The organism is Marinobacter manganoxydans MnI7-9 (assembly GCF_000235625.1).
In the GTDB taxonomy this organism is placed as follows: Bacteria; Pseudomonadota; Gammaproteobacteria; order Pseudomonadales; family Oleiphilaceae; genus Marinobacter; species Marinobacter manganoxydans.
Genome location: NZ_AGTR01000080.1, coordinates 57,100 through 172,442 on the forward strand (window position 1 = coordinate 57,100; position 115,343 = coordinate 172,442).

At 57.6% G+C, this 115,343-nt stretch carries 99 protein-coding genes and 7 pseudogenes (2 of these 106 only partly in view); 54 read left to right on the top strand and 52 right to left on the bottom strand.

What is annotated here, in order from left to right; translation table 11 throughout:
- From KYE_RS15700 to KYE_RS15715, 4 genes and pseudogenes are all read left to right on the top strand, one after another.
- Nucleotides 1-248 carry the end of an OprO/OprP family phosphate-selective porin gene (locus KYE_RS15700; protein WP_008175311.1) on the top strand. It extends 835 nt beyond the left edge of the window, so only the last 248 of its 1,083 coding nucleotides appear in the window; its start codon lies off the left edge, out of view; the stop codon is at nucleotides 246-248.
- Nucleotides 249-712: 464 nt separating this feature from the next.
- On the top strand, nucleotides 713-1,441 hold the full coding sequence (locus tag KYE_RS15705) for a TorF family putative porin (protein ID WP_008175315.1): 729 nt from the start codon (nucleotides 713-715) through the stop codon (nucleotides 1,439-1,441).
- Between the two features lie 253 nt (nucleotides 1,442-1,694).
- Nucleotides 1,695-3,047, top strand: a complete 1,353-nt coding sequence (locus KYE_RS15710) for an adenosylmethionine--8-amino-7-oxononanoate transaminase (protein WP_008175317.1) — start codon at nucleotides 1,695-1,697, stop codon at nucleotides 3,045-3,047.
- Nucleotides 3,048-3,076: 29 nt separating this feature from the next.
- Nucleotides 3,077-3,810 (top strand): annotated as a pseudogene (locus KYE_RS15715) (16S rRNA (uracil(1498)-N(3))-methyltransferase).
- 148 nt (nucleotides 3,811-3,958) lie between these two features.
- Here KYE_RS15715 and KYE_RS21220 read toward each other — a convergent pair.
- From KYE_RS21220 to KYE_RS15725, 3 genes are all read right to left on the bottom strand, one after another.
- Nucleotides 3,959-4,159 carry a YHS domain-containing protein gene (locus tag KYE_RS21220; protein ID WP_008175323.1) on the bottom strand — a complete coding sequence of 67 codons (201 nt, stop codon included), beginning with the start codon at nucleotides 4,157-4,159 and terminating at the stop codon, nucleotides 3,959-3,961.
- 113 nt (nucleotides 4,160-4,272) lie between these two features.
- Nucleotides 4,273-5,460 carry a thiolase family protein gene (locus KYE_RS15720; protein WP_008175325.1) on the bottom strand — a complete coding sequence of 396 codons (1,188 nt, stop codon included), beginning with the start codon at nucleotides 5,458-5,460 and terminating at the stop codon, nucleotides 4,273-4,275.
- Nucleotides 5,457-7,217, bottom strand: a complete 1,761-nt coding sequence (locus KYE_RS15725; protein WP_100169508.1) for a DUF3141 domain-containing protein — start codon at nucleotides 7,215-7,217, stop codon at nucleotides 5,457-5,459. The genes KYE_RS15720 and KYE_RS15725 overlap by 4 nt, the downstream gene beginning before the upstream one ends.
- Nucleotides 7,218-7,748: 531 nt before the next feature.
- On the opposite strand from KYE_RS15725, the gene KYE_RS15730 reads away from it, so the two are divergent.
- Entirely contained in the window at nucleotides 7,749-8,978 is a 1,230-nt protein-coding gene (locus KYE_RS15730) for a DUF445 domain-containing protein (RefSeq protein ID WP_039882103.1), read from the top strand.
- Nucleotides 8,979-9,088: 110 nt separating this feature from the next.
- Complete coding sequence (locus tag KYE_RS15735) at nucleotides 9,089-10,138, top strand: HDOD domain-containing protein (protein ID WP_008175339.1); 1,050 nt, start codon at nucleotides 9,089-9,091, stop codon at nucleotides 10,136-10,138.
- On the opposite strand, the gene KYE_RS15740 is transcribed toward KYE_RS15735, so the two are convergent.
- Nucleotides 10,121-11,482 (bottom strand): YihY/virulence factor BrkB family protein, encoded by a 1,362-nt coding sequence (locus KYE_RS15740; protein ID WP_008175341.1) that lies wholly within the window; start codon nucleotides 11,480-11,482, stop codon nucleotides 10,121-10,123. The genes KYE_RS15735 and KYE_RS15740 overlap by 18 nt on opposite strands.
- A 200-nt stretch (nucleotides 11,483-11,682) precedes the next feature.
- Here KYE_RS15740 and KYE_RS15745 point away from each other — a divergent pair, with 200 nt between their 5' ends.
- Nucleotides 11,683-12,936: an OmpP1/FadL family transporter gene (locus tag KYE_RS15745; RefSeq protein WP_008175343.1), complete on the top strand. Its 1,254-nt coding sequence runs from the start codon at nucleotides 11,683-11,685 to the stop codon at nucleotides 12,934-12,936.
- Between the two features lie 48 nt (nucleotides 12,937-12,984).
- Here the strand turns inward: KYE_RS15745 and KYE_RS15750 are convergent, their stop codons facing one another.
- A complete protein-coding gene (locus KYE_RS15750) occupies nucleotides 12,985-13,920 on the bottom strand; it encodes a D-2-hydroxyacid dehydrogenase (RefSeq protein ID WP_008175345.1) in 936 nt (311 codons plus the stop codon).
- Nucleotides 13,921-14,013: 93 nt separating this feature from the next.
- Here KYE_RS15750 and tmpT point away from each other — a divergent pair, with 93 nt between their 5' ends.
- The 5 genes from tmpT (at nucleotide 14,014) to KYE_RS15775 (ending at nucleotide 21,788) form a co-directional block, all read left to right on the top strand.
- Nucleotides 14,014-14,667, top strand: a complete 654-nt coding sequence (gene tmpT, locus KYE_RS15755; RefSeq protein WP_008175346.1) for a thiopurine S-methyltransferase — start codon at nucleotides 14,014-14,016, stop codon at nucleotides 14,665-14,667.
- 385 nt (nucleotides 14,668-15,052) lie between these two features.
- A complete protein-coding gene (locus tag KYE_RS15760; protein WP_008175348.1) occupies nucleotides 15,053-16,975 on the top strand; it encodes a PrkA family serine protein kinase in 1,923 nt (640 codons plus the stop codon).
- 39 nt (nucleotides 16,976-17,014) lie between these two features.
- The gene (locus KYE_RS15765) at nucleotides 17,015-18,304 is read left to right on the top strand and encodes a YeaH/YhbH family protein (RefSeq protein WP_202945865.1); all 1,290 of its coding nucleotides are present in this window, start codon (nucleotides 17,015-17,017) and stop codon (nucleotides 18,302-18,304) included.
- Complete coding sequence (locus tag KYE_RS15770) at nucleotides 18,301-19,860, top strand: SpoVR family protein (protein ID WP_008175351.1); 1,560 nt, start codon at nucleotides 18,301-18,303, stop codon at nucleotides 19,858-19,860. The genes KYE_RS15765 and KYE_RS15770 overlap by 4 nt, the downstream gene beginning before the upstream one ends.
- On the top strand, nucleotides 19,857-21,788 hold the full coding sequence (locus tag KYE_RS15775; RefSeq protein ID WP_039882089.1) for an alkaline phosphatase D family protein: 1,932 nt from the start codon (nucleotides 19,857-19,859) through the stop codon (nucleotides 21,786-21,788). The genes KYE_RS15770 and KYE_RS15775 overlap by 4 nt, the downstream gene beginning before the upstream one ends.
- Here the strand turns inward: KYE_RS15775 and KYE_RS15780 are convergent, their stop codons facing one another.
- The 5 genes from KYE_RS15780 to KYE_RS15800 form a co-directional block, all read right to left on the bottom strand.
- Nucleotides 21,789-23,147, bottom strand: coding sequence for a TrpB-like pyridoxal phosphate-dependent enzyme (locus KYE_RS15780; protein ID WP_008175355.1), 1,359 nt, complete (start codon nucleotides 23,145-23,147; stop codon nucleotides 21,789-21,791).
- Nucleotides 23,148-23,185: 38 nt separating this feature from the next.
- Nucleotides 23,186-25,261 (bottom strand): TonB-dependent receptor family protein, encoded by a 2,076-nt coding sequence (locus KYE_RS15785; protein WP_008175356.1) that lies wholly within the window; start codon nucleotides 25,259-25,261, stop codon nucleotides 23,186-23,188.
- Between the two features lie 101 nt (nucleotides 25,262-25,362).
- Nucleotides 25,363-26,100, bottom strand: a complete 738-nt coding sequence (locus KYE_RS15790; protein ID WP_008175357.1) for an LrgB family protein — start codon at nucleotides 26,098-26,100, stop codon at nucleotides 25,363-25,365.
- Nucleotides 26,093-26,473 carry a CidA/LrgA family protein gene (locus KYE_RS15795; protein ID WP_008175358.1) on the bottom strand — a complete coding sequence of 127 codons (381 nt, stop codon included), beginning with the start codon at nucleotides 26,471-26,473 and terminating at the stop codon, nucleotides 26,093-26,095. Before KYE_RS15795 ends, KYE_RS15790 begins: the two co-directional genes overlap by 8 nt.
- A 15-nt stretch (nucleotides 26,474-26,488) precedes the next feature.
- The gene (locus KYE_RS15800) at nucleotides 26,489-27,373 is read right to left on the bottom strand and encodes a bile acid:sodium symporter family protein (protein WP_008175359.1); all 885 of its coding nucleotides are present in this window, start codon (nucleotides 27,371-27,373) and stop codon (nucleotides 26,489-26,491) included.
- A 216-nt stretch (nucleotides 27,374-27,589) separates the two neighbouring features.
- On the opposite strand from KYE_RS15800, the gene KYE_RS15805 reads away from it, so the two are divergent.
- Entirely contained in the window at nucleotides 27,590-29,059 is a 1,470-nt protein-coding gene (locus KYE_RS15805) for a WS/DGAT/MGAT family O-acyltransferase (protein ID WP_008175360.1), read from the top strand.
- A 12-nt stretch (nucleotides 29,060-29,071) separates the two neighbouring features.
- On the opposite strand, the gene KYE_RS15810 is transcribed toward KYE_RS15805, so the two are convergent.
- Entirely contained in the window at nucleotides 29,072-29,698 is a 627-nt protein-coding gene (locus KYE_RS15810; protein WP_008175361.1) for a TetR family transcriptional regulator, read from the bottom strand.
- Between the two features lie 196 nt (nucleotides 29,699-29,894).
- On the opposite strand from KYE_RS15810, the gene KYE_RS15815 reads away from it, so the two are divergent.
- Together KYE_RS15815 and KYE_RS15820 are read left to right on the top strand one after the other, a co-directional pair.
- The gene (locus KYE_RS15815; protein ID WP_008175362.1) at nucleotides 29,895-30,998 is read left to right on the top strand and encodes a ferredoxin reductase; all 1,104 of its coding nucleotides are present in this window, start codon (nucleotides 29,895-29,897) and stop codon (nucleotides 30,996-30,998) included.
- A 54-nt stretch (nucleotides 30,999-31,052) separates the two neighbouring features.
- Complete coding sequence (locus KYE_RS15820; protein WP_008175363.1) at nucleotides 31,053-32,126, top strand: fatty acid desaturase family protein; 1,074 nt, start codon at nucleotides 31,053-31,055, stop codon at nucleotides 32,124-32,126.
- Nucleotides 32,127-32,168: 42 nt separating this feature from the next.
- On the opposite strand, the gene KYE_RS15825 is transcribed toward KYE_RS15820, so the two are convergent.
- The 3 genes from KYE_RS15825 to KYE_RS15835 are packed head-to-tail and all read right to left on the bottom strand — an operon-like array spanning nucleotide 32,169 to nucleotide 33,275.
- A complete protein-coding gene (locus tag KYE_RS15825; protein ID WP_008175365.1) occupies nucleotides 32,169-32,606 on the bottom strand; it encodes an RrF2 family transcriptional regulator in 438 nt (145 codons plus the stop codon).
- Nucleotides 32,607-32,634: 28 nt separating this feature from the next.
- A complete protein-coding gene (locus KYE_RS15830; RefSeq protein ID WP_008175367.1) occupies nucleotides 32,635-33,027 on the bottom strand; it encodes a YbaN family protein in 393 nt (130 codons plus the stop codon).
- A gap of 23 nt (nucleotides 33,028-33,050) precedes the next feature.
- On the bottom strand, nucleotides 33,051-33,275 hold the full coding sequence (locus KYE_RS15835) for a hypothetical protein (protein ID WP_008175371.1): 225 nt from the start codon (nucleotides 33,273-33,275) through the stop codon (nucleotides 33,051-33,053).
- Nucleotides 33,276-33,537: 262 nt separating this feature from the next.
- On the opposite strand from KYE_RS15835, the gene KYE_RS22035 reads away from it, so the two are divergent.
- The 3 genes from KYE_RS22035 to moaA all read left to right on the top strand — a co-directional run bounded on the left by KYE_RS22035 (nucleotide 33,538) and on the right by moaA (nucleotide 35,771).
- On the top strand, nucleotides 33,538-34,212 hold the full coding sequence (locus tag KYE_RS22035; protein ID WP_039882090.1) for a hypothetical protein: 675 nt from the start codon (nucleotides 33,538-33,540) through the stop codon (nucleotides 34,210-34,212).
- Nucleotides 34,213-34,244: 32 nt separating this feature from the next.
- A complete protein-coding gene (locus tag KYE_RS22040) occupies nucleotides 34,245-34,634 on the top strand; it encodes a hypothetical protein (protein ID WP_039882091.1) in 390 nt (129 codons plus the stop codon).
- A gap of 144 nt (nucleotides 34,635-34,778) precedes the next feature.
- Nucleotides 34,779-35,771 (top strand): GTP 3',8-cyclase MoaA, encoded by a 993-nt coding sequence (moaA, locus tag KYE_RS15850; RefSeq protein WP_008175373.1) that lies wholly within the window; start codon nucleotides 34,779-34,781, stop codon nucleotides 35,769-35,771.
- Nucleotides 35,772-35,839: 68 nt separating this feature from the next.
- Here the strand turns inward: moaA and KYE_RS15855 are convergent, their stop codons facing one another.
- The 15 genes from KYE_RS15855 to KYE_RS15925 all read right to left on the bottom strand — a co-directional run bounded on the left by KYE_RS15855 (nucleotide 35,840) and on the right by KYE_RS15925 (nucleotide 54,682).
- Nucleotides 35,840-36,385: a nitrous oxide reductase accessory protein NosL gene (locus tag KYE_RS15855; protein WP_008175375.1), complete on the bottom strand. Its 546-nt coding sequence runs from the start codon at nucleotides 36,383-36,385 to the stop codon at nucleotides 35,840-35,842.
- A 14-nt stretch (nucleotides 36,386-36,399) separates the two neighbouring features.
- Nucleotides 36,400-37,230 (bottom strand): ABC transporter permease, encoded by an 831-nt coding sequence (locus KYE_RS15860; RefSeq protein ID WP_008175377.1) that lies wholly within the window; start codon nucleotides 37,228-37,230, stop codon nucleotides 36,400-36,402.
- Nucleotides 37,227-38,159 (bottom strand): ATP-binding cassette domain-containing protein, encoded by a 933-nt coding sequence (locus KYE_RS15865; RefSeq protein WP_008175379.1) that lies wholly within the window; start codon nucleotides 38,157-38,159, stop codon nucleotides 37,227-37,229. Before KYE_RS15865 ends, KYE_RS15860 begins: the two co-directional genes overlap by 4 nt.
- Entirely contained in the window at nucleotides 38,156-39,424 is a 1,269-nt protein-coding gene (locus KYE_RS15870) for a nitrous oxide reductase family maturation protein NosD (RefSeq protein WP_008175381.1), read from the bottom strand. The genes KYE_RS15865 and KYE_RS15870 overlap by 4 nt, the downstream gene beginning before the upstream one ends.
- A gap of 225 nt (nucleotides 39,425-39,649) precedes the next feature.
- On the bottom strand, nucleotides 39,650-41,545 hold the full coding sequence (nosZ, locus tag KYE_RS15875; protein WP_008175382.1) for a TAT-dependent nitrous-oxide reductase: 1,896 nt from the start codon (nucleotides 41,543-41,545) through the stop codon (nucleotides 39,650-39,652).
- A 64-nt stretch (nucleotides 41,546-41,609) separates the two neighbouring features.
- The gene (gene nosR, locus KYE_RS15880) at nucleotides 41,610-43,709 is read right to left on the bottom strand and encodes a transcriptional regulator NosR (RefSeq protein WP_081467553.1); all 2,100 of its coding nucleotides are present in this window, start codon (nucleotides 43,707-43,709) and stop codon (nucleotides 41,610-41,612) included.
- A 157-nt stretch (nucleotides 43,710-43,866) separates the two neighbouring features.
- Nucleotides 43,867-44,268, bottom strand: a complete 402-nt coding sequence (locus KYE_RS15885; RefSeq protein ID WP_008175391.1) for a hypothetical protein — start codon at nucleotides 44,266-44,268, stop codon at nucleotides 43,867-43,869.
- A gap of 36 nt (nucleotides 44,269-44,304) precedes the next feature.
- Nucleotides 44,305-44,691, bottom strand: a complete 387-nt coding sequence (locus KYE_RS15890) for a putative zinc-binding protein (protein WP_008175393.1) — start codon at nucleotides 44,689-44,691, stop codon at nucleotides 44,305-44,307.
- 43 nt (nucleotides 44,692-44,734) lie between these two features.
- On the bottom strand, nucleotides 44,735-45,484 hold the full coding sequence (locus KYE_RS15895) for a Crp/Fnr family transcriptional regulator (protein WP_008175395.1): 750 nt from the start codon (nucleotides 45,482-45,484) through the stop codon (nucleotides 44,735-44,737).
- Between the two features lie 171 nt (nucleotides 45,485-45,655).
- Nucleotides 45,656-46,462, bottom strand: coding sequence for a peptidylprolyl isomerase (locus tag KYE_RS15900; RefSeq protein WP_008175397.1), 807 nt, complete (start codon nucleotides 46,460-46,462; stop codon nucleotides 45,656-45,658).
- 64 nt (nucleotides 46,463-46,526) lie between these two features.
- Entirely contained in the window at nucleotides 46,527-47,204 is a 678-nt protein-coding gene (narI, locus tag KYE_RS15905) for a respiratory nitrate reductase subunit gamma (RefSeq protein WP_039882107.1), read from the bottom strand.
- A gap of 23 nt (nucleotides 47,205-47,227) precedes the next feature.
- Nucleotides 47,228-47,968: a nitrate reductase molybdenum cofactor assembly chaperone gene (gene narJ, locus KYE_RS15910; RefSeq protein ID WP_008175401.1), complete on the bottom strand. Its 741-nt coding sequence runs from the start codon at nucleotides 47,966-47,968 to the stop codon at nucleotides 47,228-47,230.
- Between the two features lie 10 nt (nucleotides 47,969-47,978).
- Nucleotides 47,979-49,553, bottom strand: coding sequence for a nitrate reductase subunit beta (narH, locus tag KYE_RS15915; protein WP_008175403.1), 1,575 nt, complete (start codon nucleotides 49,551-49,553; stop codon nucleotides 47,979-47,981).
- The gene (locus tag KYE_RS15920; RefSeq protein ID WP_008175404.1) at nucleotides 49,550-53,293 is read right to left on the bottom strand and encodes a nitrate reductase subunit alpha; all 3,744 of its coding nucleotides are present in this window, start codon (nucleotides 53,291-53,293) and stop codon (nucleotides 49,550-49,552) included. Before KYE_RS15920 ends, narH begins: the two co-directional genes overlap by 4 nt.
- Before the next feature lie 120 nt (nucleotides 53,294-53,413).
- Entirely contained in the window at nucleotides 53,414-54,682 is a 1,269-nt protein-coding gene (locus KYE_RS15925; RefSeq protein ID WP_008175406.1) for an MFS transporter, read from the bottom strand.
- Nucleotides 54,683-54,863: 181 nt separating this feature from the next.
- Between KYE_RS15925 and KYE_RS15930 the strand changes: the two genes are divergently transcribed.
- The 3 genes from KYE_RS15930 to ubiT all read left to right on the top strand — a co-directional run bounded on the left by KYE_RS15930 (nucleotide 54,864) and on the right by ubiT (nucleotide 57,960).
- Nucleotides 54,864-56,723, top strand: a complete 1,860-nt coding sequence (locus tag KYE_RS15930) for a histidine kinase (protein ID WP_008175408.1) — start codon at nucleotides 54,864-54,866, stop codon at nucleotides 56,721-56,723.
- Between the two features lie 17 nt (nucleotides 56,724-56,740).
- Nucleotides 56,741-57,400, top strand: coding sequence for a two-component system response regulator NarL (narL, locus tag KYE_RS15935; RefSeq protein WP_008175410.1), 660 nt, complete (start codon nucleotides 56,741-56,743; stop codon nucleotides 57,398-57,400).
- Nucleotides 57,401-57,468: 68 nt separating this feature from the next.
- Complete coding sequence (ubiT, locus tag KYE_RS15940) at nucleotides 57,469-57,960, top strand: ubiquinone anaerobic biosynthesis accessory factor UbiT (RefSeq protein ID WP_100169509.1); 492 nt, start codon at nucleotides 57,469-57,471, stop codon at nucleotides 57,958-57,960.
- 10 nt (nucleotides 57,961-57,970) lie between these two features.
- Here the strand turns inward: ubiT and KYE_RS15945 are convergent, their stop codons facing one another.
- On the bottom strand, nucleotides 57,971-59,959 hold the full coding sequence (locus KYE_RS15945) for a putative bifunctional diguanylate cyclase/phosphodiesterase (protein WP_008175413.1): 1,989 nt from the start codon (nucleotides 59,957-59,959) through the stop codon (nucleotides 57,971-57,973).
- A 785-nt stretch (nucleotides 59,960-60,744) separates the two neighbouring features.
- Between KYE_RS15945 and KYE_RS21230 the strand changes: the two genes are divergently transcribed.
- On the top strand, nucleotides 60,745-61,071 hold the full coding sequence (locus KYE_RS21230) for a carboxymuconolactone decarboxylase family protein (protein ID WP_081467548.1): 327 nt from the start codon (nucleotides 60,745-60,747) through the stop codon (nucleotides 61,069-61,071).
- 77 nt (nucleotides 61,072-61,148) lie between these two features.
- Here KYE_RS21230 and KYE_RS15960 read toward each other — a convergent pair whose 3' ends face one another.
- From KYE_RS15960 to ubiU, 3 genes are all read right to left on the bottom strand, one after another.
- Complete coding sequence (locus KYE_RS15960; RefSeq protein WP_008175419.1) at nucleotides 61,149-61,511, bottom strand: DUF488 domain-containing protein; 363 nt, start codon at nucleotides 61,509-61,511, stop codon at nucleotides 61,149-61,151.
- A 109-nt stretch (nucleotides 61,512-61,620) separates the two neighbouring features.
- Nucleotides 61,621-62,514, bottom strand: a complete 894-nt coding sequence (locus KYE_RS15965) for a U32 family peptidase (protein ID WP_008175421.1) — start codon at nucleotides 62,512-62,514, stop codon at nucleotides 61,621-61,623.
- 13 nt (nucleotides 62,515-62,527) lie between these two features.
- Nucleotides 62,528-63,523, bottom strand: a complete 996-nt coding sequence (gene ubiU, locus KYE_RS15970; RefSeq protein ID WP_008175423.1) for a ubiquinone anaerobic biosynthesis protein UbiU — start codon at nucleotides 63,521-63,523, stop codon at nucleotides 62,528-62,530.
- 292 nt (nucleotides 63,524-63,815) lie between these two features.
- On the opposite strand from ubiU, the gene KYE_RS15975 reads away from it, so the two are divergent.
- Entirely contained in the window at nucleotides 63,816-65,831 is a 2,016-nt protein-coding gene (locus KYE_RS15975) for a methyl-accepting chemotaxis protein (RefSeq protein WP_008175425.1), read from the top strand.
- Nucleotides 65,832-65,945: 114 nt separating this feature from the next.
- On the opposite strand, the gene hemN is transcribed toward KYE_RS15975, so the two are convergent.
- Nucleotides 65,946-67,364, bottom strand: coding sequence for an oxygen-independent coproporphyrinogen III oxidase (hemN, locus tag KYE_RS15980; protein WP_008175427.1), 1,419 nt, complete (start codon nucleotides 67,362-67,364; stop codon nucleotides 65,946-65,948).
- Nucleotides 67,365-67,569: 205 nt separating this feature from the next.
- Here hemN and KYE_RS15985 point away from each other — a divergent pair, with 205 nt between their 5' ends.
- Nucleotides 67,570-69,102, top strand: a complete 1,533-nt coding sequence (locus KYE_RS15985; RefSeq protein ID WP_008175429.1) for a cryptochrome/photolyase family protein — start codon at nucleotides 67,570-67,572, stop codon at nucleotides 69,100-69,102.
- A gap of 29 nt (nucleotides 69,103-69,131) precedes the next feature.
- Here KYE_RS15985 and KYE_RS15990 read toward each other — a convergent pair whose 3' ends face one another.
- A complete protein-coding gene (locus KYE_RS15990) occupies nucleotides 69,132-70,820 on the bottom strand; it encodes an HAD family hydrolase (RefSeq protein WP_008175430.1) in 1,689 nt (562 codons plus the stop codon).
- 126 nt (nucleotides 70,821-70,946) lie between these two features.
- Between KYE_RS15990 and KYE_RS22180 the strand changes: the two are divergent.
- From KYE_RS22180 to KYE_RS16005, 4 genes and pseudogenes are all read left to right on the top strand, one after another.
- Nucleotides 70,947-71,721 (top strand): annotated as a pseudogene (locus tag KYE_RS22180) (cytochrome c oxidase assembly protein).
- On the top strand, nucleotides 71,718-72,314 hold the full coding sequence (locus KYE_RS16000) for an SCO family protein (RefSeq protein WP_008175432.1): 597 nt from the start codon (nucleotides 71,718-71,720) through the stop codon (nucleotides 72,312-72,314). The pseudogene KYE_RS22180 and the gene KYE_RS16000 overlap by 4 nt, the downstream one beginning before the upstream one ends.
- A gap of 85 nt (nucleotides 72,315-72,399) precedes the next feature.
- Nucleotides 72,400-72,546, top strand: a complete 147-nt coding sequence (locus KYE_RS21235) for a DUF2256 domain-containing protein (protein ID WP_008175434.1) — start codon at nucleotides 72,400-72,402, stop codon at nucleotides 72,544-72,546.
- Nucleotides 72,543-74,060 carry an FAD-binding domain-containing protein gene (locus KYE_RS16005; RefSeq protein ID WP_008175436.1) on the top strand — a complete coding sequence of 506 codons (1,518 nt, stop codon included), beginning with the start codon at nucleotides 72,543-72,545 and terminating at the stop codon, nucleotides 74,058-74,060. Before KYE_RS21235 ends, KYE_RS16005 begins: the two co-directional genes overlap by 4 nt.
- A gap of 14 nt (nucleotides 74,061-74,074) precedes the next feature.
- Here KYE_RS16005 and KYE_RS16010 read toward each other — a convergent pair whose 3' ends face one another.
- Nucleotides 74,075-74,602 carry a hypothetical protein gene (locus tag KYE_RS16010; protein ID WP_039882108.1) on the bottom strand — a complete coding sequence of 176 codons (528 nt, stop codon included), beginning with the start codon at nucleotides 74,600-74,602 and terminating at the stop codon, nucleotides 74,075-74,077.
- A gap of 320 nt (nucleotides 74,603-74,922) precedes the next feature.
- Here KYE_RS16010 and KYE_RS16015 point away from each other — a divergent pair, with 320 nt between their 5' ends.
- The 3 genes from KYE_RS16015 to KYE_RS16025 are packed head-to-tail and all read left to right on the top strand — an operon-like array spanning nucleotide 74,923 to nucleotide 76,749.
- Nucleotides 74,923-75,252: a hypothetical protein gene (locus KYE_RS16015; protein WP_227497855.1), complete on the top strand. Its 330-nt coding sequence runs from the start codon at nucleotides 74,923-74,925 to the stop codon at nucleotides 75,250-75,252.
- Nucleotides 75,253-75,300: 48 nt separating this feature from the next.
- On the top strand, nucleotides 75,301-76,038 hold the full coding sequence (locus KYE_RS16020) for a HupE/UreJ family protein (protein WP_008175443.1): 738 nt from the start codon (nucleotides 75,301-75,303) through the stop codon (nucleotides 76,036-76,038).
- A 15-nt stretch (nucleotides 76,039-76,053) separates the two neighbouring features.
- Nucleotides 76,054-76,749, top strand: a complete 696-nt coding sequence (locus tag KYE_RS16025) for a hypothetical protein (RefSeq protein ID WP_008175445.1) — start codon at nucleotides 76,054-76,056, stop codon at nucleotides 76,747-76,749.
- Nucleotides 76,750-76,798: 49 nt separating this feature from the next.
- On the opposite strand, the gene KYE_RS16030 is transcribed toward KYE_RS16025, so the two are convergent.
- On the bottom strand, nucleotides 76,799-77,542 hold the full coding sequence (locus KYE_RS16030) for a copper resistance protein B (RefSeq protein ID WP_008175446.1): 744 nt from the start codon (nucleotides 77,540-77,542) through the stop codon (nucleotides 76,799-76,801).
- Nucleotides 77,539-78,555: pseudogene (locus KYE_RS16035) on the bottom strand (multicopper oxidase domain-containing protein); the annotation flags it as partial. The gene KYE_RS16030 and the pseudogene KYE_RS16035, both read right to left, overlap by 4 nt.
- Here KYE_RS16035 and KYE_RS16040 point away from each other — a divergent pair.
- The 3 genes and pseudogenes from KYE_RS16040 to KYE_RS16050 all read left to right on the top strand — a co-directional run.
- Nucleotides 78,541-79,758, top strand: a pseudogene (locus KYE_RS16040) (sensor histidine kinase); the annotation flags it as partial. The pseudogenes KYE_RS16035 and KYE_RS16040 overlap by 15 nt on opposite strands.
- Nucleotides 79,755-80,213 (top strand): Cd(II)/Pb(II)-responsive transcriptional regulator, encoded by a 459-nt coding sequence (cadR, locus tag KYE_RS16045; protein WP_008175452.1) that lies wholly within the window; start codon nucleotides 79,755-79,757, stop codon nucleotides 80,211-80,213. The pseudogene KYE_RS16040 and the gene cadR, both read left to right, overlap by 4 nt.
- A gap of 86 nt (nucleotides 80,214-80,299) precedes the next feature.
- Complete coding sequence (locus KYE_RS16050; protein WP_008175454.1) at nucleotides 80,300-80,953, top strand: cation transporter; 654 nt, start codon at nucleotides 80,300-80,302, stop codon at nucleotides 80,951-80,953.
- Here the strand turns inward: KYE_RS16050 and KYE_RS16055 are convergent.
- On the bottom strand, nucleotides 80,950-81,867 hold the full coding sequence (locus KYE_RS16055; protein ID WP_008175455.1) for an AEC family transporter: 918 nt from the start codon (nucleotides 81,865-81,867) through the stop codon (nucleotides 80,950-80,952). The two genes, KYE_RS16050 and KYE_RS16055, sit on opposite strands and share 4 nt — an antisense overlap.
- 173 nt (nucleotides 81,868-82,040) lie before the next feature.
- Here KYE_RS16055 and KYE_RS16060 point away from each other — a divergent pair, with 173 nt between their 5' ends.
- The gene (locus KYE_RS16060) at nucleotides 82,041-82,748 is read left to right on the top strand and encodes a Crp/Fnr family transcriptional regulator (RefSeq protein ID WP_008175457.1); all 708 of its coding nucleotides are present in this window, start codon (nucleotides 82,041-82,043) and stop codon (nucleotides 82,746-82,748) included.
- Nucleotides 82,749-82,834: 86 nt separating this feature from the next.
- On the opposite strand, the gene wrbA is transcribed toward KYE_RS16060, so the two are convergent.
- Nucleotides 82,835-83,434, bottom strand: a complete 600-nt coding sequence (wrbA, locus tag KYE_RS16065) for an NAD(P)H:quinone oxidoreductase (protein ID WP_008175459.1) — start codon at nucleotides 83,432-83,434, stop codon at nucleotides 82,835-82,837.
- A 166-nt stretch (nucleotides 83,435-83,600) separates the two neighbouring features.
- On the opposite strand from wrbA, the gene trhA reads away from it, so the two are divergent.
- Nucleotides 83,601-84,290, top strand: coding sequence for a PAQR family membrane homeostasis protein TrhA (gene trhA / locus KYE_RS16070; RefSeq protein WP_008175461.1), 690 nt, complete (start codon nucleotides 83,601-83,603; stop codon nucleotides 84,288-84,290).
- On the opposite strand, the gene KYE_RS16075 is transcribed toward trhA, so the two are convergent.
- On the bottom strand, nucleotides 84,291-84,854 hold the full coding sequence (locus KYE_RS16075) for a Yip1 family protein (protein WP_008175464.1): 564 nt from the start codon (nucleotides 84,852-84,854) through the stop codon (nucleotides 84,291-84,293). It lies immediately after the preceding gene.
- A 73-nt stretch (nucleotides 84,855-84,927) separates the two neighbouring features.
- Here KYE_RS16075 and KYE_RS16080 point away from each other — a divergent pair, with 73 nt between their 5' ends.
- The 3 genes from KYE_RS16080 to KYE_RS16090 all read left to right on the top strand — a co-directional run bounded on the left by KYE_RS16080 (nucleotide 84,928) and on the right by KYE_RS16090 (nucleotide 88,470).
- Complete coding sequence (locus KYE_RS16080) at nucleotides 84,928-86,085, top strand: NnrS family protein (protein ID WP_008175466.1); 1,158 nt, start codon at nucleotides 84,928-84,930, stop codon at nucleotides 86,083-86,085.
- Nucleotides 86,086-86,343: 258 nt separating this feature from the next.
- Nucleotides 86,344-87,936 (top strand): hypothetical protein, encoded by a 1,593-nt coding sequence (locus KYE_RS16085; protein WP_008175469.1) that lies wholly within the window; start codon nucleotides 86,344-86,346, stop codon nucleotides 87,934-87,936.
- 162 nt (nucleotides 87,937-88,098) lie between these two features.
- The gene (locus KYE_RS16090) at nucleotides 88,099-88,470 is read left to right on the top strand and encodes a globin (protein ID WP_008175471.1); all 372 of its coding nucleotides are present in this window, start codon (nucleotides 88,099-88,101) and stop codon (nucleotides 88,468-88,470) included.
- A 66-nt stretch (nucleotides 88,471-88,536) separates the two neighbouring features.
- Here the strand turns inward: KYE_RS16090 and KYE_RS16095 are convergent, their stop codons facing one another.
- The gene (locus KYE_RS16095) at nucleotides 88,537-90,039 is read right to left on the bottom strand and encodes an MFS transporter (RefSeq protein WP_008175473.1); all 1,503 of its coding nucleotides are present in this window, start codon (nucleotides 90,037-90,039) and stop codon (nucleotides 88,537-88,539) included.
- A 46-nt stretch (nucleotides 90,040-90,085) separates the two neighbouring features.
- Nucleotides 90,086-90,547: a universal stress protein gene (locus tag KYE_RS16100; protein WP_008175475.1), complete on the bottom strand. Its 462-nt coding sequence runs from the start codon at nucleotides 90,545-90,547 to the stop codon at nucleotides 90,086-90,088.
- A gap of 309 nt (nucleotides 90,548-90,856) precedes the next feature.
- Between KYE_RS16100 and KYE_RS16105 the strand changes: the two genes are divergently transcribed.
- Both KYE_RS16105 and KYE_RS16110 read left to right on the top strand, forming a co-directional pair.
- Nucleotides 90,857-92,218 (top strand): MFS transporter, encoded by a 1,362-nt coding sequence (locus tag KYE_RS16105; protein ID WP_008175477.1) that lies wholly within the window; start codon nucleotides 90,857-90,859, stop codon nucleotides 92,216-92,218.
- Between the two features lie 100 nt (nucleotides 92,219-92,318).
- On the top strand, nucleotides 92,319-92,777 hold the full coding sequence (locus KYE_RS16110) for an EVE domain-containing protein (RefSeq protein WP_008175479.1): 459 nt from the start codon (nucleotides 92,319-92,321) through the stop codon (nucleotides 92,775-92,777).
- A 24-nt stretch (nucleotides 92,778-92,801) separates the two neighbouring features.
- Here KYE_RS16110 and KYE_RS16115 read toward each other — a convergent pair whose 3' ends face one another.
- Complete coding sequence (locus tag KYE_RS16115) at nucleotides 92,802-93,275, bottom strand: hypothetical protein (RefSeq protein WP_008175480.1); 474 nt, start codon at nucleotides 93,273-93,275, stop codon at nucleotides 92,802-92,804.
- Nucleotides 93,276-93,494: 219 nt separating this feature from the next.
- Here KYE_RS16115 and KYE_RS16120 point away from each other — a divergent pair, with 219 nt between their 5' ends.
- The 6 genes from KYE_RS16120 to KYE_RS16145 all read left to right on the top strand — a co-directional run bounded on the left by KYE_RS16120 (nucleotide 93,495) and on the right by KYE_RS16145 (nucleotide 101,698).
- Complete coding sequence (locus tag KYE_RS16120; RefSeq protein WP_008175482.1) at nucleotides 93,495-94,130, top strand: ion transporter; 636 nt, start codon at nucleotides 93,495-93,497, stop codon at nucleotides 94,128-94,130.
- A gap of 40 nt (nucleotides 94,131-94,170) precedes the next feature.
- On the top strand, nucleotides 94,171-95,364 hold the full coding sequence (locus tag KYE_RS16125) for a tyrosine-type recombinase/integrase (RefSeq protein WP_158217748.1): 1,194 nt from the start codon (nucleotides 94,171-94,173) through the stop codon (nucleotides 95,362-95,364).
- Nucleotides 95,361-97,457 carry a hypothetical protein gene (locus KYE_RS16130; RefSeq protein WP_008175487.1) on the top strand — a complete coding sequence of 699 codons (2,097 nt, stop codon included), beginning with the start codon at nucleotides 95,361-95,363 and terminating at the stop codon, nucleotides 97,455-97,457. The genes KYE_RS16125 and KYE_RS16130 overlap by 4 nt, the downstream gene beginning before the upstream one ends.
- The gene (locus tag KYE_RS16135) at nucleotides 97,454-100,138 is read left to right on the top strand and encodes a hypothetical protein (protein WP_008175489.1); all 2,685 of its coding nucleotides are present in this window, start codon (nucleotides 97,454-97,456) and stop codon (nucleotides 100,136-100,138) included. The genes KYE_RS16130 and KYE_RS16135 overlap by 4 nt, the downstream gene beginning before the upstream one ends.
- Nucleotides 100,135-100,650 carry a hypothetical protein gene (locus tag KYE_RS16140; protein WP_008175491.1) on the top strand — a complete coding sequence of 172 codons (516 nt, stop codon included), beginning with the start codon at nucleotides 100,135-100,137 and terminating at the stop codon, nucleotides 100,648-100,650. The genes KYE_RS16135 and KYE_RS16140 overlap by 4 nt, the downstream gene beginning before the upstream one ends.
- 229 nt (nucleotides 100,651-100,879) lie before the next feature.
- Entirely contained in the window at nucleotides 100,880-101,698 is an 819-nt protein-coding gene (locus KYE_RS16145) for an ion transporter (RefSeq protein ID WP_008175494.1), read from the top strand.
- Nucleotides 101,699-101,957: 259 nt separating this feature from the next.
- Here KYE_RS16145 and KYE_RS16150 read toward each other — a convergent pair whose 3' ends face one another.
- From KYE_RS16150 to KYE_RS16180, 7 genes and pseudogenes are all read right to left on the bottom strand, one after another.
- On the bottom strand, nucleotides 101,958-102,329 hold the full coding sequence (locus KYE_RS16150) for a hypothetical protein (protein ID WP_039882093.1): 372 nt from the start codon (nucleotides 102,327-102,329) through the stop codon (nucleotides 101,958-101,960).
- A 23-nt stretch (nucleotides 102,330-102,352) separates the two neighbouring features.
- Nucleotides 102,353-102,598, bottom strand: coding sequence for a hypothetical protein (locus KYE_RS16155; protein WP_008175498.1), 246 nt, complete (start codon nucleotides 102,596-102,598; stop codon nucleotides 102,353-102,355).
- A gap of 366 nt (nucleotides 102,599-102,964) precedes the next feature.
- Nucleotides 102,965-103,153: a hypothetical protein gene (locus tag KYE_RS16165; protein ID WP_008175501.1), complete on the bottom strand. Its 189-nt coding sequence runs from the start codon at nucleotides 103,151-103,153 to the stop codon at nucleotides 102,965-102,967.
- Between the two features lie 30 nt (nucleotides 103,154-103,183).
- Nucleotides 103,184-103,408, bottom strand: coding sequence for a hypothetical protein (locus KYE_RS21575; protein WP_158217749.1), 225 nt, complete (start codon nucleotides 103,406-103,408; stop codon nucleotides 103,184-103,186).
- Between the two features lie 13 nt (nucleotides 103,409-103,421).
- Nucleotides 103,422-103,565 (bottom strand): annotated as a pseudogene (locus KYE_RS16170) (entry exclusion lipoprotein TrbK); the annotation flags it as partial.
- 44 nt (nucleotides 103,566-103,609) lie between these two features.
- Nucleotides 103,610-104,506: a LysR family transcriptional regulator gene (locus tag KYE_RS16175; RefSeq protein WP_008175507.1), complete on the bottom strand. Its 897-nt coding sequence runs from the start codon at nucleotides 104,504-104,506 to the stop codon at nucleotides 103,610-103,612.
- Nucleotides 104,507-104,655: 149 nt separating this feature from the next.
- Nucleotides 104,656-105,282, bottom strand: a complete 627-nt coding sequence (locus KYE_RS16180) for a TetR/AcrR family transcriptional regulator (protein ID WP_008175510.1) — start codon at nucleotides 105,280-105,282, stop codon at nucleotides 104,656-104,658.
- 440 nt (nucleotides 105,283-105,722) lie between these two features.
- Here KYE_RS16180 and KYE_RS16185 point away from each other — a divergent pair, with 440 nt between their 5' ends.
- From KYE_RS16185 to KYE_RS22055, 7 genes and pseudogenes are all read left to right on the top strand, one after another.
- Nucleotides 105,723-106,559 carry an enoyl-CoA hydratase-related protein gene (locus tag KYE_RS16185; RefSeq protein ID WP_008175512.1) on the top strand — a complete coding sequence of 279 codons (837 nt, stop codon included), beginning with the start codon at nucleotides 105,723-105,725 and terminating at the stop codon, nucleotides 106,557-106,559.
- 46 nt (nucleotides 106,560-106,605) lie between these two features.
- Nucleotides 106,606-108,126: a phytoene desaturase family protein gene (locus tag KYE_RS16190; protein ID WP_008175513.1), complete on the top strand. Its 1,521-nt coding sequence runs from the start codon at nucleotides 106,606-106,608 to the stop codon at nucleotides 108,124-108,126.
- Nucleotides 108,119-109,282 carry an FAD-binding oxidoreductase gene (locus KYE_RS16195; protein ID WP_008175515.1) on the top strand — a complete coding sequence of 388 codons (1,164 nt, stop codon included), beginning with the start codon at nucleotides 108,119-108,121 and terminating at the stop codon, nucleotides 109,280-109,282. The genes KYE_RS16190 and KYE_RS16195 overlap by 8 nt, the downstream gene beginning before the upstream one ends.
- A 70-nt stretch (nucleotides 109,283-109,352) precedes the next feature.
- Nucleotides 109,353-111,029 (top strand): AMP-binding protein, encoded by a 1,677-nt coding sequence (locus KYE_RS16200; RefSeq protein ID WP_008175516.1) that lies wholly within the window; start codon nucleotides 109,353-109,355, stop codon nucleotides 111,027-111,029.
- Between the two features lie 213 nt (nucleotides 111,030-111,242).
- Nucleotides 111,243-113,279: an NADPH-dependent 2,4-dienoyl-CoA reductase gene (locus tag KYE_RS16205; RefSeq protein WP_008175518.1), complete on the top strand. Its 2,037-nt coding sequence runs from the start codon at nucleotides 111,243-111,245 to the stop codon at nucleotides 113,277-113,279.
- Nucleotides 113,280-113,317: 38 nt separating this feature from the next.
- Nucleotides 113,318-113,743: pseudogene (locus KYE_RS21240) on the top strand (nuclear transport factor 2 family protein); the annotation flags it as partial.
- Between the two features lie 65 nt (nucleotides 113,744-113,808).
- The gene (locus KYE_RS22055; protein ID WP_008175522.1) at nucleotides 113,809-114,939 is read left to right on the top strand and encodes a DUF2855 family protein; all 1,131 of its coding nucleotides are present in this window, start codon (nucleotides 113,809-113,811) and stop codon (nucleotides 114,937-114,939) included.
- A 126-nt stretch (nucleotides 114,940-115,065) separates the two neighbouring features.
- Here the strand turns inward: KYE_RS22055 and KYE_RS16220 are convergent.
- A pseudogene (locus KYE_RS16220) lies at nucleotides 115,066-115,343 on the bottom strand (DUF3363 domain-containing protein); its annotated part runs 1,606 nt beyond the window's last position; the annotation flags it as partial.

Consider the following 115,343-nt stretch of genomic DNA (forward strand, 5'->3'; position numbering starts at 1 on the left):
CGGGCGTGTTTAAGCGGGTAAAGCCGTCATCGCCCAGAGGTGCCTGGGAAGTAATCGCCCGTTTTGAAGAGGGTGATGGAAAATACAGTGATGTGGGGCTGGCCACAACCGACGGCGAGCAAACGACGCTGGGTGTCAACTACTACGCCAATAAGAATGTCCGACTCGGCATGAGCTACATGGATGGCGAGCAAGCCAGCGGCGAAAGCGGAGATGAGGTCCGTGCGCGGTTCCAGTATGCGTTTTGATCATGCATGATCCCCGGTTCCGCTTATGTAAGGCTCAAGCCAAATGGTAAAATTGCTGTATAAACAGCAAGATGGTTATTGGGTTTGGGTTCTGTCCGCGTTGGCGCTGATACTGGCGAGATAAAGAGTTAATCAGGTTTCAGGGGCAGATTTTTCTGCCCCTTTTTTATGGTGCGCCCGACATGGCGCGCAGCGCGTTGACCGGCGTTGTTCCGGCACAGCGCCGGGGCTGGCCGGATGACTTTGGGCGCAAAAAGGTCAAGGGCGACCAGGCTGGCACTAAAATCGAGCGCCACCCTGATCGAACGATGGATATCGCTCCATTTTGGGGCGCCGCGGATTTATGAATCGGACTTCGCCACTGCTTTTTAGATTTAAAGTTATAATAAACAATAAGTTATAATGATTGGCACCTTGTTTGCTCTTGAGGAATGCGAAAAGCGCAACTTAAAAAGGTGTACATAATGGATAAGCAAGTTCTCAGAAAATCCGGATTGCTCGGTGTTGGTCTGTTTGCAGTTCTTCAGGCAACTCCTTCAATGGTCAGCGCTGACGTAAGCGCCAATGTAGGCGTCTCCAGCAATTACCTCTTCCGTGGCGTGACACAAACAGACAATTCAGCTGCTGTCCAGGGTGGGCTCGACTACGAGCATGCGTCCGGCTTGTATGCCGGTGTATGGGGTTCCAATGTGGATTTTGGCGACGGGACCAGTTATGAGTTTGACCTCTATGCGGGTTACTCGGGCGCTATCAACGATATCGGATATGACGTCGGGTATATATATTATGCTTACCCGGACGCTCCCGCCTCTATTGATTTCGGGGAGATATACGGGGAGCTGAGTTACGGGTATTTATCCGCGGGGCTAGCCTATACAGTAAACAGTGACAACAGCACACCAGGGCTGTTCGTGGAAGGTGATGTCTTCTATTACCTGAGCGCCCACATGCCATTGGAAAATGATTTCAGTGCAGGTGTTACATTAGGCTACTACGACTTTACCGACGACAAAAAACCGTCCGTGGGCGAGGCGAGCTATGGACACGCCGCCGTCAACGTGACCAAGGATGCGGGAACGCTCGGCTCCGTCAGTATCAATCTGGAATATTCGGATATCGACCCGGACAGCGCCCTTGGCTCCGTCAACTCGGATGATCCGAAATTCTGGCTTGGCTGGAGTAAAAGCTTCTGATTACGGACGCTTTTCCAGTGATTTTGGTCAAGTGAAAGCAGGCCCGGTCAATGGGCCTGCGTCCTGAAATCCTGCTACAGTAAATTATTGGGATTTTTTAATCCCCGTCCCATCAGCGTCCCCTTAGTCTTTCTTAAGGAATTCCGAGGCTCTGGAAGTTTGTCGGCATTGGCCAGTCGCCGCTGTTAACGGTAATATCCGCACAGGTTAACCGCCGACAATCCAGAACACGACCGTCTGATGGAGAATTCTCATGCGCAATGCTGACCTCGTCGCCCGTGGCCTCAAATCCGTGTGGCATCCCTGCACCCAGATGAAAGACCATGAAGGAACCCTGCCACTGGTCCCGATCAAGCGGGGCGAAGGTGTCTGGCTGGAAGACTTTGAGGGCAACCGGTTCATCGACGCCGTGAGCTCCTGGTGGGTCAACCTGTTCGGCCATGCCAATCCGAGAATCAACGCCGCGATCCAGGAACAAATTGGCCAGCTTGAGCATGTCATCCTGGCCGGCTTTACCCATGAGCCCGTGGTCAACCTGTCCGAGCGCCTGATTGAGGCAACTCCGGAAGGACTCAACAAATGCTTTTACGCCGACAACGGCTCGTCCGCGATCGAAGCCGCCCTCAAGATGAGCTTCCACTACTGGAAAAACCACGGTAAACCGGGCAAGAAAAACTTCGTGAACCTGAGCAACAGCTACCATGGGGAAACTCTGGGCGCACTGGCCCTCGGCGATGTATCTCTGTACAAGGACACCTACCAGCCTTTGTTGATGGAAGTCCTGACGGCGCCCTCCCCAGATGCGTTTAACAAAGAACCGGGTGAGACCGATGAGGATTACGCACTGCGCCAGTTTGAGGCCATGGAAACACTGCTGGCCGAAAAGCACGACGAAATCTGCGCCGTGGTGGTGGAACCTTTAATCCAGTGTGCCGGCGGCATGCGCATGCACCACCCGATTTACCACACCAGGCTGAGAGAAGCCTGCGACCGCTATGGCGTGCACCTGATTGCCGATGAGATTGCAGTGGGCTTTGGCCGAACCGGCACCCTGTTCGCCTGCGAGCAGTCGGGCATCACCCCGGATTTCATGTGTCTGTCCAAGGGGCTGACCGCTGGCTACCTGCCGCTGTCCGTAGTGCTGACCACCGATGATGTCTACAACGCATTTTACGACGACTATGAAACCCTCAAGGCCTTCCTGCACAGCCACAGCTACACTGGCAACCCAATTGGCTGCGCTGTGGCACTGGCCACCCTGGACATCTTCCGGGACGACAACGTTATCGAGAGCAATCGCAGGCTCTCCACCTGCATGGCCGAATCTGTTGCCCACCTGGCGGACCACCCCAACGTGGGAGATATCCGCCAGCACGGCATGACCCTCGCCGTAGAGATGGTGAAAGACAAGGCATCGAAAACCCCGTTCCCCTGGCAGGAACGGCGGGGAATCCGGGTGTATCAGCATTCATTGACCCGCCAGGCCTTGCTTCGCCCCCTGGGTAATGTGGTTTACTTCATGCCGCCTTACGTGATCACCGAAGAACAGATCCGCCATCTGGGCCAGGTTGCGACGGAAGGCATTGAGATCGCAGTTCGCGACTGACAGCCGCCCGGAATCTGAGAGACCAGCTCATGCGCATACCCCGCATCTACACCGATTCCGCCCTCACCGAGGGCGGCACCGCAGCACTTGATGACAACGCCGCACAACATGTGGGCCGGGTATTGCGCATGCAGCCGGGACAGGAGCTGCTGCTTTTCAACGGTGATGGCAACGACTACCCCGCCACCATTTCCAGTGCCAGCAAGAAGAACGTGGAAGTCCAGGTTGGTACCCCGGAAGCCAACACCACCGAATCCCCACTGGAAATCGTTCTCGGCCAGACTCTCTCCAAGGGTGACCGCATGGACTACGCAGTGCAGAAAGCGGTGGAAATGGGCGTTACCCGCATCGTGCCGCTGAGCACAGAACGGTGCGACGTAAAACTCAAGGGCGACCGGGAAGACAAGCGCCTGCGCCACTGGCAATCCGTCGCCATCAGCGCCGCCGAGCAATGCGGTCGCGCCCGGGTGCCCGAGATCCTGCCGGTGATGACCGTTTCCCAGTGGCTGGAACACAGCCGGGACTGCGAAGTGCGTCTTGTCCTTCACCACCGTACCGAGCATGCACTCAAATCCATTATCCCCCCGAACGCGTCGCCCTGATGATCGGCCCCGAGGGCGGCCTTTCCCCCGAGGAAATCGCCCAGGCGGAAAAAGAAGGTTTCCTGCCGGTGGCCCTGGGCCCTCGGGTACTGAGAACCGAAACCGCACCGGTTGCAGCCATGGCGCTTTGTCAATGGCTATGGGGCGATATCGGCAGCTGACCAACCCCGACCGTGCCGCCGTCTCGATCTGGCGCCCACGTCATCGACATAGAGGGGTCGGCGACATAATCCCTGTCAGCCTGCAGCAAAGCCGGGCATCACTCAACAGCCAGGGCGGCGCCGATCACGATCACGAATGCTGCCAGGTTCACCCACGCCTTGACCCATGCTGCCGGTGCGCCCGAACATACCGTTCGGGGTCCGCGTCGAACTGTTCGCGGCAAGCCGTCGCACAGAAGTAATAGTGTTTACCCTGGTATTCGGACTCCGCAGGGGCTGTCTTGTAGCTGACCTGCATGCCACAGACCGGATCCTCGAAAGATTTTTGCTCTTCTCGTCCGCGTTTCATTGTTGCCCTCTCTCTTTTACAGTTCACAATAATGCAGATTTTGCTGCGCCTTTCCACTAACAGACCACCGCATCGGTGAGCTTATCGAGCTGCGCGTGCGGGTTGATTCGTGATTACGCCAGGCGTTCCAACGCCAGCGCTACCCCCTGGCCGCCACCGATGCACAGGGTAACCACGCCACGGCGCACGCCATCCCGGGCCATGGCGTGTAACAGCCGGGTGGTCAGCACTGCGCCGGTGGCTCCGATTGGATGGCCGTGCGCAATCGCGCCGCCTTCCACGTTAACGATATCCTCGGCCAGACCGAGCTCCCGGGTCAGGGCAAGGACGATGGCGGCAAAGGCTTCGTTGATCTCGATGCGCTCGATATCACCCATGCTCCAGCCGGCACGTGCCAGTGCCTGTTGCACCGCCGGTACCGGGCCCAGGCCGAAATAGCCGGGCTCCACCGCGCCGATGCCGTAACTCACCAGCCGCGCCATGGGCTCAAGGCCACGGCGTTCCGCCCAGGCGCGATCAGCGACGATCATTGCTGCCGCACCCGTGTTCAGCCCAGGGGCGTTACCGGCGGTAATGGTGCCGTCCTTGCGGAAGGCCGGCCTGAGTTTGCCGAGGCCCTCGGCGGTGGCGTCGGGGCGATTGTGCTCATCGCGCCCGAAGGCCGCCGTGCTCTTGTGGGATGTGACTTCGACCGGCACGATCTCTGCGTCGAAGCGTCCTGCCGCCTGAGCCTCGCTGAAGCGTTGCTGGCTGCGCGCAGCCCAACGGTCCTGGTCCTCGCGGCTGATGTCAAAGCGGCTGACCAGGTCTTCGGTGTGCCACCCGGAGTGCTGATCAGAGAAGGCATCATTGAGCCCGTCGCGCAGCATGCTGTCGTAAATCTCGCCATTGCCCATGCGGTGGCCCCAGCGCCCGTGCAGATCCAGATAGGGCGCAAGATCCATGTTCTCCATTCCGCCGGCGATAGCACAGTCACGATGCCCGAGCATCACCTCCTGCGCGGCGTTAATCACCGCCTGGGCGCCGGAGCCGCAGACCCGGTTGACCGTCATGGCCGGCACCGACACCGGCAATCCGGCGTGGATCGCAGCCTGGCGCGCCGGATTCATCCTGGCGCCGGCCTGAACCACCTGACCCAGCACCACACTCTGCACATCGTCGGGGGTCAGGCCCGAGCGGCGCAGGCTCTCGGCGATGGCAGTAGCACCGAGGTCGGGTGCCGGTATGGCCTTGAGTGTGCCACCGTAGGTACCGATGGCTGTGCGTACCGGGGCGCAGAGAACGACGTTGGATTCTTTCATGATTGATCACCTCGCGTATCTGTTTTGTCCTTGCCGGGCCATAACCCGCCATAGAGCCTTTTAAACGCCATCTCGAAGACACTGTCGCGGGCCGTGCCCGCAAGCGTCAGTGCCGAGGCGATGGAGTCGCTCATTGACGTCTCCCATTGCCGATAGGGGTTACTGCTATTGACCGGCGTTGGCCTGGTCTCCATCCTCTCGGCCAGCCACTTGACCCCGCCCATCCAGGGCGCGAAGCGCTCCGAGAACATCAGGCGGCTGGTTCTTGCCGGATGCAGTTGGCGCAGCATCTCGGCCGACCAGGGGGTGGTGACCCGCCGTACCCAGGGCCCGGCAAAGGTCTCGTAGAGGGCCACATTGCGCCTGGAGAGGGCTTTTACGCGCTCGAACTCCGGTGCCTGGTCCGGGTACTCCAGATCTTCCACCTGACGTTCCTCGAAACGCACCTGGAACTGGGGCTTGTGACAGTCCGGGTCGCCGGTGGGATTGTCTATCTTCATCTCGTAGAGCCCGGGGGCAAGGTCATTGAGATCGCCGACGCTCTCGAGGATCGCCCGGTGCTCCAGCCGTGCGACCTTGGCGGAAACGAAGATTCCCAGATGGCCAACGTGTGGGTTGATCAGGTAGACGATGCGCTGGCCAGCGGCCTTGAGTGCCTTGGTGTCCGGGTACACCGCGGGGATCCAGTTGAGCGCCTGGTGCGGTGGGGTGATGTTGTCTCCACTGGAGGCGAAGATCACCAGCGGGTTGCGGATGCGCTTGAGGTCAACGGTGCAACCGGGATGGACTTCAAACTCGCCACGCTCCAGCTTGTTACCGATGAAGAGATTCTCGACGATAGCAACAATCTCTTCCTTGCTCAGGCTATAGAAGCCGGTCCACCAACGCTCGAAGTCCAGAAATCGCTCGCGCTGACCGTCGATGTCGGCAAACAACTGGTAGTCCTTCTGCCACAAGGTATTTGCCGGCTTGAGGGATTCGAAGTTGGCCGCCAGATGGGCGCCATCAAAGCGCCCGCCCCCCAGGTCCGCCAGCAGGTGCGTCACCCAGGCGCCGCCCAGCAGCCCGCCGGCGAGGCGCATGGGATTAACGCCGGATTCGCCGGACCAGTAGGACAGCGGTGAGCCGTTAAGCACCGCCGGCCCGACCAGGCCCTCACAATCAGCCGAGAGCAGTGCGATGGCCCATCCCGCCTGGCAGTTGCCGTAGAGCACCGGCGGCATGCCGGGATGGCGCTCGGCCAGCGTCTCGACGAAGCGCCGCAGTACGTTTAACACGTCCTCCAGCGTCTGCCCGGGCATGGGCTCGGGGAAGAAGATCGCGAAATAGACCGGGTGCCCCTCGTGGAGTGCCATGCCTACTTCGGAATCTTGCTTGAAACCGCCGATGCCGGGGCCATGACCGGCGCGCGGATCGACGATCATCACCGGCGGTTTGGTCTCGTCAAGGCAGTCTTCCAGACAGTCCTCGCCGACCCGGGTGATACGTAGCAGGGCATAATTGGCGGGGCGCTCCAGTCGGCGGCCGTCCAGGATCATTTCATAGTCGAAGTCGAGTAGCGGTGGCTTGCCGGCCTGCTCATGCTCGAGCATGTTATTGGCTCGCTCGCGCAGGGTGTCCAGGTAGCGCACCCAGCGCCGCCACAGGTCGGTCTGGTAGGCGAACAGTTCCGCCGCCGGGTTGCTCTGGATGGTGGCCTGTTTGTCAGACCTGACCATCGGGTCGGGCCCCTTGTCTCTCGTTAGCTTGGTATTCATAGTCGTTTTAGCTCTCAGTGTCAGGATATGGTTTGGTTAAGCTGGTTCTGCGAGGCGCAGCCGGATTGCCAGCCAAGCGAAGATGAACACCCCCAACTGTTTTGCCCAGTATGAAACCGAGGGCCACCCCGAGGAAGACATTGCCAAAATCCGCACTTCAATCTCTCACCGCGATACGGGAATCTGCTCGACCCATGGGCCAGAACAGGACGAGGTGAAAGCGTGTAGCTTTCGGCTCTTGCTAACCGTTAGTGTCCAGTCTATGTGATCAAGCTGAATCTAGACTGAACACATACTTCCTGCCCGGAAATGGTTATGAGGCAATATCAGCGGTTGATCAACCCCCGACCGTGCCGCCGTCGCAAGCTGGCGCCCAGGTCATTGACAGCGGGTGGGCACTTCTGAAACCGTGCGGAGCCATAGATGGCGGAGCCGAGCATACAGGGACGTATTCACAGCGTGTTTCAGAAGCGCCTGCCCGCGCCCGCTCAGAGTCAGAGCAAAAATACTAAAGAGACTGCGAGTACCAGGATGACAAGCCTGCTAAACACCCAAGAATTCTGGCAATATCTCAGTATCCCGGTGATTGCCGCCCTGATCGGCTGGAGCACCAACTGGCTCGCCATCAAGATGACCTTCTACCCCCTGGAATTCATCGGCAAACCACCGCTACTGGGCTGGCAAGGCATTATTCCCTCCAAGGCGCGAAAAATGGCGGCCATCAGCGTCGATGCCACCATTTCAAAGATCGGCACCGTTCGGGAGATCTTCCAGCAGATCGATCCAAAAGTCCTCGCCACCCATATCGTTCACTCCGTCGAACCCCGCATCGAAGAATATGTGGATGAGATGATGCTCAAGGAATACCCCACCTTCTGGGAAAACCTGCCGGCCTCGGCCCGGAAGATGGTCTACGATCGCGTCCGCAAATCCACGCCTCAGCTGGTGGACAATCTGGTGGAAGACGTGTCCGACAACATCGAGGACCTGCTGGATATCAAGGGCATGGTCATCGAGCGCCTGGCCGCCGACAAGGAGCTGCTGAACCGGATCTTTATTGAATGCGGCGAGGTGGAATTCCGGTTCATCATCAACTCGGGGCTCTACTTCGGCTTCCTGTTCGGCCTGATCCAGATGGCGGTCTGGTATCTCTACCCGAGCTGGTGGGTGCTTCCCTTCTTCGGCCTTCTGGTGGGTTGGGCCACCAACTGGATTGCCCTGAACGTGATTTTCCGGCCGCTGCACGCGAAAAAAGTCGGCCCCTTCCGGATTCAGGGCCTGTTCCTGAAACGCCAGCCGGCCGTGGCGGAGTCCTTCTGTCACATTGTTACCCACGAGATTCTCACCGTTGGCAACATTATCAACGCCATTCTCGACGGCCCCAAAGGCGACCGCGCCCGCAACATGGTCAAGAAACACATCAAACCGCTGGTGGATGAAACCGCTGGCATGGGCAAGGCGCTGACCCAGATGGCCTTCGGGCCCACCGGCTTTGCCACCCTCAAGAACAAGGTCGGCGAAAAAGCCATCGAAATATCGCAGACATCGTTCAACAACCCGGTGTTCGAGAAGGACCGGGCCCGGGCCGTGGAATCCATCATGGTGGAGCGGATGATTGCCCTGTCTTCCGAAGAGTTTCAGGACTTGCTCCGGCCCTGTTTCCAGGAAGATGAGATCAAACTGATCCTGGTGGGCGCATTCCTCGGCTTTGGCGCCGGTGTCTGCCAACTGGTGTTCGTGTTCGGGGAGTCGTTCCTGTAAATTCCTGCAATAATTCACGGGCTTAAAACCTGTGCAAGGATGCGTCGTACATCTATACTCTCGGAAACGGAGGTTCATTACTTCGAACAGGTTCGACCCGGAGGCAACGGATGCCAGGTTTTCTCTCCTGGATTTCAGGATTATTCGCAACAAAGCAGCCTGCACCGCCGGCTCCGGAAGCGCGGCTGTTCAATCCGTCTCCGGAGAAACCGGCCAACGACACTCCGGACACAGGCCCGGAACTCGCCCAACATCTGGAAGACCACTTGTTCTCCTGGCTGCTGGACGCAGAACCCGCAACGCTGCGGGCCGATCTTTCAGTATGGGATGAGGTGCTGGAAGAGTTATACAAGCGTCTTACCAACAACCGGATGGAAGAGCTTCCCCGCCAACCCATGAGCCTGCCGATGCTCATGCGGGCCCTGTCCGATGAATCAACCGACCGCCATCGGCTCACAGAAATCATTCTTGGTGATCCGTCGCTGACCGATCAGCTACTCCAGATTGCCAACAGCCCCTACTTCCGAACCAGTGATCATGCCATTGAATCGGTAGACCAGGCGGTGTTTGTGCTTGGGGTGGATGGCATCCGGAACGTCATTTCCGCCGCCGTCATGCGCCCCATGATGGCGGCGAGGAACAGCCGTGAAGCACTATTTGGCCAGCGCGCCTGGCGCTGGGGTCTGACCTGTGCCCGGGCAGCGGAACTGATCGCAAGAACACAGGGCGAGGACACCAGTGCGCACTTCATGGTGGGTTTGCTGCCCTCATTGGCTTACATCACTATCCGTCGGGAATTGCAGCGTATCTGCCGGTCACGCACAGCAACTGGTGAACCGGAGCCGGCGCTTATACGCCATGCCCTGGCGAGGTACCAGTGGGCCACCTGCCAGCTACTTGCGAATGAATGGAACCTTCCTCCCAAGTACCACGCCTATCTCCTGGCGGCAGAACGACCAGCCCCCAGACAGAAGCACACGCCTCTGACCGATGGCATGGTCATTGGTACCCGGGAAGTACTCAGGCACGCCCACCAGCGGAATCTTGCGGAAGAGGATCTGCCCAAAGTGGTGCGCCTGACCCCGGAGCAAATCAGCAGCGTGCGACAGGCGCTGCAGAAGATGCTCCGGGAGGGCGGCCGCTCAACTGTCAGAAGCTGACACAGGTTCCGCCTGAGCGCGACGCCTGGGCTTCTCCAGGTCATCACCGGCCCGCAACAACTCAGCGAAGGTTCGCGTTTCCTCCACCTTGCGCGGGCCTATCAATTCGGCAGGGATGACCTTTGGTAACCGGTCAACGATCCGGTCCTCATCGTTGCGCACCACTTTCAAAACCTCGCCCACGGTGATCAGATCCAGCGCACGCCCCGGCACAAGTCGATCGCCCTGGCTGCCGGCCAGGCTAAGCAGCCCCGCCCGGATCAACTTGTCACTGAGCGCGCGGGTTACTTCGCCTGGCACCCTCAACTGGTGTTCCAACACCTCCTGCTGAGGTGCCGGCTTACCCTCGCTGAAGGGTTTGGCCACCAGCCACATGGTCGCTAACGCTACATTCTCCTGCAGTTCCGGCGCCAATTGCACTTGCCGGCGCTTGGCCACTGATCCCGGATTCTGCAGATAGAACGCCAGGCTGGCACCCAGAAGCAGGATCATCCAGTTCAGATAGATCCAGATCAGCAGGATGATGCCGATGGCGAAACTGGAATAGATTGCTGCGTACTTGGCAGAGCCCGCCACAAAGGAGGCAAACAGCATTCCGCCTGCCTGCCAGGAAACACCAGCCACCAGACCGCCGATGGCCGCATAACGCAACTTGACCCGGGTATTGGGCATGAACACGTAAACGAACGTGAATGCGCCAACCACCAGGAAAAATGGGGTGAAACGGCTGGCAACAAGAATTACTGAACCAAACGGCTCAATTTCTATGAGCTTCTGGACAATGGTTGAGGAAAAAATGGTGGCGCTGACGCCAATGGCCGAAACCATCAGCAGTGGTCCCACCATGATCACGCTCAGGTAGTTACTGAAGCGCTGCGCCATGGAGCGCATATCCGGGACGCGCCAGATCATGTTGAAGGAGCGTTCTATTTTCTGCAGCAGGGAAACCACCGTGTAGACCAACAACGCCAGCCCCACAGAACCGAGCACTCCGACTTTCATGTTATCGACGAATCCGAGAATCTGCTCGGCGAGCTCTATCCCCTGGGGTCCCAGCGGTTCAAAGAACTGGAACAGGAACGGCTCCATTCGCTGATGCACTCCCAGCGCCTTCAACACCGAGAAGCTAAGGGCAAGCAGAGGCACGATACTCAGCAGGGTTGTGTACACAAGACTCATGGCATGGAGAGTCAATTGTCCACTGAGAACATCCCGGGCCATCGCATAGGCAGTGCGGCCGACCTTGTACAACCAGGTCCAGGGCCAACTCTGGGGCGGATTGGGATTCGCCAGAATCCAGCGCTCAGCTGCCTGAAGCCGGTCTTTTAATTGGAATGAAGCCACTTTAGGTCCTGTCGTTCCATGTTTTGTTCAGATTATCAGTCAGATATCCGGTGTAACCAGAGTATGGCCGATTAACGGCAGTTTGCGAGGGACACACATCCAATATAACCATATCATCATTTATTACCTCCTCTTATAACAGATCTTCTGTAAAAAGGCCGCTATTCAAGAAATGGTATTTTCTGACCAGGTATTTTCTTATGCGAATCAAACTTGCTCTGGGCGTTGCTGCACTTACCGCCTTCTCACCGATGACTGCCCTGGCCACCAACGGCTATTTCAGTCACGGCTACGGCACCATCAGCAAAGGCATGGCCGGCGCAGGCACTGCGCTGTCCCAGGACAGCATTGCAGCGGCAACCAACCCGGCCGGTATGGCTTTTGTCGGGAACCGGATTGACGGTGGGTTCGAAGTTTTTTCGCCCCGGCGGGAATACACCGTAGAGGGTCCAGTCTCTCCTCCCCCTGCGTTCTCATTGCAGCCGGGCACATACAAAAGCAGCCGCAACGGTTTCGTTATCCCCCACCTGGGCTTTAATCGGGAACTTTCCGACACCACACGTTTCGGGGTTTCAGTGTATGCCAATGGTGGCATGAACACCGACTACTCTGGTGAAAGTGGCGGGCCTTTCTATGCAGGCCGTACCGGCGTAAACCTCGAACAGCTTTTTATTGCCCCGACCTGGTCCTGGGAGTTCTCCGACAACCAGGCCTTCGGCATTTCACCAGTCATTGCCTACCAGCGCTTCGAAGCTGAAGGCCTGCAGAGCTTCGCGCCATTCTCATCAGACCCGGGCGCGCTTTCCAACAACGGCACCGACGATGCCTGGGGCTACGGTTACCAGATCGGCTGGCAAGGTGAAATCACCGACACCCTCCGCGGCGGCCTGAGCTGGCGCAACATTCTGAAGATGAACGAATTCGACAAATACCGCGGCCTTTTTGCGGAACAGGGCGACTTCGACATTCGCCAGATGTTCAACGCGGGCATCGCCTGGTCCGGACTTGAAAACCACTGGTTCCTGCTGGATATCCAACACATCCGTTACAGCGAGATCAACAGCGTGGGCAACCCGCTGCTGCCCAATCTGCAGACCGCACAGCTTGGCGATGATAACGGCGCAGGCTTTGGCTGGGACGACATGACCATCGTCAAGCTGGGTTGGCAGTGGCAGCAAACACCGGCGCATGCCTGGCGGGCCGGCGTCAGCTATGGAGAGAATCCTATCTCCGACGAAGATGTGCTGTTCAACATCCTGGCGCCGGGCGTTCAGGAGTGGCACTTCACTGGCGGATTCACCCACAGCTTCACCGAAAACCTCGATGTCTCTGGCATGGCCTTTTACTCCCCGGCCAAGACAGTGACCGGACCCAACCCACTGGCACCGAACCAGACCATTGATCTGGAAATGTACCAGCTGGGTGCCTCGGTGAGCGTGGGCTGGAAATACTGATCTCCCAAGGCCAGTCTGCAAAGCCCCGGATCTTCCGGGGCTTTCCTGTTACAGCACAGATTTCAGATTGACAGCGGTGATGCCGACGATCCTCTGCCGCGCTTCCCGACTGGCCCAGGCCGAGTGCGGGGTCATAATCAGATTGGGAATATCGTCCGCCAGCAAAGGGTTGCCGTTGCGGGGCGGTTCCTCGGTCAACACATCGAAACCGGCACCGCCGATCTCACCGGCGCGCAGCGCGTCCGCAAGCGCCTGTTCGTTTACCAGGCCTCCGCGGCTGGTGTTGATGAGCAACGAGTCGGGCTTCATCATTTTCAGTTCGCGGGCACCGATCAGATCCCGGGTCTCGTCGGTCAGCAGGCAGTGCAGCGAGAGCACGTCTGCCTGGGGTAGCAATTCGTCCAGTGGAATTCGCGAATAGCCATCGACCACACCCGGTTCCTGCCCGGGCCGAGCTCCAAGAAGAACCTTCATACCAAAGGCCGCAGCCCGCTCCGCCACGCCCTGCCCCAGATCACCGTAACCGACAATACCAAGAGTGCGCCCCTCCAGTTCCATGATCGGATGATCCATCAGGCAGAACATGTCACTTTTGCCCCATCGCCCTGCCTGGACATCGCGGGTGTAATCCAGAAGCCGAGTGGCCAGTGCCAGCATCAACGCCATGGTGTGCTGCGCCACCGTTGAGCGGCCGTAGTTGGTCACGTTCATGACCTTGATGCCGTGATCCTTCGCCGCCGCCTGATCGATGTTATTCAATCCGGTCGCCACCACGGCGATGGTCTTGAGTTCGGGGCAGGCCTCGAAATGCTCACGGGTGAGCACTACTTTATTGACCAGCACGGTATCGAACCCCCGGATGCGTTCCAGGATCTGATCCGGCGTGGTCCGATCATACTTTTCCAACCCGCCGGTCACCGACTCGATGGGCGAGAGATCCACATCGTCGCCAAGAGTTTTGGCATCAAGAAACACAGCTTTCATACTTTTCTCCTGAATCCAGATGGCCACAGATTAGGGTAGACTTGGTTAAACGTCCAAAACTCAACATGTCCAAGTACGAACAGGGTATGAACCATGGAACATGAATTCTGGCACGAACGCTGGGCCAAAAAAGAAATCGGTTTCCACGAGGGCACGGTTAACCAGTATCTCCACGACCATTGGCCGGAACTGGCTGGCAAAGGCACCGACGCCGTTTTCGTGCCCCTCTGCGGCAAAGCCCACGACATGTGGTGGCTCCACGACCGCGGCCATCCGATCATCGGTGTAGAGCTGAGCGAACTGGCCTGCAAGGACTTCTTCGAAGAAGCCGGCGAGAAAGCCAAAGTTCACCCCGGCGAACCCTTCATAACCTTCAAACACGACAACCTGCAGCTCTGGTGCGGCGACTTCTTCCAACTGGTTCCGGAAGACCTCAAACACGTTCGACTGGTCTACGACCGGGCCGCCCTGATCGCCCTGCCGCCCCACATGCGCAGAGACTACGTAAACCACCTTACCGCCATAATCCCCGACGGCACCAGAATCCTGCTCATCACCCTGGACTACGACACCGAAATCAAGGGCCCGCCGTTCAACGTCAGTGACGAGGAAGTGCGGGAACTTTACCAGGACGACTATAAAATCGAGCACATCCTGACCAATACCCTGGCCAAGGATCATCCGTTTACAAAGAGAAAAGGCCTGGAAAACGCATCTGAAAGCGTCTTCCGTTTAACCAAACTCTAGCTTCCCGGGGCATCCCCCCGGAGGCCTGATCGGAGTGTATCGGGTGGCTTTCTGACAACGAATTTGATGTCTGAGCGAAGCGAGTTGCCAATTCGTTGTCAGAAAGCCACCCGGTGCACTCCAGCCCCCTCCGCCAGAAGGCTACAAAACCAACACACCCGCCTAACATAATTTAATGAACCTTAACCACTCACACACTGTCCAACTCCCGAACCGTGAACTAAGCTCAAAGTAAGCAAGCCGACCTCGACAAGATCGTGCACAGGCTTGTAAGTATCCATTCCTTCCACCCATAACTAACTAAACCGCCCGGACGGGCGGAACTGACTGCAACGGGGAAATTGCGTGAACTGAAAGCTGAAGATACAGCGAGCGAGGGCGATCTATGAGCATACTGCAGCACTTCAAAGACCGGTATGAGAGTACTCAGGAAGAAGAATACAGTCTTGAGGAATACCTGGAGATCTGCAAAAAGGACCCAACGGCCTACGCCACGGCCGCTGAGAGAATGTTAATTGCCATCGGCGAGCCAGAGTTCGTCGACACCTCGAAAGATCCGAGGCTTTCAAGGATATTTTCCAACAAGGTCATCAAGCGGTACCCCGAGTTTTCCGAGTTCTATGGCATGGAAGACGCCGTAGAAAACATCGTCTCCTTCTTCCGCCATGCTGCCCAGGGCCTGGAAGAAAAGAAACAGATTCTTTACCTGCTTGGTCCCGTGGGCGGTGGTAAATCCTCCCTCGCGGAAAAGCTCAAGTCACTGATGCAAAAAGTGCCCTTCTACGCCATCAAGGGCTCGCCAGTGAACGAATCTCCACTTGGCCTGTTCGATCCGGCCGAAGACGCCCAGATTCTGGAAGAAGAATACGGCATCCCCGCTCGCTACCTGAAAAACATCATGTCGCCCTGGGCCGTTAAACGGCTGCACGAATTCGGCGGCGACATCAGCCAGTTCCGCGTTGTGAAAATGTATCCGTCGGTACTCGACCAGGTCGCTGTCTCCAAGACCGAACCCGGGGACGACAACAACCAGGACATTTCCGCCCTCGTGGGCAAGGTCAACATCCGCATGCTGGAGGATTTCTCCCAGGATGATCCGGATGCGTACAGCTTCAGCGGTGGCCTGTGTAAGGCCAACCAGGGCCTGATGGAGTTCGTGGAGATGTTCAAGGCTCCCATCAAGGTCCTGCATCCGTTGCTGACCGCGACCCAGGAAGGCAACTACAACACCACCGAAGGCATGGGCTCGGTGCCCTTTGATGGCGTGATCCTGGCCCACTCCAACGAATCAGAGTGGCAGACCTTCCGCAACAACAAACACAACGAGGCGTTCCTTGACCGGGTCTATATCGTCAAGGTGCCCTACTGTGTTCGGGTTACGGAAGAAATCGAGATCTACAAGAAACTGCTGAGCAACAGCTCCCTGGAAGGTGCTCCCTGCGCGCCCGACACTTTGGATATGCTGGCCCAGTTCTCGGTATTGTCGCGCATCAAGGAGCCGGAAAACTCCAGCATCTTCTCCAAGATGCGGGTTTATGACGGCCAGAACATCAAGGACACGGACCCGAAAGCCAAATCGATCCAGGAGTACCGTGACGCCGCCGGCGTGATGGAAGGTATGGATGGGCTCTCCACACGTTTCGCCTTCAAGATCCTGTCCAAGGTGTTCAATTTCGACACCACTGAAGTGGCCGCCAACCCGGTGCATCTGCTCTACGTTCTTGAAAAACAGATCGAACAGGAGCAGTTCCCTGCTGAAACTCATGAGAAGTATCTCCGGTTCATCAAGGAATTCCTGGCACCGCACTATGTGCAGTTTATCGGCAAGGAAATCCAGACCGCATACCTCGAGAGCTACAGCGAATACGGCCAGAACCTGTTCGACCGTTATGTCACCTATGCCGATTTCTGGATTCAGGATCAGGAATACCGGGATCCGGATACCGGCGAGATCCTCGACCGCTCCTCAATCAACGAAGAGCTGGAAAAAATCGAGAAACCGGCGGGCATTTCCAACCCGAAGGATTTCCGCAACGAAGTGGTCAACTTCGTCCTGCGGGCCCGGGCGAACAACGGTGGCAAGAATCCGTCCTGGCTCAGCTACGAGAAACTGCGCGCCGTGATCGAGAAGAAAATGTTCTCGAACACCGAGGATCTGTTGCCTGTGATTTCTTTCAACCCGAAAGCGAGTCAGGAAGATCAGAACAAGCACAAGCAGTTCGTCGAGCGTATGGTCGACCGAGGCTACACGGAGAAGCAGGTGCGGCTGTTGGCTGAATGGTACCTGCGGGTTCGCAAGTCTCACTAAGTCAGTGACCATTCACTGAGCTGGAGTAACGCCATGGGAATGACCCACATAGTCGACCGGCGACTGAACGGTAAGAACAAGAGCGCAGTGAACCGTGAACGGTTCCTGCGCCGTTACCGACACCACATCAAACGTGCGGTGTCGGATGCTGTTCAGAAACGCTCGATCACCGATATAGAGCGGGGCGAGAAAGTCAGTATTCCGTCTCGCGACATTGAAGAACCCATCTTTCACCATGGCCAGGGCGGCAAGCGGGAGATGGTGCATCCGGGCAACCAGGAGTTTGTGGCCGGTGACACCATTCCCAAGCCCGATGGTGGTGGGGGCCAGGGCTCCGGGCAGGGGCAGGCCAGCCCGGACGGCGAAGGCATGGATGAGTTCGCTTTCCAGATTACCCAGGAAGAATTCCTGGATTTTCTGTTCGACGATCTCGAACTGCCGAACCTGGCCCGCAAGAAACTCAAGGATACCGAAGCCTTCAAATATGTCCGCTCTGGCTTCAGCACCGATGGGGTGCCGGCCAAGCTTGATGTAGTGCGCTCATTGCGCGGGGCCCACGCGCGCAGGCTGGGCCTGGGAGGGGCGCGCAAGAAGAAGATCCGGGATCTGGAAAAGCAGCTTGAAGCGCTGAAATCGGCGCCAGAAGATCTGGACCCGGCGTTCAGCCATGAGGATCAGATCCAGGTACTCGAGGAGGAAATCGCGCGACTGAAAGCAAACGTTCGCCGCATTCCCTTCATTGATGAAATCGACCTGCGCTATCGCCAGCACCTGAAAAAACCGCAGCCGGCCACCAGCGCCGTGATGTTTTGCCTGATGGATGTATCCGGATCCATGACCCAGATGCACAAGGACATCGCCAAGCGGTTTTTCATCCTGCTGTACCTGTTCCTCAAGAAAAACTACAAGAAGATCGAAGTGGTCTTCATCCGACATCACACCAGCGCCAAGGAAGTGGACGAGGAAGAGTTCTTCTATTCGCGGGAAACCGGGGGCACGATCGTCTCCAGCGCCCTCAAGCTGATGCACAAGATTATTGAGTCCCGTTATTCCCCGGCAGAATGGAACATCTACGCAGCGCAGGCGTCAGACGGGGATAACTGGAACGACGATTCCCCGGTATGCGGCAAGATCCTGGCCGACAATATCCTGCCGCTGGTTCAGTACTTTGCCTATGTGGAAATCACGCCGCAGGACCACCAGATGCTCTGGTATGAATACGAGAAGATTCAGGAGCAATTCCCCCAGAGCTTTGCCCTGCAGCAGATCGCCGACCCCGGTGAAATCTACCCGGTATTCCGCCAGCTGTTCGAGAAGAAAGCCGCATGACCAACCTCATGGACCGCCCCAATATGCCGGGAAGTGATCAGCCCAGGGCCCGGGAGCCAATCTCCACAGGCTCTGAGTGGACCTTCGAGCTGATCCAGGAATACGATGACGAGATTGCCAAGTGCGCCGCTGAGTTCGGTCTGGACACCTACCCGAACCAGATCGAGGTGATCAGCGCCGAGCAGATGATGGACGCCTACAGCTCCGTGGGCATGCCCGTTGGCTACCATCACTGGTCCTTCGGCAAGCAGTTTCTCAGCACATCCAAGGGCTATCAGCGCGGGCAGATGGGCCTGGCCTACGAAATCGTGATCAACTCCAATCCCTGCATCGCCTATCTGATGGAGGAGAACACCCTGCCGATGCAGGCGCTGGTCATTGCCCACGCGTCCTACGGCCACAACTCATTCTTCAAGGGCAACTACCTGTTCCGCACCTGGACCGACGCCAGTGCGATCATTGATTACCTGGTGTTTGCCCGCCATTACGTGGCGGAGTGTGAGGAGCGCTACGGCGTCGATGCGGTGGAGGAAATCCTGGATTCCTGCCATGCCCTGATGAACTATGGGGTGGACCGGTACAAGCGGCCGGCTCCGATATCGGCGTCGGAAGAAATGCGTCGCCAGAAAGAGCGTGAAGATTACCAGCAACGGCGCATCAACGATCTCTGGCGCACCATTCCGAAACCGGACGACGACGATGACCCGGTAAGACGCGGCAAACGCTATCCGGAAGAGCCCCAGGAGAACATTCTCTATTTCATTGAGAAGAACGCCCCCTTGCTGGAAACCTGGCAGCGGGAAATCATCCGCATCGTTCGGAAGCTCGGCCAGTACTTCTATCCTCAGCGCCAGACCCAGGTGATGAACGAGGGCTGGGCCAGCTTCTGGCACTACACCCTGCTGCACCGCTTGTACGACAAGGGTCTGGTGACCGACGGTTTCATGCTGGAGTTTCTTCAGAGTCACTCAGCCGTGGTGTATCAGCCGCCGTTCAACAGCCCCTGGTATTCGGGCCTCAACCCCTACACCCTCGGATTCTCGATCTTCACGGACCTGCGCAGGATCTGCGAGAACCCTACTGACGAGGACCGCGAATGGTTCCCCGACATCGCCGGCAGCGACTGGCTGGAAACCCTGCATTTCGCGATGAAGAACTTCAAGGACGAGAGCTTTATCCAGCAGTTTCTCTCTCCCAAGGTAATGCGGGATCTGAAACTCTTCGCGATCCAGAACGACGATCAGGAAGACGTCTACCGGGTGACCGCCATCCACGACGAGCCGGGCTACCGGGATCTGCGCGAGAAACTGGCGCGGCAGTACAATCTCAGTTATCGGGAACCCAACATCCAGGTGTGGAATGTGGATGTGCGGGGCGACCGCTCCCTGACCCTTCGACACATTCCCGTGGACCGCGTGCCCCTGGGCAAGGAAACCGACGAAGTCCTGCGTCACGTACACCGGCTGTGGGGCTTTGATGTGCACCTGGAAAGCGTAGAGGATGGCACGGTTGTGGAAGACCACCACTGCCCGCCCCGGGAATTTGAGGAGGACTGAATCTGGAGCCTGGTGACAAATTCGGGCCGGTACTGGCCGGCCCGGTTCTACGTCATGCCGCGCCGGACTCTATTGTTCTGTGGCTGGTAACCAGCGAACAGTCAGAGTTCGCAATTCAGGTATTCAAAGGCACAGAGCTCCTGCTGGATCGTCCGTTAGCCGATTCAGAGTTTTCACGACTCAGAATTGGTACCCGAGCCTGGCTGAACCTGCTGACCATTACGCCTGAGGCTACTCTCCCAAAGGACACCCGGCTGGAATACGACCTGGGGCTCACCGCCGAAGGCTCAGAGGCTTGCCAGTGGATCCGGACGTGGGCTCCACATCTCTGCCCCGAGGGCCGGGAGAGGCCGGGCTTTACCCTGAAATCCAGGCTGGACCGAATACTCCACGGCTCCTGCCGAAGACCCCACCACCCCTCTCCTGACGGGCTGGTTCGAGTGGATGAAGAGCTGCAGAAGGCAAAGAAGCTTGAGGACGTTCCGTCTCTGCTCCTGATGACCGGCGACCAGGTTTACGCCGATGATGTGGCCGGCCCGATGTTACATGCCATCCAGTGTGTCATTCACCAACTGGGCCTTTACCAGGAGGTACTGGAAGGCGCCTCGCTGTCGCACAGCAAGGAACTGACTTCGGTGGCGAATGCCTATTACCACCGGGATGAACTGCTGCCGGAATCCGAATTCAATGAAGACCTGACCGAGCGCTTCTTCGGTGGCGTCCGCAAACCAGTGTTCACCACCGCCAATGCCGGCAATCACCTGATTTCCTTTGCCGAGGTTATGGCCATGTATCTGCTGGTCTGGTCGCCGGAACCCTGGGCTTTTGTGACCAGTGCTGAGCCGGTCGATGACCCGGACGAGCTGGCACGCTATCGGAAAGAACAGGCCGCCATCGACGAGTTCCGCAAGAGCCTTCCGCAGGCAGCGCGGGCCATGGCCAACGTGTCCGTCTATATGATCTTTGACGATCATGACGTGACGGACGACTGGAATCTCTCCGCGCTCTGGGAAACCACCGCTTACGAACACCCCTTTTCCCGGCGCATTATTGGCAATGCCCTGCTGGGCTATCTTTTGTGCCAGGGCTGGGGCAACCAGCCTGGCAATTTCGGCCAACTGATCGAACAGTGTCAGAGGCTGTTCGAGTCCAGCAACGGGCAACACGAGCTGGATACGGCCATTCAGGATGATCTGATCGACCAGCTGTTCCACTTTCAACACTGGCACTTCAGCCTGCCAACATCACCCAGACTGGTGGTGCTGGACACCCGCACCCATCGCTGGCGGAGCGAAATCCGGCGCAGTCACCCCTCCGGACTGATGGACTGGGAATCACTGACCGATTTTCAACACGAAATCATGGGCGAGGATGCCGTCGTGGTGGTTTCGCCGGCGCCAATGTTCGGGGTAAAGCTCATCGAGATGATCCAGCGGGTGTTTACCTTCTTTGGCAAGCCGCTGTTGGTGGATGCTGAAAACTGGATGGCGCATCGGGGCGCGGCCAGTGTGCTACTGAATATCTTCGGCCACCCCCGAACGCCCAGACACTTCGTGATTCTCTCAGGCGATGTTCACTATTCGTTTGCCTACGATGTGAGGGTGCGCCACAAACAGAACGGTCCCCGCGTCTGGCAGATCACCAGTAGCGGCATCAAGAACGAATTCCCCAACGCCCTGCTGGAATGGCTGGACCGGCTCAATCGCTGGCTGTTCGCACCCTGGTCGCCCCTTAACTGGTTCACCAAGAGACGGCGCATGTGGATTTCCCCCAGGCTACCCGAGGGCCGCGAGGCCGGCGAGCGGCTGTGGAACGGCGCGGGCATCGGAGACGTGCGACTGGATGACGAGGGCGCACCCACCGCCATCCGACAACTGGATGCCGGCGGCGGGGGTACGATTTTCAAACAGCGGGCGAAAGACGACTGATCAGGCGTTGACCGAGGGCAGCCCGGACAGGGCCATGGCCAGTTCCTGTTCGTCGTACTCGTGGTCGCTCAGTTCACCGGCGAAGTAGGAGGTGTAGGCTGCCATATCAAAATGGCCATGACCGCAGAGGTTGAACAGGATCACCTCATCCTTGCCTTCCCGCTTGCAGCGCAGGGCTTCGTCAATGGCACCCTTGACCGCATGGTTGGCCTCCGGAGCCGGCACGATACCTTCGTTCCTCGCAAACAGAACGCCGGCCTCGAAGCACTCCCGCTGAGTGTAGGACACCGCATCAAACAGCCCCAGCTCCTTGGCATGTGAAACCAGGGGTGCCATACCGTGGTACCGCAGACCGCCGGCGTGGAAGCCCGGCGGTGTAAAGCCGGAGCCCAGGGTATGCATCTTGGTCAGCGGGGTCATGTGGGCAGTATCACCGTAATCGTAGGCGTACTTGCCCCGGGTCAGCGTGGGACAGGCCGAGGGCTCTACCGCCACAATCCGGGATTTCTCGCCGCCTCTCAGGGCGTGCCCCATAAACGGGAAAGCAATTCCGGCAAAGTTGGAACCACCGCCAGTACAACCCACAATCACATCGGGCCAGCAGTTCGCCATTTCCATCTGCTGCATGGCTTCCAGGCCGATGATGCTCTGGTGCAGCAATACGTGGTTGAGAACCGAGCCCAGGGCATACTTGGTGTTCGGGTCCTTGACCGCCAGTTCCACCGCTTCGGAGATGGCGATGCCCAGACTACCATTGTGGTCCGGAGTCTCTGCCAGCACCTTGCGGCCAAACTCGGTCAGCTCCGAGGGCGAAGCCACACATTTGGCGCCGTAGGTTTCCATGACCGCTCGGCGATAGGGCTTCTGGTTGTAGGAAACCCTAACCTGGAACACCGTAACGTCGATATCGAACAGAGAGCCGGCAAAGGACAGCGATGTGCCCCACTGCCCTGCACCGGTTTCGGTAGTGAGGGTGCGAATGCCCGCTTCACGATTGTAGAAAGCCTGGGGAATTGCAGTATTCGGTTTGTGACTGCCCGCCGGGCTGACGCCTTCGTATTTGTAGAAGATCTTTGCCGGTGTGCCGAGGGCCTTCTCGAGACGATGGGCCCGGTACAGAGGCGCCGGCCGCCAGAGGTTGTAAACGTCACGTACCGGCTCAGGGATCTCGATTTCCCGCTCAGTGGTCACTTCCTGTTCAATCAAGGCCATCGGAAATAACGGCTCAAGATCGGACGGGCCCACTGGTTGCTGGGTGCCCGGGTGCAGCACGGCGGGCAACGGCTCAGGCAGATCCGCCTGCAGGTTGTACCAGTATTTCGGCATCTGGCTTTCTTCGAGAAGGAACTTGGTTTGCATGAATTAAAAATCCCTACTGTTTGTGTTGTTATCGCCCCTCAGAATACCCATTCCAGGCCCGCATAAAAAGTTCTTCCCGGGGCGGGTTCGAAATAGCCCCGGTCTTCCACAGGGCGGTTCGCGTTGGCATTTATCCGCACGTTACTGAAGTAGTCCTGATCCAGCAGATTGCGGATTCCGGCATACAGGTTCAGGGTCTGATCCGCCATCCGTACTGAATCGCCGGCACGCATACCGACCAGCCAATAGTCACTCACCAGGGTCTGGTTGCTGTTTTCGGCGTAGAACTCGCCCACATACTGCCACTCCAGAGCCGCGAAACGACCGGCTGCACCGCGCCACTCCAGCTCGCTCACCCAGAGTTGCTCCGGCAGACCTGGAATAGCGTTGCCGCTGGCGTCGTTGCCCTGCTCATCCACAAAGTCCCTTAGCTCGTAATCCGCCAGGGTCAGCGCGCTGGTTACCCGCCAGGCGTACGAAAGGTCCCAGGCCAGACCCAGTTCAAAACCATTGCGACGGGTTTCGCCGGCGTTTTCGTAGAAGGTCTGATCGCCCACGTTAAAGGGCAGGATCTCGTCCTCCACCCGGATGGAGAACAGGGCCATGTCATAGCTGAGGCCACGGCCAAGCATGCCGCGCATACCCATCTCGCGATTCAATGCCTGCTGCGGCTCCAGCTCGGGATTGAAGCCGCCGCCATTCGGATTGGCAAACTCGGTAAAGGTGGGTGACTCGAACGCCGTACCGAGGGTGGCGTATACCTGGTGCGCCGGTGCCAGCTTGTAGCTGATACCGGCAACGCCACTGTATTCCCGGAAAGTCCGGTTGCCCGAATCATCGTTACCGTCTTGCAGCCAGTCGTCGTCAATGGCCAGACGCAACCGGTCGAACCGCACGCCAAGGGAGACGTTGAGTGCGTCGCTCAGCGCCAGGTCGCCCTGGCCAAACACCGCCACATTGGTAGCACTCTGGTTTTCCGCCTGGGTCTGGCCGGTGATATCGCCATCGATAGACACCGAATAGCGGCGCCGGTCGTCGGACTGATGGTGAACATCCAGGCCGGTTACCCACACCAGAGGCAATCCGGCCAGCGTCGATTCCTGCTGATACTGGGAACTGATGCCGTAAAAGTGCCGGTCGTAGGCTATGCGGCTGCTTCCGGGAAACGGCAACTGCTGTGCGAAATCCCGGTGAGTGTAGAAGGTATCGAGGGTGAGTTGGCCGGGAAGGACGCCCGAGTCTTCAAATCTTACACCCAGGGTCTGCTGGTTCACGGTCTGGCTGCTGTCCAGCCTCTTGGCCAATGCGGTGGCCTGCTCCGGATCTTCTTCGGCCTGGGCCAGGGTGAGCCCACCCGGATCTTCGGATTTGGGGTTATGCAGCGCGTTGAATGTGGCGGTTATCCGCCGTCCAGAATCCAGATCCCGTGCCACACGGGCGTTGAACAGTGCTTTCTCTGCCTTGCTCTGCTCCCGGTGGCCATCAAAGGTCAGCCAGGAAAGCGTTGCTATGCCGCTGGTATCACCATCAACGCCATTTCCCTGTATCGCGGCCTTGCGATAGTCGTCACTGCCGCCATCGAGCCGCAGCCGACCGCCCTGGGGCAGCTCATCACCCAACGCAGTGGAAATATCGATCACACCGCCCGCGGCATTCCCATACTGAACGGAGGCAGGCCCCCGAATGACCTCGATTCGCTGGGCGGAATCCAGATCAATGGCATCGATCTGGGACTGGCCATCGGGCAGCGTGTAGGGGATACCATCCACCTGAATCCGGATACCCCGAATACCGAAGGGCGCTCTGGCACCAAATCCGCGAGTAGACAATCTGAGATTCTGGGCGAAGTTGTAGCGGTTCTGAAAAAACAGGCCCGGAACGGTATTGAGGGATTCATCCAGTTGCAGACGCTGCTGACCCTCACGGATATCGGGTGCGTTGATGACCGAGACTGCCGCGGGCGTTTCGTACAGATCCCGAACCAGTCTTGGTGACGTTACTTGAAGCACCAGCTCCTCATCGTTGTCCAATGACGACTGTGCAATCGCCGGAAGCGAGCTCGACATCCACACCGGTGACAGAACAAGCACTGCCAGGTAGTTATTCCTGCTCAAGGGGCCTCCTCAGGGTTCGCTTATCAAGGTTTCTCTTGATAACGGGTACGCCAGCGATGGGGAAATGGAGTTATCCCATTGAATCCATCGGAAGAGCCGGCTCAGGCGGGGATCCAGGCTTCAAGCAGATCGACCAGCCAGGGCACGAGCAAGGCGGTAGCGAAGGCGGAAAGCGCCATCGCAAGCCCGGAAAAAGCGCCCATCTGCGAACTTACCTGAAATGCCCGGGCGGTCCCGATACCGTGGGCCGCAACGCCCATGGCAATGCCCTTGGCGGTGTCATCGCGAACCCGGATCCATTCAAACAACTTGGTGCCCAGAACGGCGCCCGTAATACCCGTGATGACCACCAATACAGCAGTCAGCGACGGAAGCCCGCCGATTTTTTCGGAAATCCCCATGGCCACCGGTGCCGTTGCCGATTTCGGCGCCAGGGACATCTGGATCTCCGGGGACCCACCCAGAAGCCGAGCCAGGCCAATGGAGCTGCCGGCGGCGATGACAACGCCGCAGAAGAGCGAAATCGTTACCGGCAACCAGAGTTGTCGAAGCCTGGAAAACTGCTGATACAGGGGAACGGCCAACGCCACCGTCGCCGGTCCCAGCAGAAAGTGAACGAACTGACCGCCTTCAAAATAGTCACTGTAGGAGGTGCCGGTGGCCAGCAACAGGATGATGAGCATGGCCACCGATGTGACCACCGGATTGGCCAGCGGATTGGAGTTGGTTTTCAGGTACAGCCGGTAGGCCAGACCATAGGCCACCAGGGTAATGGTCAGTCCGAGGAGCGGGGACGTCGAAAGGTAGACCCAGATGTCTTTCAGACCCGGCTCATTCATCGCCGCCCTCCTTTTCGGCCAGCGGCTTTGCAAACCAGCGGGTGGTCACCTGCATGATCAGCGCGGTGGCGACCATGGTTATCACGGTACTTAACAGCAGCGCCAGGGTTATGGGGACCCACTCGTCGGCGATGCGGCCAAAATGCGCCATCATGCCCACGCCCGCCGGAACGAAAAGAAGCGAGAGATGACTGAGCAAGGCCGTGGACGCCTGATCGACAGACTCCGGCGCCTTGCCCCGTATCATCAAAGTTACGAACAGCATCACCATGCCAAGTACGGGCCCGGGGATGGGAACACCGAGCAAGCGAACTGTAATCTCCCCTATCAACTGGTAGACAAGCAGAAGGGTAATGCCGTTCAGGAACTGCATAACGCAGGACTCCAGTCAGTTTTTGCTCTGTACCGTCGAAATGGGAATGATGCTTCGACCATACATGGCGAGAACAAAGCCGATGGGGAACATCAGCACCCCGTAGACCGCAGCCGGGATCGACATGGCGCTGGATTCCAGCAGAGTCAGAGTGACCATGAGGGCAATGGTGCCGTTCTTTACACCCAGCTCCACCGCCACTGCCAGGGATTCCCGCTGGGTCAGACCCGCCATCCGGCCGGCCGCCAGGCCGAGACCAATACCGGCCAGATTCAACAGGATGGTTGCCGGCCCCGCCTGCTTCAGGAGCTCCCAGATCTGGTCGCGAACACCGTACACCAGCGCCACGATCAGCACCGCCAGCACGATACCGCCGAAGATACTCACAATGCTTTCTGCCTTGCGGGCAACCTCCGGCTTGCGGGTACGAACCACCATCCCGATGGCGACCGGGAAGAGCACGATGCCAATCAGCATGCCCACGGTTTTCCAGACCGGCAGCACAATGTCTTCCTCGGTTCCCATGTAGTACTGAAGGGCAATATTGGTAAACAGCGGCAGGGTAAGAATGGTGATCAGGCTGGCGCTGACGGTCAGTACTATGGAGAGGGCAATGTTCCCCCGCGAGAGCAGCACAAACAGATTCGAGGTGGTGCCTCCAGGGCAGGCAGCGATGATCACCAGTCCGACCGCTATGGCCGGCGGAACCGCCAGCAACGTGGCCAGCATGAAGGCGATGAGGGGCATGACGAGAATCTGGGCAATGGTGCCGACGATCATCCCTTTCGGATACACCGCCACCTGGCGGAAGTCTCGTATCGTCAGGGTCATGCCGATACCGATCATTATGATGAACAGAGCAATCGGCAGACCTGCCGAGATAAGCGGGCTGGATTCCACAACGCCTCCGGATGTTTTTGTTTTTACTGCAACCAACCGATGAAAAGTAGCACACACTCGCCTCTTTCGGGAGACTAAAACGGCAAACGTTTGAGGCGATAAAGCACTGCAAAACCGGGGAACTTTATGACCTGAAACATCGTGTCACGAAGCAGTTGCAAGTATACTTGCAGCAGATAACTAAAATACGTGGATACTGGTGGAGACGCACAAGGAATGAAACGCCTGGGAACGCTGGATGCCTCTTGGCTGGCCGTAGAATCTGAAGACACCCCCATGCATGTGGGCAACCTGCAGATCTTTTCGCTACCGGAGGGCGCCCCTGAAACCTTCCTCCGGGACATGGTGACCCGCATGAAGGAAACCGGCGATGTCGCGCCCCCCTGGGGTTTAAAGCTTGCCTGGTCCGGGCTGTTGGGTCGGGTACTGGCGCCGGGCTGGAAAGTCGACAAGAAAATCGATCTGGATTACCACGTGCGTCACTCGGCACTCCCGCGCCCCGGCGGTGAACGGGAACTGGGCATACTGGTATCGCGCCTGCACTCCAACCCCCTGGATTTTGCCCGCCCACTCTGGGAATGCCACGTTATCGAGGGCCTCGAGAACAACCGTTTTGCGCTCTACACCAAGATGCATCATTCCATGATTGATGGCATCAGTGGTGTACGCCTGATGCAACGGGTACTGACAACCGATCCCGACAAACGGGACATGCCGCCACCCTGGTCGGTTCGGCCGGAGCGCCGTCGCGGCAGCAAATCCGATTCCGAGGCCAGCGTGCCCGGTGCGGTTTCACAGGCCATGGATGCCCTGAAACTGCAGGCAGATATGGCACCGCGTCTGCTGCAGGCGGGCAACCGGCTGGTGCATTCGGTCCGCCACCCCGAGGACGGTCTGACGGCGCCGTTCACCGGGCCCGTCTCCAAGATCAATCATCGGGTCACCGGCCAGCGCCGGTTTGCCACCCAGCATTATCAGCTCGACAGGATCAAGGAACTTGCCCACGTTTCCGGCGCTTCCCTCAACGATATCGTTCTGTACCTGTGCGGAACTGCCCTCAGGCGTTTTCTGCTGGAACAGAATGAACTGCCGGACGCTCCCCTCACCGCCGGCATACCGGTCAACATCCGGCCGTCCGATGACGAAGGGACAGGCACCCAGATCAGTTTCATGATCTCTTCGCTTGCGACCGACGAAGCCGATCCGCTGACCCGCCTGCAAAACATCAAGGCGTCAACGCGAAGGGCCAAAGAGCATTTGCAGAAGCTGCCCAAAAGCGCGCTCACCCAGTACACCATGCTCCTGATGTCGCCTTATATACTGCAGCTGATGTCCGGCCTTGGCGGTCGCATGCGGCCGGTATTTAACGTTACGATCTCCAATGTGCCGGGGCCCCAGAGAACGCTTTACTACGAGGGCGCGAAACTGGAAGCCATGTACCCTGTCTCGCTGATTACTCACGGTGGCGCTTTGAACATCACCTGCCTGAGCTATGACGGTTCACTGAACTTCGGCTATACGGGCTGCAGGGATACCCTGCCAAGCATGCAGAGACTTGCGGTTTACACGGGTGAAGCACTGGACGAACTGGAAAGCCTGATTCTTCCGCCAAAGGCCAAACCGAAAGCTGTGGCCAAGCCCAGTGCGCCACGCAAACAGCCAACGAAAAAGAGTAAAGCGGACTGATACAACGGACAATCAGCCCGCGCTTTGCCAGTGAGCGGCGCCCACGAAAATCAGTTGCAGGAAGCGGGTGGTCCGCTTCCTGATCTGCTCGATCTGGTAGTCGTCTTCGGCGGATACGCCGAGCAGATCAGTCAGGCTGAAGGCGACACTGCGCACCACCAGGTCACAGGTCATGTCCAGATCCTGATCGGTCAGATGGTCCACCAGCCTCAACCTGCGCAGATCATTCGCAAGCTCACTGGCAAAGAAACGCATCTCGCTCCGGATACCTTCCTGCACTGCCCTGCTCTCACCGGCCAGCCCCTGGGCCATGAACAGAAAGAAACTCCGGTTGGCCTGCGCGTGGCTGATAAAGATGGCCACCGACTCTTCAATCAGTTTGTCCGCCTGCAACACATTCGCCCGGGCTTCTCGCATCATCCTGCGTAGCACCAGGCCCAGCTCATCCACAAGCTGCAACCCCAGATCGTCCATATTGCGGAAATGCCGGTAAAACGAGGTTGGTACCACGCCCGCCTGACGGGTCACTTCCCGGATACCCAAGCTGGCGAAATGCCGCCCCTTGCCGACCAGGGTCAATGCCGCGGTCATCAGTTTCTCGCGGGTTTCACCGGGCTTTCTGCGTTGTTTTTCCGCCATCTTTTGTCCGTACCGCCTGCCGTCAACGAATGGTTCACAAGTGTACACATCCGAAAAAATAAAAGTACAGAATGCTTGTCATTTCGAGCCATTACCAGCTGATCCGTTGTCACTTTAATTCTCCGTGTGTACAGTCGTACACATTAGTGAACACTTGTACACATGAATAACCGAAAGCCTCAGGGAGGCAGTCAGCATGTTAGTGAGAAACACCCAGCACAAAGCACTGCAATGGCTCGGCAGGCAGCTGTTCAACCGGAACGATCCAGAGGCATTTTTCGATCCTCTGCTCGAGCACATCAATCCAATGTGGGTACAAGAGTACACACCGGCTCGAGTGGAGCAGGTTCTCTCTGAAACCCATGACACCAAAACCCTGGTTCTGAAACCAGCCCGACGCTGGTCCGGCTTCAGTGCCGGCCAACATGTGCACATCTGTGTTGAAGTTGATGGAGTCCGCCGCAACCGCACATTCAGCCTCTCGAGTTCACCCCTGCTCTGGCGGGAACAGGGATTGGTCACCCTGACCATCAAACGCCTTCCCGGCGGCCTGGTGACCAACTGGCTTCACGATCACCTGCAAACTGGGGCGGTAATCGGTCTGGGCGAAGCCTTTGGTGATTTTCTGATACCAGAACCGGCCCAACCGGTGCTGTTTATTGCCGGTGGCAGCGGCATCACGCCAGTGTTGAGCCAGCTTGAGACCATGGCGGCCCAGGATTACCGGGCACCGGTGACTCTGCTGTATTTCGTCAGAACCCGTGATGACGTTATTGCCCGGGAGAAACTGTTGGCCCTGAAGGCACGCTATAGCGCCCTCACGCTTAATATCATCGCCACCAACGAGTCCAGGGAACCCCGCTACCTGCGTGGCCAGGATCTGGACACAGTGCCAGGCATCAAGGCTCGGCAGGTCTATCTCTGCGGCCCCAAAGGCCTGATGGATCTGGCCCAAGGCCTCCTCTCCGAGAGAGGCTTTGCTGACGCGGATATCCACAGCACGTTCTTTTCAGTGCCAAGTGCCAACCTTGGAAACGAAACACTCGGTGGTGAGGTTCAGTTTGAGAGCAGCCAGATGATGGTCGGTTCCGAGGGCGATGCCACCCTGCTGGAAATCGCCGAGGCCGCCGGACTGACACCGCGCCACGGATGCCGCATGGGCATCTGCCACCAGTGCAGTTGCCGGAAAACCACGGGTACCGTCATCAACCGTCTGACCGGCCAAACTTCCGGCCCCGGCGAGGAGACTGTCCAACTTTGTATCTCCGTTCCCCGCGGCCCGGTCTCACTCGACCTTTAAGAACCCACATCCGATTTTATTGCGGGGCCTGAGCGCACCGCAGGGAGTATGACCATGAAAAAGATGACCGAAGCGCAACTCGCAGAACTTGAAACCGATCTGAACGCGATCCGGGAGGAGGTTCTGGCGGACCTCGGAGAACGGGACGCACGTTACATCCGGAGAATGATCCGGCTGCACCGGAGTCTTGAGGCCGGTGGCCGGATCATGATGCCATTCGGCTTCCTTCCGCCGGTGTTCGTTGCTGCCACGGCAACCCTCGGCATTGCCAAGATCCTGGAAAATATGGAGATCGGTCACAATGTCATGCACGGCCAGTATGACTGGATGAACGACCCGAGCCTGAATTCCCAGACCTACGAGTGGGATACGGTCTGCACAGGTGACTCCTGGCGCCGTACCCATAACTATGAACATCACACCTACACCAACATCATCGGCAAGGACCGTGACTACGGCTACGCCGTCTTACGACTGACCGATGACGAGCCCTGGAAACCCTGGCACACGCTGCAGTTCATCAATTACATTCTGCTGAGCGTGTTCTTCCAATGGGGCGTGGGCCTGCACGAACTTGAAACCGAGAAGCTGCGAAGCCGGGAAATAAGCTGGCGGGAAAAACTGCCGTTCCTGAAGCAATTCGCCCGCAAGGGTGGCCGCCAGGCCTTCAAGGACTACGTTTTCTTCCCGCTGCTTACCTTTCCGGTGGCTCCGATTGTTCTGGCGGGGAATGTGGGCGCCAACCTGATCCGTAATCTCTGGTCATCCACGGTGATTTTTTGTGGCCACTTTACCCAGGATGCGGAAACCTTCACAGAGGAGGAATGCGAGGGCGAGAGCAAGGGCCACTGGTATTTGCGCCAGCTCACGGGGTCCTCAAACTTCACCGGGGGCCGCTGGCTTCATATTCTGAGCGGCCATCTTAGCTACCAGGTGGAACACCACGTGTTCCCGGACCTGCCCGCCCACCGGTATCCGGAGATTTCCGGGAAGGTACAGGCGGTGTGTCGAAAGCACGGCATTCACTACAACACCGGCAGTTTTGCCAAGCAGTACGGCACGGTAGTCAAACGCATACTCCGACATTCACTGCCGGAGAAGTTGATGGGAATGGCCAGAGCGGCCTGACAGGGCTGGAGCGGCCAGGCGCCAAGGGCGCGCCTGGCCGCGTCAGGCTATCTGAAGTAATCTCAAGAGCTGGGGCCTGTGCTGATCCTGGATAACATCGGCCAGAGTGTACTTATCCAGCACTTCCAGGAAGGCCTTCAACGCCTCACCGAACATCGATTTCAGGCCACACACGGGGGTTATCTTGCAGGCGTTCTTGGAGGAAAAGCACTCCACGATGCTCAGGTCCTGCTCGGTTTCCCGTACCAGGATACCGACGTTAATATCCGACGGCGCACGATGCAGACGCATCCCGCCCTTCTTACCCCGGATGGTTTCGATGTAGCCCTTTTTGTTCAGCTGATGCACCACCTTCATGAGGTGGTTTTTGGAGATATCATAGCTATCGGCGATTTCCTGAATGGTCGCCAGACGATCACCCTGCACTGCCAGATAGATCAGTACGCGAAGTGAGTAATCCGTGTAACGGGTGATGTGCATTCAATACTCCAGTCGTGTGTGCAATCGTTCAATAAGAAGGTCGGGTTACCAGATAACAGGCGGTGCCGCACAAAAATACGCCAGAAATGCCCAACACCATCGCTGACGCTCCCAACGCAAACAGCATCCCCCAACTCAGGGCCATCATGCTGCACGCCAGCACCTTCGCCCGTGCCGGCACTGCCCTGCGTGTACGCCACTGATCAATGGCAGGACCAAACCTGGGATGGTCTTCAAGCCACTGAGCAAAAGCCGGAGACCCCTTGCTGGCAAAAAATGCGGCCAGCAGAACGAAGGGTGTTGTGGGCAACAACGGCAGAACCACTCCTGCAGCAGCCAGCGTAATCGAGATATACGCAAGAATACGAAATCCGGTTTTCCCAAAACGATCGCCCATCACGGGGTTCTCACCAAGGTTCATAACTGCATCTATTCTACCGGGATTCAATGGACAGGTCTGCCCAAACGGCTGAGAAAAACCAGACGCGCCACATAGGCCACCTTGATACCGACCGCAAAAACCAGGGTTCCGATATGGGCAGCAATTTGCACAGACAGTGCAAGCGCGCCCGCCAACGGGTATGCAAGCAGAATTGTAACCATCAAACCCAACACTGACAGTCCCAGGGTGCTGTTTGCTGTGAAAAGCCACTTTTCGTATTCACTCATGAATCCACCTATAACATTTACTATAAATACATCTTAATGCTAAGCCGGCACCAGAAAAAAATCAAACCGTAGAAAGTCACCCACCTAAAAACCTTCCCTTACCCATCTACGACTTCCGATATACCCACAAAATAAATTTGACACCTTAAATGCATCAAATCAAAATTCCTGCATAAAGATTTATCTTAAATAAATGTTTAATGAGGAGACAGTGTTATGAAACAGAAAGACGCCTACCCGACCCGACTGGGAGGAGCGCACCATGGCTAAGTACCGCCGCCTCTGGTTTTTGCTGATCGGAATCCTGGCAGTAACCTTCACGCTCCTGGGGTATTTCGGTGCCGAGGTGTACCGCGAAGCACCGCCCATCCCGGATCGCGTTGTGTCCGCCGACGGCGACACCCTGATGACCGAGGAAAGCATTCTTGATGGACAAACTGCCTGGCAGTCCGTCGGAGGCATGCAGCTTGGCTCGATCTGGGGCCACGGTGCCTACCAGGCACCGGACTGGACCGCCGACTGGCTGCACCGTGAACTGGAAACCTGGCTGGAAATCGCAGCCCAGGAAGAGTACGGGCAGGAATGGCACAGCCTCAGCGGGCAGCAGCAGAACGCCCTGCAGTACGACCTGAAAACCGAGTACCGCACCAATACCTACGACGCCGCTACCAGCACTCTGCACCTTTCCGAGCGCAGGAGCGAAGCTATTGCCAGAACAGCCGACTACTACAGCCGACTGTTCAGCGACGCTCCGGAACTGCAGTCAACCCGCGAAAACTACGCCATGAAGGAAAACACCCTGCCCAGCGCCGAGCGGCGCGAGCGGATGACCGAGTTTTTCTTCTGGACTGCCTGGTCTGGGCCTGGGCCTTCCTTCGCAAAGAAGATGAAGAACCACAGGCCCCACTCAAGGACCCGCTCAGCGAGGTTGGGCTGACGCCTTCGCAAAAAGCACTGGGCAAATACCTTTTGCTGGTGGTTGGCCTGTTCACCTTCCAGGTCATGCTGGGCCACCAGGGTTACGAGTATGTAGACCTTGGCCGCCTCTGGCAGATTGGCAAGTTCCTCGGCATCGTGTTCTGGCTGGTGCTGATGCTGTTCACCAGCCTGTTGCCCGTCGGCATCATCCAGTTCATTGCCAGCGCCAGCGAGGGCCTGTGGTACGCACGCAGCGAAGCCTTCATGCAGAGCGATATCCTGCAAACCCTGCGCTGGGTGAGAACCATTGGCGACGTGGTCTTCATCGTCGGCGCCCTCGCCGTCACCTGGCAAATCGTGAAGGGCGTTTTCTTCCCGGATCTGGAGCCGGTTGCCCTCGAAACCGATGAAAGCGGCGCAACCAGCGAGCTCAGCGCCTGAAAAAAAGAGCCCGGGCCAGGGACGGCCCACTCTGAATTACCTGACAGCAGGCTTACCTCCCGAGGGGTATCGGAATTGGTGATCCGATCTGCAATACTTGGTCTATACTCAGGTTAAAAAACAATCGGCAACAGGACCAACCCGATGCCCCAGAACAAGCTGACAGACCGTTTTGGTCGCACCGTCAACTACGTGCGTCTGTCCGTCACTGACCGGTGCGATTTCCGCTGCGTGTACTGTATGGCCGAGGACATGACTTTCCTGCCCCGCCAGCAGGTTCTCACCCTGGAAGAAATCGCCCGCGTTGCCCGCAACTTCGTTGACCTGGGTACCGAAAAAATTCGTCTGACCGGCGGCGAGCCGCTGATACGCAAGGATATCCTGGAGCTGGTAAAGGAGATTGGCACTTACGGTCTGCGCGACTTTGCCATGACCACCAATGGAAGCCAGCTCACCACCATGGCCGAGCCTCTGCGCAAGGCGGGGATGCATCGCCTGAACATCAGCCTGGATTCCCTGGACGCCGACAAATTCCGCAACATCACCCGCACCGGCAAACTGTCACATGTGCTGGACGGTATTGATGCTGCCCGGGAAGCTGGCTTCCGGGGCATCAAGATCAATACAGTGGTGATGAAGGGCCGCAACGACGAGGAGATCCCGGAGCTGATCGAGTTCGCCCGCAAGAAAAAGGTGGATATCAGCTTTATCGAAGAGATGCCGTTGGGTGAGATTTCCGAACACGATCGGGGCCTGGCGCTTTGCACCAGCGAAGAAGTTCGGGACATCATCCGCAAGCATCACGAGCTGGTGCCCGCTACCGAGGATTCCGGCGGTCCCGCCCGTTATTACCGCATGGAAGACAGCGAGACCCGGGTCGGTTTCATTTCTCCCCATTCCCACAACTTCTGTTCTACCTGTAATCGGGTGCGGGTGACCGTCGAAGGTCGGCTGCTGCTGTGCCTGGGTAACGAGCACTCGGTGGATCTGCGCAGGGTGCTACGGGGCAATCCGGTGACTGATGACAAGTTGCGGGAAACCATTATCAATGCCATGGATCTGAAGCCGGAGCGGCATCACTTCTCCAGCAACGGGGATGTGCAGATCCTCCGGTTCATGAACATGACCGGCGGCTAAGCGGCCGGCACAGCAACCAGCACAACAAAAGGGTCAGATGAAAGCTTTCATCTGACCCTTTTTCATTTCTAGTGGTCCATTCCGTCCATACCATCCATACCATGCTTCGCCATGCCGGTATTCAGATGCTCCATGGTGATCGAACTGTATTTCAGAACCTCACCGCCATGTTCCATCATGAACCCGTGGGCGGCTTCCTCGGTCGCAAAGGAGGCAAGCGTCGGCCCCATGGCGCCCGAGCGGTCAGAGCCAACCACGAAGAAAGCGTCCCGGGCGTCGATCAGGGCGGTGTCGTCCGGATGCTCCCACTCGGTCTGGGTCATGTCGTGGACGTAGAGGGTGTGATCACGGTTTTCATTCTCCGGCTGGAGCATCCAGGCGAACATGTCCTTGGTGGAGCAGAACTTACGGACGTGCTGCTCTTTCTCGGTTATGGCCTCACCCTTGGGGCCCGGGAAATTGGAGATCACCATGCCGCAGACGTGGCATTCATCGCCGCTTTCGAAATGCACCGGTTCGGGTTTGGCCATGGTCTGCTCCTCATTGCCCGAACAGGAGGTGAGGGTTATGGCTGCCAGAGCGGCGAGGAGCCAGTTGAGTTTACTTCTGTTCATCGGGACAACTCCGTTCAGATACGGCGGTTTCGGAAAAGTAACAGGGCGCCTGCCAGCGGGATGGCAAACCACAGCACCAGGCCGATCCACAGGCCGGTGGCGCCGATGGGCAGATCGGCACCGAGACTGAGGACGCCGCTGAGCTGGGCGGTATCGCCGAAGGCAACGATATTGAGCAGGCGGTAGACATCCGTGGGATTGAGCATCAACAGCCAGGGCAACAGTTCAGCACTGAACTGGCCTTCGCTGGCCACGAGGGTGCCCAGCAGCATCAGGTCGAAGATCAGCACGAAGAAGAACCAGATCGCCAGGGCCAGGCCGGCGGCGATGGGCTTTTCGCTGACCCGCACACTGATCACGTAGGCAAGGGCAATAAATCCCCATCCCAACAGAACGGTGGAGCCAATAAACCGCAGCATGGCTGCCGCGAGACTGGCGATAGCAACGTTTTCCACCAGCACCGCAATGGCCACGCCGGCAACGCCGAAACCAATCACGGTGGCAAGCGCGAGAGTCAGGCCATGGCCCAGGAACTTTCCGAGTAGCAGCTGGCTTCGGCTAAGAGGGTAAGTCAGCAGTAACAGCAGGGTTCCACCCTCTTCTTCCCCGACGATGGCATCGTAGGCCAGCAGCAGTGCAATCAACGGGATCAGGAAGATTCCAAGGCTCGCGAGACTGGCAATGGTGGCCGGCGTGGAGGCATACCCCACCTGCCCCGAGGCTGCAGCGCCAAACCAGGCAATGCCCAGGGCCAGAGTCGCAAACACGAGGGAAATGGCCATCAGCCAGCGGTTGCGCAGGCTGTCACTGAGTTCCTTGCGGGCAATGGTCCAGATACTGTTCATTGACTGCCTCCCCGGTGGGCCAGGCCACCGGAACCGATAAAGTGCACGTAGATGTCTTCCAGGCTGGGCTGATGAATGCTGAGATCTGCCACTTCCCCCGATGCCATCACTGCATTCAGCAGGGCCATTTTCTCCCTCGGCTGCACATCCACCCGCAGGCGCCCACTATCGGTCTTGATGATCAGGCCACTGCTGCTCGAGGCCCTGTCGATCACATGTTCCAGCGCCGAGATACTGTTGGCTGGTTCCAGAGACAGGGTTACCGGCATATTCGCCTGCCGCCTCAGTGCGGCCAGATCGCCAGCGGCCTTCAGTGCGCCATCGGTGAGAATGGCCGCACGATCGATGTAAGGCTCGACACCGGGCAGGACATGGGAACACAGCACAATGCCCGTGCCCCCATCACGCAGCTCCCGGAGCAACCGGTACAGGTCTGCCGTGGCGACCGGATCCAGCCCCACCGTAGGCTCGTCCAGCATCAGCAGCCTGGGCTTACCCAACAGCGCCTGGGCCAGACCAAGACGCTGGCGCATGCCTTTCGAGTAGGTCTTGGTGCGGGCACCCATCGCATCGCCAAGGCCAACCTGTTCGAGCAGTTGCGGCACCTGTTGCAGGGACGCGCCCTTCAACCGGGCGAAATGGTTCAGAATCTCCCGACCGGTCAGCTGCGGATAGAACATCACGTTCTCCGGCAGGTAACCGATGTGCTGGGTTACCTGCGGATCGCCGGCATGGCCGCCAAGCACGGAAACCGATCCCTGGTTGGGGTTCATGAGCCCCAGGATCAGCTTGATACAGGTTGTCTTACCGGCCCCGTTATGGCCGAACAACCCCAGAATCTCCCCCGGCTCCAGAGTCAGGTCGATCCCCGTAAGGACCGGGCTCTTGTCGTACCGGTAACTCACATTCTCAAGACGAAAACAGCTCATCGGTTCTCCGGTTGAAGCTCTGCGGGCATCCGCATCAGGGGATGGGAATCGGTCACACCGGCGGACTTGACCACCGGAAACGCAGCCTGCACCCAGCGCAGGGTATCCACCGCCGGGCTGAACATCAGAACCTTGGCTTCCGGGTATTTCCACAGCAGCCGGTCCACGTTGTCATTGGGCTCATAGGGCACATCGCCAACGCCATCCTGATCCCGGTCCCAGCCCAGGTAATCACTCCAGTAATTGCCCTTACCGTCACTGGACCACTCCTGCGTGCGGGTGGCGACATACTTCACCTGACGCTGATTGTTCACGAACGCGTTGCCAAAAACCTCGTTGTCTTCCGAACCCGCCGTCAGATGAATTCCGATATTACTGTCGGCAAAGACATTGCCTTCAAAGGTGTTGTACAGCGAGTTGTAGATAAACACCGCCTTACCTTCAGCCCCCTCAATGGCAACACCGGCGGTCTGCCCCTGGGACACGCCCGTCACCACGTTCCCCCGCAGCTCTGACTGAGTAATGAAATTCATCAGAATCCCGTAGTTCTCATCATTAACCGACCGGTTGTTAATCACCTTCAGACGCTTGCTCTGCATCAGCGCATAACCGGTTCGCGTGTTACGGGTGACATTGTTCTCCAGCAGATTATTCATCGAGTACATGTAATGGATGCCATAACGCAGATCCGCCATCTCATTGACCCGGATCGTATTGTTATTCGCCGTCTCCATATAAATCGCATCCCGCGTCCGACGGATGTCATTGCCTTCAATCAGCGCGCCGGTGGTATTGAACAGATGAATCCCATTGCCCCGGTCATTCGGACGCAGACTGTCATCACCGCGAATCCGATTATCGCGGACCGTCACATCCGGCGTTGCATCCAGCCACACCCCGAACGCCGGCCCCTGCAAACGATTGTTCTCAACCACCGCGCCCCTGGCCTCCCGAGCCACAAAAATCCCCGCATCCAGCTCGTTCAGATTGCTGCCCCAGTTGCGAACGGCACATCCGGAAAACGTCACCCTCTCGGCGACGATATCCACCGCATTGCCCTGCCCGCCGGGGTCAATCACCGTCTCGGCATGGCAAGACACAGACACCCCGGGCACCCGGATTGCCAGAGACGAAATCTGTTCAGGGGGAAGCTCAAAGCTCGCGCCCGGTTCCAGGGCATCAAGCTGTTCTTGCAGGTCCGCTTGCGCGGTCAGCGATAACAGAGCGACTGTCAGGGCCACTCCATAACGCAAAATTCGATACATCAACGTTTCTCAAGAGTAAGGAAATTGGCGAACTGCACTTTACTTCGAGCAAATCGATGGCAAAGGGCTTTCCGAAACCGTAGAGGGCCATGGATGGCCCGATCCGAGCCCTACAGGGACGTACTCGCGGGCGTGTTTCGGAAAGCCCTTTGCCATCGGTTTGCCACACCCAAGCAGCAGGCTTGCCAGGGCCCGATCATCAGGCCCCGGCAAGACCGACCTAAATCAGGCCTTCTCTACAATCATGCGACCGCGCATCTCCATATGCAGCGCATGACAGAACCAGTTGCAGTAGTACCAGTGCACCCCGGGACGATCCGCCTTGAAGGTCACCGAAGCCGTCTGCTGCGGACTGACCTCCATGCTCACACCATGGTTCACCATACAGAAACCGTGGGTCACATCCTCAATGGTGTCCAGGTTGGTCACATACACGGTCACCTCATCACCCTGCTTCACCTTGAACTCCGTCATCCCGTACTGCGGCGCAATTGAGGTCATGTAAACACGAACCTTGTTGCCATCGCGGATAACCTTGTTGTCGGCTTCCAGAGTAACGCCATCCTTCTTGGCCTGCTCAACGGCAGAGGCAAAGAACGGATCGTCACGATCGTAGATCTTCCTGGTCTTGATCTGATCACGACGGACCAGAATGCAGTCGTGGGGCTCGGCGAAGGCCGGGCCATCGTGAACCAGCTTCATCTCCTCGCCGGAGATATCGATCAGCTGGTCGTTCTCCGCATGCAAAGGTCCAACCGGCAGGAACCGGTCCTTGGAGAACTTCGACAGCACCACCAGCCACTTGCCATCGGCATCCCGGGATTCGGTCAGAGACGCGTGGTTGTGGCCCGGCTGATAATGCACATCCAGCTTCTGGCGGATGTAGTTCACGTCCTCGCCGTTGTAGTGCCTGATGGCATCGGCAATGTTCCACTTGCACACCTGGCTGTCGATAAACAGAGTGGTGTAGGCGTTACCCCGACCGTCGTATGTGGTGTGCAGGGGCCCAAGACCCAGCTCTGGCTCACCCACCACGGTATCACGGGGCTCAATCGCTCCGTCGAACAGGTCATCCAGCTTCTCGATCGAAATAATGGTGACCGTTGGCGACAACTTGCCATTGGCAATAAAGTACTTGCCGTCCGGGGAGGTATTCAGGCCATGCGGGTTCTTGGGAACCGGGATGTAGCGGGTCAGGTCCGAGCCTGCACGACCGTCCACCACAGGCACCTTGGAGTCGCCCAGGGTCTTGTAGTTACCGTCCCGGACTGCCTTCTCGATGCGCTCGATGTTGAACACGACGGCCCAATCCCGATCGTTGCGCATGGTGCCGGCCAGATCCAGTGCCTTCTCCGAGTTGTAGCAGGTGGCACAGGCGTATTTGCCGGTGTAGTCTGCATCGGTGTTGTCCAGGTTGCCATCCACAATCACCTGGAAGGCCACTTCCATGGTTTCCGCGTCCACCGCATTGAACATGGTATAGCTGTTTTCAAGGCTGGTATCGCTGCCGTCGTTCGGGTGCGGGATCACGTATTCCCCGTTACAGAAGACGTACTTGGTCTTCGGCACCTTCTGCAGCCGCAGACCATGGATGGCCTGAACGTTGGGAATGGCGGTGATCTTGTCACACTTCATGATGTCCAGACGGATACGGGCAACCCGGGTATTGGCCTTGTCATTGATGAACAGATACTTGCCATCGTAACGGCCATCCGTCATGGAAATATGCGGGTGGTGGGAGTCACCGTTCAGGTGGGTATTGTCATGGCCCAATACGTCTTTGCTCTCGTTGCTAATCCCCCAGCCTGTCGCAGAATCCACGTTGAACACGGGGATACGCATGAGTTCCCGCATGGATGGGATGCCCAGGACCCGTACTTCACCGGAGTGACCACCACTCCAGAAACCGTAGTACTCGTCCAGTTCGCCGGGGTGCACAACGTATTTATTGCGGGCTTCTTCGGCGGCAGCCGCGAACGATTCCCGTGACATCACTGCAGCACCAAGGCCGGTTGCCCCGGCAACACCGGCGAGTGCCGCGGCACCCATGAACCGGCGGCGACTCTGCCCGCTCTCGGGAAGCGCCTGGGTATCCTTGGTCAGATCATCTCTTTTTTTCATAACATCCAACTCCGTTATTGGTAATGGCGGTTTTGCTTCTCGTGCTTTCTTTTTATGGGACTACTCAAGACACCTGAACCACGGGTATTTCCTCCGGGTGGCCTGGTGCGTTATGGCCACGGCGCTTGCCGCGTCGCTTGACGATCAGCGGTGGGCACTTGTGGTCATCGAAATAGGTCATCTGGCAGTCCAGGCAGTAATGGCATTCCATGTAGTTGATGTGGCCGTCCGGGTGGATCGCCTGAACTTCACACTCGTGATCGCACAGCCGGCAAGGATTGCCACATTCCTTGCGGCGTTTGAGCCAGTCGAACACTCGCAGTTTGCTTGGCAGTGCCAAAGCCGCGCCCAGCGGACACATGTAGCGGCAAAACACTTTGCGGGTGAACAGGTTGACCACCAGTAGCAACACGGCGTAAGTCACGAAAGGCCAGCTGCGATCAAACTTCAGGGTGATGGCGGTCTTGAACGGCTCCACCTCTGCAAGCCGTTCGGCGGTCGCCATGGAATCCAGCGACACTCCGAACAACACAAGCAGAATGATGTACTTGATGGCCCATAGCCGCTCGTGCACGGCAAAAGGCACGGTGTATTGGGGTACTTTCAGCTTGCGGGCAATTTCGTTCAGCAGTTCCTGCAGCGCGCCGAACGGGCACAACCACCCACAGTAAACCGCCCGGCCCCAGAGCAGGATGATGCCTGCCACCACGGCCCAGAGAATGAAAATCACCGGGTCGATCAGGAAGGTTTCCCAGCTGAAGCCACTGATCAGGCTGTTCACAAACGTGAGCACGTTGACGATGGACAGCTGCCCCATGGCAAACCAGCCGATGAAGAACAGGGTGTAGGTCAGAAATGCGTGGCGGATCCAACGCATGATTCTGGGTTTTTTCACCAGCCAGTCCTGGAAGAACAGGATAAACATCAGCACGCCGATACCAATACCGAGCACCACAATCTGGAACTCCCGCTGGTACCACACCTGCACCCACATGGGCTGGCTCTCCAGCCATTCTTCCTCGGAGACAACTGTCTCCGGACGGGTGTAATACTGCTCCGGCAGCTGGTACTCCAGCGGGAATACCTGGAATTCGCTGTCCAGCGGCCCGGTCTGGCGCTTCACCGTGAGCTCGAGTGTCCACGGTGTACCGGGATCGAAGTTGTATTGCTGGCGAATGATGAAGATCGCCATCTCCGTGAATTCCGGCATGCCCTCGGCATAGACGTCGCTTAGCCGGTAGAAATCCAGGTCACGGAAATTGAAGGTGTCGCCGAACTGACGGATCTGGATGCGATCGAAGATGCCGCCGCGAACATAACCTGACCCCTTGAAGGAGTATTCACCGTTGGCCATCACGGCAATGGCATGCTCGCCTTCCTCCAGCTCGGATGTCAGCCACTGGTACTGGCTTTCGCCCAGCAGATTCCGGCCGATGGTGGGCGCATCCAGGTAAGCGGCATACAGATCAATCAGCGGCTCTTTGCGTTCCTCCGGGCCAGCGGTATCAACGCCCTCGGCTTCCGTCCCCTTGAAGGAATCATCCACCTGGCCCTTGATAAGCATCAACCGGCGCACAGAGCCGTCACCGGTCAGTTCCTGCCAGGTTTTCTCCTCGAAGGCCTGTTTGTCGACGGTGGCCACCGGCGGACGGGTCCCATCCTCGCCCTCAACCATGCCCAGTTCCACGGCCACCCGATGGGCGGTGCGCATGATCACTTCATTGATCACCATCACGGTCACCGTGGCACCGGACAATCCGTCCACAGCCACCTTTCGTTCCGAAGAGGTTCCGCCCACGGTTACCCGCTGGTCCGCTTTGAGGCCCGTGTACTGATCGGTAAAGGCGTGCATTTTGCTTTCGGGTATGCCCACCAGGAGAATGGGTTCGTCGTGGTGGATTACCTTGGCGGCCTTGATGGTGCCTTCGGCATCCAGCACCACCATGGCATTGACCGGCTTGCCCGAGTAGGCGGGGGTCTGGACAAAATCCAGTGACTGATAGGCGTAGCCCACCAACTCCTTACGGACGTAGAGCTCCTGGATGGCCCGATTGCCTTTCCGGGGAATCACCCGGGTGACATCGGGAAACGCCTGCTCAATGACCTGACGACCGGCAACGGGCTCATACTTGGACAGAGGCGCTGCATCCAGGGCCATGGCCATGATCGACGCGAAAAAGACAAAAGCGAAGCGGGAAAAAACGGACACAGAAGACTCCCTGAGAAAAAGCGCCTTATTGCTTCAGCCTAGGCAAATTAGAGGAAAATCAAATACCTCTTATTGAATACACCTGGCGGAGGAACTGATCGACTTCACGCTGTCAGCCCAGGCTGACAGCGTTTCCGTATGAATCGAGAGGGAGGTAATTACTTATATGGCCGAGGCGGATGGACTCCACCATCATGGTCAGCGGCTGCTGCGCCTCATCGGTGGATGGGGGCGTGCCACCGCGGCCGGACATGGCGGCGACGAACACCACATCCCAGGACTGGCCTGTGGCCCGGGATTCTTCTTGCAAGGCCCCGAAATCCGGTGCCTCTTCGGGCGTCTTGTCGACGCAGATCACCGGCGTCAGGGCGCCGCCTTCACCGCGCTCAAAAGCGGCTCTTTCTTCCGGGGAGGCCTCGTCCGGCAACTCTGCCCGGCAGAAAACGAATAGCAGGCGCTGGGGCTCCTGCTGGCTGTGGGAGGCCTGAATCAGGTCACTGTAACTGCTGATCATCTTGGTGAATCCTTACTGGTACCGGGCCGCTGCGATTTACGCGTGGCGGGCAATGAGCTGGTCGGACGAGGTGAGCCTGCGAACTTCGTCGCAGACTTCTTCCACGGCATCTTCGCCGTAGCTCTGTCCATAATGTTTCTTGAAGCCGAAGTCGTAGAGCCGGACATGCTCATCGGGCTCCACACCGATGTTCTCGAGACAGGCCCGGGCACAGTGCAACGGGCAGCCATCAATAACCGTGATCGGGCGACCGGATCTGGCGGTTTTCACCAGGGACGGCACCTTGCCGCCAACGCCCGAGATGCAGGACATTTCGAATTCGCCGGCATGGTCCAGACTTACCGCCACATTGTTGGCCAGCTGCGCCACGTCAGAGCAGCCGGAACACGAGTAAATCAGTGGACGTTGCTTTCTCGCGGTCACGTGTCCTCCTTTCCCAAAAGCCTGGAGGCTTGAATGCGTTCAGTTACTGGCTGATCTCAATCAGGCGCTGGGGGTCTGAAATAAACAATCGGCTTCGGTTAACCCGAACCAGGCCGTTGGCTTTCAGATCCGCCAGAATCCGGGAGAAGGTTTCCGGCTGCATGGCCAGCCTGGAGGCCACCAGGCACTTGGGTAGCGGCAACTCGACTTCTCCACCCTCATCTGCGCCATTGGGCAGCAGGTCGATCAGGTAGCGGATCAGGCGGTCACGGGCGTTCTGTACGGTCATGATTTCCAGGTCGTGGAACCGGGAAACCGCGCGTTTGGCGTAATGCCGCAGGGCTGCCTGGGCGTATTTCGGGTTGCTTTCCAGCATGTCCTGGTAGGCTTTCACGGGGATCATCAGAACCTCGCTGGATTTCAGGGCCTCGGCGTAGCAGGCATACCGGGGCGGATCGGCATAGATCATGACTTCGGCGAAGCAGTCGCCAGGGGCGATGCTGTCGAGGGTTCGGTCGATTCCCGAGGAGTCCAGGCGGTACAGGCGCAAGCGGCCGGAGATCACGAAGAAGAAATGGTGCGCCGGCATGTCCTGGCGATAGAGCAGCTGGTGATGGCCAAGGCGGATTCTTCGGGATTGCTGGATCAGGTGCTGCAGGTCTTTGCCATTGAGTTCCGAGAACAGTGGATGGCTGCGCAGGGCCTGGAGGCCGTCTTCGTCGTCAAAGGGTTTGTTGACGGCGACGAGCACGGGTTTGGTGTAGCGGGTTTCGGCCGTTTGGGTCAGTGCCATTGGTGTATCCTCTCTGCATGTTAATGCATCCAAAATTATATTTTTAATAGTAGAGGGATACTGGTTCAAAATCGCTCCCCCCATGGGGGTAATAGGGGGATTATTCGGGAGTAATTGATCTAACTCAAAGATTTTCATTTTTAGCCAGCTTGGCGTTTGGGCTTGCGCCTTTTACTGCATCAGGGGAGAGTCTGGAAGTTCCAGATCGACACCTTCTACACCAGTTTCAGCAGCCAGAACCTGCAGGTACTGGCGGAACGCTCTTCTGGTCACGCTTTCGCTCAGGTACTGCCGGATCTGGGGCTTCACGTGCTCGTAGGGCAGCTGCTCGCCGTCAATGCGTTGGTCGACGCGGACGATGTGCCAGCCGTAACGGGTTTCGATCAGTTCCGGGTTGAGTCCTTCCTGGAGTGCAAGAACCGGGCGTTCGAATTCGTCCACTGTCTGGCCCTTGCTGATCTGGCCGAGGCTGCCGCCCTGGTGGCGGGATTCGCAGGCAGAGTATTGTTTGGCCAGTTCGGCGAACTGGGAGCGGCCGTCGATGAGGGACGACAGCAGCTGTTGGCCGGCTTCTTCCTGGCGGATGCGTTCCTGGACGTCGTCCGGGGCAGCAGCGAGGAGGATGTGGCTGACGGCCATCAGCGTTGGGCTGCGGAAGCGGGCCGGGTTGGCGTTATAGAAGCGTTCGCAGTCCTGTTCGGTGGGGTCCGGGACGTTGAGTTCGAGTTCCAGTACCCGGGCAATGCGGTCTTCCTCGTCGGCGATGTCGTCGAGCTTGAGGCGGCTGGCCTGTTGCAGGAGGAGCTCGCGGATGACGAGGCTTCTGGCAGCGTCGTGCCAGGCTTCGGCCACTTCTTCGGCCGGGTGGTGCTGCATTTCCCGGGCGATGTCGTCTTCGCCGATGAGGGTTTCACCCACGGTGACCGGCGGGAACTGGTTTCTGGGCTTTTCGGCGTCGCCGACGGGGATGAGTTGCATAGCAATAACCTCAGTAAACATGGGGTCAGACGAACGCTTTCATCTGACCCCGTTTTCATTTGCATCAAGCGCGCTTGCGAACCACCTGGTACTTCCGTCCGAAATACTCCACCGGCACACTGAGCATGTGCACCAGTCGGGTAAACGGGAAGAGTACGAAGATGGTCAGGCCCAGGAAGATGTGGGTCTTGTAGATCCAGTGCACGTCGGCAATGTAGCCGGCCACGCCGCCCTGGAGGGTGACAATGCCCTGGGCCCAGGCAGAGAACTTGAGCATGGTGCTGCCATCCAGGTGACCCATGGTGGGCAGAATGGTCAGCAGGCCGAGTGCCAGCTGAATGACAAGGATGACGATGATCATGTTGTCCGCAAAGGTGCTGCTGGCCTTGATACGTGGATCAGTCAGACGACGCCAGGCGAGCATGCCACCGCCAATGATAGCCATGATGCCGGCAATACCACCCACCACGATCGCCATGATCTGCTTGGTGCCGGGTGTCATGAACGGCTCGTAGAACGCGTGCGGTGTCAGCAGGCCCACCAGATGGCCGAAGAAGATCACCAGTACGCCGACGTGGAACAGCACGCTGGCCATCACCATGTTTTTCTTGCGCAACATCTGGCTGGAATGGGCTTTCCAGGTGAACTGGCCCTGGTCGTAACGGGCCCAGGTGCCGATCACGAGGATCGCGATAGCAATGTAGGGATAAACCCCGAACAGTAGTGTATTGAGATAGGACATCATTTCCGTTTCCTCCTGCGCCCTCAGGCGCGCCCTGCCTGACGGGGTGTTGCGTCCGTCATCAGCTGATCACTCAGGTGAATGGTCTGGGTCTGTTCCAGTTCCCGGCGGCGTTGGCCTACAACACTGCCGGTACTGCAGGAGCTGCCCTGATCATCAACAAACTTCACCATTTCCTCTTCCCAGACCTTGTCCAGAGCCTCCGGGGTGTCGTCGCGCTCTTCCGAGGCGACGATCCGGGCCAGCTCCTGGCGGTTTGCCGCACGCCCGGAGAGGGTCAGCAGCGAATCCATCACCACGTGATAGAAGCTTTCCCGCTGGTACAGACGCTCACCCAGCAAGCCCAGGATGTGGTGGATGTCCTCCAACCAGTTCCGGATCTCGTCCCAGGGTCGGGTTGAGAGGTATTCCAGGAACAGTGGCAGGTAGTCCGGCAGTTCCCTGGCGTCGATTTCCAGACCGTTGCTGCGATATTCTTCCATCAGGTCCACCATGGCCTGGCCACGGTCGCGGGATTCCCCGTGCACGTGCTCGAACAGCAGCAGGGACGTGGCCCGGCCCTTGTCGAACATACCCACGTAGTTCTCCTGCATGTCCAGAAGGTCGCCATCGCAGACCATTTCCACGCAGCGCAGCAGTTGCTCCTTGTTCTGCCTCGGCAGCCGGCTGTCCTCAAGGACAGCGGCAATCAGGGCATCTTTGGAGGCCTGGAGTTCTTCGGTCGGGTACTCGAGCACCCGGGCCAGTACTTTTAAGAGTTGCATCTTGGCCTCCTTATTCCTGCAGCTGTTTCGGGTCAACCTGCTTCACGGTCGACAGCTTCTGGACCATGCTGGTGGTCTGTTTGCGGCCACCGAACATGTTGAACTTGCTGTCGCCGTTGCAGCCTTCACCGAAGCTGAAGCCGCAACCGTTGCGCTCGCCATGGGCGGTGGCATCGGGGAAGGCTTCTTTCGCCAGCTCGCGGTGGCTGGTGGGAATCACGAAGCGGTCCTCGTAGTTGGCGATGGCCAGGTAGCGGTACATCTCGTCCGCCTGGGCCTTGGTCAGACCGGCTTCTTCAAGGGCGCGCAGGTCTTCCTTGCCTTCAACGGTCTCGGCACGCTTGTACAGACGCATGGCCATGATCCGCTTGAGAGCCCGGACAATCGGCTTCTCGTCACCAGCTGTAAGCAGGTTGGCCAGATACTTCACCGGGATCCGCAAGCTTTCGATCTTCGGCAGTATGCCGTCGAATTCGACCTTGCCGGCTTCCGCCGCGGACTGGATCGGGCTCAGGGGCGGCACGTACCAGACCATGGGCAGGGTGCGGTATTCCGGGTGCAGCGGCAGGGCCAGTTTCCAGTCCACCGCCATCTTGTACACCGGGCTCTGCTGGGCGGCTTCGATCACGTTCATCGGGATGCCGTCTTTCTTCGCCTGCTCGATCACTTTCGGGTCGAACGGATCCAGGAAGATTTCCAGCTGCTTTTCATAGAGTTCATGCTCGCCCGGGGCGCTGGCCACTTCCTCGATGCGGTCTGCGTCGTAAAGCAGCACACCGAGATAGCGAATCCGGCCAACACAGGTCTCGGAGCACACGGTGGGCATGCCGGCTTCGATCCGCGGATAGCAGAAAATGCACTTCTCGGACTTGCCGGTTTTCCAGTTGAAGTAGATCTTCTTGTACGGGCAGCCGGAGACACACATCCGCCAGCCACGGCACTTGTCCTGGTCGATCAGGACGATGCCGTCTTCCTCACGCTTGTAGATGGCACCACTCGGGCAGCTGGCAACACACGCCGGGTTCAGGCAGTGCTCGCACAGGCGCGGCAGGTACATCATGAAGGTGTTTTCGAACTGGCCGTAGATATCCGCCTGTACCTGGTCAAAGTTCTTGTCCTTGCGGCGCTTGGCGAACTCGGTACCCAGGATTTCTTCCCAGTTGGGACCCCATTCGATTTTCTGCATGCGCTGGCCGGAGATCAGCGAGCGCGGCCGGGCAACCGGCTGGTGCTTGCTGTCGCCAGCGGTGTGCAGGTGCTGGTAGTCGAAATCGAACGGCTCGTAGTAGTCGTCGATCTGGGGCAGGTCCGGGTTGGCGAAGATGTTCGCCAGTACCCGGAAACGGCCACCGATCTTCGGGCGGATCTTGCCGGAGCTGTCACGCATCCAGCCGCCCTTCCACTTGTCCTGGTTCTCCCACTCTTTCGGGTAGCCGATACCGGGCTTGGTCTCGACGTTGTTGAACCAGGCGTATTCCATGCCTTCACGGCTGGTCCATACGTTTTTGCAGGTGACTGAACAGGTGTGGCAACCGATGCACTTGTCCAGGTTCAGCACCATGCCGACTTGGGAACGGATCTTCATTTTACAGCCTCCTGAACAGTGTCATTGCCTTCACCGTCGAGCCAGTCGACGTTGTGCATCTTGCGAACCACCACGAATTCGTCGCGGTTGGAACCTACGGTTCCGTAGTAGTTGAAGCCGTAGGAATACTGGGCGTAGCCGCCGATCATGTGGGTCGGCTTCGGGCACACCCGGGTGACCGAGTTGTGGATACCGCCACGGGTACCGGTAATTTCCGAGCCCGGAATGTTCACGATCCGCTCCTGGGCGTGGTACATCATCACCATGCCGGGCATCACCCGCTGACTCACAACCGCCCGGGCTGCAATGGCGCCATTGGCGTTGAACAGCTCGATCCAGTCGTTGTCCTCAATGGCCAGTTCTTTTGCGTCGTCCTCACTCAGCCACACAATCGGGCCACCGCGGGACAGGGTCAGCATCAACAGGTTGTCGCTGTAGGTGCTGTGGATACCCCACTTCTGGTGCGGCGTGATCCAGTTCAGCGCTTTCTCGGCGTTGCCGTTGCTGCGCTGGTTGATCATGCTGCTGACCGTCTTGGTGTTGATCGGCGGGCGATACACCAGCAGGCTCTCGCCGAAGGCGCGCATCCACTCGTGGTCCTGGTAGAACTGCTGACGACCAGTCAGGGTGCGCCAGGGGATCAGCTCATGGACGTTGGTGTAACCGGCGTTGTAGGAGACATGCTCGTCTTCCAGACCAGACCAGGTCGGGCTGGAGATGATCTTGCGCGGCTGCGCCACGATATCCCGGAAGCGGATCTTTTCCTCTTCCTTGTTCTTCGCCAGATGGGTGTGGTCCAGGCCGGTCATTTCTGACAACGCAGCCCAGGCTTTCACCGCAACCTGGCCGTTGGTTTCCGGGGCCAGTGTCAGGATGACCTCGGCTGCATCAATGGCACTCTCGATCTTCGGACGGCCTGCGTTCGCCCCCTCGATGTGGGTGTAGTTCAGATCCTTGAGGAAGTTCACTTCCTTCTCGGTGTTCCAGTTGATGCCCTTGCCACCGTTACCCAGCTTGTCCATCAAAGGACCAAGCGAAGTGAAGCGCGCGTAGGTGTTCGGGTAGTCCCGCTCAACGGTGATGAAGTTGGGCGCGGTCTTGCCCGGGATCAGGTCGCACTCGCCGCGCTTCCAATCCTTCACATCAAACGGCTGGCCCAGCTCGGCCGGAGCGTCGTGCAGCAGCGGCAGGGTAACCACGTCTTTCTCGACACCCAGGTGGCCTTCGGTGGCCTTGGAGAACGCCTTGGCAATGCCCTTGTAGATCTCCCAGTCACTGCGCGCTTCCCAGGCCGGATCGGTAGCGGCGGTCAGCGGGTGGATGAACGGGTGCATGTCGGAGGTATTCAGATCGTTCTTCTCGTACCAGGTGGCCGTTGGCAGAACGATGTCTGAATACAGACAGGTGGTGGACATACGGAAATCCAGGGTCACCAGCAAGTCGAGCTTGCCTTCCGGCGCCTCGTCATGCCATTTGACCTCTTTCGGCTTGGCGCCACCTTCGTGGCCCAGATCCTTGCCCTGCAGGCCACTCTTGGTACCCAGCAGGTACTTGAGCATGTACTCGTGGCCCTTACCGGAGGACCCCAGCAGGTTGGATCGCCAGATAAACATATTGCGCGGATGGTTCTGGGGCGCTTCCGGATCCTCACTGGCAAACGCCAGGGAACCGTCCTTCATGGACTGCGCCACATAGTCCGACACTTCCATTCCGGCTTTTTCCGCCTCGGCAGCAATACCCAGCGGGTTGCGGTTGAGCTGCGGGGCAGACGGCAGCCAGCCCATGCGCTCGGCGCGCACGTTGTAGTCAATCAGGCTGCCGCCGAATTTGGACTTGTCCGCCAACGGCGACAGGATCTCATCGACACCCAGCTTCTCGTAACGCCACTGACCGGAGTGGGCGTAGAAGAAGGAGGTGGAGTTCATATGCCGGGGCGGACGCTGCCAGTCCAGACCAAAGGCCAGGGGCTGCCAGCCGGTCTGCGGACGCAGCTTTTCCTGGCCTACATAGTGAGCCCAACCGCCACCGCTCTGGCCGATACAGCCACACATGATCAGCATGTTGATCAGGCCGCGGTAGTTCATGTCCATGTGGTACCAGTGGTTCATACCGGCACCGACGATGACCATGGACCGGCCCTTGGTCTTGTCGGCGTTGTCGGCAAACTCACGGGCAATACGGATCACTTTCTCGGCGGGGACGCCGGTGATCTTTTCCTGCCACGCAGGGGTGTAGGGCTTCACTTCGTCATAGGAAGTGGCACCGTCGTCCTCGCCCAGGCCACGGCTGATGCCGTAGTTGGCCACCATCAGGTCGTAAACGGTGACCACGCGCCCTTCGGAGCCGTCCGCCAGCTGCACCTTGCGGGTACCCAGCTTGTGCTTGAGGATGTCCTTGATTTCCACGTGCTTGAAGTGGTCGTGCTCGATACCACCGAAGTACGGGAAGGCAACGTCCACAACGTCATCGTGCTTCTCGACCATGGACAGCTGCAGGTTGACGTCGGAGCCCTTGGCGGTTTGCTTCAGGTTCCACTTGCCCTTTTCGCCCCAGCGGTAGCCAATGGAACCATTGGGCGCCGTCAGCTCACCGGAGGCCTCATCGATCGCGATGGTTTTCCACTCGGGGTTGTTTTCTTCACCCAGCCCGTCCACCAGGTCACTGGCGCGCAGGAAGCGGCCCGGCACGAAGCTGCCGTCATCCTTCTCTTCCAGCATGACCAGGTAAGGCATGTCGGTGTAGCGACGCACGTAGTCGGTGAAGTACTCACTGGGGTTGTCGACGTGGAACTCTTTCAGGATCACGTGGCCCATGGCCATGCCCAGAGCGGCATCGGTGCCCTGCTTGGGGTTCATCCACTCGTCGGACAGCTTGGAGACTTCGGCGTAATCCGGAGTAATGGCGACGGTCTTGGTGCCCTTGTAGCGAACTTCGGTAAAGAAGTGGGCGTCCGGGGTACGGGTCTGGGGTACGTTGGAGCCCCAGGCAATGATATAGCCGGAGTTGTACCAGTCTGCGGATTCAGGCACGTCGGTCTGCTCACCCCAGGTTTGCGGGGAGGCCGGCGGCAGGTCGCAGTACCAGTCGTAGAAGCTCATGCAGACGCCACCGATCATGGACAGGTAACGGCTGCCGGCTGCGTAGGAGACCATGGACATGGCAGGAATCGGCGAGAAGCCGATGATGCGGTCTGGGCCATGCTTTTTGGCGGTGTAAACGTTGGAGGCGCCAATCAGCTCGTTGACTTCATCCCAGCTTGAGCGCACGAACCCGCCCATGCCACGGCGGGGCTTGTACTCAGCGGTTTTCTTGGGGTCTTCCACGATAGAAGCCCAGGCCTCCACCGGATCATTGAACTGCATGCGCGCGGCACGCCAAAGCTTCATCAGATGCTTGCGCATCAGCGGGTATTTCAGCCGGTTGGCGCTGTACATGTACCAGGAGTAGCTGGCACCACGGGGGCAGCCACGGGGCTCGTGGTTAGGCAGATCCGGACGGGTACGGGGATAGTCGGTTTGCTGGGTTTCCCAGGTAACCAGGCCGTTCTTGACGTAAATTTTCCAGCTGCAGGAGCCGGTGCAGTTTACGCCGTGGGTGGAGCGCACAACTTTGTCGTGCTGCCAGCGCTGGCGGTAGCTGTCTTCCCACTCGCGGCTGACTTCGTGGGTTTCGCCGTGTCCGTTCGCGAACGGCTCGCGCTTCTTCCTGAAGTAACTCAGTTTATCGATCAAATGACTCATGGTCTCTCTCCGTCTGCCGGATCGTTTCTCCGATTTGAGACCATTGTGTGTGAGAAAAACCGCGAAATCTGCGTGGTTACTACCTCATAACCCGTTTCTACCACCCTGGGGGTAGGTGGCTTATATCCCCGGGTGGAGTAGGTGTTCACGCTCGTGTCGGCGACTTTCCCGGGCAAACAGGAAAAGACAGCCCACAAGCAGCAGGAAGAGAATCATGAAGACCGCACTGCGGATACCCAGCCAGTGGTTAACGCTGCTGAAAATCACCGGCAGAACAAAGGCTACGGAACAGGCACTCACCAGCAGCAAGCCGGCAACAAAGGCCGCCACCGAACGATTTTCAACAATAACCAGCCGCTGGAGGCTACCCATGGTGCAGCCCATGGCCAGCCCGAGCGTGACGACAAACACACCCTCCAGTTGCATGGGCAGGGCAAATTCAACCCGGATAGTGGCGTCAACGCCCTGGATAAACAGGGTCATGGGTGGGTAGGACAAAACAAACAGCGCCATCAGACAGACCATCAGTGCTCGGCTGACAACCCTTGCACTGCCGAACCGATCGGCAAATCCGCCTCCCACAATCTGGGCCAGGGCCCCGGGAATCACAAACCATTGAGCCAGGCGCGCGCCGGAATCCACTGACAGATCGAACTGTGACGACAAATAATCCGGCAGCCACAAAGCCAACGCAAAGAAGCTGCCGGCGACAACGCCAAAATAGCCACAAAGCTGACCGGCCCGCCTCGTCTGCATGCGGTGGAGCAGCACCCGGACTGAGGTTTCGGCGGTCGGGTCCGCCTCGGCGTCTTCCGGATCGGTAAGCATGACCAGCAGCGCAAGCACCAGCAACAGCACGATCAGATAGGCCAGCGGCACCCCGTGCCAGGAAAAGGCCTCATGGAACAGTGGCACCAGGTAGTAGTTGAATCCCGCGCCGGTCACACCGGCGCCAAACACCCCGAGCACAAGGCCCAGGCGTCTAGATTCACAGTGTCCTGTCACGAACTGCAACCCGGCACTGTAGAATCCACCCGCCAGCCCGAGGCCGCCGGCGGCAATCAGGTACCCGGGGAAGGTATCGGTGGTCAGAAGTATCACCATGCAGGCTGCGAGTCCGGCCAGGCAAATCAGCATGATCCGGCGGGCGCCGAATTTCTGCGCCGCCAGGCCCGCTGGAACGGCCAGCGCCGCGCCCACCGCCATCGGCATCGCCAGCAGGAATCCAAACTGCAAGTCGCTGAGAGCCAGCTCCGAACGCAGATGGACTCCGGCCACCGCAAACAGAGTCCAGCACCCGGCAGCAACAACAAAGCCCGCCACCGCCAACGGCAGCACCACTGCCAATGACGCCAGCCGGTCATCTGCATGATCCGTTTCGGACTTCATTACTGTCGCTCTTCTGGAAACCTGTTTTTCAGTTTCTTCTTTTGATCATAAAAGGGTCAAAGATTATGATGGGTTACCAACTATTGGGGTAATTGACTATCCTCAAGGAGGTATCACCGAATCTTGGTGCGGGGCATAATTCACCCACCCCCGCCACACGCATTGATGCGCAAGAGACTGAATGAAATCCAGAAGCCCGCTTGTAAACCGAATCGCCCTCGTTGTTGGCGCCGTGGTGGTGACAGCCCTTGTCAGCATGGCGACCACGCTTGCGGTTTCCAAAAGCATCGAAGGCAATGCCACCGCGATCAATCTGGCGGGCGCCCTGCGCATGGGGGCCTTTCAGTTGCTTGCCCGGAGCGCGGGGCCTGTCGTTTCAGAATCCGGGGAGCGCTCAATCGGGCAGATGCTGGAGCGCTACGAGACCAAGTTGGCTGACGCCAGCATTACCGACGCCATCCCCGAGAACCGTGACCATCCTCTGGCCGCCCAGTACGAGGCCATTCTTCAATCCTGGGAAACCGTGCTTCGGCCTGCCCTGCAGGAACACGACCAGAGCACCCCCATTTCCGCGGCCATGCTCGCTTCAACGCAGCAATACGTTGATAACGTAGACCAGCTGGTCAATATGCTGGAACAGCGAACCGAAGCCCGTATTGACCTGCTGCACCTGATTCAGATCATCAGCCTGGCTTTTTCCATTCTTATCATCGTGGCGCTGTTCATCGATCTGAAAAACCGTATTTTGCGGCCACTGCGCAAGCTGGTCAGCATCGCCATCGCCGTGGGCGACCAGGACTTTTCCCGTAAGGCCAACCTGAGCGGCTCCGACGAGCTGGCACAACTTGGCCAGGCCTTTGACCAGATGACCAGCGAGCTGGCACTGACCTATTACGAGCTGGAAGAAAGGGCCCGCCTGAAAACGGAAGAGCTTGAAAGGAGCCACGCGGCCCTTCAACTCCTGCATTCCGCAAGCCGGGACCTGTTTGCCAAACACGACCTGTGCAATGGGGCGATCCCCATGCTTCAGGAGCTTGAGCAGCTACTGGGCATTGGCCCGATCCGCCTCTATCTCCATGACAAGGAATCCTCAGAGCCAATTCAAGCAATCACGACCGCCAGCCGGGAACGGCCCTTCTACTGCCGTGATCACCACTGCAATGCCTGCCTGGTGACGCCAGAGGCCTATGACGAGCTTCCCGTGGAATCCAACGACGGTCGGCGGCTCCTGCTACCGATCCGTACCCCCGGACAGCTGCTGGGTACACTGGAGGTCTGGTACCCGGCTGAGGAAGGTCTTTCGAAAACCTCCCGGCGGCTGTTGGAAACCCTCAGCGACCAGCTGGCCACGGCCATTTTCCTGGAACGGCAGATTACCGAGGAGCAGCAGCAGACGCTTGCTGAAGAACGCACCGTGATTGCCCGGGAACTCCATGATTCTCTGGCCCAGTCACTTTCATACCTGAAAATGCAGGTTGCCCGGCTGCGACGCCTCAACATCGACGGCGAGCAACAAAAAACTCACGAGGCAATTCTCGACGAACTCAGTACCGGCCTGAACAGTGCCTATCGCCAGTTGCGGGAGCTGCTGGCGACGTTCAGGCTGAAGCTGGACACGCCGGATCTTGCTACTGCCCTGCAAAAGACCATTGAAGAGTTTTCCGAGCGGCTGGGTAAGCCGGTTGGGCTGCAGTACAATCTGCCGCCCCAGACCCTGTCGCCGAATGAAGAGATCCATACCCTGCAGATTGTGAGGGAAGGCCTTGCCAACGCGGTCAAACATGCGGACGCCACAGACATAACTGTGGATGTTCTGTTCGAATCACCGCAGGTACGGGTGCGGATCCGGGATAATGGCAGGGGCCTGCCCGGCAGTGACCAGCCCGTCAATCATTACGGCCTGATAATCATGCAGGACCGCGCCCGGACCCTGGGCGGTAAGGTCGAAGTAAGCAACCGGGATGAAGGGGGTGTGGAAGTCACCCTGGGATTTGTTCCCAAAAGCCGAAACCTGATTCCCACAGAAGCATCAAATGCCTGAAAAAAAGAGAGAACCCGATGTCTGAGTCACCCGCAAGTATTCTGTTGATCGACGATCACCCGCTTCTTCGCCAGGGCATCAAACAGTTGATCGACATGGAAGACGATATGAGCGTGGCCGGAGAGGCCAGTAACGCTGCCGACGGCATTCGGCTGGCCACCGAACTGGAACCCGACCTGATCCTGATGGACTTGAACATGCCAGAGATGGACGGCATTGAGGCTCTGAAGAAACTGCGGGAACAGAACATCAGCTCCCGCATTGTGATGTTCACCGTGTCGGACCAGGAAGATGATGTTGTGGCGGCACTCCGGGCCGGTGCTGACGGCTACTTGCTGAAGGACATGGAACCGGAAGACATGATCACCCAGCTCCATCAGGCTGCGGTCGGCAAAATGGTGATCAGTGACCGACTGACCACCCTATTGGCAGAGGCCCTGCGCTCCAACAAGCCCCAACAGGCATCACGCCCGGATTTCGACAGCCTGACGCCACGGGAAAAGGATATTCTGCGCCTGATTGCCGAGGGTCTCTCCAACAAGATGATTGGTCGCAAGCTCGACATCAGTGACGGCACCGTCAAGGTCCATGTGAAACACCTGCTGAAGAAACTGAACCTGCGCTCAAGGGTGGAAGTGGCCGTTTGGGCAGTGGAAGAAGGCCTCCACAAGGGCTGAGTTATATCAAATCGTTCCAGAGTACTTTGCTTTACTCTGTGCCGGTTACTGACCGCCCGGAGTAAAGCATGGCTTTTTCACTACCTTCCACTGCCTCCCTGAACTCTCCCCTGATTGGGCAAACGCTTTCCGTCCTTCGGGAGTACCTACCCTCCCCCGCGCCCATGCTGGGCGCTATTGATCGCAGAATCCCGGTGCCCCTCAAGCAGCTGGCTGCAGAAGCACCGCTCAACCGCATTTTTGCCCAGGCCATTGATGAGGGAGAATTCGATGACTTCGAAGGCCGCCGGATTCGCCTGGAGGTGAACGGCGGACAACCCGGCATCACCATTGGCTTCTGGGCCGGCCGCCTGCGGGTGATCGACGGCCCCGGGGAGGCAACAATCCGCGGCTCGCTGACCGCCTTCAGAACCCTGGCGGAACGTCGACAGGACCCCGACCAGTTGTTTTTCCAGCGCAAGCTGGTTATCGAAGGTGACACGGAGCTGGGCCTGGGCGTAAAAAACCTGCTGGATAGCCTGGAGTGGTGTCTCAGTCTGCGAAATCTGTTGCGGCAATAGCTCTCTTGCGTTAGCGATGTTTTAGCCATTCGGGAAAGGGCCGCCAACTGGCAACCCATGCTGGCAGCTTTTCGGGCTCCATTGGCGGCGAGATGGCATAGCCCTGTGCGACCTCACAACCAAGCTCCAGCAAGATTTCACCCTGACGAACCGTCTCCACACCTTCCGCAATAAATTGTTTGCGAAATACCCGGGACAACTCGATAACACTCCGGAGTATCGAGTGGTTTTCCAGATCATTTTCGGCACCAGAAACGAATTCCCTGTCGAGTTTCAGAGTTTCTACTGGCAGCTGTTTAAGATACGACAATGAAGAGTAGCCGGTTCCAAAATCATCGAGTGAGAAAACCACACCCAGAGCCTGGCACGCTGAGATGGTAGCCACGGCCTGCCCCAGATCACCCAGCGTTGCGGATTCAAGAATCTCAAGATCCAGTCGAGAGGGATTGATGTCCGGAAATTCCTTGAGAATATTTGTCAGGGTCTCAGGAAACGCCTCGGACTGCAGATGCAAGGCAGCAATGTTAACGCTCACCTTCAGTTCGAGGTTCTGCTGATCCCAACGTTGCATTTGCCGCAGCGATTCCCGCAGAACCCACTCCCCAACTGAGATGCTCAGATTGTGGTGTTCAATTGCCGGCAGAAACTTGCCCGGAGACATCAACCCTTTGTCCGGGTGTTGCCAGCGTATCAGCGCCTCAGCCCCGACGATCTCGCCCGTTCGCAGGTTAACTTTGGGCTGATACAGGAGCCGGAAATTGTTTCTGGTAAGGGCCTCACGGATTCCTGACAGAATTATCTCTCTGGCACGGTAACGGCCCTGTTCTTCAGCATCCAGATATAGCCAGTCGCCTTTCGCTTCGTGCTTGGCAAGGAACAGTGTCTGGTTCGCTTTGCGAAGCAAACTATCAGCATCCGAAACCGTCTGCTCCACGACAAACACGATACCGGCCGTGAATTCGACGATCACTTGCTGATCATTCAGATGAAAGGCCTGCAGGCCCGATAGGCGCAGAGCTTCGAGCGTGGATTCTATTTCGCTCGTATCTGGTAGTAGCAGTATAAACTCATCGCCCCCTGTTCGGGCGAGGCGGGCTCCCGACGGGATTGAATCAAGCCAACGTCGCGTGAGAAGCTTGAGGAAATAATCGGCGGTGTCTTCGCCGAGCGTGGCATTGATCATCACAAAATCATCAAGATCAATAGCAACCACAGCACCCGACCAGCCCGACCCACTCTGACCTATTCCTTGTAACTGCTTCCTGAGTGCTTGAACGATTCCATTTCTGTTTAACAAGCCTGTCAACGGATCCTCAAATGCGAGCGCTTCCAGTTGTATTTGATATTCGCTGGCCTGATTATCCAAGGCCTCCTTTATTTGCTCTTGCTGAAGACGGTGCAGTTCATCTTCGGTTCGCAGTCGCGCCATTTTTTCCCGCATCAACTGAATGGTGCTTGCAGACAATTTGCCATAGATTTCGAGCAGCGCGCTGACCAGCACAGAAATGGAACCGCTCAACTCGGAATCCACCTTCTCGCTCGCCTCTCCGACCGTTAGCCCCTGATCCATCGCCCGAATGGTAAGCGCCATACGTCGGTCTGATTCAAGAATATGAAAAGCCAGCCACTTGGTAAGATAGTCAAATAGCTCGGTCAGTTTTTCTTCGTGGGATCCAGGCCCTTGCTTGAGCATCTGAATTCGCGCAAAAAACATTTGGTGGTTGTCGTGGTGATTCTTGGCCATTTCCGAATCGCCCAGGGCGCGATCCCAGATCTGCTCTTCAAACTGGAAGTGATAGGATGCATAAGACAGCAGTTCGTCCATTACCCGATCTGCCGTCATTTCCGAAGCATCTGAGGCAAAATGCCACGCTAGTCGATTCAGAATCTCCACCAGGGCTTTATGCTGATCATCAATATCCCCAAACCCGGTCTCAAAATTCCTGTTCCAGGGAAAAATCTCGAAAGTCGTTGATCCGTCAAACTGTGATTTCGCCAACTGATATCACCTCTATCGAAAAGCCGGTAGTCACAGAATAGCGCAAGACGCAGACAACAACCTGCCGAATCGTTCAGCGCGACTAGTCAGTTAAGTCTGCACTTACCCATGATTAGGTGGACCTGTTATGGGTATCGCAACGACGCTGATAGTGGGCGAAAATTAAACAGCATACTCTGGAACTCAATCTCGTTGAACCGATGAACAGCCTATCCCAAAACTCCCACAGGACGTTACAACCACCCACTTTGGTGGCTGACCGATTACAAACCCCACTCTGGGTTTTTGATATACAACATCTCAACATTGTCTGGGCCAATGCTGCTGGCGTGAGCCTCTGGGGCGCTCTGCTTTTGGCAGATGCTTTGCGAAAAAGGATTAAGGAAATGTCGTTTCCCCTGGTCGGCCATCAGACGATTAGTCTGGGGGTTGCTGAAGTTTCCCCCAATGAGCTGCCGTGCCAAGCTTTAATGCGAGCGGATATGGCGTTGTTCAAGGCCAAAGCCAATGGGCGGGACCGAGTAGAAGCCGCAGCCTAATCTCGCTGAACACTGGTAATTTCTCTGAAAAATTGCAAATAAGCCGCCAACACGAATAGTTGGTCGATTAGCATGTGCAAACTGACGCTATTGACGCCTGGATACGGCAGAGGCTGCATTATCTGAATGCATTTACCGATTCTATAATCCTGCAATGTCAGGTAAGGTTTTCGTTTAATATCAGAATCTCTTCACCGGTGAAACCGACCACGGAGGCTTGGCGGAACCCGCAAACGAGGCAATCAAATGAATAAACACGACAGCGAACTCCCCAAAACTTTCGTTGCCTTCAGCGAACGGTTTCCAGAGCTGCAACAAGCGCATAAACAGCTTGGTAAAGCCCTCGCCGATGCTGGCCCTCTGGATGAAAAAATGCGCGCTTTGGTAAAGCTCGGCGTTTGCGTTGGTGCGGGTCGCGAATCCGCGTTGAAGTCCCACATTCGTCGTAGTCTGGAACTGGGCCTCACACGTGAGGAAATCGAGCACGCGCTGGTGCTGGGCATGAATTCGATAGGCTTTCCGGCGACGGTTGCCGCTTGGCAGTGGGCTCAGGAAGCGCTCAGCCAGGAATAAGGTTCGCCGACAGACCAAGAAGGTGCGAGCGTTTTCAGCAATCTGGACGGCCCAACGGGCCGCCATTCTCCAATGATTCAGAGTTGGTCATTCAAAATATAATCCCGGAGCGCCACAGCATTGTTGTGCTCGGTATCCTTCGCAGCAAACACGAGCGTTATGCGGTCATGTTGCTCAAGCAGCTTCTTAAGTGCCTCAAGATCCTCGCTGGCATCACCTGATGTCAGCTCTTCAAGGTACCGCTCCCGAAACTCCGGCCATTTTTCGGGATCGTGACCGAACCACTTGCGCAGTTCAGTTGACGGCGCCAGACCCTTCAGCCAGTGAGCTATATCCGCATCTTCTTTGGCCACTCCCCGAGGCCAGATACGGTCAACAAGCAGCCGTGGGCCATCTGAGGTTGAGGGTTCTGCATAAGCGCGTTTCAGTCGGATATCCATAAGCGCATTCCTCCCGGATTTTCCAGAGAATAAAACTCGGGATATAGAGCAATCTCAGCAAACGACGCTAACAAAAACCAGCAAAAGTCGCAGGGGCGGTTTATCTATATCAAGTCGGGATCAGGTCCATCCCCGGCTTGCCATACCAGTACCCGTTGCACGGCGGTGCCTCCACCAGTTGCAGCGGGTCGGAGGCTGGCACTTCTCCCCGGCGGACCTGATCAAAGCGTCTGACCACCTCCTCCATGCCCTGATGTTCCGGGCTCAGGCGCACGGTGCTTACCCCCATACGCTCCATATCCGGCAACTCCCGCATCAGGTCGTAACGGGAGCCAGACAAGGTGGAAATGCCGTTGATGCGGAACAGCTCCTGGCTTTCCCGGGAGCGCAACTCCATGCCGTCCGGGTGCTGCAGGCAGCGGAACTCGCAGTTGTCTTTGGGCAGGTTGTAATGGCGGGCGGTAAAGCAACGGGAGGACCAGGCCAGGGGCAGGAAGCCCCAGGAAAACACCTCAGCGGGCAAATCCAGTTCCTCGCCTTTCAGCTCCTTGATGAGTTGCTCGAGGGTTTCCTTGCCCAGCTCCACTGGCAGATTCCAGCCCTGCAAGCCCTGCTTTGCCAGGATTTTCAGGGTAGCGGTATTGTAGATGTTCATGGACGGGCCGGTGACAAACGGAATCCTGTTCCGGATGGCCACCTGCAGGGCGCTCTGATCGTTGGCCTCTACCAGGAATTCATTCTGCTCACAGAACCGGCGCAGGCGACGCAAATCGGCCTCCGACTCAATCAGCGTGAGCGTGGAGAGCACCACATTCTTGCCACAGGCTTTCAGATCACGGGCCAGATCCAGCCAGTCATCCGGTTTCAGTTCCCGCCGGCGGGAGCACACCACCTCGCCCAGATAGATGGTATCCACCGGCCACTCGGCGGCATTGGCGTAGAAATCGAAAACCGTCTGCCTGGACCAGAACCACAGGATCGGCCCCAAGGATAACTTCAGCATGGGTGGTGAAACCTTATTTCCATTTGCGATGGTAGGCGCCCAGTGTTGTCAGGCCGCCCTCGGAAAGACCCGCCAGCGTCTGCTGCCATTGAGGCTCAACCGTAAAGCCGTTGGTGCCGGCTTGAAGGTCGTCCAGGGCATGGCGCCAGGTTCTGGCTACGTCCGCGATGTAGGCCGGGCTTCGTTGGCGCCCCTCAATCTTCACGGCACTGATACCCAGCGCCTGAAGCTCGGGTAGAAGGTCCAGGGTGTTCAGGCTCACCGGTTCTTCAATGGCGTGATAAACATGACTCTCAACTTCAAAACGGCCTTTGCATAGAGTCGGGTAGCCGGCGGATTCGCCCTGACCATAACGGTCGATCAGGACATTATTGAGTCGGGATTCAAGACCCTGGGAGGTTTCCTGCCAACGCACAGCTTTGGCAGGGGAACAGGCGCCCCGGGTATTAGGGGATTCATCGGTCAGGTAGGAGGACAGGTAGCAGCGGCCCTCAGCCATGATGCACAGGCTACCGAAGGCAAACACTTCCAGTTCCACCGGGCTGTGTTTGGCCACACCACGCACCTGGTCCAGCGAAAGAACCCGGGGCAGCACGGCCCGGCGAATATCGAAGTTATCTTTGTAAAAAGAGAGCGCTTCGTGGCTGGTGGCAGACCCCTGAACCGACAGATGCCGGGGGATGTGCGGATATCGTGTGGCGGCATAATCCAGGAGGCCCATGTCGGCCAGGATAATAGCGTCGACGCCGAGATTTGCGGCGCGGTCTACCGCTCCTTTCCACTGCTCCCAGCCATCTGGCTGCGGGTAGGTATTGATGGCACAGAAAACTCGCGTGCCCCGGAGGTGCGCGTACTCGATACCCTCGGCAGCGCGTTTGTCGTTGAAGTTCAGGCCGGCAAACTGACGGGCGTTGGTGCTGTCTTTAAAACCGAAGTAGACAGCGTTGGCACCGTTATCAACGGCGGTTTTCAGGGCCGGGAGGCTGCCGGCCGGGCACACAAGTTCCATGGTTTTTTCCGCCTTGAAGTAACGGCATCGACCATATCGGACACGTCGCCCGGCTACCTTGACCTTTGTCAGCAGGATACTCCCAATCTGCTGAATACCTCTGTGGTAGTACTCTACGCGGTAGTACGGACCCTGTTTTTAATTGATATTTATCAGAAACTTAACAAGCAGAAACATAAGCTTACCTGCCCGTAACTACCTCCACTGCTACTCCTTCACGCTGATAGAGAGCGACCTTGCTATGCCGGGATAATAGCGGCATATCCGACACGGACAGCCAAGGCAGAACGCTATGAAATTTATCAACAATCTCTCCATGCGGGGCAAACTGATCACTCTGGTGGTGCCGGCCCTGCTTGTTATCCTGTTTTTCGCGGCAGAAAGCGTCGTTCTGAATCAAGGCAAACTGGACGACATGCAACAACTGCTCGCAAAGATCGAACTGGCTGAAGCCGGTGATCCTCTCACCGAAGCCCTTCAGAAAGAGCGTGGTCGCTCCGCGGTTTTCCTTGCCAGCAGCCCGGGAAGCGATGCCGCCCGGCAGGCCGAAAGAGATCTTGCGGAACAGCGGCGACAAACCGACACGCGGATTTCAGACTATCAGCGCCACATCAATGCCCTGATGACAGATGCATCGTTTGACAGGACGGTTGAAACAAGCATTCAGTCCGTTCGCCAGGAGCTCGACAACATCGACGCCCTGCGCCGCTCCGTTGACAACCGCAGCGACGTTGCTCCCCGCTACACCGCGATGATCATGGGATTAATCGACCGGATTGGCCTTATTGTCCGGCGCTCAACCGATCCGGAATTGACCCGCGAGGTTAACGGTTACTATGCCCTCGCCAAGGTTGCCGAGATGGCCGGCCGCGAAAGAGCCGCGGGCGCCTCCATGATTCGCGGCGGTGACTTCGATCTGCCCACCATGGCCCGAATTGCGGGTCTCGGCGGGCAGCAGGAAGCCTTTCTCAACGAAGCCATAACAATGCTGGCCGCTGACAATGAGATCCGGGCAACCCTGGAAAACCAGAGCCTCAGCGTTGCAAGCCAGGCGCTGGCGCAGCGTCGTGAAACGCTGTTCAGCAGCCCGTCAGGCATGTATGCACTGGACGCTTCTGACTGGTTCACAACCACCACCCAGCGAATCGGCAACCTCAATCAGGCGAGAAAGGAGATGTTATCCGACGTAATGAGCCTGGCATCAGAAGGCGTTGCCGACGCCCGGAACGACCTGAGGCTGGCCTCCGGCATTTCCACAGGTGCCGTTCTGGCTGTACTGGTGCTGATGCTGGTGATTATCCGTGCCATCAATCTCCAGGTCGGCCGCCTGCTTGATGGCGTTCGGTTTGCCATGGACAACAAGGACCTGACCCGCGAGATTGAAATCTCCAGCCATGATGAGGTGGGCACCATTGGCAAGGCCATTAACGACCTGTTCGGACGCTTTGGCAATGCCCTGCTCCACATCGACAAATCCAGCGTCCAGCTGGCCACTGCTACGGAAGAGACCAGCTCTACGGCCGGCCAGAACGCCAGCCAGGTGAAAAACCAGCAGCAACAGATTGAGCAGGTGGCTGCGGCCACCGAAGAAATGTCGGCCACCTCCGAGGAAATCTCCCGGAACACCCAGCAGGTGGCCGATGCCGCACGCAGCGCCATGGAGAAAAGCCGCAGTGGCGAGCAGGTGCTGCACGGCAGCGTGAAGAGTATTCGCTCCCTGGCGAAGTCGGTTCAGACGGTGAATGAGGTAATCGAAGAACTGGAGAACCGCAGCTCAACCATCGCCGACGTGGTGGACGTAATCCGGAAGGTTGCCGACCAGACCAACCTGCTGGCGTTGAACGCTGCGATTGAAGCCGCCCGCGCAGGCGAGCACGGCCGGGGGTTTGCCGTGGTTGCCGACGAAGTCCGGACCCTGGCACAACAGACTCACGAGTCTACGACCCAGATTGAGGACATTATCAACGGGTTCCAGAGCATTACCGACAGTGCCAGCCGTTCGATTGTGGAAAGCCACAAACTGGCGAACGCCACCAGCGAGCAGGCATCAGAACTGGAGCAGACCTTCGCCGATATCCTGACCGATGTGAACAGCATCTCCGATATGGCCAGCCAGATTGTCACCGCCTCCGAAGAGCAGGTCGCGGTTACCCGGGAACTGGCGGGCAATATGGAATCGGTCAGTGAAGCGGCGATCCTGACCCTCACCGGCTCCCAGGAAATCACCCAGGTGACCGGCGAGCAGGCACGGCTGGCCAGGGTCCTGCAGGACCTGGCCAACGAGTTCAAGGTGCCGGCCTACAGCTGAAACCTGCAAACGAAAAAAGGGGCTGTCCGGTAACGGGCAGCCCCTTTTTTTACTCTGGAAAATAACTGGGGGTCAGAAGAAAGCTTTCTTCTGACCCCCAGTTCGCTATTCCCGTCAGATAATCCGGGAGAACCGCTGGCTGGCACCTTCTTTGCGGTACAGGTCAAAGATCTGGCAGATGGCCCGGATTAGCAGCCGGCCGGCGGGCTGAACCTGAAGGGCATTGCCATCATCAGCAATCAACTCATCCTGAATCATCGGCTTCAAACGGCTGAGCTCATCGGCAAAATAACGGTTCAGATCTTCCTGCCAGACATCTGCAAACAGCTGACGGTCCAGCCGGAACTGGCAAATCAGCTGGCCGATCACCCAGCGGCGGATTCGGTCGTCCCGAGTGAGGTTGACGCCTTTGGTGATGGCCAGCTGGCCCGCATCAATGGCCGCCTCCCAGGAAGGCAGGTCGTGATTGTTCTGGAAATAGGCATCATCTGTCTGACCGATCGCGGAAACGCCAAGGGAGACCAGATCGCATTCGGAGTGGGTGGTGTAGCCCTGGAAATTCCGGTGCAGACGGCCTTCCCGTTGCGCCACGGCCAGGCTGTCATCCGGCTTGGCGAAGTGGTCCATGCCAATGTATTCGTACCCGGCGTCCAGCAGGCGGTTGATGGTGTTGTGCAGGATGGTCAGCTTCTGCTGTGGACTGGGCAAGGTGTCGCCCTGAATCCGGGTCTGCGGATAGAAGCGGTCCGGCAGGTGGGCATAGCTGAACACCGAGAGACGGTCCGGTGACATTTCAAGCACCGCTTCCAGGGTCTCGGCGAAGCTTTCCGGCGTCTGGTACGGCAGGCCGTAGATCAGGTCCAGGTTGATGGACCGGAAGCCGATGCGCCGCGCCTCGTTGAGCACGGCTTCGGTCATGGCCCGGGGCTGGATACGGTTCACTGCTTTCTGAACCTCCGGGTTTACATCCTGTACCCCCAGACTGATCCGGTTGAAGCCCAGGTTCCACAGGGTTGGCAGGGTATCCTGGTCCACTTCCCGCGGGTCAATTTCCACACTGTAATCCCGCTCATCACCGGTTTGCAGGTTGAACAGCTCCCCGTATCCCGCCATCAGGTGTTCCATCACATCTTTAGGCAAAAACGTGGGGGTACCGCCACCCCAATGCAGCTGGGTCACCGGCCGGTCGGCCCCGAACAGTTTTGACTGGATGGCCGCCTCTTTCAGCACCCGCTCCACGTAGGGCATTGCCTTGTCGCGTTTTTTGGTGATCACCTTGTTGCAGGCGCAGTAGTAGCAAAGGTGCGCGCAGAACGGCAGGTGAGTGTACAGCGACAGCGGCCGGCCACTGGCCTTGCTGCGAGCCGCGGCTTTGACCATGTCCTCAATCGGGTAGTTCTGGTTGAACTCGACGGCCGTGGGATAGGAGGTGTACCTCGGGCCGCTGAGGTCGTAGCGGCGAATCAGGGCGTCATCCCAGATGAATTCTGGCAGTGTTGAGTCTTGGGCTTTGAGTGCGGGTGTGGAGGTCATAATAGGCGCTCTGGGGTAAAACGGGGGCATCCAGGATTTGCCGGCATTTTAGGGCAATCCTTTGACTGGTTTTTTGATTCGGGTCAGGTGACTGATGGTTTCAGTTTACCAGTCCGGTTACTGAACCACCCTTGGGCTCTTGGCGTACTTGGTTTACCCCTTTGTGGGCATAGCCCGCAGCATACTGACTGGAGAATTCCTCACCATGGCCAACCTGATTCTGATCCTCGGCGACCAATTAACGAGAGACATCAACGCACTCGAAAACGCCGACCGGGACCGGGATCTGGTGGTAATGGCGGAGGTACACGACGAGGCCAGCTACACCAACCACCACAAGAAGAAAATCGTGCTGCTGTTCAGTGCCATGCGTCACTTTGCCCGGCAACTGGAGAGCGATGGCTGGCAGGTTCATTACCAGGCCTATCATCCGGACAACCAACACCAGAGCCTTGAGGCCGTGGTTGGCGAACAGGTGAAGCGGCTCAATGCGGAAAAAGTAATCACCACCGAGTGTGGCGAATGGCGACTGCATGAGCAGATCAGTGGCTGGCACGAACGCCTCGGGGTGCCGGTGGAAATCCGGCCGGATACACGGTTTATTGCATCCAAACAGGAGTTTGCCGACTGGGCAGAGGGCCGCAAGCAGCTGCGGATGGAATTCTTCTACCGGGAGATGCGGCGCAAGACCGGGTTGTTGATGACATCTGAGGGTGAGCCCGAGGGCGGGCAGTGGAACTTCGATGCGGACAACCGGAAGAAATGGACCGGCAAACCGCCGGCGCCGGCGCCATTCCGGATAGAGCCGGATGCCATTACCCGGGATGTGATCGGTCTGGTGGACGAGCATTTCGGCGATCATTTCGGCACCACCGGCGATTTCCATTTTGCTGTAACGGCCGAGGACGCAGAAGCTGCGCTTGAGCACTTCATCGATTTCGCTCTGCCCTGTTTCGGCGATTATCAGGACGCGATTTCCGACACCGAGGACTGGCTGTTTCACTCGATTCTTTCGCCCTATATCAATTCCGGGCTGCTGGATCCGGTTACGGTTTGCGAGGCGGCGGCCCAGGCGTGGTATTCAGGGCGAGCGCCGATCAACGCGGTGGAGGGATTCATCCGTCAGATACTGGGCTGGCGCGAATTCGTGCGGGGAATTTACTGGATGAACATGCCCGGGTATGCGCAGGAGAACCGCCTGGGCAACACCCGCGCCCTGCCCTGGTTCTACTGGACCGGGGACACCAGGATGCGGTGCATGCACAAGGCCATTGATGCCACCCGTCGTAACGCCTACGCCCACCACATTCAGCGCCTGATGGTTACCGGCAACTTCGCGCTGCTGGCCGGCATCAAGCCGGAGGAGATCTGCGACTGGTACCTGGCGGTATACGCCGATGCCTACGACTGGGTGGAACTGCCCAACGTGCTTGGCATGGTGATGCACGCCGATGGCGGCTACCTGGGCTCAAAGCCCTATGCCGCCAGCGGCAAGTACATCCAGCGCATGTCGGACCACTGCGCCAACTGCCATTACAAGGTGAACAAATCCACCGAATCAGACGCCTGCCCGTTCAACGCCCTGTACTGGCATTTCATCGATCGCCATCGGGACGACTTTGCCAAAAACCCGCGTATGGGCATGATGTACCGGAACTGGGACAAGCAGAAGCCCGAGAAACGGGAAGCGCTGCTCCAGCGCGCGGAGAATCTGATCGCCAATATTGAAAAGCTCTAGGTCAGAACTTTGGCGTCCTGATCTTTTGCTCAGGGCGGTCCGACTTCACAGGCCAACACCAGAGCCCAGAACTCCGAGAAGTCGTTGACCACCACATCCGGCTTATCCGGGTGTTTGTGGGTACCCGGAAAAATCTTGTTCAGCCAGGGCAGATCCCACTGGGCCCCGTTGAAGAATACCGAGGTCAGGCCCGCGCGCTTGGCGGCAATAACGTCAGTCGTGCTATCGCCCACGTACCACACACTCGGGTCGGGCGGGTAATCCAGTTTCTGGACCGCCAGCAGCAGTTGATCCGGGTGGGGCTTGCGCAGGGGTGTATCGTCGCCGCAGACGTCGACATCAAACAGATGCGTCCAGCCGGTATCCTCCACCGCCGCCAGTTCGTGCTCGAAAAACTCGCGGTCCCGGTTGGTAATGACACCCACCTGGATGCCCAGCCGCCGTAACCCTTCCAGAACTTCGCGCACCTTCGGCTCAAACGCCTTCACGGTACCGTAGTGTTTCCGGTAGTGGTGGTTGAACGCCTGGTGGGCAATCTGCTTGGCTTCCTGGTCATCCCCGAACAACACCTCAAAGATATCGGTTCGGGAAATCTTGCGGTCTGCCTTCACCTTCGGATGCAGCTTCGCAAACTCCCGCACGTAGGCCACCAGCTTCACATCTTCCGGGGTTTTGCTGTCTTCCGGCGCCACCATACGGTCCATAAGCTGCAGCTTGTGGAAATCCGGCAGCATGTCGTCCACCGCGTGGTACATGGCGTCGAGGGTATCTACCAGGGTGGCGTGCCAGTCGAACAGGATGACTGCCGGACGGATGAGCTTGACCACCGCCGGGTGCCAGTCCGGCTCAATTCTTGGCTCGGGTCGCTGTGGCGGCGGAAACGGCCGGGGGCGAACCTCGGCAGGCGTTTGTTCGAAGGCCTCCGGCTGGCTCCGCTCAAGCAGGGCTAAAAGGTCCATGAGGTCCTCAAAGCTGTCCAGAATGGCCGCGGGCGCGTCCCGGTGCGAAAACCAGCTGTCGATCCGGCCGGATTCCCAGCAAGCGCCGTTGTAGAACACGCCCGAGACGCCGGCCTTGTTGGCGGTGAGCATGTCGACGTAGCTGTCGCCGACATACCAGGCCGTTTCATCCGCTGGCAGACCGAGCTTTTCAAGCGCTTTGAGAATCACCTCCGGATCGGGTTTATACTCGGTTACGTCGTCGGCACACACCGTGGCATCAAACAGGTTCCGCCATCGGCCTTCGTCCACCGTCTGTAATTCCCGATCCAGAAACTCCCGGTTCCGGTTGGTGGATACCGCCAGCCGGATACCCATGGCTTTCAGGGCGGAGAGATACTCATAGGCGCCGGGCTGGAACGGTTTTACCTGCCCGAAATAGCGGCGATAGGCCTCGTTGTAGGCCTTGTGAGCGATCAGCTTGGCTTCTTTGTCATCCCCGAAGATGGCGTTGAAAATATCGGTCCTCGACACCCGGCGCTCCGCCAGAATGCGCGGATGCAGGCGCCGGAAGATACGGATGTAACGCACCAGGCGGGCATCATCCGATGTTCGGCATTTATCCTCCGGCAGCAGCCGCTCCACCAGCCCCAGATCCTCCAACTGCGGCAACATGTCTTCCATAGCACTGAACATGGCATCGTGGGTGTCTACCAGGGTGCCGTGCCAGTCGAAAATCAGCACTGACGGCGCTGAAATGGAATCACAGAATCGGGCCATGCTCCGCCTCCATCAGAAGTTTCCTGAAGCCGGCCTTGAAATCCGCCGCCGGGCCGGCAAAACTCGGCGGTACTGACAAGAAAGATAAACCCGGTTTCCAATGCGTGCACGCATCGAGTCTGATCCATGCCAGTATCGAGCTACCTGCTGCCCTATGATTTTTCACCGCTGACCCTGCTCAGTTATATGCTGGTGCTCGGGTTTTATGGTGTCGGGCTACTGAGGATGCCGGAGCAGGACCGGCCGGGATCGGGCCGCATCATCACTTTCACGCTCGGGGTCATGCTCTGTTACGCGGTGATGCAGACCCGATTTGATTACTACTCCCAGTACATGTTTTTCGTCCATCGGGGCCAGCACCTGATTCTTCACCACTAGGGGCCGAGCCTGATTGCGCTGTCCAATCCACTGCCCGTGATGCGATTCTGGTACCAGAAGATCTCACTTTCTGTTCGCTACTGGCTGCAGCCGCTGGGCTGGATTTAGGCCGTCCATCCATTTTGACGCCATGCTCAGCCGGCAGCTGTACTGGATCATGAACTGGAGCATGCTGCTGGACGGCCTGCTGTTCTGGTGGCTGATCTTCGATCCCCGCTCCCCGGCCATCACCAGTGCCCTGGGCTACGGCAAACGTATACTCCTGCTGGCGCTGGTGGCGATCCCCCAGATGATTCTCGGGGCCTGGATCGTGTTTTCCCGCGGCATGGTTTATGACGTCTACGAAGTCTGCGGCCGGGCCTGGCCCATGCCCCCGGAAACCGACCAGTTACTGGGCGGTCTGCTGACCTGGATTCCCCCGGCCATGATGAGCATCATTGGCATCCTGATTGTGCTCCGCCGGGCCATGCATGAAGATGGCAAATTCCCCAAAAGCCGCTCGATGGCAGGAGGAAACGCATGAACAGAACGCTGCCACTATGGCCTGTTTTCGTTGCCCTGATGCTCGCCGGCTGTGCCGGGAATGAGGAAAGCTGGCATGGCAAGGACATCTCGGGCCTGATGCCCAGGCTCCAGTTCCAGCTCCAGGGCACCGACGGAAACACTGTCACTCCCGCAGACTCGCAGGGCAACATCCGCCTGGTGTATTTCGGCTTCACCTCCTGCCCGGATGTCTGCCCGACCACGCTGACTGATCTGCGCCGCTCGGTTCAGCAACTTCCCGAAAAGTATCGGGACGACGTCACCACCCTGTTCGTAAGCGTTGACCCGCGCAGGGATACCCCGGAACGCCTGGCCAGTTACGTGAATTTCTTCGGCGATCGGGTCGTTGGCCTGACTGCAGAAGAACCCGCGCTTCGAAAACTCGCCAAACGCTACCGGACCACCTTCGGTTACGACGAACCCGACGCCAGCGGCAACTACAACGTTTCACACAGCAGCGCCGTTTACGTTTTCGATCGCGACGGCAACGCCCGGCTGCTCCTGCGACCCGGACTGTCGCCAGAGCAGATCAGTGAAGATCTGGCCCAGCTGGCACAGGGATCACGCTCCTGATACCCATACCTGTCGCCGCCTCGGGCGCTGATCCCGCCCTGCGGAGCAGACGTAGAAAGCCCTACATCCCGAATGGAAGACACTGGTGCCCCATAAGAAACTCAATCTCCCGGAGAAAACCTGCCCGGTCTGCCAGCGCCCGTTTGCCTGGCGCAAAAAATGGGCGAAGGACTGGGAAAATGTTCGCTACTGCAGCGAACGTTGCCGGCGCGAGCGGAACGCACTCTCATGACCACCGTGGTGTGGTTCAAGCGCGACCTGCGTACCCGGGATCATGCCCCCCTGGTGGCAGCGGCCAGCCTGGGCGAACCGGTCATACCGCTGTATGTGATCGAGGACGAATACTGGCAACTGCCGGACACCAGCGGCCGTCAATGGGCGTTTATCAGAGACTCCCTGGACGATCTTGACCGGCAGTTGCGAAAGGCCGGCAGCCGGCTCCTGGTGATGAGAGGGTCGGTGATTGATACGCTGAAACAGCTTCAGGCCAGGCAAGACGTCAAACGCGTGTTCTGCCACCAGGAAACCGGCGGGCACTGGACCTTCGAGCGAGACAAGGCAGTCATTGGCTGGTGCTCGGAAAACCAGGTGGAATTCCGCGAGTGGAACCAGTTCGGTGTGGTTCGCCGCTTGGGCGACCGGAATGTCTGGGACAGAGCCTGGACCGAGCTGATGCGTCAGCCGTTGCTAGAGGCCCCAGCAAGAATACCGGAAATGAAAGGCATCGAGGGCGATGCCAGTGGCTACGACAGCCGGGACTTCACACTGCCTGATAGCTGCCCGGACCGTCAGGCCGGAGGCAGCACCCGAGGAGAAAAACTGCTCGCTTCTTTCCTCGACCGCCGCTGCGTCGGCTACCAGTACAACATCTCCAGCCCGAATACTGCGGTCAGGGCCTGCTCGCGCCTCAGCCCGCACATTGCCTACGGCACCGTCAGCCTGCGGGAGATTTACCAGGAGGCCAAGGCCACCGGCAATCACCGCAACACCCTGCCCCGGAAAAAGAAAAGCCTGACCAGTTTCCGGTCGCGATTGCACTGGCACTGCCATTTCATCCAGAAACTGGAGGACGAACCGGAGCTGGAATTCCGGGCCATGCACCGGGAAATGGAGGCGCTAAAAACCGGGCCCAATGATACCGAACGCCTGCAGCGTTGGCAGGAAGGCCAGACGGGCTGGCCCCTGGTGGATGCCAGCATGCGTGCACTTAATCATTCGGGCTGGATCAACTTCCGGATGCGGGCCATGCTGATGGCAATCGCCAGTTATCAGCTGTGGCTGCACTGGCGCGATCCCGCCCTTCACCTGGCCCGGCTGTTTACCGATTTTGAGCCTGGCATTCACTACTCCCAGACCCAGATGCAGTCCGGCCTGACCGGCATCAATGCCCTACGAATCTACAACCCGGTGTTGCAAAGCCGGAAACTGGACCCCGATGGCGAGTTCATCCGGCGCTGGATACCCGAGCTGGCTGGCGTGCCCAGTGAAATGATCCACACCCCCTGGTTAATGACACCGGCCCAGAAAGAGCGTTACGGCGGCAACACCTACATCTCGCCGGTGTGCGATCATGAACAGGCGGCCCGGGTTGCCCGTAAGGCGGTTGGCGACTTTCGCAAGCAGCGTGTTAGCAAGACAGAAACAGATCGGGTGCTGCTACGACACGGCAGTCGCAAGGGACCTGTTCAGAAACGCCCCCGCGTGCCATCGAAGCAGCAATCCGATCAGCTGTCACTGTTCGACTAGACCGCTTACCCGCATCAGTTGCGGTTCAGTTGCCGCTGATGCTCCAGCATTTGCTCCATCATCATCTGCATCTGGTTCATCCGGTTTTCCATCATTTCCAGGCGCTGCTCGTTGTCCATCCCCGGACCACCAGAACGGTTGCCCTGGGCATGGCCAGACTGCTTTTTACCCTGGCCTTGATTGTTCATCATGCCCTGGTTGTTCATCATGCCCTGGCCATTACCCATCATTCCCTGACCATTGCCCATCATGCCCTGGCCCATCATCCCGGGGCCCATCATGCCGCCACGCATCATCTGCATGTGCTCCTGCATGTATTCCATGTGTTGCTCGCGCAGTCTCTGGCGTTCAGCGTTGGAGTCGGCGTTTCGCATTTCCTGCATCATGGCCTGCATGCGTGCCATGTTTTCATTCATCTGCTGCACTTGTTCCTGATTCATCATGCCAGCACCTGGCATTTGCCCGGAGTTGTCCTGAGCAAAAGCAAAGGCAGGCAAGGCGACGAACACGGAACACGCAACGAAACGACCTAATCTGTTCATGAGATCCTCCTCCTTATTGGCTGCAACATTGTGCATCACCATCAGTAAAGACCATGAAACTGAATTGAAACTGAAAAGTATCCATCAAGAGTGGTTAACAACATACAGATTGATATGGGTCATCCAGTTGAACCGCAAACGTTTAAGAGCAATCACATTTCATTGTTTTAATTCCTTAAAAACTGGCTGGGAATGGTATTCTCTCGTTACCAACCATTGCATCGCCCCATTGCGGATTAACGCACTTACGGAGCTTGAGTTCAGAAGCTGGTTCTTATGATTACGGCCGTTAACCGTAAAAAAGAATACCGATTATTGTCATGCTGATTGCGCTCATCGGCATGACCTTCTCAGTCATGGGAGAAACGTTATCCCATGGAGTACCGGAGCTGACTGAAGCCAACATCCTGCACGAAGGCGATCACGGCCACAGTCATGATCATCACAGCCAGAGCGCGCAAGACCATCAAGATCGCCACTCTCATCATGACTCTGGCAACCACTCCCACGAGTCTGCAGACCGGTTGAAAATGCCGGTATTCTCCAACCTGACACCTTCACTCCGGCGCCCTGTTCCCTTTGCTGGAGAGAATCCCCGCAGTTTTCGTTACCGGCTCGACCGCCCGCCAAAGCTCTGCACGTTTATCTGAGCAATGCTGCCTTAGCAGCTGAACGAAAACCCATTCTACGGAGTTACTATGCTGTCAACTTTGCTTGGCAAACCTCGCCCTTGGGCGCGGGTTGCTGCCGGCGGAAATCGTTTTTTCTGGATATTCCTGACACTGGGCCTGCTCGGTCTCAGCGCGGATGCGTTGGCCCATGCCGTCGCCCAGGGCGACAAGGGATACATTCAGGAGATTACCGGCATAAACCTGATTGCTTTTACCTACCTCGGTGCCAAACACATGGTCACCGGTTACGACCACCTGCTCTTTCTGCTGGGGGTCATTTTCTTCCTGTACCGCATGCAGCACATCGCTATCTACGTGAGCCTGTTTGCCCTGGGGCATTCCACCACGATGCTGCTGGGCGTGTACTTCAACGTCGGCATCAATAGCTACATCATCGATGCGATTATCGGCCTGTCGATCGTGTACAAGGCACTGGACAATATCGGCGCCTATCAGCGCTGGTTTGGCTTTCAGCCCAACACCAAAGCCGCCACGCTCATCTTCGGTTTTTTCCACGGCTTCGGGTTGTCCACCAAGATCCTTGAGTACGACATCTCGCCGGACGGGCTGATTCCGAATCTTCTCGCCTTCAATGTAGGCGTGGAAATCGGACAGCTCATTGCCCTGGCCATGATCCTGATTGCCATCAATTTCTGGCGCAAAACCGACGGCTTTTTCCGTCACGCCTACACCGCGAATGTGGCCATGATGAGTGCAGGCTTCCTGCTATTCGGCTATCAGCTTACCGGTTATTTCGTCGCCTGATTCTGGAGAACCTTTATGTACAACACTGACATACCTAATCGAGAAGAACTGCCAAGTACCGCCAAACTGATTCGATCAACCATTGTTGCGGCCATCGTGGCGCTGGTACTGCTGGTTACCGTTGTGATGCCCGCGGAGTACGCGCTCGATCCGACCGGAGCCGGACGACTGCTGGGCTTGACCGAAATGGGTGAAATCAAGGAACAGCTGGCCGAGGAAGCCGCCGCCGACGCGGAGGCCGAGATGGTTGCCGTTCAATCGTCGTCTGCACAAGGGCCTCAGGAAGTCGCGGAGCCTGTCATGGCCGAGCCTTCAGATGAATCGGTCTCTGCGCCCGAAGCAGAGATCACGGCTGCGAAACCAGGGCCCGCGGCTGAACCAGTAGCTGTCGAACCGCAATGGCAGGATGAAGTACGCGTGGTGCTGACGCCGGGCGAGGGAACCGAATTCAAACTCACTATGGAGGAAGGGGCTGTGGCCCGATACTCCTGGGCGTCTGAAGGCGGCCCTATCAACTACGACACCCACGGCAACGGTAGCGGCCAATCCATCTCTTACGAGAAGGGCCGAGGTGTTCCTGAAGATGAAGGAGAGCTTGAGGCCGCCTTTACCGGCGACCACGGGTGGTTTTTCCGGAACCGTAACGACAATAACATCACTCTGGTACTGCGCACTGGCGGAGACTATGGCCAGTTGAAGAAAGTGCTCTGAGGCGCGAATGTGCCGGGGTGGGTTCTGCCCCGGCACGCTATCCGAAAGATCAGAAGGCGATTCGCGCGCCAATCACGGCAAACCAGTCTTCTGTGCTTCCGCCCCCGGCTTCTGCCAGATCAGCAGTGTCGCCGTACTTGCGCTCGTGTACCACGCCCACATAGGGCGAGAAGGCCCGGTCAATCAGGTCATAACTCAGCCTCAGCCCCCACTCGGTGGAATTGAGCCCCTTGCCGACACCAATCTCCCGATCCTCTGAAAACGCCACAAGAGTCTCGAACGAAGCCGACAGGATCCGGAAGTTGGTGACCAACAACTCGTATTCCGCCTCAAAGTCCGCCGAGGCGTCGCCTTCATCACTGACATAAAGGTTGGTGTCTACCTCGAACCAGTAGGGTGCCAGCCCGGTGACCCCAAGCACGCCATAGACCCGGTCCGGACCTTCCGGGGTATCTATGCGGATTCCGGCCTTGGCATCCCAGAAATCATCCACCGGAGTCTGGGCAACAAACTGGTTTTCCAGGGTTTCCCAGGCATTGTGACCCTCTTCCCACTCGCCCTCGAACAACCAGCGGAATTTCAGTTCATCGGTGCCATAAAAGGCATCGCCTTCAATAACCGCCAGCTCCTCGTCCGAATCGCTATACCGGTACTCAAACTTCTCCGCAGACACACCCCAGAAGCTCTTGGCGGTCTGGGTCTTTTTGGCCGGATCGTCCTGGGCAATCGCTGGTGTGGACATTGCAGTCACGGCCAGAGTCAGGCCGCACATGGAGGCTGTTAACCGACTCATGATTCACCTCCCTGTGTGCCGCTTGGCTTGCCCTCGGCAACGGTGCTGTCCGGGCCACCTTCAACCACGATCTTGCGGAACATGCCGGAGGCGGCGTGGTAGGAAAGATGGCAATGGAACGCCCACTCACCCGGTGCATCCACCTCCGTTTCCATATAGACAGTGGTGGCTGGCGCCACGCTGATCACGTGCTTCAGGGGGTTCCATTTGCCCTCGCCCACATCAAGGATCGACCACATACCGTGCAGGTGCATGGGGTGGGTCATCATGGTTTCGTTGACGAATTTGAAGCGGACCCGCTCGCCATACTGCAGGACGATGGGGTCGGCATCCTCATACTTGATGCCGTTGATGCTCCACTCATAGCGCTCCATGTTGCCAGTAAGGCGCAATTCAATCTCGCGGGTTGGCTCGCGGTGTTCGTACAACGGGTTCTGTGCCCTGAGATCGGCATAGGACAGGAACTTTCCACCATTGCTGGCGGTGGGCATCAACCCGCTGCCACTGGCATAAAAGGGATCTTCCGGCATGGAAGCTCCATCGCTCCCGCCCATACTGCCATGGCCCATGGCACTGTGATCCATCCCGGCCATTTCACCACTGTCCATGCCGTCGTCGTTCATGCCGCCCATGGCGTCTTTGCTCATGTCTCCATGATTCATATCGCCATGATCCATATGCCCGGCCATATCGGCCATGGTCAGCAATGGCGCCTCCCGAAGTTCCGGCACTTCTGCCGTCATCCCCTCTTCCGGCGCAAGAGTCCCCCTGGCAAAGCCCGAGCGGCCCATGGATTCGGCAAAGATGGTGCAGGCTTTCCTATCCGTGATGCGAACGATCACATCGTAGGTTTCTGCCACGCCAATGCGGAACTCGTCCACGTTCACCGGCTGCACATTGTTGCCATCCGCCTGGACCACGGTCATTTCCAGACCGGGAATGCGAACGTCGAAATAGGTCATGGCGGAAGAGTTGATGAAGCGCAGACGGATCCGTTCACCCGGCTCAAAGACGAAGTCGCTTTTCTGGAACACCAGATTCGCGATTCCAGTGGTCGGCTGGACACCCTACAGACCGGTGATTATTTCCAGGAAGTTTTTCACCACGCATTCGCTATCCATTCCGACACCCGGACCATCATCTCCCCCGAGAATTGGGCACCGCTGTTGATGCCACTGGTGGAGTCCGGCGAGGAAGGTACACTGCGGGTCAGTGGCGCCGAAATTGCGGAGGCGCCCTCGGATATCCTTGCTTACCGGAAGTCCTTTCGCGTGGACGACCAGCCCATCGTGGTGATCGTTTCCGAAGACCTTGGTGCCTTGAGCCGGAGCCAGGCCGAGCTTCACGCCTGGACGGCCGTTGTTTCCCTGCTGCTGATCCTGCTGCTGGTTGGCACACTCTGGCTGGGTATCAACCTGTCCATGCGCCCCGTAGTAAGCCTCAAGGCCGCATTAAAGCGGCTGCAGGATGGCGAGATATCGCGGATTGATGTCAGGGCCCCCGAGGAGTTCCAACCTCTTGTACTGCAGCTCAACCAGTTGCTCGACTCATTGGACCAGCGGCTGGAGCGCTCCCGGGATGCGCTTGCGAATCTCTCCCACAGCGTTAAAACGCCCATCGCTGCCGTTCGCCAGATTCTGGAAGATACCGACCGCCCCCTCCCCAACACCCTAAGACAACAAATGGCCGGCAGGCTCGATGATATCGACAGACAACTTGAGGCAGAAATGCGGCGCAGCCGGTTCGCGGGTCCACAGGTCGGCAAAAGCGCCTACCCTCTGAAGCAGGCCCGAGACCTTCTCTGGATGCTCGGCCGGCTGTATCCGGCAAAATCCTTTGAAATGTCGACCGTACTGACCGAAGAACGACGCTGGCCCATCGAAGAGCACGACTTGAATGAGGTTCTGGGCAACCTTCTGGACAATGCCGGCAAGTGGTCCGCCAGGTTCGTGGAACTTGGTCTGCACGAGGATGGGAAAGGATTTGCCATCACCGTTGAGGACGATGGCCCCGGAATTCCTCCCGACGCGCTGGACACCCTCGGCACCCGCGGGCTGCGTCTGGATGAACAAACGCCGGGGCATGGCCTGGGGCTGGCCATCGTGCGGGAGATTACAGACCGCTATGGTGGTACCCTGAATTTCAGCTCCGGCTCGACCGGAGGATTCAAGGCAACGGTCCATTTTCCGGGTACTACCGGGGGTATCAGGCAGTGAAGATCGGTGAACTCGCAAAGACAACGGCCATTCCTGTTGAAACCATCCGCTACTATGAAAAAATCGGTTTGCTACCGGAACCGGACAGGGACGCCAGCGGCTACCGCTCGTATCGCAACGCCCATCTGGAACGCCTTCTCTTTATCAAACGCTGTCGCAACCTGGACATGGCCCAGGACGAGATCCGCGAGCTGATCCGGCTGGCCGAGCAACCGGAAGCGGATTGCAGCGAAGTAGACGCCCTGCTGGCTCGCCATCTGACTCATGTACGGGAACGGCTGAAGGAGCTGGCGAGCCTTGAAGAAACTCTCGAGCAACTTCAGGAAGCCTGCTCCGATGGCCGCACAGTGCGCGAATGCGGCATCCTCGGCGGGCTTAGCACGGAGCTCGAGACTCCAGAGCCCGAGGACCGCCACAACCACGTTCCCGGTACCCATGGGCCGGGCCAGAACTGACGAATCTCAAAATTTTCTGCAGCAACTGTTGACCCTGTAGCTACTACAGGGTTTTCAATAAGACTATCTGAACCAAGGAGGTCTTTATGGCGTGCAGTTGCTCTGCCCCCGAACCAAAATCCCCTGCCCCGGGCTTCCGCCGGGCGTTATGGATCGCCTTGTGGGTGAACCTGGCCATGTTTGTTGTGGAAGGCATCGCCAGTCTGTCATCGGGCTCTGTCTCGCTGATGGCCGATGCCATCGATTTCTTCGGCGACAGCGCCAACTACATTCTGTCCCTCACCGTCCTCTCCATGGGTATGCTCTGGCGAGGGCGCGCAGCCATGGTTAAGGGCATCACCATGACGGTGTTTGGCCTGGTGGTCTGGGCCCGGGCCGTCTGGGTGGTGCAGGCAGGCATTACACCGGAGCCGCTGACCATGGGGGCGGTTGGTCTGCTGGCACTTACCGCCAACGTGAGCGTGGCCGCAATACTGTTCAAATTCCGTGAAGGGGATTCCGACATGCGTTCGGTCTGGCTGTGCAGCCGGAACGATGCCATCAGCAACATCGCCGTTATGGTGGCCGCACTCGGTGTGTTCGGTACCGGAACTGCCTGGCCCGACCTGATCGTTGCCGCAATCATGGGTACGCTGGCGATAACGGCCGGTATCAGCGTGGTGCGCCATGCCCGCAGCGATATCGCAGAAGCCAGGGCCAGCGAAGCGCAACCGGCGGCAACACCGTCAAGCAGCCGCTAGAAAGCAAGTGAGATCATCACCGGGATAAACGCCAGGGCAAACAGCGTGGTAAGCAATACGGTACCCGCTGCCTGCCTTGGCGAGGTATCCAGCAGGGTCGCAATGACCACAGTATTCGCGGCAATCGGCGTGATCGAAATCAGGAACATGGCCTTGTGTACGGCCGGCTCATAGATGCCCAGCACGGTTGAATCCAGCCACCAGAACACAATGGCCACCAGTGGCCAGACCACGAACTTCCCGAAAAACGCCAGGGCCGTGAAACGGACATTGCCCGCCAGGCCGCGAAAGCTGGTGATGCTCATGCCAATGATCATCATGCCCAGAATGCTGTAGGCGCCGCGCAGGTTATCGAACAGCGGCACAAAGATATCCGGAATTCCGATGCCCGCCAGGTTAAGGACGACGGCCGCCAGGAAGGCGTATACCGACGGGAGCTTCAGCACCCGCCAGAGCGAATCCTTGATGCTGTAACGCCCTCTCGCCGCCAGATAGAAGCCCACGGAGTTCTCGAACAGCGTGGTGCCCAGCATGCACACGATGTAGAGCCCCAGCCCCTCCTCACCGAACAGCAACAACGCAACCGGCACACCGAAGTACCCCGTGTTACCGGAACCCACACACAGGGGAATGATGTTGGCACTGCCGTCGGAGAGCACCCGCTTTGCCAGCTTTAATTGCGCAATTCCCAGCACAGAAGAAATCCCGAATACCAGAAACGGCAACAAGATAACTTCGGGAGAAAGCGGCGCTACCATCACCCCGGAAAACACCACTGAGGGCGTCACGATATAGAGCATGATGCCGGCGATATGACGACCACTGGCCTCAAGATAACGACCGGCGACCCAGCCCAGGGCGACCGTTACGTAGAGCGGAATAAGCTTGAAGAAAAGGGCAAAGGCTGCGGCCATAGGGACTCCGTGAGGAAAGGGGAAACTTCCAGCAACAGGAGGCGGAGTCTATCACTGAACGTTCGTCAGATCGCGATATCGACTCAGTGAAAAAGGCTTAATGATTTAAGTCATTTCAAAAGATGTTTCTCTGATACCATAATTCACCTGACACTCATAACAGGGTCAACGCCATGAACAGCATCTTCAGGCCAGACGTTTCCTCCGCCCCGTGCATGTTGGGAGAAAACAACCCGGATATTATCCAGCAGGATGCCGCACCTGAGTCAGCTGCCCTGCTGAATGGCCTCAGCCGGGTTTTCGGAATTCGCCTGGCAGGGCACGAGAATGATCCCGACGCACGGTTTCTGGCAGACCTCGCCCGCCTGTTTCACCTTTGCAGGGTTGACCCCGAAACCGCTCTGGAGAAGCACGACACACCCTGGGCAAACGTTTATCTGGTTCAGTACGGCATCCTTCGGCTGTTCCGGGAAGCACCCAGCGGCAAGGTGTCCGTCCACCACTTCTTTTCCGAAGGCGATATGGTCTGGCCGGTTTTTGGCCGTAGCCGAACCGTACGAAACACCCTTTGCCTGACCTCAGTAACGCCGGTAACGGCCTGGGTGGCTGACTTCGCGGCGTTCCGGTCCGCTATCCAGTCTCACGGTGAAGGGCTCTGGCCCCGGTTCGCCCTTGCCCTGACGGAAGAAATTGCCGAGCTGACCAGTATGAGAGAATTCCGCAAGCACACCATGCCGGCAAGAGAACGCTACAAGTTGTTGCTGGAAGAATACCCAGAACTGGTTAAACGGGTGCCAGATAATCAACTGGCATCATGGCTCGGTGTTGTGCCGGCGACTTTCTCCCGCCTGAAAACCGCAACTGCGAAGAGCCGGCCCTGAAGCCAACCGGATACCGCATAAAAAAGGGCAGCAAGCTCTCGCCTGCTGCCCTGAAAAACGCTCAACGCTTTGCTAAAACTTCAGAATCAGCCGTGCAGTTTTACTGCCAGCTCGGCAACGTGCTTACCCTGGAAGCGGGCAATCGCCAGCTCTTTCTCGCTGGGCTGCCGTGAGCCGTCCCCGCCTGCGATAGTTGACGCTCCGTAGGGAGTCCCGCCATTCACTTCCGAGATATCGAAGAATTCCGGGATGCCGTAACCCAGGGGCACAATGACCATGCCGTGGTGGGCCAGTGTGGTCCAGAATGAGCTGATGGTATGCTCCTGCCCGCCACCGGTGCCTGTGGAGGTAAACACACTGGCCACCTTGCCGTGAAGCTTGCCTTCGGCCCACAAACCGCCTGTCTGATCCAGGAAGGTCCGCATCTGCCCGGCCATGTTGCCGAACCGGGTGGGCGTACCGAAAATGATCGCGTCGTATTCTGCCAGCTCTTTCGGATCGGCTACCGGGGCTTCCTGGTCCGCCTTTCCGCCAGCGCCCAGAAATGCCTGGTCGGCCATGGTTTCCGGCACACGCTTGACTGTAACGTCTGCACCATCGACACCTTTTGCACCTTCGGCAATGGTGTTTGCCATTGTCTCAATATGGCCATACATGGAGTAATAGAGCACAAGCACTTTTGCCATCGGGAGAACCTCCTCTGTCTTTGATCGGATATACGCATGCTAACCAGCGGCAGACTCGAGAGAAATCGGAAGTTTTCCGACAGGTCGTTCAGTTTTTCTGAACAGGGTCACAGGATGTTCACGATCAGGCATTGCGTACATGTGTACGCTGAAGTATTTTAGGGCCATGGCTAATTCGGAAGACCGCTCTGTGACAGCAACTCCATCCCCCGCAAATAATAACCATCACCGCATTGAAGAGTGGCTGAACAGCGCCACCCATGGTCTGGGCGCAATATTGAGCGTTATTGGCACGGCCGCGTTGATCGTGGGCGCCAGTCAATTCGGGGATGCCTGGAAGATTGTCAGTTTCAGTATTTTCGGCGCGTCCCTGATTCTTCTTTATCTGGCCTCAGCCCTGTATCACGGTGCCCGGCGGCCAGAACTGAAAAGGGCGTTCAAAACCCTTGATCATTGCGCCATTTTTCTGCTGATCGCCGGCACCTACACGCCCTTTCTGCTTGTAAACATGCGCGGCACGGTGGGCTGGACACTGTTTGCGGTGATCTGGTCACTGGCGATCACCGGCGTGGTGCTGAAGGTTATTTTCAAAAACCGCTTCAAGCTCGCGAGGGTTGGCATCTATGTGGCCATGGGCTGGCTGATCACGTTCGCCTCATCCGATCTGGTGGCCAACCTGAGTGAAACAGCCCTGAACCTGACGATTGCCGGCGGCATTTTGTACACCGCCGGTGTCGCCTTCTATCTGGCCGACCGCATACCTTATATGCATGCGATCTGGCACCTGTTCGTAATCGGCGGCAGCGCCTGCCACTTCAGTGCCATCTATTTTGGCGTCCTCCCCCACACGGCCTGATCAGAACGCCCAAACCATTGCCATCAGCACGCCCCATGCCAGCAAAGACGCCGACATAACGGTGTAGGTGGCCGACATGACCACCACATCATTATCGCTTCGCTCGCAGAATGAGCGAACGCCCTGGTAGACCAGCGCACAGGACAGGAACAAGGCGGCAAACACCGCCACAACGCTGACTGCCAGCACCGGCACCAGCAGCGCCAGTGATGACAGCCAGAGCGGTAGCGGCGCAATTGCGGCCAGCAAATAGGCATCCTGATAACTGATTTTCAATTGATGACTATCCATAACGGCGTGGATCAGCCAGCCCATCACGAAGAACGTGAGTAACTCTGCCAGGAAAAGGATAGTGGTGATAAACCGCCACTCCTTGTCTCCGAATCCCTGCATGAAGGCGTCGCCGTACTGCGTTCCGGCATAGTAGAGCAGCACCGGCGGCAGAAACGACATCGGCACTACCACCACCCAGGCCAGGAACGGAATGGACAGGTCAAGGCGCCGCAGCTCTGACCAGGCGCCATTGCCGGAAAATGGTAGACGGGCAAGTTGTGTAATATTCATGATGCACCTTTAAAATGTTTCCCGCGTTATTTTTACTGATAGTTTCGGTGCGCCGAACGGTCAAGGACACGAGATGACTTCGGACAACTCAGGCATGCCAAGAAAGAACATTCATGCGTTCTGGCTATTCTTCCCTGCCGCATCACTATTCGCCGCATTAACGGTTCCCCTGTCGATATACAGCGTGCTGTCCGGGACAGGCTGGCCGCCCGGTTTGCTCGGTGCGGGACACGGCCATGAGTTGATATTCGGCTTCGCCCTGGCCCTCATCGCCGGCTACACCCTCGGCCCCCAACCTGGCCGGGTACTCACTCTGCTCTTTGTGCTTTGGATACTCGCGAGGGTCAGCTGGGTTCTGGCGCCGGAAAGTATTGCCGCCCAACTGTTAAGCCCGGCCTTCGCCCTCATGCTGGCGCGCTACGCGGTCCCGAGATTTCAGGCGGCCAAAAAATGGCGCAACCGGATTGCCGGCCCGCTGATTCTGCTTCTTTGCCTGTTGTCGGTCGTTTTCTGGCTTGCCAGCAACACACTGGCCGCAAGCGCACCGGCAATACTGGATAGCCGCCAGGTACTGACAACCGCCATTGTCGGTTTGCTGCTTCTGATGACGTTTATCGGCGGGCGAGTCATTGCGCCGGCTGTGGCCGGCACGCTTGAGAAACGGGGCATCCCCCTTGAGGCCCGGGTTCAGCCACATGTTGAGGGAACCCTTCTGGCCATCTTGCTGCTGGCACTGCTGCTCAGCTTTCTGCCAGTCGCGGCCCCGGCCGTGGGTCTGTTATTGCTGGTTGCGGGTTTTCTGATTGTGGTTCGCGCTGCTCGCTGGAAGCTCTGGCACTGCCGAAACCGGCCAGACCTTCTGGTACTGGCACTTGGCTACTTATGGCTGGCTGCAGGCGCTGGCGCAAGCGGGTTAAGCCTTCTGAAAGAAAACGATCCCGTCGCCTCCATGCACCTGATAACAATCGGAGCCCTCGGCACGCTTTCCACCAGTGTCATGCTGCGGCTTGCCTGGCAGCGAGCCAGACGAATGACACCACCCATCTGGCAGGTTGTTGGCATCGCCTCGGGCATGGCCATTGCGGCAGTCGCCCGACTCTACGCGGGCAACGCGCCTTTTCTTGAACCGGTTGCACTCTGGTTGGCATCGGCGAGCTGGTCCTGCATCTACGGTTTTGTGGCGCTGCAGACGATTTTACTGTTCCGGGATAGCCAGAACCGCCGGAAATGATTGGCTACCTCCACTGCGCCAGCATCCATAACGCCTACCCACTTCGGGATATCACTATCGCACCCATTTGATTTTAATAGATTTTATCGATCTGAAGCGCGCCTGGATTTTCATCAAAAAACTCACCTTCTGACACGTCATTTTGTCCTTGAGAAATATCAAGCATGACTCCCCGCCTCGCTTTGCACAATGGTGTCGAGAAGCCCGAGCGCCACCAGAAACGGGGCCAAGGGCACGTTAACCGAGGGAGTCAAAATCATGGCCAAAACCAACGCAGACATCGAACACTGGGATGTCGAGAGCGAAGAATTCTGGGAGCGGGAGGGCAAGCGCATTGCTTCCCGCAACCTGTGGATTTCCATCCCCAGCCTGCTGATGGGCTTTGCCGTCTGGCTGATGTGGGGGATGATCACCACCCAGATGAAGAACCTGGGTTTTCCTTTCAGCATTGAGCAACTGTTTACACTGTCTGCGATTGCAGGCCTGTCTGGCGCCACCCTGCGGATCCCCGCCTCGTTCATGATCAAGATCGCCGGCGGACGAAACACGGTGTTCCTGACCACTGCCCTCCTGATGATTCCTGCTGCCGGTACCGGCATCGCCCTGATGAACCCGGATACACCGTTTATCGTGTTCCAGGCCCTGGCACTGCTATCCGGTATCGGCGGCGGTAACTTCGCCTGCTCCATGAGCAACATCAGTACCTTCTACCCGAAAAGCAAGCAGGGCTATGGCCTCGGCATGAACGCCGGTCTCGGTAACTTCGGCGTCACCACCATGCAGGTGGTCATCCCACTGGTCATGACCGTGGGTATCTTCGGCGCCCTGGCCGGTGACCCTATGCAGCTGCAGAGCCCCAGCGGCACGCTGATTGGCCGCATTGAGGCGGGTACCGATACCTGGATCCAGAACGCCGGGTTTATCTGGCTGGTGTTTCTGATTCCGCTGGCGTTTGCCGGCTGGTTTGGCATGAACAACCTGAAAGTGGTTACCCCGAATCCGGGCAACCCGCTTTCGGCCTTCGGCAAGATTCTGGGGCTCTATGGCGTAGGTATTCTCGCCTCCATCGCAGGCGTCTGGGCCCTCAGCGTGCTGAACATGTGGCTGGCCCTGCCCCTGACCATCGTGCTCACACTGATTCTTCTGCGGCTGATCCCCGGCGATATCAAGCCCAACATCCAGGCCCAGTTTGCAATCTTCAGCAACAAGCACACCTGGTCCATGACCGTGCTCTACATCCTTACCTTTGGATCATTCATCGGCTTCTCCGCTGCCCTGCCGCTGTCCATTACCGTTATCTTCGGCAACATGATGGAAGTGGCAGCCGATGGCACGGTAACCCGTGTGGTCAACCCTGATGCGCCGAGCGCACTGACCTGGGCCTGGATGGGGCCGTTTGTTGGCGCGCTCATTCGCCCGGTGGGCGGCTGGATTTCCGACAAGGTGGGTGGATCCATCGTTACCCAGATCATCTCGGTTGTGATGGTCGCAGCCTCCGTGGCCACCGGCTACGTGATGATGCTGGCCTACAACTCCACTGATCCGAACGCCTACTTTGCACCGTTCCTGATCCTGTTCATCATCATGTTTGCGGCCAGTGGTATCGGTAACGGCTCCACCTTCCGCAGCATCGGTTTCATCTTCAACCAGCAGCAGAAAGGCCCGGTTCTGGGCTGGACCTCTGCGGTTGCCGCCTACGGCGCGTTTATCGCCCCCAGGGTGATGGGCCAGGAAATCCAGGCCGGCACCCCAGAGGTGGCCATGTACGGCTTTGCGGTGTTCTACGCACTCTGTCTGGTGGTTAACTGGTGGTTCTACCTGCGCAAGGATGCGTACATCAAGAACCCCTGATACAGGGTTCAAGTAACAGCCGGCGTCCGTGAAGGGCGCCGGTTTTTTTATGCCTGCTTTCCATCAAAGGCTACCTCCTTACCTGCACAAAATGACGCGCACGCTGGCAAATGCTAGATTCAGGATATTGGATTTAATCCCAAGAGAACCAGGGAGCCTGCCATGTCCTTCGAAGAGCTATTCGACGCGAGCTACGAGCGTGTCCTACAGACCCCACCCGAGGTGCCTGACTTCTTTGAAGGCTTCTATCGCCGGTTCCTGATGTCTTCTCCCGAGGTCCGGGCACTGTTTCGCAATACCGATATGGCCGTTCAGCGGAGTATGCTGAAGAAATCCTTTTTCAGCCTCGTAGCCTTTTACGCCAGCGGCAACGTTGACGATGTCCTTCATCGAATTGCCTGCCTGCACAGCGCCCGCCATCTGAGCATCAAGCCCTACCTCTACGACCTCTGGCTCGACTGCCTGACGGACACCGTAAGAGCCTATGACCAGGAGTGCAGCGACGATATCGAACTGGCCTGGCCCCCAAAATGATGTCCCTTCAAACGCAAAAAAGCCGCCGGGCAATGCCTCGGCGGCCTTTTCTTCAACCGTTCCGGGTTAGCTGGTAGCGGCAGCCTGCCGGCGACGCTCTTCCTCTTCGATCTGGAGATCCACAGAGGACACCTGGTATTCGTCGGCAAAGCCTGACTCCGGCTCCTTCAGCCACATGATGCACAGCAACCAACTGACAAACGCGCCACCGGCAATGATGTAGAAGAACTGGGTCGGGGTTACGAAGGTGAAGATGGTCAGGTACACCACCGCACCCACGTTACCATAAGCGCCCGCCATGCCGGAGATCTGGCCGGTCAGGCGCCTCTTGATAGAGGGTATGATGCCAAAGGTGGCGCCCTCGGCACCCTGCACGAAGAACGAGGTGAATACGGTAATACCCACGGCAATAATCAGCGGCCAGTTAGAGTTCATCAGGCCCATAAGCGCGAAGCCCACCGAGATGCCGAACATGTAACTGAGCATCACAAACCGGCGGTTGCCCATACGGTCTGAAACCAGGCCACCCATTGGGCGTGCCACCAGGTTCACGAAAGCGAAGGAGGCAGCGATAAGGCCGGCTGCGGTCGCACTCAGGCTCCAGGTTTCCTCGAAGAACATCGGCAGCATGGACACCACCGCCAGCTCGGCACCAAAATTGGCGAAGTAGGTGCTGTTCAGAGCTGCAACGCTGTTGAACGGGTACTTGTCGTCCTCGGGCACACCCTGTTTCAGCAAGGGAATATTAACCCGGAGAATCTGGATAATCTGATAGCAGACAATGGCCACGATCACCGCGTAACAGATAGCGGCTCCGGTCGCACTCAGGTACCCCATGTTCTCGATTCGCCATACCAGGATGCCCAGAACGCCCACCAGGGGAATGGTCCAGAGGATCAACTTGATCATGTCCCCCCAGCTGCTGACTTCCAGAGCCACGGCCTTGCGCGGCTTGCGATGAACGGTGCCCGCCGGGCCGTCGGTAATCGCAAACCAGTAGTACACACCATACGCCGCCATCACGATTGCGCTCTGGGCGATGGCCCAGCGCCAGCCGTCTTCACCACCGTACATGTGCAGTGCAATGGTTGGCAGAGTTATAGCCGCAGCGGCCGAGCCGAAATTGCCCCAACCGGCATAGAAGCCTTCGGCAAAGCCGATGTCTTTCGGTTTGAACCACATGGCGGTCATGTGGATACCCACCACAAAGCTGGCACCAATGGAGCTGAGCACCAGGCGGCTGACCAGGAGCTGGGTCATGGTGTTGCCGAACGCAAATACCAGGGCAGGGATGGCCATCAATACCATTAGTACCGAAAACACCCGGCGGGGGCCGAAGCGGTCCAGGGCCATGCCCACGATAATCCGGGCAGGTATGGTCAGCGCTACGTTGGCGATGGCAAACAGGCGAAGATCATCCGCGGTGAGCCAGTTGACGCTTTTGAGCATACTGGATGCCAGCGGCGCCATGTTGAACCACACGTAGAAAGTTATAAAGAATGCGATCCAGGTCAGGTGCAGAGCCCTGACTTCCGGATTTTTGACGTGGAAAACGTCTGCGACTTTCATGTCAGCCTCCCTGGGCTTTCAGATACAGAAACGGTTATAGCCAGACTCAACGGCTGGGCAGAATAAGAAGCGGGCACTGGATGCGACGGGCAAGGAAGGAACTCACGCTGCCGAAGGTCATGTAATCCAGTTCGTCCACGAAGTAAGTCAGTGAGCGGGCAATAAAACCGCCGTCAGGCTCATGGCTGTGGCGGGCGATAACCAGCATGTCCGGATGAACCTTTTTCTCCGCTGCGAACAGCAACATCTTTCGGGCGTCGCCCTCCAGAAGCATGTTTTCGACGGAGATCTGTTCCTGCTCACACACCTCCATGGCCTCGGCGATGTGCTTTTTCAGATCGTTCAACTCTTCCTGGAACATGTCCTCGTTTCCCGAGGTGATGTCGCGGGGGTTTTCGGCAACGGCCACGAGGGTAATGACCGGTTTGAGGTCGCGGAACATGGTGATGGTCTGGGCCAGCGCCAACCTGGCATTTCGCGAGCCGTCGTAGGCAATCATGATTTTCATTTTTGAGTTCTCCAAAGGGCGCTTTCGGTACCCTTTCAAAGGCTATTTCAAGGGGCATCCATTGATATCTGTCAGCATTAGCCCACACTCCGGGGCCGCCCATAATTGACGTAAATCAACGCTGAGAGCGCGTACCCCACCAGAGCAATCAGGGGTCTATCCCCCTGCCCCCAAAACCCTCTGATTGCCTACCACCACTGCACCCAGCAGGAGGTACCTCCAATGCCCCGCATGGAAAAACCCTGGTTTTGGTAAGGTTTAAGAAGTGTTTTCAGACCTCAATTGATGAGCAAGCGGAGGGAGCGGAGCATGGCCAATACCCCGTCAAAGCCAGCGCAATACCGTGCGCTCGGTTTATCCACTTTCGCCTTCACCCTGTGCTTTGCGGTGTGGACCATTTTCTCCATCATCGGGATTCGCATCAGCGAGGATCTCGGGCTGTCGGATACCCAGTTGGGTCTGCTGATGGCCACCCCCATTCTTACCGGCTCAATTAGCCGACTTTTCCTGGGGATATGGACAGACAGGTACGGCGGCCGCTGGGTATTCGGCATTCTGATGCTAACCACCGCCGCCTGCGTGTACCTGCTCACCTTCGCGACCACGTACCTCATGCTGTTGGTAGGCGCTCTGGGCGTTGGCCTGGCAGGTGGTGCGTTTATCGTGGGGGTGGCTTACACGGCGGCCTGGTTTGAACCGGAGCGGCAGGGCACAGCCCTGGGCATTTTCGGTGCGGGCAACGTGGGCGCGGCAGTAACCAATTTCGGGGCCCCGTTCCTGCTGGTGGCATTCGGCTGGGAAAGCACCGCGCAGATCTACGCCACGGTGCTGGCGATTATGGGTGTTGTTTTCATTCTGCTGGCCAAGGAAGATCCCCTGGCGGCAGAGCGGGCTGGCAGCAAGTCCAAAACCTTCCTGGAGCAGATGGAACCCCTACGGGAGCTGAGGGTCTGGCGCTTTGCCCTGTACTACTTCTTTGTGTTCGGCGCCTTTGTGGCTTTGGCCCTCTGGCTGCCGCACTTCCTGATTGGCGTCTACGGCCTGGACATCAAAACCGCCGGCATCATTGCCGCGCTCTACACCATCCCTGCTTCCCTGTTCCGGATTCTGGGCGGCTGGATGTCAGACCGTTTCGGCGCCCGCCGGGTGATGTACTGGACCTTCGGAGCGTCGGTTCTGTGCACATTTCTGCTGAGCTATCCGCCCACCGATTACGTGGTTCAGGGAATTGATGGTGATATCCGCTTTACCCTGGCCATGAACCTGCCCATGTTCGTGGCGCTGATCTTTATCCTCGGATTCTTTATGTCCCTGGGCAAGGCAGCGGTGTACAAACACATTCCGGTTTACTACCCCATGCATGTCGGCGCCGTAGGCGGTGTAGTTGGCATGATCGGCGGGCTTGGAGGATTTATCCTGCCACTGACCTTCGGCGTACTGAACGACCTTACGGGCATCTGGCAGAGCTGCTTTATGCTGATGTTCGTGATCGTTGCAGCTGCCCTGGCGTGGATGCACTACGCAATCCGCTCTGCCGAGCGGGTGGAGTGGGCCGCCAACGAGGAAAGAACGGATTTGCCGGAACTGGCCTCGCCACAGCTGTTTTACCCACTGAACCGCAAAAAGCCCAAAGACCCGCTGGCGCCACCGCCAACAGCCGGCGGATCATAAGGCCGCTTGATTGATTGCCTCTCGTTGCCCCGCACTGCGGGGCTTTTCCGTATAATTGCGGGACTTCAATGAGGCTGATCCGGCAAATGGGAGAAACATCATGGCCAAGTGGCTGGTTAAATCAGAACCTGCGGAATGCGGCATAGAAGATTTTGCGAAAGCCCCGGACGGTGTGATCCCGTGGGACGGAGTGCGTAACTACCAGGCCCGGAATTTCCTGGCCCAAATGGCGGAGGGCGACGAGGTTTTCCTCTACCACTCCAGCTGCAAGCACATCGGGATTGCCGGCATCGTGACGGTTATTCGCAGCGCCTATCCGGACCCAACCCAGTTTGACCCGGAATCGCCCTACTACGATGGCAAGAGCACCAGGGAAAAACCTCGCTGGCAGGCTGTCGACATGAAGTATGTTCGCACCCTGCCAGGGTTGATCCCGCTCGAAGAACTGAAATCCATGGCCGGGCTCGAAGACCTGCCTCTGGTCCGGAAGGGTAACCGGCTCTCTGTGATGCCCGTGGGCGAGGAGGAATGGCAGATCATCCTGAACCAGGCTGGCTGAGACCAGGGATCTGCCATCGGCGCGTCACTCGTCGTGAGAAATCGGATCCGGGCTACGGTCCCAGCCCACCAGTGCCAGAGTCGCAACAACGCCAATCAACAGCCCCATCCAGGGTTCAAAGAATGCCAGCGCGGCGCCAATCAGAACCACCGTGCCCCGGGACGCGTTATCCCTCGGAATCGACATGGCGATGTAGGCGCAGGCAAGACCCGTGGCAATTGGCTGCTCAAGCAGAAAGCGTTCGGCGTCATCCACGAAGACCCGCTTGAGCGCCGCAATCGAGGCAATCAGGGAGGCGTGAATCATTGAGAGTGCAACGGCTTCTTCAAAACTGAGGCCAAAGAAGGCGGTCATTACGGGAATTAATGCCAGGCCTGTCGCAGCTGAAACAAACAGCCCCTGCAGGAACTCGGACCAGCACAGGCGCGTGTGGTAAAAGGGCACGCGGAACGTGAACGGCCCCCAGCGCCAGCCGGGTAACTCCGGTCTATCTTCCATGGATTGTCACTCGCTTTTTGGTTTTATTGTTTGCGACTTGATTATGGGAAGGGTTTGCGGATCGCACGAATGAATATTTCTGATCAGGCTGAATAAATCCTGCTAATTACACCCAGCCAGGCACCTTGCAAAACGAACGACCCATGTTGAGGCTATCCAATTCTGTCCCGGCCCTTTAGAATTCGGCCTTCCCCGAATCTTCTGGAGCCGTCGCCTGCCATGCCGTCCCAACTGAACCCCGCCTCCGGTTTCGAGAAACTCCGCCGCATTGAGTCCAGCAAGGTTTTCCAGGGCGCAGTCATCACCATCATCATCCTGTCGGCACTGACCATTGGCGCCAAAACCTATGATCTGCCGCCCCTGGTGGAGAAGTCGCTCATCGTGATGGACAACGCCATCACCCTGTTTTTCCTGCTGGAAATCCTGTTCCGATTCGGTGTGTGCGCCAACAAGAAACGTTTTCTGTTCGACGGATGGAACCTGTTCGATACCCTGGTGGTCATCGGCAGCCTGATTCCTCTGGATAACTCCGAAGCGGTTCTGCTGGGACGTCTGTTGCGGGTTTTCCGGGTGTTGCGCCTGGTGTCGGTGGTTCCGGAGCTCCGGTTCCTGATCAACTCGCTGCTAAAAGCGATTCCGCGCATGGGCTACATCGCCCTGCTGATGTTCATCATTTTCTATATCTACGCGGCCATGGGGTCGATGTTCTTCGCCAGCGTGGATGAGGAGCTCTGGGGAGATGTGGCCATTGCCATGCTGACCCTGTTCCGGGTGGCTACCTTCGAAGACTGGACCGATGTGATGTTTTCGAGATCACAAAACAGTCTAAGAAAGTGTTGTTCTTTATCGATTTAATCTGATTATACTAATGATAACTAAATTATTGGATTATGTTGTGCTCATCCAAGTAGAAAAGTTTGCAAACAGAACATATGACGGCTACTCGCTGGAGCCATACTGGGTGATCTATAACGAACGCTGGAAGCCACCGTTGGCGCCACTTTTGTTTACTACATTTCTTGCCCGATTCAACACTGTTTTCGAAGCCCGACTTTTCTCGAGTGGAGCAACGCAGAGAAATGGTGGAGAAAAAGTTGAATTAATTGAGAGGACGATATCTGATTCGACGATTCGTGCCTATGTATATGCTCTCGCAAAATTTCTAAGCTACCTGGAGGAATGTCGCTTGGAAGACCAAACACCCGGTATGCATGCGTCAACCTCCTGCAGTGAAAGATTCGTGAATCACTATCTGAATGCAGTCCTCGCTCGCCGACTGAAGTCACCTTCATCGCTTGCCACCCATCGATCAGCGCTTATCGCTTACTACAACTTTCTCCACTACATGGAATTTACGCCTCGTTTGAGATTGGAAATCTCTAGATGCACGAGGCAGGCAATGGCCGAAAGCAGTACCAAACAGCATTACATCCAATACATACCTCGGCACTCACGCAGCGCATTGATTGGACATTGCCGCACTTTAGCTGAAAAGCTGATGATGCGAATGGGATTCGAGGTTGGCCTGCGGACCTCCGAGCTACCAGGTCTTCGCATACCTGCTCTGCAAAAACTATTTCTCCAACTTAACAATAAAGATTTTGAAAACGTCGAGCTGTTCAAATTCTGGTTAGAGGGCAGATATGCCAAAACAGGTAAGTCCCGATGGATCTATTTTGATCGTGAACTTCTTCGCGATATGCAGCGATACTACGAGACAGAGCGACAATGGCTGATTGATGCCAGTGCAAGCAATCATGAAAGTTTTTTTCTCCGAACCGACCAAGGTGGCCTTGGCAAGGAAATCAGCAAGAGCCACGCCACAAATGTTTTCAGGAAAAGAGCAAAAGCGGCGGGTCTCAAACCTGAATTTTCGTTTCATGATCTGCGTCATACATTTGCTACTGAGCTGTTTCATGAGGAAGTCACAGGCCCAGAAGGCAGAGAGACACGCTCCGAATCGGCAGCACTTATTGTCGTTGCACAGCGGCTTGGGCACTCCATAACCAAAAACGGTCATGCGCCAGAGGTGACGACTCGGTACATACGGATGCGCATACAGATGCAAGAAATGGAGGGGATCTTTTGACCGAATTTAACGACACGGTTAAGGAATCTTCCTATGACGACGAAATGAGCAGGGCTTTTGATCAGACCTTGCCCAAATTAGTGGCATCAGCTGGCATCAGCTCAACCCGAATTGCTTTCAAAAGGCGATCTGGTGCAACTGTAACGATCGAGTTGGAACACGACAATCAATATCACCGAGCCATATTCAAAACTTTTTACGCATCTTCTCAAACATCGTGGTTTAGAAACCTCACTGAGAGATCCCAGATAGACCGTTTTGAAACGTTCAAAGGCTTTGTAAATTGGCTGAACAACACTGAACACGAAACTTTTGAGGTCAGACGCTACCAATGCCTCAAAGACTACGAATCATCAAAGATGAACGACGAAGGTTGTAAGAGTTCTCCAATTAAATCTCTTATTCCCGCTTTCAAAGCCGGTCTCGGAAGCAAGTCTCTGACTGAGGAAGAATACTCCTTCATGACGACGCTTTTAAGACTGTCAAAAGCAGCCAGAAACGCAAATCCAGAGCCTTACACGCTTACAGACTGGCTCGCTTTGCCCTGGTTAAGATCGATTCTCGGTGAGCATAAATATTTGTCACTGGAGAGTCCCAGTCGGCTATTAACAAGCTTTCGCGTCACAGTGGCGGCGACACTATCTTACCTGCTCGAAGTACGAGCACGTTGGCAAAAACAGGCTCTGGGCATGACCGAACCACAACTCTCCCAAAATAGTTGGTTTGAGAGTTGGAATATCAACGTACTCCAGCGCTGTGGCGCTTTCGAAGCACATGGTGAGCCGGCGGATGATTTAACACGTCTGCTGTTACTCGACTTCACTAGGCCCGACAAGCAAGCCCAAATCAAACTCCTCATCGCGAGAGAAGGACTTGGAGGACTGAGGAGGAAGCCGTATGTCGACGGAAAGCCCACGCGACCATGGCAGCCTCCTGCTCTTTTTCACCCTGACTACCAGCATTCGTACTCTCCCTTGGAGGAGTGTCTAATGGCCTGGCTAGTAGCCTGCGAAACAGTGCAACCCACCGATATCAATAAACTCAAAACCACTGATTACGCCTACGAACACAATTCTTCTGGCCGCCTAATTGCAATGCAATGCCGCTACTATAAAGGACGAGCGGGATCTTCACGTGAACCAGCCATGCTAATGGCCTCAGATTGCTGGACCAAAGCACAGTATGCTTACATCAATGGACTGCCATATGCTGGGAGGCTTTTTAGTTTCGATGTCTCCAGACAGAAACCAATGCCCAACATCACTGAAAACCCCAATAGCATCTCCAGGCACACAGATATGATATTGCTATGGAACCTATGGCAATTACCACAACTCCAATCCCGAATCGCTAACGCAACCAAAGCCGTCGGCACCCCAACAATATTTTTGGATGCTGTTTTGGCGCTAAAGGAAGGAAGTGAGACTTGGCATTCCAATACAGGAAAAAGTAATGGAACCTTGGAAAACTATAGAAATTCCGTTTCTAGACCCCTACCCACAGTCTTATTCAGTCTGACTCATATAAAAACTACTGCGGTTCACGCTGGGTCGGATCAATACCGTGAGGGAGACCTTATCAATCACCACTCACATACGTCTCGGACAGAAAAACATTCTTACTTGACCGACGCAAATAAGGATTTTGTAAACCGTGCAGGGCGAATCACACGCCTTATACTCAATGATCTTGAAAATGTCGTTTACCAGCCATCAGTCAGTTCGATGGCGAATGCCCTGAAAGATTTGGAGCTGCGCAGCCGAGTAATTGATGCCACAGGATCTGATAATGCTCAGGTTCAAACGCTCTACCCTCCTTCAAAGCAACACGAAACGGACGGTCTGATAATTGTGCCTGACACTGTCGAACAGGCTCTAATGTTCATACATGCAATCGACCAAGCCGAGAATAAATATAAGCAACTGCTTACTGTTCGGCCAGACTGGGTAGAGCGAACCCTGCTGGTTCAGTTGGAGTGGATGACTCGCACATTGCAGAAGATGAGATCCGAAAGCGCCGCACGAGAACAGTATCGCAACCTTAAGCCCCACCTCCCCCCCATGTTTGATCACTTTCTAGAGACTCAAGAATGACAACTCTGACTGCTCGAGACGAATCGTTCCGGCTTGATGGTAGAGAACTCGACGCACGTTTGAGCGCGCTGCCTGGAAACCATAATAACTCTCTCATGGACGATTCGTGGTCGTTCATTGACCACAACAAATACCTTCACAACATAAACTTTAACGAGACTTTGGCTCTTTCCCGTGCCTATCCGGAGTGGAAACATTTGAGGGGTGTCAACTCAGTATTGCTGGTCAAAGGTCTTTGGACATTACTCGCCGAACATTTAACAATTTCGACTTACCCCCTTATTTTCCGAAACCTCATGCTCTGGATGTGGGCCATGGCAGAACATAATGCCGATGTCATCACCCGTGAAAACCTTCCAAACCTCATAAAATTTGTTTTGACTCATACTTGGTCTCGCGAAGGTCCAGTTCCATCAAGAGTATTAAAGGGCAAGCTGACACTCCAGAGGCCAACCTTGCAAAACCTGAAAACAGTTTGTGAGGAAATGGGGTTACCCTTAATCAGCCGAAAAATCTCAGAAGCGCAGGTTAGCGCTACCTTAAAAACACTTATTCCCGAAATAGCAGACGGCGAGCTCACTTACCAAGACTGGAGGCAAGGGAAAAGCTTTAACCTACTTACGCTGGATCACGGTCGCTATTACGTGGAGCACTGTCTGAACTTTTTCGAAGAACATGCTCCACTCGCTATAGCCCTGCGACAAACACAACAAGAATTGCCGAAAATTGCCAAAAAACTCAAGATCAAACCTCAAACACTGAAAGCCATTCTACCCCGGATTCTCGAAGGCAATTCCCCTGAGGAATTTTCTTCGCTAAGTCCGAGATATATCCGCCGCATCCAGCCAGTCGTGCTCAAACATTTCTGGTCTCTCCATCGGCAGACTCGCTTTGAATGTAAGCTCTTGGAAGAGGATATATTGAGAGAAATCGCATTCAAATTTCGATTGGCCGCGTCTCCAGACAACGTAGACCGCTTGCGAGTTGTGATTTGGAACTGGCTTCAGACTCGTGACCAGAAAGAAACGCAGCGCCTCCTTCACGGATGTCACGAAGACGTGTCATGGTCTTCTTTTTTAGAGGCATTGAACGAAGTCAAACAGCGATGCGATGACATGCCCAATTTTTCGCCCACGGTTGCATTTTTTAAGTCTTTTGACCTTCCACCGGAGGGAGCTGTACACGAAACTAAAGCAAATAAACGAGGCCTGCTGGGACAATTTATTAACCGAGTCGCAAAGGCCGGATTAACCAACGTTGCGGCATTAACAGGGTGGCGGAAAAGCGAGTTCGGTTTCCCTTTTACGGCGATTCAGCAAACTCACAACAAAGACAAACTTGATGAGTACGCCTTTCCTCACCGATACCAGATCGATTGGTATGTGCACAAAACCAATGGGCAAGTCCGTGAATTACGTGAGGTGACTTTCAGCACAATTACAATTATTGAACGACTAAAGCGCCTTAACTGCACGGGGGAAAATCAACCATGTCTGTATTCAACGAAATCTTCGAAGAGAAATCAATTCGATTCCAGTATAGCGGTTAATATCGCTGTTACAGCACTGTGGCCTCATTTTGTTTTTAAGTATCCAGGTTTCGAGGCGATCGACGACTGGAAATCATGGCAAACACTGACCCAAATCGAAGCCTCGGGCAACGTTCTTACAATGGCACAACATCAGGAACGAGAGCGCCTTCTTCAAATTAAAGGCGCCGCGGAGTGGAACAGTTTCACCGTAGACGAAAATTTACAGGAGGCCCGGCGACAGGTTCGCGAACAATGGCCAATGCTCTCGTTTGCATGGACCAAGAACAGTGAAGCTAGCGATTGGGTATTACAATATCGGCACGGCGTATTGCGCTCCGATTGGGCTGCACTTCTTGATACTCAACTCTCCGATGAAACCAAGACCTGGCTGTCCTCATTAAGCGACAAAGAATGCAAATCCAATGCAGTAGTTGGAAGAGTGCTGATGAACGAGCTATTGGCTGAGGCGCTGTATCCGAGCCCTCATGCGTTTCGGCATATGTGGGCTGAGGCTATTTATCGGCGTTTTGATGGGGATGCCGGCTGGATGATTCGCTCCCAGTTTAAGCACATTAGTCGCACCATGTGGCTCTCCTATATCCGCAACAAGGACAACCGCGCAGGCCATCAGCGTGCAAAACTCAGGGTAATCCACTCGTTAGTAAGAAACTACATCCAACACCACGGAGAGGGATACGCTGGTCAGATGAACAAGCTGCTTCGGCGACTATCACGTTCAACCCAGGTACTAAGTTCCGAGCAGCAAATGGAGCTCGCAGACCAATTGGCGACAAAGGAAATCGAAAACATTAAAGCTAATCCTTGGGGCTACTGCCTTCTGATGCGCCGGACGCGCCACAAAGCCAAATGCGCTGAAGGTGGCGAACCGATGCGCCACAATGCGTCGCCAGAATTATGCCTCGGATGCCTCCACAATTTCATGCAGACCCAGAATGTAGAGTGGATGTTGCTTACAATTATTCACCATGTCGAGGCCCTCAATGATCCTGTTGTACCGGGTATTTTCAAGCACTCCTCCTACGAACTGGTTAGCAATACTGCACGCCATCTCCGAACACTAAACGCAACACACGAAGCACTCCCGGAATTGGAGACCGCCCTAGAGAACTATCGATTGAGGGCTGCATGATGGTAATGGGGTATCTGAAAGATCGTTTAGAGAAAGCAGCTAAAGAAACAGGGGAAAATCCCCCGAGCTGGGTATCGGAAAAAAACGCCAGCGGGGCGGCATGGAAATGTGTTGAGGAGTTAAGACGCGAAAAGGAACTCTTTATAAGACGCCACCGAACAAGCACCGATTTCTCAATTAAGAAACACTATCAAATTAAAGGTTCTGAGGTAGCAAGGACGCTGGGAATGAATCGATCCGCCCTGATGAACACCTCAAGTTTTTCAGGCGATCTAGCACAGTACATTGAGGCAGTTAACTCAGAACTGGAAAAGGCAAAAAACGAAAAGCTGAGACGGGCTCAAAGTCCTACGCCAGGCGGAATGCATCGGAGCAAGAAAGAGGATTTGATTGAACGAGTCCGATTAGCCGAACATCGTTATGATGAGCTGAAAATGCGGCTCGAAGAGCCGCTGAATGAAATATATGACGAGCTTCCTCTCCCGATAAAAAAGAAACTAGGGATTGCCTGAGCAATAATGAGTAATGGCTGAACGAGTTGATATCGGCCATTGGGACATTGCAATACCTTGAACAAAGTACTGTTTAGGCAATTTTGTAGAAAGTTCTTTTGCACGTGGCGGTCAATTCCCATATTGCCGGATCTAAGGGTCTGCGAGCCACGGCGCCGCAAAGCCGCGAAAGACGATGAAGTGCGAGTAGAATCACAGACCTCCTGCATTTCCGAAGAGAATTAATCAAATGGAATCAAATGCATACTCTCAGTCCCTTGTTTTTTCCAAGTTGCGAAGCATTGAGGCGAGCCCAATTTTTCAGGGCGTAGTTATCGCAATCATTGTGCTATCGGCTCTAACTATTGGCGCTAAAACCTACGACCTACCTCCGATATTCGAGAAATCGTTGACGTTTTTTGACAATGCAATCACAGTATTTTTTTTGTTAGAAATTCTGTTCCGATTTTCCGCCTGCCCAGTAAAACGTCGTTTCTTTCTCGATGGCTGGAATATTTTCGACACTCTCGTGGTCATTGGTAGCCTCGTCCCCTTGGATAACTCAGAAGCGATTCTGCTAGGGAGACTACTCCGAATATTCCGAGTGTTGCGGCTAGTCTCTGTCGTCCCGGAACTAAGATTTTTGATTAATTCACTGCTCAAAGCTATTCCCCGCATGGGATACATCGCCCTGCTGATGTTCATCATATTTTACATCTATGCCGCAATGGGCTCGATGCTCTTCGCTAACGTGGACGAGTTTCTCTGGGGTGATTTATCCATTGCGATGCTCACGCTCTTCCGGGTGGCAACCTTTGAGGATTGGACAGATATAATGTATCAGACGATGGAATTCTATCCGCTGAGCTGGATCTATTATTTGACGTTTATCTTCTTAACTGCATTTGTATTCCTGAACATGATGATCGGTGCCATTCTGGAAGTAATGAGCGAGGAACAAAACGCCAAACAGGCTCAGGACGCTCATGATGAAAGAGATGAAATTACTCGTCAGCTACGACAGGTGCAGGATCAACTAAAAGAGTTGACAGAGAAAATTGGGCGGTAGCGGATGAGCCATGGACCTGCCCCAGTGCAGTCGACACTCCTAGCCTAGGTACCAGCTATGCATGACCTCGTTACAGTACTGTGGGCTTGAAATAAAGTTGGTAACAAATCAGCGCCGAAGGCCGCATAAAATGGATTTGCGAACACGACCCTGGAAAATAGAATAGGTAACTTTTGGCAAAAATTCGCTGTTCAAACGCCGGAAAGCCTGCAACCCGTACTAATAAAGTTGGTAACTTTGTACCGTTTTCCAATCCTGTTTAGTTGTCAGCCCTGGCTGTGCGAATAAGGTATCCATTCGGGCGAGCAATGGTGTAACGGTCGTTGTCCCTGGTAACGGTCCAGGTTTCCTGAATCTTTCGGTCATCAACCAGAAGCGTTACCTGTACTCGGTCGTTACCAGTTAGGAGAGTGCAACCTGGTTCATCATTACTGGGGTCGTTGTCTCCGAACCCGGTTTCACAGTGATCAGGTCCAAACACTCTTGCGGTTCGGTCGTCGTCAATTTGAACTTCGATCCCAGCACCGAGCATGACATCCGGCTTCGGCTGGTTATCCATGATTTCCTGAACCTGGTCGCAACCCACGAGCATCGTCAAAAGAGCTGCCAGCAACCCCTTCATTGGCATCATCTGCTTACCCTTCCGGACTCCCATTACTCATAAATTGCGCATACGCCAATTGCTTGCCAGTCGGCTTCCCTTGGCTCAAAACCATCAACCCATGGCCACTCAATGTTTACATCCATCGTCTCGGAAGCAAAATCGCAGCGCTCGTGATTGATGAAATCTATTTCCCAATCACCATCCTGGTACGCGAAAGCACAAACTTGATCAAACCCGTTCGGCACCGTCGGTAGATTGAAGCCTGGCTTTACTTTCGTATGCTCTTTAGTCGCCATAACACCCCTCCTGTCGGATTCCCATCATAAAATTGTCGTTCGCTTCGATACTCGCCATCCGGTCTTATGGCCAAGCCATACCAGGACAGCGGCCACAACCAATGAGCAGCCCATCACGAGACCAAACCCAAGAAGTCTCAGAAAAGCATCTTGCAACTCATCCACCTGGCTAGCAGACATATCGACTGCCACCAGGGACACGCCACAGAAAACCAAGAACGGGGCGAGGTAAAAGATCTTAGTCAATGGCCACCGCCGCTGTTCTGCAACTCCCGCGAGGACCGACACTGCGAGTCCGACTACTAGGAGCCCCGCTCCGATAAATGCCATATTGTCTATCATGCTAAGCCCCTTTGCCGGATTCCATCATTCTATTTTGTTAGGGACACACACCCAGCTCGCTAACTCTTTGTCAGAACCATCAAGGCCTGCCTTCCAGGTGTCGCCCGCATGTTCGCAAGCAGGCTGTGACGCAAAATCGCTGACGCTATGAATGGCTTTGCCGTCGTAGGAGGTGCCCGCATTGGCGAGTGTCAGTATCAAGATCCATTTCATAAATCTTTACCCCGGCGAATTCCCATATCGTCAAACAAACTTGAGGGACGAGATTTTTACTACCATGTAACTGTTTCCCGGTAGCATTACTGCGACCCCGCCATCCAGACAGCCTTCTGAATTCCACTCGATGTTCGCAAAGGCGAATTCCAGATCCGATCCAACCAAATCCTGATGGTCTTTGGATTCCAGCACCGTCCCTTGTACCGTCGCGGCCAAAATATCAGCAGGGTTTATGCCTTTTAGATTCATCATCATTGGATTCCAGCTTGCACTGCTCGCGCAGCTCCTTCAGCCGCGCGGGATCGGCCGCGAGCTCATCAACCGAGGGCAACGCCGATGGCGTCGGTGCTTCGGACTGGCCGCAGGCCGTGAGGGCCAGGACACATAGAAGCGGTATGATCTTCTTCATGGCTCGAGTTCCTCCAAGGTATCGATCTGGCTGGATGATGTGAACTAGGCGCCCTCCGAAGACTCGATGGTCTGTACCCGCTCGATGAAACGAGCCAGCGTCGCCGAGGGTTCGCGCGTCGAGCGCAGCAGGTAGGTCGTAAGTTCTGGAGAGCAGCCCGCCAGTGGGCGACCAACAACCCCGGATTCTCGGCAGGCTGGGATGTTCGACTCTCCCGTCAATCCCAGGGCGAAACCGGCTGCCACAAGCGCCATCATCAGGTCGCAGGAGGCCACCTGCTCCGCGACCAGCGGCTCCACTTCAGCCTGGCGCAGGAAACGCTCGACTTGGCGCGCATGGCCTTCGCACGCCTGTGGGTCACATAACACCAGTGGATAACGCAGCAGTTCTTCCAACGGAATGCGCTTGTGGGACAGGATGGGATGGCGCTCCGGCACTGCCACCACCAGCGGCTCGCTCCAGGCCGGAGTGGCGACGACGCCATCCCCGACCTCATCCGACTGGGCAAAACCCACGTCATACAAATCGTCGTGCAGTCCCTTGATCTGCTGCGACAACGGCACTTCAGACAGGCGAATCTCGACTTCCGGCTCCTCTTGCCGGCATAGCGCCAGGAACGAGGAAAAACGCGACGGGGAGATCCCGTCCGAGAGAGCCACCCGCAGTTGACCGCGGAACCCGTTGGCGGCGGCCTTCACGCTGTCGCGAGCTTGTTGCAGCGCAGTGAACACACGCGGCACATGCTCCAGAAACAGCCGCCCCGCATGCGTAAGCCTCGTGCTCCGCGTGGTCCGCATGAAAAGCTGTGTGCCTAGCTCCTCTTCGAGATCCTTGATTGCACGCGACAAAGGCGACTGCTCAATGTGCAACCGCTCAGCCGCCCGCGCAAAGTGTAGCTCCTCTGCAACAGCAAGGAAGCAGCGCAGATGCCGAAGCTCCATTGCTTCATCCTCTCCTTCGGTATGTCACTGGCTGATCCGAGATATAGGAACACCAGCAACAGGCATGTTATTCAGTTCCTCGGCCAGCAACGAAGATGCAGCAACCCCACCGATCCAGCCTCATACCCTTCTCACATGAGGCAGGGTTATCACGCGCTCGCTGTTTGCGCCCTGAACAGATGCTCGAAGCCTTGCAGGGTGCTGTCCACGAAACGCTCGTCGGTGGTGCCGACGGGGAAATGCAAGACACTGTGAATCACCAGAGAGGCCAGACCATGGGTATAGGACCAGCCAGCTAGCGCGGCCCGGCGAACCTCTGGTGTTTCCACGTCCAGCCCAAGCATCTCGGCGATGATGCGCTTGAGTTCGCCGAAGGCCTCCTCACGCGCAGCGAGCAGTTCCGGGATCATCTCGCCGTTGGCGAACTCGGGTCCGAACATGAGCTGATAGAGGGCCGGATTGCTGCGAGCGAAGCTGAAGTAGGCCAGGCTGGCGTTGCGCAGTTTCTGCACGCCGTCACTGTTGGTATCCCTGATCACCAGCACCTTGGCCAGCTCGCGGAAGCCCTGAGCGGCCAGGTGGCCGATGAGCTCAGCGCGGTTGGCATAGTGGTGGTAGGCGGCGGTCGAGCTGACGCCGACCCGCTCCGAAACCGCCCGCAGAGAGAGCTTGGTCGGCCCCACCTCCTCAAGCATCTCCCGAGCTGCATCGAGCAGTTGGGGAGCCAGGTTGCCCACATGGTAGGTATCGCGCGAGCGGACGGAGGTCTTGGTCATGCTTGGGTAGCCTCGACTGGAGGTAGTTGGAAGGGGGTGAACTGCCTTGATCTTAGCACAGAAAAATATCTTGACAGCGATAAGATTGATTCGTAGACTGCGCTCCACAACAAAGCCGAAAGAGGGGGCACCCTTTACGGCAAAAGCCCGGAAACCGATGGACCTGGCCCGTGCCAGAAAGCCCACCGAATACCCAGGAGCAAACCATGACCGCAAGTACGCCTGAGTCGATCCTGTCACCGAGTCATGCAAGGAGCCCTGATTTCATACAGCTCCATGGCGGCTCGCGACGCCTCCTATGCATGGGTCATCACCTCTTCTGCAAGCGCCCGTTCCGGGGCGCTCACCCGTCTTGTCCAACCCGGCGAAGCACATGATCGATTTCGTCGCGCGGGTTCGTGTCTGACTCTTTACCGCCACGCCAAGCAAGAGGTTTCACCATGGCTTCACCCTACGAATGCTTCGAGGTGTCTGTCGAGGACAGCATCGCCCACCTGCAACTGAGCCGTCCCGACAAGGCCAATAGCCTGACACGGGCCTTCTGGAGTGAGCTGCCGGAGGCGGTCGGCGAGCTGAGTCGTTCGGGCAAGGTGCGGGCGATGGTCATATCGGCGCAGGGCAAGGTCTTCTGCGGCGGCCTGGATATGCAGATGTTTTCTACCGCCAAGGAGTTCCATGCGACCTGCCCCGAAGAGCGCGAGGTCCTGCAAGCCAACCTGGAGCGGATGCAGGATGCATTGAATGCTCTGGAGCGTGCGCGCTTTCCAGTGATTGCCGCAATACAGGGCGCCTGTCTCGGTGGCGGCTTTGATCTGGTTTCTGCCTGTGACCTGTGCTTTGCATCCGAGTCCGCCAAGTTCCGCATCGAGGAAACCAACGTCGGCATGATGGCCGATCTGGGAGTATTGCAGCGCCTGCAGCGTCTGATTCCTGCAGGCGTGGCGCGCTATCTGGCACTGACCGGCGACACCCTGGATGCTGCCGAGGCGTATCGGTTGGGGTTGCTGGCCAAGATTTTCCCGACCAACGAGGCCCTGCTCGAAGGTGCTTTCGCCGCCGCCAGACGCATTGCCGAGCGCCCGCCCGTGGCCATAAACGGTATCAAGCGCGCCATGCTCTACAGCCGCGACCATGGGGTCTACGAGTCCCTGCAACACACGGTGCTGCTGCAAAGCGCCATCCTGAGTGGGCAGGACATCCTGCGTTCGGTCGGTGCGCGGGCGACCGGAGTTTCGCCGCAGTTCGCCGATCTGATTGAACTACAGCGCACTTTTTAGGGCGTTTTTTTAACCAAATCTTATCAATGATAAGTTTGAGGTAATCATGAAGCACTATGACGCCGTGGTGATCGGCGCCGGCAATGCCGGGCTGACCGCAGCAACCGCGCTGCAGCGTGGCGGCAGCCGCACTCTGCTGCTGGAGCGACACAATATTCCGGGCGGCTGCGCGACCTCCTTCGTGCGCGGCGACTTCGAGTTCGAGGTAGCGCTGCATCAGCTCAGTGGCCTGGGCACCAAGGACAAGCCTTTCGTCATGCGCCAGTTATTCGACAAGCTGGGTGTGCTGGACAAGGTCGAGTTCGTCCAGGAGCACGATCTGTATCGCCTGGTGGTACCCGGCGAGCTGGACGTCACCCTGCCGGCCAGTTGGACCGGGCTGCGCAACTTGCTGCAGGGGATGTTCCCGGCCGAAAGCGAGGCCATCGAGCGTTTTCTGCTGGTCTGCGAGAAGGTGTCGCTGGAAGGTTTCATGACCCTGCCGAAGGCGCGCAAGGCCAACAGCGATGCGGCTCTCCAGTCGCTGTGCCCGTATTACGTGCAGTACGGTTTCCGTTCGGCCCGCGACGTGCTCGACGAGTTCTTCAGCGACGCGAAGCTGAAGAACGTACTGGCGACCTACTGGCTCTACCTTGGAGTGCCACCGAGCATGCTGCCGTTTCCAGACCTGGCGGTGATGCTCTATGCCTACGCGGTGTTCAAGCCCTGGCACATCAAGGGCGGCTCCCAGGCCATGTCGACGGCTCTGGTGGAGTCGTTCCTTGAGGCCGGCGGCGAGGTGCGTTTCAACTGCGGCGTGGAGAAGATCCTGACCGAGGACGGCCGGGTATGCGCTGTGCGCCTGGAGGGTGGCGAGCGAGTGTCCTGTGATGCGGTGGTGTCCAATGCCAGCCCGCTGATCACCTTCAACGAACTGCTGGATCTGGAGCGTCCGCCACTGGCGATTCAGCAGGATTTCAAATCCCGGCGCATGGGTACCTCGGCCTTCGTGATCTACCTCGGCCTGGACTGCACGCCGCAGGAACTGGGCGTGACCGCGGCCTCCAGTTTCATCTACGAGACGCTGGACGAGGAGCAGATCCATGACCGCATGGGCACGCTGCAGACCCCGCTGGGCGGGATGCTCACTTGCTACAACTTCGAAGATCCAAGCGCCGCGCCACCCGGCAAGAGCCAGGTGATGCTGGTCTGCCTGCAGTACGGCGACGTGTGGAAGTCGGTGGCACCCGAGGACTACGCCCGTACCAAGTATGACTTCGCCGAGAAGCTCATCGCTCTGATCGAGAAGGTCTACCCCAAGGTGCGCCAATACATCGAGGAGGTCGAGGTAGCCACACCGCTGACCATGATGCGCTACCTCAACACCCCCGGCGGCGCCATCTACGGCTTCCAGCAGAGCGCCCAGGACTCGGCCCTGCTGCGCGAGCGCCTGGACGGCGTGCCGGGCCTTTACATCGCCGGCTCATGGACGTCCATGGGCGGCTTCCAGCCGACCTACATGGCGGGCGAGTCCACGGCCAGAGCGGTGCTCAAACAGTTGAAAGTCAAAGAGGTGGAACATGTCTGAGCAGAACCTGCTGAACTCCATCGCCGGCTTCCGCGAGGCGTGGCAAGCCAAGGAAGCGCTGGAACGCAGCGGCACCGACTTCCACGAGATCAAGGGCGAGGTCGCCAGCACTGTTGTGCAGCTGCACCCGAAACGGCTGGAACTGGAGGTCGCCGAGGTGATCGACGAGACAGCCAGCACCCGGACCCTACGCCTGGTCGCAACGGATCACAGCCTGTTGCCCCCCTTCCAGGCCGGGCAGTACATCAACCTGTTCGTCGAGATCGATGGGGTGGCGACCGCTCGGCCCTACGCCATTTCGTCCTCGCCATCGCAGCGGGTGTACTACGACCTGACCGTGAAGCGGGCCCAGGGTGGTTTCGTCTCCAACTACCTGCTCGACCGGGTGGCGGCAGGGCAACGCTTCCTAAGTTCCGGGCCGATGGGCACCTTCCACCACAACCCGCTGTACCACGGCGACGATCTGGTGTTCCTCGCCGGCGGATCGGGTGGCGCCCCCGCGCGCAGCATCCTGCTGGACATCCTCGACCGTGGCCTGTCGCATCGCTTTCACCTCGTCTACGTGAACAGCTACATCGACGACGTGATCTTCGACGATGAATTCCGCGAGCTGGCCAACCGTCACGAGAACTTCACCCTGAGCGAGGTTATCTCCCGCCCGCCCACCGGCTACTGGGGTTACACGGGGCGTCTGACGGAAGAGCTGTTGCAGCGTCTGCTCGGCGACATCGGTAACAAGATGTTCTACATCTGCGGCCCGACCCCGTTCAACGACAACTGCGTCGAACTGCTCACTAGGTTGGGTGTCAAGCGTCGGCGCATCCGCGTCGAGGCCAACGGCGCACCCAAGGCGCCGAACGAGCAGACGGGATGGCCAGAAGGCGTCTCGCTGGACGACGAGGTCACCGTGACGGTACGTGGCCGCGGCAGCTTCCGCAGCCGTGTCGGCGAACCATTGCTCAATGCTCTGGAACGCAACGGCTACGGCACCGAGAACGCCTGCCGCTCCGGCGAATGCAGCCTGTGCCGGGTCAAGCTGGTTTCCGGTGCTGTGTTCAATCCGCAGGAGGCTCATCTGCGCAAGTCCGACCGCGATTTCGGCTGGATCTATTCCTGCGTCGCGTTCCCCACGGGGGATATCGAGATCCAGCTCTAGCCTCCAGTTCCGTCTGCCCATACCGGGCGGCGCGAACAACGCCCGAGAACAAGAACAAGGAAAACCGAAGATGAGCATGTCCAAACCGTGGCAGCAGAGCTATCCACCCAGCCTGCGCGACTACCGGATAGATCCCCAAGCATTGCGCGGCAGCGTCGCCGATTTCGCCCGTCATGGCGCCGAGCACTTCGCCGACGCGCCGGCTTTCACCATCGTGCTGCCCACAGGGCTACACGCCGACATCACCTTTAGCGAGGTCGACGCACTGTCGGATGCCTTCGCCGCCTACCTGCTGAAGGAGCAGGGGCTGAAAAGCGGCGACGTGGTGGCGATCCAGCTGCCCAACAGCTTGCACTACCCCATTGCCGTGCTGGGTACCTGGAAGGCGGGACTGATCGTCACCAACGTCAACCCGCTGTACACCGCGCGCGAGTTGGAAGCGCAGCTGACCGACAGCGGCGCCAAGCTGCTGGTCGCCTGCGATCTGTTCGTCGGTCGCGCCGAGGCGGTGATTGCCGAGAAGGGTGTGCGCCTGGTGACCACCAGCCTGGGAGACTTCTTCCCGCTAGCCGTCGGCGCCGCGATCCAGCAGAAGCTGGCCGCCGAAAGCGGCGGCGACCTAACCCCACGCATCGCCCACCAGCGCTTCAGCGAAGCCCTGGCCATCGGCCAAGGACAGCTACCGGTACAAGCCGAACCCCATCCCGTGGCGCTCTACCAGTACACCGGCGGCACCACCGGGCGCAGCAAGGGCGCCGTGCTGAGCCATGCTAACCTCCTCGCCGTGCTGCGCATGGCCGAGGACTACATCAGTGCCCATGACGTATACATCGAGCCCGGCGAAGCGATCGTCACCGTGCCGCCGCTCTACCACATCTTCGCCTTCAACTTTAACTTCCTGCTGTTCTTCCGCCGCGGTGGGCGCAACCTGCTGGTGCCCAATCCTCGCCCGCTGTCCAACGTGTTCCCGGCGTTCGACAAGTTCCCGGTGCGTTGGATGACCGGCGTGGATACGCTCTATGCCGGCCTGCTGGCAGAACCCTGGCTGCAGGCCAATCCACCCAAGCTCAAGCTGGCCGTTTCCGGTGGCACGTCGTTGCGGCCGAGCACCGCCGAGCGCTGGCAGGCGGCGGTTGGCCAGATCCTGGAGGGCTATGGGCTGACGGAAACCAGCTGCTTCGTGTCATTCAACCCGCCGGGACCAACATCCCGTCCGGGAACTGTTGGCCTACCCATGCCCGGGAGCCAGGTGCGCATAGCGGACTCTGCGGGACGCGAGCTCGCGATGGGAACGCCTGGCGAACTGCTGGTACGTGGCCCGCATATCGTCGAACGCTACCTGAACCGCCCGGACGAGACCGCCGAGGCCTTCGCCGATGGCTGGTTCCGTACCGGCGACATCGCGGTGATGGACGAACAGGGCTACATCCGCATCATCGACCGCAAGAAGGACATGATCCTGGTCTCGGGCTTCAACGTGTATCCCAACGAGGTGGAAGACGTCATCGCCGAGCACCCGGACGTGAGCGAGGTGGCGGTGATCGGTGTGGCGGACGAGATCACCGGCGAGGCAATACGCGCCTTTGTCGCGTTGCGGCGGCCCGGCCTGGATGGCGAGGCAATCATCCGCCACTGCCGCGAGCGACTGACCGCCTACAAGGTGCCGAAGCAGATCGTCTTTCGCGAGCAACTGCCCAAATCCCCCATCGGCAAGATCCTCCGTGCGGAGTTGCGCGCGGAAGATTGAGGGACGCCTCTTTATGTTTTCACTGTCAACTCTTGCGTCGCGCCTTTCGGGAACTCCCAATGTTCACGCTTCAGTCGTGGAGATTGTTCCTTTTGATCATTCTTACGTCACTTTCGATCATTGCTGCAGCATCAGGCATTCGCTAACGTGGCCACACAACTTATCAGTGCAAAGATAAATCGCCGTGATCCTCAAACCTGGAGAAGAACTGCCATGACATCCTCGCTCTATCCGCACCTGCTGGCCCCCCTTGATCTGGGATTCACCACCCTCAGAAACCGTACCCTGATGGGCTCCATGCACACCGGCCTGGAAGAGAAGCCAAACGGCTTCGAGCGCATGGCCGCCTTTTTCGCTGAACGGGCTCGTGGTGGCGTTGGCCTGATCGTCACAGGCGGCATCGGCCCGAACGAGGAAGGGAGTGTCTATGCCGGCGCGGCCAAGCTGACCACCACCGAAGAGGCCGAGAAACACAAGATCGTCACCCGCGCTGTGCACGAGGCGGGCGGCAAGATCGCCATGCAGATCCTGCATGCCGGCCGCTATGCCTACAGTCCGAAATCGGTCTCGGCCAGCGCCATCCAGGCGCCGATCAACCCGTTCAAGCCGCGCGAACTGGACGAAGAAGGCATCGAGAAACAGATCCAGGACTTCGTCACCTGCTCGCTGCTGGCCCAACAGGCCGAGTACGACGGCGTCGAGATCATGGGTTCCGAGGGTTACTTCATCAACCAGTTCCTGGTCGCCCATGTCAACCAGCGCACCGACCGCTGGGGCGGCAGTTTCGAGAACCGCATGCGCCTGCCGGTGGAGATCGTGCGCCGGGTGCGCGAGGCCGTGGGCCCGAACTTCATCATCATCTACCGCCTGTCCATGCTCGACCTGGTCGAGGGCGGCAGCACCTGGGACGAGATCGTGCTGCTGGCCAAGGCCATCGAGCAGGCCGGCGCCACCATCATCAACACCGGTATCGGCTGGCACGAGGCGCGCATCCCGACCATCGCCACCAAGGTGCCGCGCGCGGCCTTCACCAAGGTCACCGCCAAGCTCAAGGGCGAGGTGAACATCCCGCTGTGCACCACCAACCGGATCAACACCCCGGAAGTGGCCGAGCAGGTGCTGGCCGAGGGCGACGCCGACATGGTGTCCATGGCCCGCCCGTTCCTGGCCGACCCGGACTTCGTCAACAAGGCCGCCGCCGGCCGCGCCGACGAGATCAACACCTGCATCGGCTGCAACCAGGCCTGCCTGGACCACACCTTCGGTGGCAAGCTGACCACCTGCCTGGTCAACCCGCGCGCCTGCCACGAGACCGAGCTGAACTACATCCCCACCACCCAGGTGAAGAAGATCGCCGTGGTCGGCGCCGGCCCGGCCGGGCTGTCCGCCGCCACCGTGGCGGCCGAGCGCGGCCACCAGGTGACCCTGTTCGACGCGGCCGGCGAGATCGGCGGCCAGTTCAACGTGGCCAAGCGCGTGCCGGGCAAGGAAGAGTTCTACGAGACCCTGCGCTACTTCAAGCGCAAGCTGGAAACCAGCGGCGTCGAGCTGCGCCTGAACACCCGTGTCAGCGTCGACGAGCTGAGCAAGGGCGGTTTCGACGAGATCATCCTGGCCACCGGCATTGCCCCGCGCACTCCGGCGATTCCGGGCATCGACCATCCCAAGGTGATCGGCTACCTGGATGCCATCCTCGAGCGCAAGCCGGTCGGCCAGAAGGTCGCGGTGATCGGCGCCGGCGGCATCGGCTTCGATGTCTCCGAACTCATCACCCACCAAGGCGAAGCCACCAGCCTGAATCGCGACGCCTTCTGGAAGGAATGGGGCATTGACCTCGATCTCGAAGCACGCGGCGGCATCGCCGGCATCAAGCCGCAGCCCCACGCCCCCGTGCGTGAGGTCTGGCTGCTGCAACGCAAGAAATCCAAGGTCGGCGATGGTCTGGGCAAGACCACCGGCTGGATTCACCGCACCGGATTGAAAAACAAGCACGTGCAGATGCTCAACTCGGTGGAGTACCTCAAGGTCGACGACGAAGGCCTTCACATCCGCATCGCCGAGGGCGAGCCGCAGGTGCTGCCGGTGGACACCGTGATCGTCTGCGCAGGGCAAGACCCGCTGCGCGAACTGCAGGACGGCCTGATCGCCGCCGGACAGAACGTGCACCTGATCGGCGGCGCCGATGTGGCCGCCGAACTGGATGCCAAGCGCGCCATCAACCAGGGCTCGCGCCTGGCGGCCGAAATCTGATGCCTCTACTGGAAAACACTGACTTCGAGGAAAACGAAATGTCCGAATTGCAACTGCATCCCCAGGCTGCCGCCTCCCTGCAACGCTGGCACGCAATGGTCGCTCAGGGAGACCTGAGCGACCTGCCCAAGCTGCTCGACGCCAAGGCCGTGTTCCGCTCGCCCATGGCCCACACCTCCTACCCCGGCGCCCGCGTGGCCTCGACGATTCTCAACACCGTGGTTCAGGTATTTCAGGACTTCACCTATCACCGCCAACTGGCCACGGGAGACGGTTTGAGCGTGGTACTGGAGTTCAGCGCGCGGGTTGGCGACCGTCAGCTCAAGGGCATCGACATGATCCGTTTCGACGAGAGCGGCAAGATCGTCGAGTTCGAGGTCATGGTCCGCCCCATGAGCGGCCTGCAGGCACTGGGTGACGAGATGGGAAGCCGCCTTGCCTCCTATCTGGCCGCGAGCAAGGCCAGGCTTGAACAGGATGGGGGCGCCGCCCCCCCCCCTTTTCCCCATGGGGTTCGGAGGACGGAATCATGGCAAGTACCGCTGTGCTGGATTTCCTGGTCGACCGCGATGACCTTTCCCGTAGCGAGCTGCGGGAACAACAACTCGACGCAGAAGCCCTGGCGCCAGGCCAGGCGCTGCTGCGGATCGATCACTTCGCCTTCACCGCCAACAACATCACCTATGCAGTGATGGGCGAGGCCATGCACTACTGGCAGTTTTTCCCCGCTCCGGCAGGCAAGGGTCTCATTCCGGTGTGGGGCTTCGCTGAGGTACAGGCGTCACGCTGCGAGGGTGTCGAGCCGGGGGTGCGCTTCTACGGCTGCTACCCCATGTCTACACACCTGGTGGTGGAGCCGGTGCAGGTGAAGGAAAGTGGCTTCGTTGATGGCCGCGAGCACCGGCGGCCGTTGCCGATCCTCTACAACCAGTACCTGCGCTGTTCCCGCGACCCGCTCTACAGGGCGGGCAGCGAGGCCCTGCAGATGCTGCTGCGCCCGTTGTTCACCACCTCGTTCCTGCTCGACGACTTCTTCGCCGACAACCACTTCTTCAATGCCGAGCGCCTGGTGCTGACCAGCGCGTCCAGCAAGACCGCGATAGGCATGGCGTACCTGCTGCATCGCGACCGAGGCCAGCGCGAACAGCGCTACGAGATAGTCGGGCTGACCTCGCCGGCCAACCGAGCATTCGTCGAGGGCCTGGGCTGCTACGACCGGGTGCTTGGTTACGACCAAGTAACCGAGTTGGACGCCGGAGTGCCAACGGCAACGGTTGATTTCGCCGGCAACGGTGAACTGCTCGGCCGCCTGCATGCCCATTTCGCTGCGCAGCTGCGCCATAGCTGCCTGGTCGGTGCCTCACACTGGCATCAGCGCGGAGGATTACCCAAGAACCTGCCCGGAGCAGCGCCACAGCTGTTTTTCGCTCCGGCGCAGGCCGAGAAGCGTCTGCTGGAATGGGGCGGTGCTGGATTTCACCAACGCCTGGCAGAACGCTGGTCCGCTTTCACCACGTTCACCGGGCAGTGGCTGAGCGTCGAGCATGGATTGGGGCCCGATGCGGTCAAACGAGTGTACCGGGAGGTACTGGCCGGCCATGCAAGCCCGCAAACCGGCCATATCCTGTCTCTGTTCTCCAGCCGGGGTGGCTCAATTTGAATGGCTTGTTTTGAACGGGCCAGTTCGCAGAAATCTCGGGAGCCTATTCGACGAGGGATCATCACAACTCACCTGAATACCCGAGTTTGCGGGATGGCCGAGGTCACAGCCGGCCATCCCGCTTTTTTATCCAATAGACGGTCCACGGTAATGTCCAATCTCCCATGATGCCCTTCCATCGCGGAGTGTCGCAGTAAGCTGTTGCCCCAATCGCAGCCCTATAACGGGTTTCCACGGCACCAGGCTGAATCCCTTACCATCATCGAGCACGGCATAACGTCCACTGGCAAGCATGACACTGCGTCGGTAGATGCCGGATACGCGCTGCCCGTCCTCCACGGGCCGATGCTCCAACCCGGTGTCGGCGGCGATATCCTTAGCGGCCTGGGCCAACTCCCGGTTGC

Excerpts from the sequence above, each read along its gene's own strand:
- KYE_RS15705 (WP_008175315.1), top strand. The coding sequence starts at position 713 with ATGGATAAGCAAGTTCTCAGAAAATCCGGATTGCTCGGTGTTGGTCTG.
- KYE_RS15710 (WP_008175317.1), top strand. The coding sequence starts at position 1,695 with ATGCGCAATGCTGACCTCGTCGCCCGTGGCCTCAAATCCGTGTGGCAT.
- KYE_RS21220 (WP_008175323.1), bottom strand. The coding sequence starts at position 4,159 with ATGAAACGCGGACGAGAAGAGCAAAAATCTTTCGAGGATCCGGTCTGT.
- KYE_RS15720 (WP_008175325.1), bottom strand. The coding sequence starts at position 5,460 with ATGAAAGAATCCAACGTCGTTCTCTGCGCCCCGGTACGCACAGCCATC.
- KYE_RS15725 (WP_100169508.1), bottom strand. The coding sequence starts at position 7,217 with ATGAATACCAAGCTAACGAGAGACAAGGGGCCCGACCCGATGGTCAGG.
- KYE_RS15730 (WP_039882103.1), top strand. The coding sequence starts at position 7,749 with ATGACAAGCCTGCTAAACACCCAAGAATTCTGGCAATATCTCAGTATC.
- KYE_RS15735 (WP_008175339.1), top strand. The coding sequence starts at position 9,089 with ATGCCAGGTTTTCTCTCCTGGATTTCAGGATTATTCGCAACAAAGCAG.
- KYE_RS15745 (WP_008175343.1), top strand. The coding sequence starts at position 11,683 with ATGCGAATCAAACTTGCTCTGGGCGTTGCTGCACTTACCGCCTTCTCA.
- KYE_RS15750 (WP_008175345.1), bottom strand. The coding sequence starts at position 13,920 with ATGAAAGCTGTGTTTCTTGATGCCAAAACTCTTGGCGACGATGTGGAT.
- tmpT (WP_008175346.1), top strand. The coding sequence starts at position 14,014 with ATGGAACATGAATTCTGGCACGAACGCTGGGCCAAAAAAGAAATCGGT.
- KYE_RS15760 (WP_008175348.1), top strand. The coding sequence starts at position 15,053 with ATGAGCATACTGCAGCACTTCAAAGACCGGTATGAGAGTACTCAGGAA.
- KYE_RS15765 (WP_202945865.1), top strand. The coding sequence starts at position 17,015 with ATGACCCACATAGTCGACCGGCGACTGAACGGTAAGAACAAGAGCGCA.
- KYE_RS15770 (WP_008175351.1), top strand. The coding sequence starts at position 18,301 with ATGACCAACCTCATGGACCGCCCCAATATGCCGGGAAGTGATCAGCCC.
- KYE_RS15780 (WP_008175355.1), bottom strand. The coding sequence starts at position 23,147 with ATGCAAACCAAGTTCCTTCTCGAAGAAAGCCAGATGCCGAAATACTGG.
- KYE_RS15790 (WP_008175357.1), bottom strand. The coding sequence starts at position 26,100 with ATGAATGAGCCGGGTCTGAAAGACATCTGGGTCTACCTTTCGACGTCC.
- KYE_RS15795 (WP_008175358.1), bottom strand. The coding sequence starts at position 26,473 with ATGCAGTTCCTGAACGGCATTACCCTTCTGCTTGTCTACCAGTTGATA.
- KYE_RS15805 (WP_008175360.1), top strand. The coding sequence starts at position 27,590 with ATGAAACGCCTGGGAACGCTGGATGCCTCTTGGCTGGCCGTAGAATCT.
- KYE_RS15810 (WP_008175361.1), bottom strand. The coding sequence starts at position 29,698 with ATGGCGGAAAAACAACGCAGAAAGCCCGGTGAAACCCGCGAGAAACTG.
- KYE_RS15815 (WP_008175362.1), top strand. The coding sequence starts at position 29,895 with ATGTTAGTGAGAAACACCCAGCACAAAGCACTGCAATGGCTCGGCAGG.
- KYE_RS15820 (WP_008175363.1), top strand. The coding sequence starts at position 31,053 with ATGAAAAAGATGACCGAAGCGCAACTCGCAGAACTTGAAACCGATCTG.
- KYE_RS15825 (WP_008175365.1), bottom strand. The coding sequence starts at position 32,606 with ATGCACATCACCCGTTACACGGATTACTCACTTCGCGTACTGATCTAT.
- KYE_RS15830 (WP_008175367.1), bottom strand. The coding sequence starts at position 33,027 with ATGAACCTTGGTGAGAACCCCGTGATGGGCGATCGTTTTGGGAAAACC.
- KYE_RS15835 (WP_008175371.1), bottom strand. The coding sequence starts at position 33,275 with ATGAGTGAATACGAAAAGTGGCTTTTCACAGCAAACAGCACCCTGGGA.
- KYE_RS22035 (WP_039882090.1), top strand. The coding sequence starts at position 33,538 with ATGGCTAAGTACCGCCGCCTCTGGTTTTTGCTGATCGGAATCCTGGCA.
- moaA (WP_008175373.1), top strand. The coding sequence starts at position 34,779 with ATGCCCCAGAACAAGCTGACAGACCGTTTTGGTCGCACCGTCAACTAC.
- KYE_RS15855 (WP_008175375.1), bottom strand. The coding sequence starts at position 36,385 with ATGAACAGAAGTAAACTCAACTGGCTCCTCGCCGCTCTGGCAGCCATA.
- KYE_RS15860 (WP_008175377.1), bottom strand. The coding sequence starts at position 37,230 with ATGAACAGTATCTGGACCATTGCCCGCAAGGAACTCAGTGACAGCCTG.
- KYE_RS15865 (WP_008175379.1), bottom strand. The coding sequence starts at position 38,159 with ATGAGCTGTTTTCGTCTTGAGAATGTGAGTTACCGGTACGACAAGAGC.
- KYE_RS15870 (WP_008175381.1), bottom strand. The coding sequence starts at position 39,424 with ATGTATCGAATTTTGCGTTATGGAGTGGCCCTGACAGTCGCTCTGTTA.
- nosZ (WP_008175382.1), bottom strand. The coding sequence starts at position 41,545 with ATGAAAAAAAGAGATGATCTGACCAAGGATACCCAGGCGCTTCCCGAG.
- nosR (WP_081467553.1), bottom strand. The coding sequence starts at position 43,709 with ATGGCCATGGCCCTGGATGCAGCGCCTCTGTCCAAGTATGAGCCCGTT.
- KYE_RS15885 (WP_008175391.1), bottom strand. The coding sequence starts at position 44,268 with ATGATCAGCAGTTACAGTGACCTGATTCAGGCCTCCCACAGCCAGCAG.
- KYE_RS15895 (WP_008175395.1), bottom strand. The coding sequence starts at position 45,484 with ATGGCACTGACCCAAACGGCCGAAACCCGCTACACCAAACCCGTGCTC.
- KYE_RS15900 (WP_008175397.1), bottom strand. The coding sequence starts at position 46,462 with ATGCAACTCATCCCCGTCGGCGACGCCGAAAAGCCCAGAAACCAGTTC.
- narI (WP_039882107.1), bottom strand. The coding sequence starts at position 47,204 with ATGTCCTATCTCAATACACTACTGTTCGGGGTTTATCCCTACATTGCT.
- narJ (WP_008175401.1), bottom strand. The coding sequence starts at position 47,968 with ATGCAACTCTTAAAAGTACTGGCCCGGGTGCTCGAGTACCCGACCGAA.
- narH (WP_008175403.1), bottom strand. The coding sequence starts at position 49,553 with ATGAAGATCCGTTCCCAAGTCGGCATGGTGCTGAACCTGGACAAGTGC.
- KYE_RS15920 (WP_008175404.1), bottom strand. The coding sequence starts at position 53,293 with ATGAGTCATTTGATCGATAAACTGAGTTACTTCAGGAAGAAGCGCGAG.
- KYE_RS15925 (WP_008175406.1), bottom strand. The coding sequence starts at position 54,682 with ATGAAGTCCGAAACGGATCATGCAGATGACCGGCTGGCGTCATTGGCA.
- KYE_RS15930 (WP_008175408.1), top strand. The coding sequence starts at position 54,864 with ATGAAATCCAGAAGCCCGCTTGTAAACCGAATCGCCCTCGTTGTTGGC.
- narL (WP_008175410.1), top strand. The coding sequence starts at position 56,741 with ATGTCTGAGTCACCCGCAAGTATTCTGTTGATCGACGATCACCCGCTT.
- ubiT (WP_100169509.1), top strand. The coding sequence starts at position 57,469 with ATGGCTTTTTCACTACCTTCCACTGCCTCCCTGAACTCTCCCCTGATT.
- KYE_RS21230 (WP_081467548.1), top strand. The coding sequence starts at position 60,745 with ATGAATAAACACGACAGCGAACTCCCCAAAACTTTCGTTGCCTTCAGC.
- KYE_RS15960 (WP_008175419.1), bottom strand. The coding sequence starts at position 61,511 with ATGGATATCCGACTGAAACGCGCTTATGCAGAACCCTCAACCTCAGAT.
- KYE_RS15965 (WP_008175421.1), bottom strand. The coding sequence starts at position 62,514 with ATGCTGAAGTTATCCTTGGGGCCGATCCTGTGGTTCTGGTCCAGGCAG.
- ubiU (WP_008175423.1), bottom strand. The coding sequence starts at position 63,523 with ATGGAACTTGTGTGCCCGGCCGGCAGCCTCCCGGCCCTGAAAACCGCC.
- KYE_RS15975 (WP_008175425.1), top strand. The coding sequence starts at position 63,816 with ATGAAATTTATCAACAATCTCTCCATGCGGGGCAAACTGATCACTCTG.
- hemN (WP_008175427.1), bottom strand. The coding sequence starts at position 67,364 with ATGACCTCCACACCCGCACTCAAAGCCCAAGACTCAACACTGCCAGAA.
- KYE_RS15985 (WP_008175429.1), top strand. The coding sequence starts at position 67,570 with ATGGCCAACCTGATTCTGATCCTCGGCGACCAATTAACGAGAGACATC.
- KYE_RS15990 (WP_008175430.1), bottom strand. The coding sequence starts at position 70,820 with ATGGCCCGATTCTGTGATTCCATTTCAGCGCCGTCAGTGCTGATTTTC.
- KYE_RS16000 (WP_008175432.1), top strand. The coding sequence starts at position 71,718 with ATGAACAGAACGCTGCCACTATGGCCTGTTTTCGTTGCCCTGATGCTC.
- KYE_RS16005 (WP_008175436.1), top strand. The coding sequence starts at position 72,543 with ATGACCACCGTGGTGTGGTTCAAGCGCGACCTGCGTACCCGGGATCAT.
- KYE_RS16010 (WP_039882108.1), bottom strand. The coding sequence starts at position 74,602 with ATGAACAGATTAGGTCGTTTCGTTGCGTGTTCCGTGTTCGTCGCCTTG.
- KYE_RS16015 (WP_227497855.1), top strand. The coding sequence starts at position 74,923 with ATGCTGATTGCGCTCATCGGCATGACCTTCTCAGTCATGGGAGAAACG.
- KYE_RS16020 (WP_008175443.1), top strand. The coding sequence starts at position 75,301 with ATGCTGTCAACTTTGCTTGGCAAACCTCGCCCTTGGGCGCGGGTTGCT.
- KYE_RS16025 (WP_008175445.1), top strand. The coding sequence starts at position 76,054 with ATGTACAACACTGACATACCTAATCGAGAAGAACTGCCAAGTACCGCC.
- KYE_RS16030 (WP_008175446.1), bottom strand. The coding sequence starts at position 77,542 with ATGAGTCGGTTAACAGCCTCCATGTGCGGCCTGACTCTGGCCGTGACT.
- KYE_RS16050 (WP_008175454.1), top strand. The coding sequence starts at position 80,300 with ATGGCGTGCAGTTGCTCTGCCCCCGAACCAAAATCCCCTGCCCCGGGC.
- KYE_RS16055 (WP_008175455.1), bottom strand. The coding sequence starts at position 81,867 with ATGGCCGCAGCCTTTGCCCTTTTCTTCAAGCTTATTCCGCTCTACGTA.
- KYE_RS16060 (WP_008175457.1), top strand. The coding sequence starts at position 82,041 with ATGAACAGCATCTTCAGGCCAGACGTTTCCTCCGCCCCGTGCATGTTG.
- wrbA (WP_008175459.1), bottom strand. The coding sequence starts at position 83,434 with ATGGCAAAAGTGCTTGTGCTCTATTACTCCATGTATGGCCATATTGAG.
- trhA (WP_008175461.1), top strand. The coding sequence starts at position 83,601 with ATGGCTAATTCGGAAGACCGCTCTGTGACAGCAACTCCATCCCCCGCA.
- KYE_RS16075 (WP_008175464.1), bottom strand. The coding sequence starts at position 84,854 with ATGAATATTACACAACTTGCCCGTCTACCATTTTCCGGCAATGGCGCC.
- KYE_RS16080 (WP_008175466.1), top strand. The coding sequence starts at position 84,928 with ATGACTTCGGACAACTCAGGCATGCCAAGAAAGAACATTCATGCGTTC.
- KYE_RS16085 (WP_008175469.1), top strand. The coding sequence starts at position 86,344 with ATGGCCAAAACCAACGCAGACATCGAACACTGGGATGTCGAGAGCGAA.
- KYE_RS16090 (WP_008175471.1), top strand. The coding sequence starts at position 88,099 with ATGTCCTTCGAAGAGCTATTCGACGCGAGCTACGAGCGTGTCCTACAG.
- KYE_RS16095 (WP_008175473.1), bottom strand. The coding sequence starts at position 90,039 with ATGAAAGTCGCAGACGTTTTCCACGTCAAAAATCCGGAAGTCAGGGCT.
- KYE_RS16100 (WP_008175475.1), bottom strand. The coding sequence starts at position 90,547 with ATGAAAATCATGATTGCCTACGACGGCTCGCGAAATGCCAGGTTGGCG.
- KYE_RS16105 (WP_008175477.1), top strand. The coding sequence starts at position 90,857 with ATGGCCAATACCCCGTCAAAGCCAGCGCAATACCGTGCGCTCGGTTTA.
- KYE_RS16110 (WP_008175479.1), top strand. The coding sequence starts at position 92,319 with ATGGCCAAGTGGCTGGTTAAATCAGAACCTGCGGAATGCGGCATAGAA.
- KYE_RS16115 (WP_008175480.1), bottom strand. The coding sequence starts at position 93,275 with ATGGAAGATAGACCGGAGTTACCCGGCTGGCGCTGGGGGCCGTTCACG.
- KYE_RS16120 (WP_008175482.1), top strand. The coding sequence starts at position 93,495 with ATGCCGTCCCAACTGAACCCCGCCTCCGGTTTCGAGAAACTCCGCCGC.
- KYE_RS16135 (WP_008175489.1), top strand. The coding sequence starts at position 97,454 with ATGACAACTCTGACTGCTCGAGACGAATCGTTCCGGCTTGATGGTAGA.
- KYE_RS16140 (WP_008175491.1), top strand. The coding sequence starts at position 100,135 with ATGATGGTAATGGGGTATCTGAAAGATCGTTTAGAGAAAGCAGCTAAA.
- KYE_RS16145 (WP_008175494.1), top strand. The coding sequence starts at position 100,880 with ATGGAATCAAATGCATACTCTCAGTCCCTTGTTTTTTCCAAGTTGCGA.
- KYE_RS16150 (WP_039882093.1), bottom strand. The coding sequence starts at position 102,329 with ATGATGCCAATGAAGGGGTTGCTGGCAGCTCTTTTGACGATGCTCGTG.
- KYE_RS16155 (WP_008175498.1), bottom strand. The coding sequence starts at position 102,598 with ATGGCGACTAAAGAGCATACGAAAGTAAAGCCAGGCTTCAATCTACCG.
- KYE_RS16165 (WP_008175501.1), bottom strand. The coding sequence starts at position 103,153 with ATGAAATGGATCTTGATACTGACACTCGCCAATGCGGGCACCTCCTAC.
- KYE_RS21575 (WP_158217749.1), bottom strand. The coding sequence starts at position 103,408 with ATGATGAATCTAAAAGGCATAAACCCTGCTGATATTTTGGCCGCGACG.
- KYE_RS16175 (WP_008175507.1), bottom strand. The coding sequence starts at position 104,506 with ATGGAGCTTCGGCATCTGCGCTGCTTCCTTGCTGTTGCAGAGGAGCTA.
- KYE_RS16180 (WP_008175510.1), bottom strand. The coding sequence starts at position 105,282 with ATGACCAAGACCTCCGTCCGCTCGCGCGATACCTACCATGTGGGCAAC.
- KYE_RS16185 (WP_008175512.1), top strand. The coding sequence starts at position 105,723 with ATGGCTTCACCCTACGAATGCTTCGAGGTGTCTGTCGAGGACAGCATC.
- KYE_RS16190 (WP_008175513.1), top strand. The coding sequence starts at position 106,606 with ATGAAGCACTATGACGCCGTGGTGATCGGCGCCGGCAATGCCGGGCTG.
- KYE_RS16195 (WP_008175515.1), top strand. The coding sequence starts at position 108,119 with ATGTCTGAGCAGAACCTGCTGAACTCCATCGCCGGCTTCCGCGAGGCG.
- KYE_RS16200 (WP_008175516.1), top strand. The coding sequence starts at position 109,353 with ATGAGCATGTCCAAACCGTGGCAGCAGAGCTATCCACCCAGCCTGCGC.
- KYE_RS16205 (WP_008175518.1), top strand. The coding sequence starts at position 111,243 with ATGACATCCTCGCTCTATCCGCACCTGCTGGCCCCCCTTGATCTGGGA.
- KYE_RS22055 (WP_008175522.1), top strand. The coding sequence starts at position 113,809 with ATGGCAAGTACCGCTGTGCTGGATTTCCTGGTCGACCGCGATGACCTT.